The following is a 102,273-nucleotide window of genomic DNA, read 5'->3' as shown; positions in this document are numbered from 1 at the left end:
GGGCCCCCCGGGCCCCCCCCGCGGGCGCGGGCGGGGCGCCCCGGGGGGCCGGGGGCGGGGGGGGGGGGCCCCCGGGTCGGGGGCGGCGGGGGGGGGGGGGGGGGGTTTGGCCCCCCCCCCCACCAGAAGGGGTGAACGGTCGTAACTTTCGGGTGCGGACGGCGTTCCGTCGCGCTAAGAGATCAGACGGATGCGAAACGTCACATCATCGGGCGGCGCGTGAAGGCAACGGCAGGCGTTTCGGTTCAGCCCTTGGGATAGGGCCACTGATTGGGGCGGCAGGTGATGCCGTCGTACGTGAGGAACTTCGTCTGCTGCTGCATGACGGGGGCGAGGTCGCCGCTCTTGTCGCAGGTCACGTGGCCGTAGCCGAGGCGGTGGCCGACCTCGTGGTTGATCAGCATCTGCCGGTAGGCGTACATGGCGTCGCCGTAGGTCGGGGAACCCTGGGCCCAGCGGTAGGCGTTGATCATGACGCGCTCGGTGGAGGCCGAGTCGCAGGAGACGTTGTCCTCGGTGGTGTCGAGGCCGGACTTGGCGCACCACTCGGCGGTGGTGCCGGGGCTGGCGAGCGTGATGACGAAGTCGGGTTCGCCCGAATGGATGCGTTCGAAGGTCCGGCCGCCCTTGTGCGCCCAGCTCCGGTTGTCGTTGAGGGTCTTCTGCACGGCCTCGGCGAAGAGGTTCGCGTCCAGGCCGAGGCCCTGCTCCACGTCCACGCGGTAGCGGAACTTCTCCCCGGTCCCGGGCGCCTTGACGACTCCGGGGACGGCGTCGAACTTCCCCGGCCCCTCCAGCGTGGCCCCGAGGCCGTAGCGCAGGTCCATCTTCTGCTCGTACGTCAGCGGTGGCGGGCTGGGCGGGAGGGACGGGCTCGGCCGGGTGGCGTCGCGCCCTGCCGTGTCGCGGAGGTCGCGGGCGGCGTTGTCGGCGGTGCTCTGCGAGCGGACGGCGTCGTCGTCGCGCGCGTCGGTGACCTGACCGGCGACCACGATGGCGAGCACGGTGGTGACGGCGGCGGCCGCGACGCCGGTGAAGGCCCGCCCCTTGCCGCCGCGTGACCGGGCGTCGTCGCCGGACGGTTCCCCGCCGGAGCCCCCGGAGCCGCCGACCGCACCGGAGGCGCCGGACGCGCCGCCCGCGGGTGCCGGGCGCGGGCCGTGGTCCCAGTCGGTCACGGAGGCGTAGGCGTCGGTCGGGCGTGGGGTCGCGCGCGCGTCGGGCGAATCGGCGGTACGCGCGACGGCAGCGGCGGCGACGGGCGTACGGCGGGCGAACGCGCCCCGCCGCCCGGAGCCGCCCGCGCGCTCCTCGGCCCCGGTGTGGGACTCGGCCTCGGCGAACGCGTCGAGGTAGTCCTGGCGCGGGCCCGCCGCCACGTCAGCGCGGCGGCCCGCGGCCGACTCGGGCCGCTGCCGGGGAATCAGCCTCCCGGCGGCGCTGCGCTCGGCACCGCCACGCGCCGCGCCGTCCCCGGCACGCCCGTCCGCCGCTCCGTACGCGCCCTGTGCTCCGTTCGGGCCGTACCCGCGTCCGCTCTCGCCCTGTTCCGGGTGGCCGCCCCGGACCTGGGGGAAGCCGTACGGCGGAGTGCCGTCCGGGACGCGCCGCACCCCCTGCACGGGCAGCCCGTGCGCGGGGGTGGGGTCGGGGAGGCGGGGCATGCCGTGGGCGGGCGTGCCGTCGGGTGGTCTGGGCACACCGCGCGCCGGGGTGCCGTCGGGTGGCGTCGGGGGCCGGAAGGTCTCGGCGGGCCGCTCGGCGTCCCGAGGGCGCACGCGCGCCTCGCCGGTCCCGCCGGTCCGGCCGCCGTCGCGCGCGCTCCCGGCACCGTCGGCCTGCCCCGCCTGCCCGGTGGTCGCCTGTTTCCCCGTGCCGCCCCGCGGCGCGTCCTTGGACGCCGGTCCGCGTCGACTGTGCCGTCCCACGACCCCCCTCAGCTCCCCGCGCCCGCGGATTCGCCGGACTGTCCTGAGAACGCACCGGAGCCCCGCCCGGTTCCCCCGGCGGCCCCATCAGTCCTGTCAGCCCCGTCACCCGCGTCGGCACCAGCAGCACCCACAGCACCATGATCCGTACCGGCAGCACCATGATCCGTACCGGACGACGACGCCCCCTCCCCCACGTCCGCCAGCAGCTCGCGGAAGGCCGTGGCCACGGTCTCGGGGTACTCCATCATCGCCACGTGCCCCGCCTCCGGCAGGGCCAGCAGACGGCAGTCGCGGAACGCGCGCGCCGCCTTGCGGGCCATACGGAAGCCGACGAGCCGGTCGCGGCCGCCGTAGACGAGGAGGGTCGGGGCGAGGACCCGCTCGGCCTGACGCCACAGGGCATGCTGGCCTCCAAGGGTGTAGGCGTTGACCAGCCCGCGCGCGGAACGGGTCATGGCGTCCCAGAAGTACGGCAGTTGCAGCCGCCTTTCCAGTTCCTCGACGGCGTGGCGGAACGCCTCGGGGGAGACACGCCCGGGATCGCCGTAGCAGAGGGCCGTCACTCCGCGTACGCGCTGCTCCGCGCTCCACTCGCGGGTGGCGCGGGAGAAGAGCGCGGCCACGCCCGGCACTCCGAGCAGTCCGGTGGGGACCGCCGTGCGCTGCACGCGCAGTTCGGGCAGGGCGGGCGAGACGAGTGTCAGGGTGCGCACGAGGTCGGGCCGGACTGCGGCGACCCGTACGGAGACCGCGCCGCCGAGGGAGTTGCCGACCAGGTGGACGGGTCCGCGGCCGGAGGCGTCGAGGTAGCGGATGACAGCGCGCGCGTGTGCGGTGATCGAGTAGTTGCCGTCGTCCGGCGGCGGCGAGTCGCCGAAGCCGGGGAGGTCGACGGCCTCGCTGTCGACGACTCCGTCGAGCAGGGCCATCAACGCCGACCAGTTCTGGGAGGAGCCCCCGAGGCCGTGCACGTAGAGCGCGGGTTCCAGGCCCGCGCGCGCGGGCGGCCGGGAACGGACCGTCAGGGTGACGCCCGGCAGTCCGACCGACCGCAGTCGCTCACCCTCCGCGATCCTGACGGACATCGCCTTCGGCAGCCCGGTGGACGGCGGAACGGACGGCAGTTCGGTCGGAGACATGCGGGCAATGTTACGAGACGATCACGCACGAACTTGTGTGTTCGGCATCACAAGTGGCGTCCGCGCGTCGGCCCGCCGCCGGAGCCCGGATACCGGACGCACCCGTGGCCGGAAGGGACCCGCTCGCGGCCGGAAGAGGTGTCTCCTACGCTCGTAGCGAGGGCACCCGTGTGGTCCCCACCTTCTGGGAAACCCCCTCGGGACGAGGGACACGTTCAGGAAGGGAGCCCAGCATGACCATCGACCCCAGCGACCCCGAGACGTTCACCGACGCCCTGGACGGCACCGACGGCGTCACCGACCCGACGGAGATCGGCGTCGAGGCACCCGAGGACGACGCCGCCGAGCAGCGCACGGAGGTGGCGACCGAGCGCGACGACCCGCTGGAGGGGCTGGACCCGGCGCGCGCCGACGAGGGCGACCTCATCGAGCAGGCCCGCGTGGTCGCCCCCGCCGAGGACGACCGCCGCTGACCGACCGGGCCGCTCACACACAGAGCGGCTCACCCACCCCGAGCAGGGGCGGGACGCCGTCGCGCCCGCAGCACCCCGGTTCGCACCGTTTTCTGCCGCTTCCGCCGTCGTCCGGCAAGGCTGCCGCCGTGGTCCGGTCCGTGAAATTCTCCGCTCGCAACGCGCGCACCACGGTTACCGAAAAGTACGATGGCGGCGCGGCGGCTCACCGCATGAGGACGACATTGGGAGGCGGCGTGACAGCCATCGAGCAGACAGAGGCGGCGCGCCCGCGAGGCACGCGCCTGCCGCGCCGTGCCCGACGGAACCAGCTGCTGGGCGCCGCGCAGGAGGTCTTCGTGGCGCAGGGCTACCACGCCGCGGCCATGGACGACATCGCCGAGCGCGCGGGCGTCAGCAAGCCGGTGCTCTACCAGCACTTCCCGGGCAAGCTCGACCTCTACCTGGCCCTGCTGGACCAGCACTGCGAGTCGCTCATCCAGGCGGTGCGCAACGCCCTGGCGTCGACCACCGACAACAAGCAGCGCGTGCGCGCGACGATGGACGCCTACTTCGCGTACGTCGAGGACGACGGCGGCGCGTTCCGCTTGGTCTTCGAGTCGGACCTGACCAACGAGACCGCGGTGCGCGAGCGCGTCGACAAGGTCACCAACGAGTGCGCCGAGGCGATCTGCGAGGTCATCGCCGAGGACACGGGGCTCTCGCGCGCGGAGTCGATGCTGCTGGCCTCCGGGCTCGGCGGTCTCGCCCAGGTGGTGGCCCGGTCCTGGCTGCACAGCGACCGCAGCGTGCCGCGCGACCAGGCGGTGCAGCTGCTCGCCTCGCTGGCCTGGCGGGGCATCGCCGGATTCCCGCTGCACGGCATCGAACAGTCCGGCGCCGACGCGACCGGGCTCGAACCGGCGGGAGCCGAGCAGCCGGGCGCCTGAGCCCGCACCCGCGCGGCGCGGGCTTTGCCCGCTGTTCGCTCCTGGCGTGGACGGCCGCGCCGTGTGCGTCCCCTCACCGGGCTAATGTGTGCAGCGTACGGCGCGGAAGCCCGCGCACCCATGACCGTCGGAGGGACATAGCCGTGGAGGTCAAGATCGGCGTGCAGCACGCACCCCGCGAGATCGTTCTGGAGAGCGGTCAGACGCCCGAGGAGGTCGAGCGCGTGGTGGCCGATGCCCTGGCCGGCAAGTCGCAGCTGCTCAGCCTCACGGACCAGCACGGCCGCAAGGTCCTGGTTCCGGCCGACCGTCTGGCCTACGTCGAGCTGGGCGAGGCCGCCCCGCGCAAGGTGGGCTTCGGCGCGCTGTAGTCGACACCGTGGAAGGGGCCCGGCGACCGTCATCGGTCGCCGGGCCCCTTTCGTGCGCGTGCGCCCCGGCGGCCCGCCACGCCCCGGCGCGCCGCGAAATCGACGCCCGCGACCGTCCGATTCCCGTGGCTGTCCGTGGCGGCTTCCGCACGGAAAGCTCATGGTTCACCCACAGGAAAGGATTGTGTTCCGCAGGTCACGGGTAGGACGGGCTAGGACCTTGGTGCACAGCCCGGACGTCTGGGAGGGACCCGCATGATCTTGGTAGCGCTCGGCTCCGCCGCGCTCGGACTGGTGCTCGCGTGGGCGGCCGCGCACCGGTTGGCGCACCGCCTGCCGGTCCGCACCCTGGTGCTCGCGACAGGTGTCGCCGGGGCCCTCTGCGGCGCCTTCGTCACCCACAGCGCCATCGGTTCCGGCTCCGCCGTGCTGAGTCTGCTGGGCGCGGCGGTCGTCTCCGCCGCCTCCCTCTCCCTGCTGCTGCGCCCCTCGCCCCGCCTGCGCCGCCGCTCGGCCACCGCCTAGAGCACGGGGCGCCGCCACATACATACAGGGGCGCCCCCCGCAGAAGGCGCCCCCACAGCGGGCTCTCGTCGTCCGGCGGTCGTTACGCCGCCAGCCCCAGCGCCGCCATCCGCTTCGTGTGCGCCTCGGTGATCCGCGAGAACATCCGGCCGACCTCCGCGAGGTCGAAGCCGTCCGCGACTCCGCCCACCAGCATCGTCGACAGGGCGTCGCGGTCCGCGACCACCCGCTGGGACTGCGACAGGGCCTCGCCCATCAGGCGCCGCGCCCACAGCGCGAGCCGCCCGCCGACCCGCGGCTCCGCGTCGATGGCGGCCCGGACCCGGTCCACGGCGAACCCGGCGTGCCCGGTGTCGTCGAGGACGGCGAGCACCAGCGCGCGGGTGTCGGAGTCCAGGCGGACGGCGACCTCGCGGTAGAAGTCACTGGCGATCGAGTCGCCGACGTATGCCTTGACCAGGCCCTCCAGCCAGTCCGAAGGCGCGGTCTGCCGGTGGAAGCCGTCGAGTGCGGCGACGAAGGGCTCCATCGCGGCCGTGGGCTCCTCGCCGATCTCCGTGAGCCGGTTCCGCAGCCGCTCGAAGTGGTGGAACTCGGCCGAGGCCATCTTCGCCAGCTCCGCCTTGTCCTCCAGCGTCGGCGCCAGCTTGGCGTCCTCCGCGAGCCGCTCGAACGCGGCGAGTTCGCCGTACGCGAGCGCGCCGAGCAGGTCCACGACGGCGGCCCGGTACTGGGGGTCCGCGGCGGCCGTGGCCCAGTCCTGGGCCGCGATCCCGGTGGCGGCGTGCTCGGGCTTGTCGGGGTTCTCAGGCTTGTCAGAGCTCGTCATGCAGCGCACAATAGCCCGCCCGCCACGGGACGGAAGTCCCTGCTCAGTCACTGTGACCACCGTGACCCGGCCGAGGTGGCGCGGGTGACGCGGACGACCGCTCCCGACGGTGTGACAACCACAACGTGACCGAATCGGCCATCACATGTGCGCGTTTCCGGGGTATGGTGGTAATGCGCCTGCCGAATATTCGACGGGCCGCACGTATGAGGATGCCCGGTCGGTGGCCCGATCGGCTCCGACCCGACAGCCCTCCGTGTCCGTACGGCACCGTGCGTACGGAGACTCAGAGGGAACCCCTCAGCGGTTCGAGCGCTAGAGCGTCGGCAGTGGTCCCCCGTGTCTTGCCGGCCCAGCCCCCAAGGGCGGCCGACGTCCCCGGCACGGTCCGACACGACCCCCGCGCTCGCCTCGCACCGCGTACACAGAAGAGGCAGCACCCTGACTACGACGTTCCGAGAGCTCGGAATCCTTCCCGAGACCGCCGAGGCCCTGGAGGCCGTCGGCATCACCTCCCCCTTCCCCATCCAGGAAATGACGCTTCCGGTCGCCCTCTCGGGCAAGGACGTCATCGGCCAGGCCAAGACCGGCACCGGAAAGACGCTCGGCTTCGGCCTCCCGCTCCTGGAGCGCGTCACCGTCCCCGCCGACGTCGAGGCCGGCCGCGCCGCCCCCGAGGACCTGACGGAGGCGCCGCAGGCGCTCGTCGTGGTCCCGACGCGCGAGCTGTGCACGCAGGTCACCAACGACCTCCTCACCGCCGGCAAGGTACGCAACGTGCGCGTGCTCGCCATCTACGGCGGCCGGGCCTACGAGCCCCAGGTCGAGGCGCTCAAGAAGGGCGTCGACGTGGTCGTCGGCACCCCGGGCCGCCTGCTGGACCTCGCGGGCCAGAAGAAGCTCAGCCTGAAGCACATCCGCTCGCTCGTCCTCGACGAGGCCGACGAGATGCTCGACCTGGGCTTCCTGCCCGACGTCGAGAAGATCATCAACATGCTTCCGGTGAAGCGCCAGACCATGCTGTTCTCGGCGACCATGCCGGGCGCGGTCATCGGCCTGGCCCGCCGCTACATGTCGCAGCCGACGCACATCAGCGCCACCTCGCCGGACGACGCGGGCGCGACGGTCGCCAACACCGCGCAGTTCGTCTACCGCGCGCACAACATGGACAAGCCCGAGATGGTCGCCCGGCTGCTCCAGGCCGAGGGCCGGGGCCTGGCGATGGTCTTCTGCCGCACCAAGCGCACCGCCGCCGACCTCGCCGACCAGCTGAAGCAGCGCGGGTTCGCGTCCGGCGCGGTCCACGGCGACCTCGGCCAGGGCGCCCGCGAGCAGGCCCTGCGCGCGTTCCGCAACGGCAAGGTCGACGTCCTCGTGTGCACCGACGTCGCCGCGCGCGGCATCGACGTCGAGGGCGTCACCCACGTCGTCAACTACCAGACGCCCGAGGACGAGAAGACGTACCTGCACCGCATCGGCCGTACGGGCCGCGCGGGCGCGTCGGGTACGGCGGTCACCCTCGTCGACTGGGACGACATCCCGCGCTGGCAGCTCATCAACAAGGCGCTGGACCTGAAGCACGGCGACCCGCCGGAGACGTACTCCACGTCCCCGCACTTCTACGAGGACCTCAAGATCCCCGCGGGCACCAAGGGTGTCCTGCCGCGTTCGGAGCGCACGCGCGCCGGACTCGACGCGGAGGTGCTGGAGGACCTGGGCGAGCCCGGCGGACGCGCCGCCCGTGGACGCGGTGGCCGCGACGGCCGGGACAACCGGTCCGGTCGTGACAGCCGCGACGAGGCCCGCTCCGCCGAGCGCGCGCCCCGTACGCCGCGCCGTCGCCGCCGCACCCGCAACGGCGCTCCGCTCGACGGCACCCCCGCCGTCACCACCGGCCCGTCGGTCACCGACGGCGCGGTGGCCGAGCAGGCCGTGCCCGCCGACGAGGCGACCTCGCCGCGCACCCCGCGCCGTCGTCGCCGCACCCGCGGTGGACCGGGCCAGGACGCCGTCGCCGGTACGCCCGTGACCGCGCCGTCCGCCGGGGCCGCCCCCGTGGCGGCGGAGGCCGCCGTGACGACGGCGGAGGGCCCCGCGGCCGAGGCCACCAGGCCGCCGCGCCGTCGCCGTACCCGCCGCAGCGCGGACGCCGCGGCGGTCACGCCCGAGACGCCCGCCGCCGAGATCGTGGTGGAGTCCCCGGCGACCGTGCTCACCGCGCCCGAGCCGGTGGCGCCCGCCGAGGCCGTGCCCGCGCAGGCCGTGGCCGAGCCGGTGGCGGTCGTCGAGGCCACGCCGCGCCGCCGCACCCGCAAGGCCGCCGCCCCCGCCGAGGGCACCGTGGCCGAGGCCGCCGACGTCGAGACGGTCACCGCCGTCGTCGCCGCGCCGCGCCGCACCCGCAAGGCGGCGGCCCCGGCCGAGGCCGCGGTGGACACGGCGGAGGCCGTCGAGGCGAAGCCGCGTCGTACGCGCAAGGCCGCCGCCGCGCCGGTCGCCGACATCCCGGCCCAGGCCGCGGACGAGGCGGAGACCGCCGAGGTCAAGCCGCGCCGCACCCGCAAGACGGCCGCCACGAAGGCCGCGGAGGCCGCTGTGGAGACGTCGGCAGAGGCCGTCGAGCCGGCGGTCGCGACGAAGCCGCGCCGGACGCGGAAGACCGCCGTCGCCAAGGCCGCGGAGGCCGCCGAGGCCGCTGTCGACACCGCCGAGGCGGGCGACACGGCGGTGGCGACCAAGCCGCGCCGGACCCGCAAGACCGCCGCCGCGAAGACGGCGGAGGTCGCCCCGGCCGCCGAGGTCGCGCCCGTCGAGACCGCGGACGCGCCCGTCGAGGCCAAGCCCCGGCGTACGCGCAAGACCGCCGTGGCGAAGGCGGCCGAGGCTGCCGTCGCGGTGACGGAGGCCGCGGTCGAGGCCGTCGAAGCCGCCGTGACCAAGCCGCGCCGGACGCGGAAGACCGTCGCCGCGAAGGCGGCGGAGGCCGCCGAGGCCGCCGAGGCCGCTGTCGACACCGCCGGGGCGAGCGGGACGGCGGTGGCGACCAAGCCCCGCCGCACCCGCAAGGCCGCCGCCGCGCCGGTCGCCGACATCCCGGCCCAGGCCGCGGACGAGGCGGAGACCGCCGACGTCAAGCCGCGCCGCACCCGCAAGACGGCCGCCACGAAGGCCGCGGAGGCCGCCGTGGAGACGTCGGCCGAGGTCAAGCCGCGGACGCGTCGGCCGCGCAAGACCGCTGCCGCCGCCGACGGCGCGGAGAGCTGACCGCCCGCCAGGGCGCACTGACGGCCCGGCCCCTCCCCCGTGGAGCGGCCGGGCCGTCGGCGTGTCCGGGCCCGCCGCCGGGCGGCCCGCACAGGTCACGGTCCGTACCGAAAGGTAACCTCGATCCGTGACCGTCTCGATCCGCTTCACCCCGCCCCCCGGCGCCCGCGCCTACCGCCTGGACACCGCGCGCGGCGCGTTCGCCGTCGTCGACTCTCCCCCGGCCGACGGTGCCGAGCCCCGGGGCGTGGCGCTGCTGGTGCCCGGATTCACCGGCAGCAAGGAGGACTTCCACCTGCTGCACGGGCCGCTCGCGGCGCGCGGCTACCGGACCGTCGCCGTGGACGGGCGCGGCCAGAACGAGAGCGACGGACCGGCGCGGGACGAGACGCCCTACGCCCAGGAGGAGCTGGCGCGGGACGTGCACGCACAGGTCGCCGCGCTGGGGACGCCGGTGCATCTGGTCGGGCACTCGCTGGGCGGCCAGATCTCCCGCGCGGCCGTCCTGCGCGACGCCTCCCCCTTCCGCTCGCTCACCCTCGTCGCCTCGGGTCCGGCGCACATCTCGGAGTCGCAGCGGCAGCGGGTGGAACTGCTCCACGACGCGCTCGCCGCGATGACGATGGAGCAGGTGTGGGAGGCCATCCTGGCGATGGGCCCCCCGGAGGAAGTCGGCGGACCCGCCAAGGGGTTGGGCGGGCTGGAGCTGCGGCGGCTGCGCTGGACGAACCACAAGCCCGCCCAACTCCTGGTCACCGGACGGCAGTTGCTGGTCGAGCCGGACCGGGTCGCCGAACTCGCCGCCGTTCAGCTGCCGTTCCACGTGCTGTCGGGCGCCTACGACGACACGTGGCCGGTGCCGCTCCTGGACGCCATGGCCGACCGCCTCGGCGCGCGCCGCACGATCGTGCCCGACGCCGAGCACTCCCCCAACCTGGACCAGCCGCGGCGCACCGCCGACGCGCTGGCGGACTTCTGGGACACGCTGCCCGGCTGACCCCCGAAGAGACAGGTCGGTCCGGACGAGACACGTCAGTACTGCGTCTGCAGGTGCTCCCAGAACCCGTCGCGCAGGGCGCGTCGGAGGTCGGACTGGCCGCGCAGCGAGTACTGGAGGATGCTCTCCGCCTCCACTAGGAGGTCCTGGTCCACGGAGCCTGGCAGGTACGGGTGGCCGGGGAGGAGGTCGGCAAGGGCCTCGCGGCCGCGGGCGGCGAGCCACTTCGCGGCGATCTGCGCGCCGACGAAGCGCACGTCGTCGCGGGTGGGGCGGGCGGACCCGGCCGGTTCGTAGGCGGCGGCCGTGCGGCGGCTGACGTACGGCTTGAAGAAGTCGAGGTCGAGGGTGCGCTGGCTGTCGACCTCCCAGAGCAGCGGCTCGGCCTGGTTGCGGCCCTCGGGGGCCTCGATGCCCCAGAGGTGGACGCGGGCGCCGTACCCCTGGGCGGCCTCGACCGCCGAGACGAGGTCCTCGTCGCCGCCGAGCAGCGCGGCGTCACTGATGGCGCGGTGCCGGGCCAGGGACTCCAGGTCGCTGCGGATCAGCGAGTCGACGCCCTTCTGCTGGTTGTTGGCGTTGAGGTTGCCCAACCGGACCTTGACGTCGGGGAGTTCGGCGATGGACTGCTGCTCGGCGGTGTGGATGCGGCGCCGGGCGCCGTCGTACCAGTAGACGCGCAGCAGGCGGCTGTCCGCGAAGATCGAGCGGGCGCGGTCGATGAGCGACTCGATGAGGCCCTCGGTGTCGACGTCGAAGGCGCGGCGGTCCTCGGTCCCGGCGACGAGCCGGCCCGCCGCCGCGTAGAGGTAGCCCGCGTCCACGAAGATCGCGTGGGTGGAGGGCGTCTTCGCGACCTCGGCGAGCACGCGGGTGAGCAGCTCGTTCGTGCGGTCGAGGCGGGCGGCGAGGGGAGCGAGGTCGTCGTTCATCCCCTCCATTGTCCCGGCGGTCACGCTGCGAACACAACCGGTCCCGTTCGGTCTCCACAACCTCCCTTACTCGCTAGTAATTAGTCGTTCGAAAAATTTCTTTAGCGTAGGGAATGTTTGTAACACGCAGCCCGTTGACTCCTCATGTACCAGCAATTCTCCGCAGGAGGATGACCAGACGAAGGGAGAAGCCCATGCGCTTCGAAATCATGCGACTCGACGACGTCGACGGAACCCCCGTGGACAGCACCGTCGTGGACGCCGCCTCCGTCAACCGGATCGTTCAGCAGGCCGCCGCCATCGGGCAGCGGCTGTGGATTCGTCCGGCCGACACCTCGGCCTCGTAACACCGCGGGTCCCACCTTCACACTTCGAAGCCCCCGTACGGCAGCGTGCCGTGCGGGGGCTTCGCGCGTACGGCGCGCCGCCGTACGGCGCCTCAGGTGCCCTGGACGACCTGGGTGACGCCGTTGATGATCTGCTGCACGGCGATCGCGGAGAGCATCATCCCGGCGAGGCGGGTGACCAGGACGACGCCGCCGTCCTTGATGACGCGGATGACGAGCAGCGAGTAGCGCATCACCAGCCACAGCACCACGTGCACGGCGAGGATCGCGGCCCACACCGACACCTGCGCGGCCGCGCCGTCGGCCTTCTGCACGGCGAGGATGACGGACACGATCGCGCCCGGACCGGCGAGCAGCGGCATGCCCAGCGGGACCAGCGCGACGTTGACGTCCTTGGTCTGTTTCGGCTCGTCGGTCTTGCCGGTGAGGAGGTCCAGGGCGACCAGCAGGAGCAGCAGGCCGCCCGCGATCATCAGCGCGGGGATCGAGACGTGCAGGTAGTTCAGGATCTGGTGGCCGAGCAGACCGAAGACGGCGATGACGCCGCCCGCCACGCAGACGGCCTGGAGCGCCATGCGCCGCTGGGTCCGGGCCGGGCGGCCCGCGGTCAGGCCGAGGAAGATCGGGGTGATCCCCGGGGGGTCCATGATGACGAAGAGGGTCAGGAAGAGGGAGCCGAAGACGGCAGCGTCGAACATCGGTGCAGGAGCCTTGCGCGAGTGAGGGTGGGAGGTGGGCGGGCGGGGGGAGGCGTCAGGCTCCGCCGGTGCCCGGCACCGGGAACGCGCCCGTCGCGCGCCGGGTGATCTCCCCGTAGACCTCGGGGTCGGTGGTGTACTCGCCGAGCACACAGGTCTTGCGGCTGCCGTGGTAGTCGCTGGAGCCGGTCACCAGCAGGCCGAGGTCGGCGGCGAGGCCGCGCAGCCGGGTGCGGGTCGTCGGCTCGTGGTCCATGTGGTCGACCTCGATGCCGTCCAGTCCGGCGGCGGCCAGCTCGGCGATCACCGACTCGGGCACGGTACGGCCCCGCTTGCTCGCGGCCGGGTGCGCGAAGACGGTGACCCCGCCCGCGCCCTTCACCAGCCGGATCGCCTCGAACGGGTCGGTCTCGTGCTTCGGCACGTGGGCCCGGCCGCCGTCGGCCAGCCACGCCCCGGAGAACGCCTCGTCGACGGAGGCGACGATGCCCAGCTCGACCAGGGCGGTGGCGATGTGCGGGCGGCCCACCGAGCCGTCCCCCGCGATACGGGCGACCTGCTCCCAGGTGACCGGTACGCCCAGCTCGCGCAGTCCGGCGACCATGGCGCGGGCCCGCGGCACCCGGTCGTCGCGCACCAGCTCGCGCTCGGCGAGCAGGGCGGGCTCCTCCGGGTCGAAGAGGTAGGCGAGGAGATGCATGCTGACGCCGTCGATCCGGCAGGACAGCTCGGCGCCGGTGACGAGGGTGAGCCCCTCGGGGAGCGCGGCGATCGCCTCGGCGTGGCCGCGGGTGGTGTCGTGGTCGGTCAGCGCGACGACGTCCAGACCGGCGGCGGCCGCGTTGCGGACCAGCTCGGCCGGGGTGTCCGTGCCGTCGGAGGCCGTGGAGTGGCAGTGCAGGTCGATACGCACGACGCGGACTCCAGACGGGGACGGGGCGGACGGGACGCTCAAGGATAACCGCACTTTTCAGCCGCCCCGTCACACCTGAATCCGGCTGGTGCCCCCTACATGGCATGGGGGTGGGCGGCAGGGACGGCGAGGGCGGTGGGTGTGCGGCGGGGGTGCGCGGACGCCACTTCGGCGGGCGTACGGCGGCGTCTCCACGGACGTGGGTCCACGGCCACCCGGTCACCGCCGCCCATCCACAGCTACCCACTGGCTGCCGCCCGCTCACGGCCGCCCGCCCATCACTGCGGCCGCCCGTCCACCACCGCGCCCCTACGGTCGCAGCAGCCTCGGCGACAGCGCCCCGCACGGCACGAGTTCGACCTCCGCGCCCGCGTCCCGCAGGTCGGTCAGCACCAGTTCGTCGTACATGAGCAGCCCGGCGGGCTCGGGCCACACCACGGCCCACAGCCACAGCCCGCGCGCCTCGCCCGCGAAGACGGCCCGGTCGTCGGGGGCGCCGCTGACGTGCCAGAGGGGGGTGGGGCGGCCGACGGCGAGGACCTTGGCCTCGGGGGGCTTCTCCACGTCGAGGTACGGGCCGGGGTCGGGGCCGTCGACACCGGCGTAGTGCGCGCCGAGGCCGACGCCGAGTTCCTCCGCGACGAGGATCAGCTCGCCCATGCCGCCGAGGGGTCCGGGGCCCGAGCAGGCGACGGCGGTGGCCCGGCCGCCGCTGCGGTCGTCACCGGCGTAGGTCACGCCCGTGAAGAGCCAGCCGACCGGCAGGGGCCACGGCATCCACACCGGTACCTGCGTGCGGTGCACGACGACGTCGAGGGCCTCGACGCTGGGCGGGATCACGGGCTGGAGCGGATGCACCGCCCCGTGTGCGGCGCACTGCCAGGAATCGGCGAAGAGTCCGGGAGCCCTGACCCGGCCACCACACTTCGGGCAACTGGGTTCGCCCCTCATAAAGCCCCACGGTCCTACCCGATCCGGCCCACGTCAAGGACGATCACCCGTCCGGTCGGGAACCCGCACCGGCACCGGCCCGCCGGCCGGCGACCGCCGCACGCCACCGCCCCGCGGCCCCCACCGCTCCCCCGCAGCGCCGCGAACCGGCCCAACTGACGCACCCCGCGCACTGGTTGGTGAGCTTCCTCACGTGTCGTCAGCAGGTGCCGTCAGTCGAGCGGCACCGACCGCCGGGCCGGGTCGCGGAGATCGGTGCCGTGGGTGAGCCAGAGTTCCTGGAGGGCCTGCGCGCCGTGCACCCGCTTCCAGGCGGCCTCGTTCGGGGTCATCGGCAGCAGCGGCAGGAAGTGGACCGGGTCGAGGGGCGCGTCGAGGTCCAGGTCCTCGACCAGGCCGCCCGGCTCGGCGACCAGCACCGAGGTGAAGGGGGCGCCCGGCCAGAGCGGCTCGCCGACGTCCAGCGAGGCGCCGGGCGCCACGACGACGCCCTCGACCTGCGGGGACGCGGCGAGCACGGCGAGCGGGCGGAGCACCTTGTCGGTGTCGGCGGCACCGCCGCGGACGGACAGCACCAGTTCGGCGCGCGGGCCCTTCACCGGGTCGGCCAGCATCGCGGTGGGGTCGCCCATCGGCTGCGCGGACATGCCGAGCGTGGCGTAGCGGACGACGTCGCCCTCGTGGAAGCGGAGCACCTCGACCCGGTCGGTGCCGAGGAAGGTCACCGCGGCGCGCGCGTCCGGCTCGCCCAGCGCGGAACGCAACCGGGCCTCGACCAGAGGAAGAACGTCAACCATGCCGCGAGCATAGAACTCGTCAGTACCGGGCAAAGCAACGCCTTGACACTTCGGGCTGCTGCTACTCTTGCCCGGTGGTTCGGGGCAGCACGCAGAAGCGTCGCGATCAGGTCCCGACGCCGCAGGTATTCCCTTACGGGGGACCGGCTGGAGGAGGTGGGGCTGTCATGGATCGAAGTCGATCGTGCAGTACCACTCGCTCTTCCTGCCGCTGATGCAGCTCCGTAGCTCCGGCTGACCGCCGCCTCTTGCGTTCGCGTCCTCTTGTCGGAAGAGCACTTCGTTTCGTGGTACCGGATTCGATCGGTTCGCCCGATGCCTGTGATCCGTCTGGTCTGAAGCAGTAGCTGAGTCAGTAGCTGAACCCAGTAGCGAAACTCGCCACCGCGACGGTGCGGTGCTCCCCGCTTTGTGGACGTGCCAAACATCTGTAGTCAGAACGTCCCCATTCCGGGTAGTTCCACCCGTCGTCGGAGCCTTTCGCTGCCTGTCGCGAAGGAGCCTGCCTTGTCGATGATCCGCGACCTGCGTGCCGTCGTCCGCCCGTCCCGCCCCTCCCTGCGCAAGGACAGCGGCGCGTACGACACCACCCGTGACCCGGCGACGCCCTCGGCCGTCGTCGACTGCGCCGTCTACCGCGACGGCGCCCGCGTCGAGACCCCGACACCCCTCGCCCCGCACGAGGCGATGCGTCAAGTGCGCCGTGACGGCGGCTTCGTGTGGATCGGGCTGCACGAGCCGACGGAGAGTGAGTTCGCGGGCATCGCGGGCGAGTTCGGGCTGCACCCGCTGGCCGTGGAGGACGCCGTCCAGGCCCACCAGCGGCCCAAGCTGGAGCGCTACGACGACTCGCTGTTCACCGTGTTCAAGACGATCCACTACGTCGAGCACGACCGGCTCACCGCCAACAGCGAGGTCGTCGAGACCGGTGAGGTGATGTGCTTCACCGGGCAGGACTTCTTCATCACCGTCCGGCACGGCGGCCAGGGCTCGCTGCGGGCGCTGCGCCACCGGCTCCAGGACGACCCGGAACTGCTCGCCAAGGGCCCCTCCGCCGTGCTGCACGCCATCGCCGACCATGTGGTGGACGGCTACATCGCGGTCGCGGACGCGGTGCAGGACGACATCGACGAGGTCGAGACCGAGGTGTTCTCGCCCGGCCGCAAGGGCTCCCCGCGCGGCACGGACGCGAGCCGGATCTACCAACTCAAGCGCGAGGTACTGGAGTTCAAGCGCGCGGTGTCGCCGCTGCTCCGCCCGATGCAGCTGCTGAGCGAGCGGCCGATGCGGCTGGTCGACCCCGACATCCAGAAGTACTTCCGGGACGTCGCCGACCACCTCGCCCGCGTCCAGGAGCAGGTCATCGGCTTCGACGAACTCCTGAACTCGATCCTCCAGGCCAACCTGGCGCAGGCGTCGGTCGCGCAGAACGAGGACATGCGCAAGATCACCTCGTGGGCCGCCATCATCGCCGTCCCCACCATGGTCTGCGGGGTCTACGGCATGAACTTCGACCACATGCCGGAGCTGCGCTGGCGCTACGGCTACCCGATGGTGCTCGGGGTGACCGTGGTGATCTGTCTCGGCATCCACCGCACCCTGAAGCGCAACGGCTGGCTGTGACACCCCCGTGAGCCCCGTCGACCGCACCCCTAGGCTGGCCCCATGACATCCGAGCCGTCCCCGACCCGGCCGTCCCCGACCGGGGTGTCCGCGCGGGCCGGGGTCTCCCCGGCGCCGGAGGTGTTCGACCGGGCCCTCATCGAGGAGGCCACGAAGAAGTCCGGCCTCGTCTGGGTCCGGGGCCCCGGCGAGCGGGCCGAGCGGGCGCTGTGGCACGTGTGGCACGACGGCGCCGTCTGTCTGGTCGGCGACGGGCCCGGCGAGCAGCCGCTGCCGGGGCTGGCCGACGGCGCGACCGCCGAGGTGACCGTCCGCAGCAAGGACAAGGGCGGCCGGCTGGTCGTCTGGACCGCGCGGGTCACCCAGCTCGCCCCGGGCACCGAACCCTGGGACGCGGCCGTCGGCGAACTGAAGGGCAAGCGGCTCAACGCGCCCGACGGCGAGGCGATGACCGCCCGCTGGGCGAAGGAGTGCCGGGTGCTGCGCCTCGAACCGACCGGCGCCCCGCACCCGTTGCCCGACGGCGACCTCGCCGCCCGCCCCGTGCCGACCCCGGCCACCACCCGCAACCCGGCCCCGCCCGCACTGCCCCGCCTCCTGCTGCGCGGACGCCGCCGCCGCACGGGCTGACCCCCGGCCCGGTCCCCGCGCGGACGGCGCGGCCAGGATTCAGTACTCAGGACTCCGGAAGCTCCTTGCCGTAGTCGACCGTCTCGTCCTTGGACGGCTGTTCCAGGGTGAAGTCCTGGCCCCAGGCCGAGAAGGTCAGGGTCCCGGCGTCGCCCGCGCGGACCAGGCGCAGCGGGTAGGGCTTGCCCTCCAGGGACACGTCCAGGGTGCCGCCGGAGCCGCCGTCGCCGGTGACGCGGACGCTGCGCACCCCGCCGCGCTCGTGGTACCCGTCCTTGCCCAGCTTGCCGTGGAGCGTCAGTAGATCGCCGAGGAGGAGGTCCTTGTCCGTGAACCCGCTGAACTTCTTGTACGAGGGGTCCCCCGACGGCACCTTCACGTACTTGCCGTCGAGCTTGCCCGCCGCCGCCTCGTCGGAGGCGGTGCCGGACTTGCCGCTGCCGTCGTCGTGGTTCCAGAACGCGGCGTCCGCCTTGAGGAACAGCTGGTCGTCGACGCGCAGCAGATGGAAGGTGACGCCGTCGGCGGTGACCGACCCGGTGCCGCCCGCCGACTTCAGCCGCATGTCGAGCCGGTACGACGTCCCGCCCGCGACCACGCTGCCCGACAGCCGTACGGTGTCGACGGCCGCCGCCGCGCTCCGCGTCCTCGACTGGATCTTCTCGGGGGCCAGCTTGCCGACCCCGTTGGTGCCCGCGTCCGGGTCCTCGCTGCTGCACCCGGTGAGACCCGTCCCCGCCACGGCCAGCGCGCACACCGCGCTCATCAGTGCGGCACGGCGACGGACACGGACCTGGGCGTTCGACGTCACAGAGGGAGCTGCCTTTCTGCGGGGTACTCCTGAACGGCGTACCGCAGCGTACCGGGGTCCCCGGGAGCGGGCGGAGGCAGTACGTCCGCAGCCCTCACCAGGGCGTACCCGATCGGGACGGGCTAGCCTGAAGCCCGCACGACAGGGCAATCCGGGAGAGAGACCCACCCGCCGCACCGCGGAAGGGAACCACGTACCAGAGAGAGGTCCCGACATGGCAGCGGGCACACCCCGGATCTTCGTCTCCCACCTCGCCGGGGTGGCCGTGTTCGACCCCAACGGCGACTCGGTGGGGCGCGTGCGGGACCTGATCGTCATGCTGCGGGTCGGCCGCAGACCGCCGCGCCTGCTGGGCCTGGTCGTCGAACTGCCCACCCGGCGCCGCATCTTCCTCCCCATGACCCGGGTGACCAGCATCGAGTCCGGACAGGTCATCAGCACCGGTGTGCTGAACGTGCGGCGCTTCGAGCAACGGCCCACCGAGCGGCTGGCCTTCGGCGAACTGCTGGACCGGCGGGTGACGCTCGTCGAGACCGGCGAGGAGGCCACCGTCCTCGACGTGTCCGTACGGCAGCTGCCCGCCCGCCGGGACTGGGAGATCGACCGGGTCTTCGTGCAGAAGGGCCGCCGCGGCGGGGCCTTCCGGCGCGGCCGGGGCGAGAAGCTGACCGTGGACTGGTCGGCGGTGACCGGCTTCTCCCTGGAGGAGCACGGGCAGGGCGCGGAGAGCCTGCTCGCGACCTTCGAGCAGCTGCGCCCCGCCGACCTCGCCAACGTCCTGCACCACCTCTCCCCCAAGCGCCGCGCCGAGGTCGCCGCCGCCCTCGACGACGACCGGCTCGCGGACGTCCTGGAGGAGCTGCCGGAGGACGACCAGATCGAGATCCTCGGCAAGCTGAAGGAGGAGCGGGCGGCGGACGTCCTGGAGGCGATGGACCCCGACGACGCGGCCGACCTGCTGGCCGAGCTGCCCGAGGGCGACCAGGAGCGGCTGCTCAGCCTGATGCAGCCGGACGACGCGGCCGACATGCGGCGCCTGATGGCGTACGAGGAGCACACGGCGGGCGGTCTGATGACGACCGAGCCGATCGTGCTGCGGCCCGACGCCACGGTCGCCGACGCCCTCGCCCGGGTCCGCAACCCCGACCTCTCCCCCGCGCTCGCCGCGCAGGTCTACGTCTGCCGCCCGCCCGACGACACCCCGACCGGCAAGTACCTCGGCACGGTCCACTTCCAGCGGCTGCTGCGCGACCCGCCGTACACCCTGGTCAGCTCGATCGTCGACGACAGCCTCCAGTCGCTGGAGCCGGACGCGACGCTGCCGGTGGTCGCCGGGTTCTTCGCGGCGTACGACATGGTGGCGGCGCCCGTCGTCGACGACGCGGGGTCGCTGCTGGGGGTGGTGACGGTGGACGACGTCCTGGACCACATGCTGCCGGAGGACTGGCGGGAGACCGAGTACCACCTGGACGAGACGGGCGGCAGCACCTCTGAGCAGACCGGCTCAGACGTCCCGGCCGAGCTTTCGGAAGGGGGTGTTCCGGATGGCGGGCGAGCGTGAAGGCGGGAACCGTCCCGAGCGGGCCCACGCGGCCGGCGGCCCGGCCCGGGTCCGGCTGGACCAGCCGCGTCCGACCCGGCGCCGCCTCCTGCCCGAATGGGACCCGGAGGCCTTCGGGCGGCTGTCGGAGCGGATCGCGCGGTTCCTGGGCACCGGGCGGTTCATCGTCTGGATGACGATCGTCATCATCCTCTGGGTGGTGTGGAACATCTTCGCGCCGGGCGCCCTGCGCTTCGACCAGTACCCGTTCATCTTCCTGACCCTGATGCTGTCCCTCCAGGCCTCCTACGCGGCGCCGCTGATCCTGCTCGCGCAGAACCGGCAGGACGACCGCGACCGGGTCAACCTGGAGCAGGACCGCAAGCAGAACGAGCGGTCGATCGCCGACACCGAGTACCTCACACGTGAGATCGCCGCGCTGCGCATCGGCCTGGGCGAGGTCGCCACCCGGGACTGGATCCGCTCCGAACTCCAGGACATGGTGAAGGAACTGGAGGAACGCCGGGACGGCGACGGCCACCCGCACGGGAACGGGCCCGGACACCGGCACGGCAACGGGCACGGGCCCGGGGTATTCCCGGCAGATCGGACCGCGGGACGTGACGTAGAAGACCGGTGACGGGCATGACGGGGGCCACGCGCCGCGCCGTACCATCGTCCTTATGGTTACGGAAGACGCGGTGCGCGAAGCGCTGGCGACGGTGAACGACCCCGAGATCAACCGCCCCATCACCGAACTCGGGATGGTCAAATCGGTGGAGATCGGCGCGGACGGAGCGGTCGCGGTCACCGTCTACCTGACGGTCTCCGGCTGCCCGATGCGCGACACGATCACGCAGCGCGTCACCGACGCGGTCTCCGGGGTCGCGGGCGTCACCCGCGTCGCCGTCACGCTGGACGTGATGAGCGACGAGCAGCGCAAGGAGCTGGCGACGGCCCTGCGCGGCGGCCAGACCGAGCGCGAGGTCCCCTTCGCGAAACCGGGCTCGCTGACCCGTGTGTACGCGGTCGCGTCCGGCAAGGGCGGCGTCGGCAAGTCGTCGGTCACCGTGAACCTGGCGGCGGCGATGGCGGCCGACGGCCTGAAGGTCGGGGTCGTGGACGCCGACATCTACGGCCACAGCGTGCCGCGCATGCTGGGCGCGGACGGCCGCCCCACCCAGGTCGAGAACATGATCATGCCGCCGTCGGCGCACGGCGTGAAGGTCATCTCCATCGGCATGTTCACGCCGGGCAACGCCCCGGTCGTGTGGCGCGGCCCGATGCTCCACCGGGCGCTCCAGCAGTTCCTCGCGGACGTCTACTGGGGCGACCTGGACGTCCTCCTGCTCGACCTGCCGCCCGGCACCGGTGACATCGCGATCTCCGTCGCCCAGCTGGTGCCGAACGCGGAGATCCTGGTCGTGACGACGCCCCAGCAGGCGGCGGCCGAGGTGGCGGAGCGGGCGGGCTCCATCGCCGTGCAGACCCACCAGAAGATCGTCGGCGTGGTCGAGAACATGTCCGGGCTGCCCTGTCCGCACTGCGACGAGATGGTCGACGTGTTCGGCACCGGCGGCGGGCAGGTCGTCGCCGACGGCCTCACCCGCACCATCGGCGCCACCGTCCCGGTCCTCGGCAACATCCCGATCGACGTGCGGCTCCGCGAGGGCGGCGACGAGGGCCGCCCGGTCGTGCTGAGCGACCCGGACTCCCCGGCGGGCTCGGCGCTGCGCGCCATCGCGGGCAAGCTCGGCGGCCGCCAGCGCGGCCTGTCGGGGCTGTCGCTGGGGATCACCCCGCGCAACAAGTTCTGACACCGTCCGGGCGGGGGCGCCGCACGGCGCCCCGCCCCGGCCGGTCGCCTCACTCGTACGCGGCGATGTCCTTGACCTCGGAGAAGCCCAGGCCGTAGGCGCTCATGCCCCGGCCGTACGCGCCGAGGTGGACCCCGGCCTGCGTGGACCCGGCCAGCACCCAGCCGAACTCGGACTCGCGGTAGTGGAAGGGCGTCGGGACGCCGTCCACCGGGAGGGACAGCGTGGACCAGTCCTCGCCGTCCAGGTCGTCGGCGAGCACCCACGCCGTCTCGGTCTGCTGCTCCAGCCAGTCGTCCCGCAGGCTGTGGTCCATCTGGCCCGGCCAGGTGTACGACAGCAGCCCGACGCCCGCCAGCCAGGCCGCCGAGGAGACCGAGGTGGCCTCCAGGACGCCGGTGCCGTCGGCGCTGCGCCGGACGGGGTTGGCGGCGACGGTGACGACGGCGGCGAACCGACCGCGGTCCTCCCCCGCCGTCTCGTGCCGTACGGAGGGCTCGTCGCCGTGCCCGATCGAGCCGTGCTCGACGGTGCCGTCGGCCGCCGCGCCGACCTGCATCAGCCAGCGGGGTCCCGTGAAGGCCTCGTCGAGGCCGTACCAGGGGAAGGCCGCCTCCAGGTAGCCGTCGACCGTGCGCCGGGCGGAGGGGACCTGCTGTCCGTCCTCCGCGGCCGGTGCCTGTGCGACTGCTTGACTCGTCGTCTCCATGCCCGGACGCCTCCTCGCTCTCGGCGGACCCCTCCGGCCCGCCCCCCTTCGGGCGTCGGCGGCGGTCCGCACAACAACCAGGCAGCATAGCCACCCCGCCGCCGGGTCAGGGGCAGCCGCCCGGTGCGCGGGGCGTGCTCCCCCTCACATCGGGGGAGCGCCGAGGGGTCAGATGGAGCAGGCGGGCCTGGACGGAGCCGTGCCGGACGGGGTCGCGTACGGCGCCGGACGGGGTCAGGTGGCGTCGGCGTCGAAAGGCGGGCGGTCGTCGTGGGCCGGCGTCTCGGGCTTTTTGGTCATGTCGAGCCGGGGGGCCGAACCGGTCGACCCGTTCGCCGCGGCGGACCCGCCGGATGCGGCCGGGGTGTCGGTGTCGCGGTGGTGGACCGCGTCCGTGACCTCTGCCATCTCCTTCTTCAGGTCGAAGCCGTTGCGGATCTCCTTGAGCCCCAGGTCCTCGTTGTCCAGCTGCTTGCGGATGAAGGTCTTGGGGTTGAGGTCCTCGAACTCGAAGTCCTTGAAGTCCGGGCCGAGTTCCTGCCGGATGTCCTGCTTGGCGCTGTCGGAGAACTCGCGGATCTTCCGGACGGTGCGCATCACGTCCTGGATGACCTTCGGGAGCTTGTCCGGACCGAAGACGAGCACGGCCAGGACGACGATCGTCACCAGCTCTAGCGGTCCTATGTCATTGAACACCTGAAGCTCCTTGCGATGTCCGCGGTCCTCTGGCCTCGGCCGGGACCACGGTACCTGTCGTACCTGTCCGACCGGTACCGTCCCGCCCCGTCCGACGTGCGGGAGCGGGTGCCCGGCGCCGGATTTTTCCCGCGGTTGACCCGCACGGGTCAGTCGTCGCCCGGGGAGTCGAGGACCAGGGAGACGGCGCGCTCCTGCCCGTCGCGGTCGACGGTCAGCTCCAGCCGGTCGCCGGGGCGGTGGGCGCGGATGCGCACGATCAGTTCCTCGCCCGAGCGGACGGGCCGCCCGTCGACGGCTTTGATGATGTCGCCGGGCCGGATTCCGGCCCGGTCCGCGGGGCCGCCCTCGGTGACGGGGGCGCCGCCGCCCGCGCCCTTGGTGCCGACGCGGGCTCCGTCGCCGTCGTAGTCCATGTCGAGGGTGACGCCGATCACGGGGTGGGTGGCGTGGCCGGTGTTGATCAGTTCCTCGGCGACGCGGCGGCCCTGGTTGACGGGGATGGCGAAGCCGAGGCCGATCGAACCGGCCTGTCCGGTGTCGGGGCTCGTGCCGTCGGCGGCGGAGCGGATGGCGGAGTTGATGCCGATGACGCGGCCGTTCGTGTCGAGGAGGGGGCCGCCGGAGTTGCCCGGGTTGATCGGCGCGTCGGTCTGGAGGGCGTCGACGTACGACACGTCGCTGCCGTCGGCGCGGCCGCCTCCGGCGGTGATCGGGCGTTCCTTGGCGCTGATGATGCCGGAGGTGACGGTGCCCTCCAGGTCGAAGGGGGCGCCGATGGCCACGACCGGGTCGCCGACCTGCACGTTGTCGGAGTTGCCGAGGGGCAGGGGCTTGAGGCCCCGGACGCCGGTGACGCGGACGACGGCGAGGTCGTAGCCGCTGTCCCGGCCGACGATCTCGGCCTGGGCGGTCTGGCCGCCGTTGAAGACGACGGATATCTTGCCGCCGGACCCGGCGGGCGCCACGACGTGGTCGTTGGTGAGGATGTGGCCGCGCGTGTCGAGGACGAAGCCGGTGCCGGTGCCCGCCTCGTCGCTCCCGCTGACGTGCAGGGTGACGACGCTGGGCAGGGCTCGCGCGGCGATGCCCGCGACGCTGTCCGCGGCACGGTGGGTGGGCTCGGCGGCGGCCTGCGGCAACTGCACGCCCCCGCCGACGCCGCCGTCGCGCTCCAGCTGGGCGCCCACGACGCCGCCGAGGCAGCCGGACAGCAGCGCGATCCCGGCCGCGCCGACGATCAGCCGGCCGCGCCGTCGCCGACGCCACCGCTCCGCACTGACCAGCCCGCCCCCGCTCTCCTGGAGCGGCCCCCCGGCGAGGGGCCGCACGGCCCAGGGGTCGTAGCGGCGCCAGGGGTCGCCGTCCCCCTCCGGCACGGGCGGCACGGACTCGCCTCCGTGTCCGGCCCCAGGGGCCTCAGTGGCGTACCCGGCCTCGGGGGCGGGATGCGGCACAAGGGGGGCTTCGGCGGGCGGCGTCGGCGCGGGCGCGGCGGCTTCGCTCGCCGGTGCGGGCGGTACGAGCGGATCGGCGTCCGGGCCCGGCACGGGCGGTACGGGGAGGGCGGCTCCCGGCGTGGACGTGGTCGCCGGGTGCTGTACGGGTGGTGCGGGCGCCCAGGGGCCCGGCTGCCCGTACGGCGGGGTGCCGTACGGGTCGGGGGCGTGCAGGGGCTCGGGGTGTCCGGCGGGCGCGGGTGGGACGGCGGGGGCGACGGGTGGGGCCGAGGAGACGCTCTCGGTGTGCTGCCGGACTCCGTCTCCTGGGACCGGCTGTACGTCGGCCGAGGGCGCGGGCGGCGCCGTGTCGGGCGCGAACGGCGGGACCGCCTCCGGGCGCGGGGTCCCGGTTCCGGACGGCAGCGCGCCCGCCTCGCTCGGCGGCTCCGGTGGAGAGGACTGGGCCGGTCCGGACGGCCCGGTCAGTTCGTAGTCGCCGTCGGCGTCCGGCGTTCCGGCACCGGCGCCCCCGTCGGCGTCCGGCAGCCCGGCACCGGCAACCCCGGCCGTGTCCGCCTCCCCCGGCCGCGAGGCCCACGCGGCACCCGGTGCGGGTCGGCTGGGCGGCACGTCCGTGTCGGGTCGGTCGCTGTCGGGTCGGTCGCTGTCGGACCGGGCCGTCGTCTCCGTGGGCTCGCGCTCGTCCATGCTCTCCCCGTACTCAGGCTCGCACTCCGCCGCCGCACCCCTGGGGAGCGGTTTCCCTGGATTCAACCAGGTTCGCGGGTCAGCGGGCGTCGCGCGGAGGTGAGGAGGAGGTGGGGAGGGCCTGGGCCCCCGGAGCGGTGGTGCCCCAGGCGGTGAGGGAGACCGGTGGGGTGGTGGACAGCGGACGTATCAACGGGGACATGGCGGCGGCGCCCGCCAGCATGGGGGCGGCGAGCCGGTGCAGGGGGTGCACGGCGACCGGGGCGGGGATGCCGGGCAGCAGGGGCGCGGCGGCCCGGGTCGGGGCGGCCGGGGTCTCCCCGAGCTGGCCGCCCTGGGAGAGAAGCAGGCCCGTGGAGCGGCGGCGCTGGCTGTCGGAGGCCGCCGCGGCGCCGGTGCCGGGGCTGCGCGCCGGGGTGACGTTGCTGCCGACGCCGGAGCCGCGGGCGTCGGTGTCGGTGGGGGCGCCGGTGGTGATGCCGCCCAGCGCGATCGCGGCGAGCGACACCGCGCCGGCCGCGACGAAGGCGAGCCGCATGCTGCGCGAACGCTCCGCGTCGGACCGGCCGACCGGGTGGATGCGGAAGCCGCGCTCGGTGGCCGGGGTGAGGACGGAGCCGTGGTCGCGGGCGGGGACGTAGCCGAACTCGAAGGGTTCGTCGCGCCGTCCGCCGAGGCCGTCGGGCAGGCCGGGGAAACCGGACAGGCCGACGCCGGTGCCGAAGCCGCCGAGCGGGGGCATCCGGTCGTCGTCGGCGCCGCCTCCGCCGGGCAGGCCCTGGAGGCGGGCCAGGAAGCTCTCGGACGGGGCGGGCGGGGCCACCTCGGCGAAGACGTTCTTCAGCCGGCGCTGGGCGTCGACCTCGGTCTTGCACTTGGGGCAGGTGGCGACGTGCGCCAGGACGCGTTCGCGGGCGTCATGGCTCAGCTCGCCGTCCACGAGGGCGGAGAGCCGGTCGCCGAGATGCTGCTCTGCGGGGGTAGGACGGGTGCCACTCACGCGGTCGCGCCCCCTCCTCCCAGAGCGGGCACGCGGGCCGTGAACGGACGGCGGGAGCGGGCCTCGGGGGAACGGTGGGCCAGGGCCTTGCGCAGCTGGGAGCGGCCGCGGTGGATGCGGGAGCGGACGGTGCCGAGCTTGACGCCGAGGGTGGCGGCGATCTCCTCGTAGGACAGGCCCTCGATGTCGCACAGGACGACGGCCGCGCGGAACTCGGGCGCGAGGGTGTCGAGGGCCTGCTGGACGTCCGCGTCGAAGTGGGCGTCGTTGAAGACCTGCTGCGGGGAGGGTTCCTTGCTGGGCAGCCGCTCGGCCGCGTCGTCGCCGAGGGCGTCGAAGCGGATGCGCTGCTTGCGGCGGACCATGTCCAGGAAGAGGTTGGTGGTGATGCGGTGCAGCCAGCCCTCGAAGGTGCCCGGCGTGTAGGTCGACAGGGAACGGAAGACCCGGACGAAGACCTCCTGGGTGAGGTCCTCGGCGTCGTGCTGGTTGCCCGTGAGGCGGTAGGCGAGCCGGTAGACCCGGCCGCTGTGCATGCTGACGATCTCCTCCCACGTGGGCGGAGTCCACGCCTGCCCGTCCGCGTCGGTGGCGAAGGTCGCGGTCTGGGCGCGGCCGTCGGCGGCACCGGCGGCGTGGCTGTGGTCAGCGGTGTCGTTCACGGATTTCGGCCTTCCCGCTGATCCGAGGAAGCGCCGGAGCACTCCTCCCCGATCCACAGGCGCGGCCGCACCTCCCCTGTCGGCTCTGGTGGTGTCCAGTGGAGCCCCTACCATAGCCACCTCGCCCGTTAGCTCCGGATAAGCGGTTTTACGAGAAATTGATCTGGGCTGACACGGCTCATGCGGCTGCGTCAGCACTTGCTCGCCGTCCCGTTCCTGATCGTGATCCAACTGTGTCCCCCCGTGGTCCGTACACCCCTTCAAACGTCCGGTCCCATCAGCAGGTTCCCGGCGCAAACGGATACAGTCACGCCGAGGCAACCACGGGGACAGGAGAGGGCCATCACCGGCAACCGGCAGACGAGCTGGGCGTTCGCCGACGCCTATGTCGCCGAGGACGAAGCGCTGCGCTGGGCCCGTGACCGGGCCCGCGAGGCAGGGCTGCGCTCGGTGTCGCCCAGCACGGGCGCGGCCCTCCGTCTGCTCGCCGCCACCGTCGACGCGAAGGCGGTCGCCGAGATCGGCACCGGTACCGGCGTCTCGGGCATCCACCTGCTGCACGGCATGCGTCCCGACGGCGTCCTGACGACCGTGGACCCGGAGCCGGAGCACCAGCAGTTCGCCCGGCAGGCCTTCCGTGCCTGCGGCTTCGCCAGCAACCGGGCCCGCTTCATTCCGGGCCGGGCGCTGGACGTGCTGCCCCGCCTCGCGGACGCGGGCTACGACCTGGTGTTCTGCGACGGTGACCGGCTGGAGGTCATGGACTACCTCGCTGAATCGTTGCGCCTTCTGCGGTCGGGCGGGCTGGTGGTCTTCGAGGGCGTCTTCGCCAGCGGCCGCACCATCGACTCCGGCCCGCAGCCCACCGAGGTCATACGGGTCCGCGAGCTGCTGCGCGCGGTGCGCGAGAGCCAGGAACTGGTGCCGTCCCTCCTCCCGGTCGGCGACGGCCTCCTCTGCGCGGTCAAGCGCTAGGCCGGTTCCACGACGTCCCGCCCGGCGGGCCGCCGCCCACGGGTCGCCGCCCGCGGCCCCCGCACGCGTCTGGCCGGATTAGGCCGTTCGAGTTACCGCGCTTCGGACATCCCACCCGAAAAAGCCGTCCCGGCACCCAAAAAGGATGCCGGGACGGCTGAAAGGGCATGGACGCTCGTGCGTCAGCCGACGACCTTCTTGAGGGCGTCGCCGAGCGCGTCGGCCTCGTCAGGGGTCAGCTCGACGACGAGTCGACCGCCGCCTTCGAGCGGAACGCGCATGACGATGCCCCGCCCCTCCTTGGTCACCTCGAGCGGGCCATCGCCCGTCCGCGGCTTCATGGCCGCCATGCTCGTTCCCCTTCCTGAAACCAGCTCACGTCAAAGCCGACGGCCCTGGAGGGCACGCAAGGCCCAGCATGGGACCCACGACACCGGCATCGAACACATTGCTTCCCAGCCATTATCCCGCATCTCAGGACCCGATGACCAACATCGGTCGGCATCGCTTGGGCAACGCGCGCGATCAAAACCACTCATTTCGGCGGTGTGACTGCGATACTTCGCGCCCGCACGCACTTCCGGCCCCCGAAAATCGTCCGGATTTCTTTGACGCAGGTCACACGGACGGCACCGCCCCCGTCCCGCATGCTGTCCTTGGCGCGGCGGCGTACCGGTCGGTACGCGTCCGCCGAGACACCGGACCCGAGACACCGGAGGGGACATTCCATGGCCGACACCGTGCTCTACGAGGTGAGCGACGGACTCGCGACGATCACCCTGAACCGCCCGGAGGCGATGAACGCGCTGAACGTCGCGACGAAGGTCGCGCTGCGCGAGGCGGTGCTCTCGGCGGCCGGGGACGCCGCCGTGCGCGCGGTGCTGCTGACCGCCGCCGGTGACCGGGCCTTCTGCGTGGGCCAGGACCTCAAGGAGCACATCGGGCTGCTCGCCTCCGACCGCGAGTCCGGGACGCAGCACACCATGGCGACGGTCCGGGAGCACTACAACCCGATCGTGCGCGCGCTGGCCGAGGCGCCGAAGCCGGTCGTCGCCGCCGTGAACGGGGTCGCGGCCGGGGCGGGCTTCGGGTTCGCGCTCGCCGCGGACTACCGGATCGTCGCGGACACCGCGGGCTTCAACACCTCGTTCGCGGGGGTGGCCCTGACCGGCGACTCCGGGATCTCCTGGACGCTGCCGCGGGTGGTGGGCCCCGGCCGCGCCTCCGACCTGCTGCTCTTCCCGCGCAACGTGGGCGCGCAGGAGGCGTACGAGCTGGGGATCGCCAACCGGGTCGTCCCCGCGGACCAGCTGCGGGCGGAGGCCGGGAAGGTGGCGCGGACCCTCGCCGAGGGGCCGACGGTGGCGTACGCGGCGCTGAAGGAGGCGGTGGCCTACGGGTTCTCGCACACCTTCGCGGAGACGCTGGAGAAGGAGGACGAGCTCCAGGGTCGCGCCGGACGGTCCGAGGACCACGCGATCGCGGTGCAGGCGTTCGTGAACAAGGAGAAGCCGAAGTACCTCGGCCGCTGAGCCGGGCGGCGGCCACCCCGCGGGGTGGCCGCGCCGGTCAGGCGCGGGCGCCCCGCGCGGCGCAGCCCGCGAGGTGGTCGTCGACGAGCCCGCAGGCCTGCATCAGCGCGTACGCGGTGGTGGGGCCGACGAAGCGCAGGCCGCGCTTCTTGAGCGCCTTGGAGAGCGCCGTGGACTCGGGGGTGACGGCGGCGACGTCCCCGAGGGTCACCGGGACCGGGCGGCCGGCGGCGTCGGGGGCGTGGGACCAGATCAGCGCGTCCAGGTCGCCCGGTGTCCAGCCGGCCAGTTCGCGCGCGTTGGCGAGCGTGGCGTCGACCTTGGCGCGGTTGCGGATGATGCCGGGGTCGGCGAGCAGCCGTACGCGGTCCTCGTCGGTGAACTCGGCCACCGTGGCGATCTTGAAGTCGGCGAAGGCGGCGCGGAAGCCGGGGCGGCGGCGGAGGATCGTGATCCAGGACAGGCCGGACTGGAAGGCCTCCAGGCTGAGCCGTTCGAAGAGGGCGTCGTCGCCGTGGACGGGGCGGCCCCACTCCTCGTCGTGGTAGGTGACGTAGTCCGGGGTGGACAGCGCCCAGGGGCAGCGCGGGACGCCGTCGGCGCCGGGCAGGGCGGCGCCTTCCACGGCGGGGGTCTCGCTCACTGCTGGTCCTCCGGGGCTGGCTTCTCCATCGAGACCTGCGGCCCGGACGCGTGGGCGCCGCTGAGGGCGCTCTCCAGCTCGGAGATCCGGGCGTCGCGTTCGGCGAGTTCGGCGCCGAGGCGGTTGAGGGCGTCGTCGACGTCGGCCATGCGGTAGCCGCGGGCGGCGAGCGGGAAGCGGAGGTGGTCGACGTCGGCGCGGTCGAGGGGGCGGTCCGGGGGCAGCGGGTCGTGCAGCCGCTCGGGCGCGGCCTCGGGGAGCGGTCCGGTGCCCTCGCCGCCGCCCACCACGGCGAGTGTCACCGCGGCCACCACGACGGCCAGCGCGATGACCAGGAAGAAGAACATAACCATCGGTGGGTCCCCACGCTCGCGGTGCTCGTCAGCGGATGTGTCAGGGTCGATCGTGCCATGCGGGGGCGGCGGTTAGGGTCGCAGGCGGCGGATGTCCGGCTCGTACCGGACGCGCGGGACATACGGAACGTCCGGGATGTACGACGAGAGGGCGCAGGCGATGCTCAGGCTGGGCAGGCGGGAATTCGGTGACCGGGAGCCGGTCGTGATGGCGATCGTGAACCGCACCCCGGACTCGTTCTACGACCAGGGCGCGACGTTCCGCGACGAGCCCGCCCTCGCCCGGGTGGAGCAGGCGGTCGCGGAGGGCGCCGCGATCATCGACATCGGCGGGGTGAAGGCGGGGCCCGGCGAGGAGGTGTCCGCCGAGGAGGAGGCGCGGCGCACGGTCGGCTTCGTGGCCGAGGTGCGGCGGCGTTTCCCGGACGTGGTGATCAGTGTGGACACCTGGCGGGCCGAGGTGGGGGCGGCGGTGTGCGAGGCGGGCGCCGATCTGCTGAACGACGCGTGGGGCGGGGTCGATCCGGGGCTTGCGGAGGTCGCGGCGCGGTACGGCGTCGGGCTGGTGTGCACGCACGCGGGCGGCGCCGAGCCGCGTACCCGGCCGCACCGGACCACGTACGACGACGTCATGGCGGACATCCTGCGGGTGACCGTGGGGCTCGCGGAGCGGGCGGCGGGGCTGGGGGTGCCGCGGGAGTCGATCCTGATCGATCCGGGGCACGACTTCGGGAAGAACACCCGGCACAGCCTGGAGGCGACGCGGCGGCTCGGGGAGATGGTGGAGACGGGGTGGCCGGTGCTGGTGTCCCTGTCCAACAAGGACTTCGTCGGGGAGACGCTGGACCGGCCGGTGAAGGAGCGGGTGGTGGGCACGCTCGCCACGACGGCGGTGTCGGCGTGGCTGGGGGCGCGGGTCTACCGGGTGCACGAGGTGGCGGAGACGCGGCAGGTGCTGGACATGGTGGCCTCGATCGCCGGGCACCGGCCGCCCGCGGTGGCCCGGCGGGGACTCGCGTAGGCCGCGAGCCCCCTGCCGGTCGGCGGGCCTGCCGGGCGGCGGGCCCGCTCGGTCAGCGCCCGGCTTCCTTGGAGACCAGGGCGACGGCCTCCTCCACGTCGTCGGTGACGTGGAAGAGGAGGAGGTCCTTCTCGGAGGCCTTGCCCTGGGCGATCAGGGTGTTCTTGAGCCAGTCGACGAGCCCGCTCCAGTACTCCGTGCCGAACAGCACGATCGGGAAGCGGGTCACCTTCTGGGTCTGGACCAGGGTGAGCGCCTCGAACAGCTCGTCCAGCGTGCCGAGACCGCCGGGCAGGACCACGAACCCCTGGGCGTACTTGACGAACATCATCTTCCGGACGAAGAAGTACCGGAAGTTCAGGCCGATGTTCACGTACGGGTTGAGGCCCTGCTCGAAGGGCAGTTCGATGCCGAGGCCGACCGAGGTGCCGCCCGCTTCTGCGGCGCCCTTGTTGGCCGCCTCCATCGCGCCGGGTCCGCCGCCGGTGATGACCGCCCAGCCCGCGTCGACGAGCGCGCCGCCGAGCCGGACGCCCGCCTCGTACTCGGCGGAGTCCGCCGGGGTGCGGGCGGAGCCGAACACGCTGATGGCGGGCGGGAGTTCGGCGAGGGTGCCGAAGCCCTCGATGAACTCGGACTGGATGCGCAGCACCCGCCAGGGGTCGGTGTGCACCCAGTCGGAGGGTGCCCGCTCGTCGAGCAGCCGCTGGTCGGTGGTGCTGGCCTGGACCTGGTCCCGTCTGCGGAGGACCGGTCCCAGGCGCTGCTCCTCCGGTGGCTGCCGCTTGCCCTCCGGGTTGCCTGTAGCCATGTGAACTCCCTCCGCTAGCAGTCGTTCCACCTCAGCGTAGATCCACGCGGGTTACGGGCGGGGGACGTCGGCGTGTCCGCCCTCCGGCGCGCGTGGGCCGGTCCGCCGTCCGCGGCGGTGTCAGGCCGTCAGCCAGGCGCGCAGGCGCTCCTCGCCCGCGAGGATCTTCGCCGTCTCCACCCGCTCGTCGCGGCGGTGGGCGAGGTGCGGGTTGCCGGGGCCGTAGTTGACGGCCGGGATGCCGAGCGCGGCGAAGCGGGAGACGTCGGTCCAGCCGTACTTGGGCTGCGGGGTGCCGCCGACGGCGTCGATGAAGGCGGCGGCGGCCGGGTGGGAGAGGCCGGGCAGGGCGGCGCCGCTGTGGTCGTCGACCGTGAACTCCTCGACGCCGCAGCCGTCGAAGACCTCCCGGACGTGGGCGAGGGCTTCCTCGGGGGTGCGGTCGGGCGCGTAGCGGAAGTTGACCTTGACGACGCACTCGTCGGGGATGACGTTGCCCGCGACGCCGCCGGTGATGCCGACCGCGTTGAGGCCCTCGCGGTACTCCAGGCCGTCGATCACCGGGGAGCGCGGCTCGTAGGCGGCGAGGCGGGCGAGGATCGGGGCGGCGGCGTGGATCGCGTTGGAGCCCATCCAGCCGCGCGCCGAGTGGGCCCGCTCGCCCTGGGTGCGCAGCAGGACCCGCAGGGTGCCCTGGCAGCCGCCCTCGACCTGGCCGTCGGAGGGTTCGAGCAGCACCGCGAAGTCGCCCGCCAGCCAGTCCGGGTGGGCCTCGGCGACGTGGCCGAGGCCGTTGAGGTGGGCGGCGACCTCCTCGTTGTCGTAGAAGACGAAGGTGAGGTCGCGGTTGGGGGCGGGGACGGTGGCCGCGATCCGCAGCTGGACGGCGACCCCGGCCTTCATGTCGCAGGTGCCGCAGCCCCAGAGCACGCCGTCCTCGTCCAGCCGGGAGGGCACATTGTCCGCGATGGGGACGGTGTCGATGTGCCCGGCGAGGATCACCCGCTCCGCCCGGCCGAGCCGGGTCCGGGCCACCACGTTGTTGCCGTGGCGGTCCACGGTGAGGTGCGGCAGCGCGCGCAGGGCGGTCTCGATCGCGTCCGCGAGCGGCTTCTCGGTGCCGCTCTCGGAAGGGAAGTCGACCAGCCGCGCGGTCAGCAGGGCGGCGTCCAGCGTGAGGTCAAGCGGGGTCTCGGCCATGGCCATGACCCTAATGCCCGGCAGGTTCCGGGCATCCCGCCCCACCTTGCGCACAGGCCTCCCCGGCTTCCGTACTCTCCAGTACCTTGTACGCGTGCCAGAGCCGTCCCCCTCCCCCAAGCGCCGCGGCCGCCTCCTCCGTTTCGGGGCGGCCTGCGTGGTCCTGTCCGCCGTGACGGGGTACGTCGTCGTCCAGTACGTCACGGGCGGCGGCGTGAAACCGGGATGCAGAGTCGTTTCGGCGGACGGCACGGGACCGGCGTACGAGTTCACGCCCGAGCAGGCGGTGAACGCGGCCACCATCACGGCCGTCGGCACCGGCCGGAACATGCCCGAGCGGGCGGTGACCATCGCGCTGGCGACCGCGATCCAGGAGTCGGCGCTGCGCAACCTCGACCACGGCGACCGGGACTCGCTGGGCCTGTTCCAGCAGCGGCCCTCGATGGGCTGGGGCACCGCGGCGGAGGTCACCGACCCGGCGTACGCGGCGAACGAGTTCTACGAGCACCTGGCCAAGGTGCGCGGCTACGCCGAACTGCCGCTCACCGTCGCCGCCCAGCGGGTGCAGCGCAGCGGCTACCCGGAGGCGTACGCCAAGCACGAGCCGGACGCGACGCTGCTGGCGGCGGCGCTCACCGGGTCGGCGGCGGCGACGCTGACCTGTGAGGGCCGGGCGGGCACCGCGGTGGCCGCCGCGGGCCCGGACGGGGTGCGCGCGGCGCTGGTCCGGGACTTCGGGCGGGACGCGCTCCAGCAGGCGGGCGCGGAGGTCTCCGCGGGGGACGGGAAGAACGCCGACGGCGACGGTGACGGCGGTGACGGCGGGAAGGACGCTGTCGCGGCGGACGGGGCCGGGGCGTCGGACGTGCCGGTGGCCGAGACCAGCGGGCGGACGGTGACCCTGCCGGTGGCGCGGGACTCCGCCCCGGACGGCCGTCCGGTCGCGGCGCGCGGCTGGCAGCTCGCCCACTGGGCGGTGGCGAACGCGTCCGCGCTGCGCATCGAGAGCGTCTCCTACGCGGGCCGGGAGTGGGTCGCCGGGACCAGCGGCAGCACCTGGCGTCCGCGCGACGCGGGCGGCGCGGCGGCGGCCGAGGCCGGGGGCGCGGGCGGGGACACCGGCAGCGTCCGGATCGTCACCGCGCGGTAGACCGGGCAGGAGTGCGGGACCTCACCCGGTCGAGTGGGGTGCGCCCCGCCGTCCGGCGGTCCGCGCAGGTTTTCGTGCCGTCACCGCCGCGGGTGCCGCAGCCCTTGGGAACACAGGGTTCCGGGGGTGTCCGGGGCACCTCTCACCGGCGGTTTTCGCCCGTTTTTATCCTCAACTGATGATGCGACACATGAAGAACTCTTTACCTTTGCGGTCCGCAACCTTCGGGGAGTTCGAGCGGTAGTCACTGCGTCCGTCGACCACTCCCGCAGAAGGAGCATCATGTCCCTCCCCCTGACCCGCAGGATCGCCCGCGCCGCGCTGCTCGTCGCCGCCGGAGCCGCTGCCGGGGTCGGTGCGGCCGGTGCCGCGAGCGCGGCCCCGTCCACGCTGCCGGCCACCCCGAACCTGGGCGGTCTGACCGCGCTGGACGGGGCGAGCGTCGGCAACACGCTCGACGGTGCCGCGCAGAGCGTGACCGGGACCGCGGGCGAGGCCGGTGGCGAGGCCGTCGAGGCCGCGGTGCCCGGTGTGGGCAAGCCCGGTGGCAAGGCCGTGAAGGCGGCGACGCCCGCCGCGCAGAAGGTGGCCGGTGAGACGGCGGGTTCGGCCGGTGAGCTGCTGGGCGACTCGGCGGCCGGTGCCACGAAGGGCGGGCTGCCGACGGACTCCCTCACCAAGGGCGGGCTGCCCGGCGCCCAGACGCTGCCGCTGAAGGGCCTGCCGCTCGGCTGAACCGCCGTGCGCGCCCGCTGAACGGCGCGGCCGGACTGCGGGACCGTGTGCCGAAGGGGTCCGGGAGGACGACGTCTCCTCCCGGACCCCTTCGGCGTGTGCGCGGGGCTTCGCGGCTACAGGCGGTCGACGGCGGCGCGGACGCGTTCGTCGCTCGCGGTCAGGGCGACGCGCACGAAGCGGTCGCCCGCCGGGCCGTAGAAGTCGCCGGGCGCGACGAGGACGCCGAGGGCGGCGAGGTGGGCGACGGTGTCCCAGCAGGACTCCTCGCGGGTGGCCCACAGGTAGAGGCTGGCCTCGCTGTGCTCGATGCGGAAGCCGTGGCCGAGGAGTGCCTCGCGCAGCAGGGCGCGGCGGGCTGCGTAGCGTTCGCGCTGCTCGTGGACGTGGGCGTCGTCGGAGAGGGCGGCGACCACGGCGGCCTGGGTGGGCGCGGAGGTCATCATGCCGCCGTGCTTGCGGATCTCCAGCAGCGGGCCGAGGACCGCCGGGTCGCCCGCGAGGAACGCGGCCCGGTATCCGGCCAGGTTGGAGCGCTTGGAGAGGGAGTGCACGGCGACGATCCCGTCGAGGGAGCCGCCGTTGACGTCCGGGTGGAGGACGGAGACCGGGTCGGCCTCCCAGCCCAGTTCGAGGTAGCACTCGTCGGAGGCGAGCAGGACGTCGTGGGCGCGGGCCCAGGCGACGATCCGGGTCAGCTCGTCCTTCGCCAGCACCCGGCCGGTCGGGTTGGAGGGCGAGTTGAGCCAGAGCAGCCGCAGCCCCTCCGGGTCCAGCGCGGTGGGGTCGTCGTACGCCTCGGAGGAGGCGCGGGCCAGGCGGGCGCCGACCTCGTACGTCGGGTAGGCGAGGCGGGGGAAGGCGACCCGGTCGCCGGGGCCGAGGCCGAGCTGCGTGGGGAGCCAGGCGACGAGTTCCTTGGAGCCGACGATCGGCAGGAGGTGCCGGTGGGTGACGCCGCGGGCGCCGAGCCGCCGCTCCAGCCAGCCGGTGATCGCGTCCCGCAGCGCCGGGGTGCCCCACACGGTCGGGTAGCCCGGCGAGTCCGCCGCGTCGACGAGTGCCTTCTGGATCAGCTCGGGGACCGGGTCGACGGGGGTGCCGACGGAGAGGTCCACGATCCCGCCGGGGTGCGCGGCGGCCGTCTTCTTGTACGGCTCCAGCTTGTCCCAGGGGAAGACGGGGAGGCGGTCGGAGACTGCGGACACGGTGCTTGCTCGCTCTCTGCCGGTCCGGCCGCTCGTCGGCCGGGCCCTGTGTCGGTACGGCGCGTGGACGGTACGAGGGCGTGGACGGTGCGCGGCGCGGGGGCCGGTGAACGCGTCGGTCCCGTACGGCGATCACGGGTGATCGGGCCGTACGGGACCGGGGCGGCACGGGGTGCTCGCCGGCGCCGTCCTGCTCGCTCGGCGCGGGCGCGGTGGCGCCCGGCCTGCTCGATGCCTACTCGGCCTGGGGCGGGAGCGCGGCGACGAAGGAGTGGTCGCGCTCGATCAGGCCCAGCTTGCTGGCGCCGCCCGGGGAGCCCAGCTCGTCGAAGAACTCGACGTTCGCCTTGTAGTAGTCCTTCCACTCCTCCGGCACGTCGTCCTCGTAGAAGATCGCCTCGACCGGGCAGACCGGCTCACAGGCACCACAGTCGACGCATTCGTCCGGGTGGATGTACAAGGACCGCGAGCCCTCGTAGATGCAGTCGACCGGGCACTCCTCGATGCACGCCTTGTCCTTGACGTCGACACAAGGCTGCGCGATGACGTAGGTCACGCTGTCGTTCCTCCTCGATAGGGCGCTGGCGGGCCTCCCACAGGCTCCGCCGCCTGGCGCGCGGGAGCGCGGCGTCGTCGATGCCCGCCACCTAGTATCTCCGTTCTTGGCAATGATCCGAACAGGAGGGGTGGACCGACCTGTGGAAATCTCGGCCGCCGGACGGCTCGTGGTCCGCATCACCGCTGCTGACGTGGGCAAACGGGTCTCCGTTCGGAGCCTGACCCAACCGGGCGTCACGGAGGGGAAATTCACCGACACGGTGGGTGTTCTCACATCCTGGGACGCGGGTGTGCTGGCGATCACACGCAAGGACGGGGAGTCCGTACGGGTCGCCGAGACGGCCCTCGTCGCGGGAAAGGTCGTACCGGCCGCCCCGGCGCGTCGCCGCGGACCGGCCGTGTCGTACGCCGAACTCGCGCCGGTGCTGGCGCGCGGCTGGCCGCCGGTGGAGAGCGAGCGGCTGGGCGGCTGGGAGCTGCGGGCCGCCGCCGGGTTCACCCGCCGCGCCAACTCGGTGCTGCCGTCCGGCGATCCCGGCCTGCCGCTGGACGCGGCGCTGGACGTCGTACTGGAGTGGTACGCGGCGCGTGGGCTGCCCGCCTACGTGCAGACCGCGACCGGCGGCGAGGGCACGCAGGAGGCGCTGTGCGCGGAGCTGGAGACGCGCGGGTGGGTGCGTGAGGTGACCGCCGAGGTGTGGGTGGGCGCGACGGCGCCGGTCGCCGACCGGACGGACCCGGCGGACGGGCCCGAGGTGCTGCTCGCGCGGGAGGCGGACGCGGCGTGGCTCGGCCGCTACCAGCGCAAGGGCGTCGACGAGGCGGCGCGCGCGGTGCTCGGCGGCGGGCCGTCGGTGTGGTTCGCGACCGTACCCGGCGACGGCGGGTCGCCCGCGGCGATCGGGCGGTGCGTGGTCGACGGGCGGTGGGCCGGGTTCGCGGCGGTCGAGGTGGACCCGGCGCGGCGGCGGCAGGGGCTCGCGACCGTCGTCATGGCCGCGCTCGCCCGGCGCGCGCTCGCGGAGGGCGCCTCGGCGGCCTGGCTCCAGGTCGAGCGGGACAACGCGGGCGCGCGGGCGCTGTACGAACGGCTCGGCTTCGTCGCCCACCACGCCTACCACCACCACCGGGCGCCCACGGGTGAGGCGGCGGCCCGGTGAGCGGGTTCGGGGCCGAGGAGGTCCGGCGGCGGTTCGCGGAGGAGGCCCGCTCCGAACGGCCCGACCTGTCGCTGCTGTGCCTGCTGGTGGGCGCGGCGGGCGATCCCACGCTGGGCGAGGACGGGGTGGACGCGGCGCAGGTCCTCCTCGACGAGCTGGCCGGGCAGCTGCCGTACCGGCCCGGCTCCCCCGCGGCCTGGGCGGAGGCCCTGCGGAAGCTGCTGGGCGGGCGGTACGGCTTCGGGGGGACCCCCGTCGACTACCGGCTGCTGGAGTCGTCCCTGCTGCACCGGGTGCTGGAACGGCGGCGGGGGCTGCCGATCCTGCTGTCCGTGGTCTGGATGGAGGTCGCCCGGCGGGCCGGGGCGCCGGTGTACGGGGTGGCGGCGCCGGGGCACTTCGTCGTCGGGCTGGGGACCGGGGAGGAACGGGTACTGGTCGATCCGTTCGACGGGGGGCGGGTCCTGGACGGGCGGGAGGCGGGTGCCTCCGGCGGTGCGCTCGACGAGTCGCTGCTGGTGCCCGCGGAGCCGCTGGCCGTGGTGGGGCGCGTGCTGAACAACATCCGGTCGTGGGCGGGTTCGCGGCTGGAACGGTCGGATGTCGCCCTGTGGGCCGTGGAGTTGGCGCTGCTGCTGCCGTCGCATCCGGCGCGGCTGCGGTACGAGCGGGGGCAGGTGCTGGTACGGCGGGGGGAGTTCGTGGCGGGGGCGGAGGAGATGGAGGCATACGCGGAGCTGGTGGAGGTGGTGGACGAGGGGCTTGCCGAGCGGGTGCGGGGGGAGGCTCGGGGGGCTCGGGCTTTGTTGAACTGAGCGATGCTGTGAGGGGGTTCGGGGGGTGGGGGCTGGTTGGTAGGTGCGGGTCGGTGGGGGCTGGGTGCGCGGTTCCTCGCGCCCCTGAGGGGGTTGTCGTTGACGGGCTTCGACCGTGCGGTCGGGACGTGTGGTGTGCGCGGTTCCCCGCGCCCCTGGGTGGGGTGTGGTTGGCGGGGTTCGGACGTGCGGGGTGGGACGCGTGAGGTGCGCGGTTCCCCGCGCCCCTGGGCGGCCTGGGGGTCCGCTACAGCCAGCCCTTTTCTCTTGCCTTTGCGATGGCTTCTGTTCTGTTGCGGGCGGCCAGTTTCTGGATGGCGGTGGAGAGGTAGTTGCGGACGGTGCCCTGGGAGAGGTGGAGGGTGGTGGCGAGTTCGGCGTTGGTGGCGCCGTCGGACGCGGCGCGGAGGATCTCGCGTTCGCGGTCGGTGAGGGGGTTGGCGCCTTCGGCGAGGGCCGCCGCGGCGAGGGTGGGGTCGATGACGCGCTCACCCGCGAGGACCCGACGGACCGCGTCCGCGAGCTGGGCGGCCGGCGCGTCCTTCACCAGGAAGGCGTCCGCGCCCGCCTCCATCGCGCCGCGCAGGTAGCCGGGGCGGCCGAAGGTGGTGAGGACGACTACGCGGACGTCCGGGAGTTCACGGCGGAGGACGGCGGCGGCCTCTATACCGGTGGCGCCCGGCATCTCGATGTCGAGCAGGGCGACGTCCACGGCGTGGGCACGGGCGGCGGCAAGGACCTCGTCACCGCGGGCGACCTGGGCGACGACCTCGATGTCGTCCTCCAGCCCGAGCAGCGCGGCCAGCGCCTCCCGGACCATCGACTGATCCTCGGCGAGGAGCACCCTCACCGGCCTCCCCGGGCGACGGTCCTGCGGCATCTCGTCCATCCGGCAAGGGTACGGGTGGAGTTGCTGGTCAGGGGGGCGGGCAGGGGACGGAGCGGCACAAGTGCGCCTGGAATCCGGGCGTGCGGTGAGCCCTTCCCCGTGGTTAGCCGACCGACTGTCTGTATGAGCGCCCCGTGACGCGCCGTAACCTGATGACACCTCGTCAGGCTCGGAGAGTTGGTCACCGTGGTGCAGTACCTCGTCGGCTCGCGCGCGAGCAACCTCGCCAGAGCCCAGGTGCGGGAGTATCTGCGCCCGCTCCGCGAGCGGTTCCCTGACACGACGTTCACCCATCGCGTGGTCCTGGAAGGGGGCGACAGAGACCGTAAGTCGCTTCTGTCGCACGTGTCCTCGGACAGTGGCGGGTCGGCCTTCAGCAGCGAGCAGGAAGCGGCGCTGTCCCGCGGTGACGTGGACGTCGTCGTCCATTCGCTGAAAGACCTTCCGACGTCCGGTCCGGTCGGTCTCGCGCTGTTGCCCCCGCCCGGCCGCGAGGACGTACGGGACGCGCTGTGCGGCTCGACGCTCGCCGGGCTGCGGAAGGGCGCACGGGTCGGCACAGGGGCCCCTCGGCGCGTCGCGCAGCTCCTCGCGGTACGTCCCGACCTCGACATCGTTCCGATCCGGGGGAATGTCCCGCCCCGGTTGAAGAAGATCAAGACCGAGGGGCTTGACGCGGTGGTCCTTGCTGCCGCGGGGCTGCACCGCCTCGGCCTGGACGACGCGATCGGTGAACTGTTGCCCCTTCGCCTGTTTCCGCCGAGTCCCGGACAAGGCGCGTTGGGTATCCAGGTACGGACTGACGCGTCCTCGGCCCCCTTGCGCGAGATCCTCGGCTCGGTCGGCGACGGTGCCGTCGACGCGGAGATCAGGGCGGAACGCGCGCTCCTCGCTGAGCTGCACGGCGGGTGCAGTGTGCCGGTGGGCGCGTACGGCGAGACGCTGCCGGGCGGGGACCTCAGGCTGTTCGGCCAGGTCAGCTCGCTCGACGGCAGCGAGCAGATCTCGGGGACCCTGACCGGGCCGTCCGCCGAGCCGGAGAAGCTCGGTGCGGCCCTGGCCGCGTCACTCATCGACCAGGGCGCGCACGCGATCCTCGACGCCGTGCGGGCCGCGTTGGCGGCTAGGTGAGCTGACGGGCGATGTCGAGTGCCGCGTACGTGACGCTGCCGGTCGCCCCCGCCCGCTTCAGCATCGTGAACAGCTCGACCAGGAGACGCACGTCCCGCCGCCCCGAGTCAGGGTCCACCCGGGTCAGCGACGTGTACTCGCCGGACACGGAGAACGGGAACAGAGGCGCGCGGGTGACTCCCCGAAGCGTGGCGAGCACATCCGCCGTGAACTGCGCGGGCTCCAGGAGGATCATGTCGGCGCCCGCCGCCTCCATCCGTAACGCCGTCTCGACGAACTGGTCGGCCTTTCCGGGATTGATCTGGAACTCACGGTTGACGCCTGCTGCGGGGGTGGCTCCCATCGTGCGCCGGAACCCGTCGTAGAGGCTCGACCAGAAGATGACGTGCGGCATGACGGACACGCCCTCGTGCCCCGTCTGATCGAGTGCCTTCCGGGCGCCCCCGACCGTTCCGAGCACCATGGACGCCGGACCCACGATGTCCGCGCCCGCTTCCGCGTGTGCGACAGCCTGACGCGATGCGACCTCGATGGTGCCTGACACGTCGGGCCTTCCGTCGTGGTGCGTCAGATAGCAGGCGCCGTCGGAGGTGTACGAGCACAGGCACGTTTCCGTCATGACCGCGAGATCCGGTGCGGCGTTCTTGCAGTCGCTCACCGCGCGAGCCATGAGCGAATCGGGGGAGGCCGAGATGACTCCCGTGGCGTCCCGTCGCGCCGATTCGGCGAACAGTTTCACGGAAGGGACACCGAGCCGCACGGCCTCGCGGGCCATCGCGGGAATCTCGGCGAGGGTCACCGTGGGCAGGGGCCGGTCGGCGGGCTCCTCGGTGACGAGCAGCACCATGGACAGGTCGGCGGGCGTGAGCGCCTGCGGTTCCAGCAGCCGACGGACCGCCGGACGGCTCCGGAGCGGGCTCGTCGCCCTGGATGCCGTTCGTCGGCGGCGCTCGGTGGTCGTGGTCAAGGATCGTCCCTCGTTTCGATGGTCGCGACGTGAACGGCCCCGAGCAATGGACGTGTTGGTCATCGCTCGGGGCCGCTTGTGCTGGCGCTGTTCCTCACCGTCCTGGCGGCATCCCGTCGGATCAGGCGGGGCGGGGCTCGCATCGTTCTCCGTGCACGTCTGCCGCGAAGTCGAGCGAGCGGGCGTGATCCCCGCCGGGGAACAGCGGTCACGCGGTTCGGTGCACTCCGGATCGCACCGAACAACCTGCCGCGGGGCAGGAGCTATGAGGCTGTGGTCGTACGCGACGATCCGTGGCACGGCGGTGTCGTCGCCTTCGTCCGTGCTCCGCTGTCCGGGGGTGACCGGCTCGTCGGAACCGCCGAGCCGGTTGTCCCGTCGGGACCGAAGGCGGCTCGTCCTACCGGCCAGACGGACAGCGTGTACGTGCAGTCAGGGTCCGGGGCCGTGACGTGCAGGGGGTGGCCGTTCTTGAGGTGGTCACGGGCCCGGCGCTCCGTGGTGGGGTCGTTGGCCCAGGTACGGAGGGTGGTGGGGGCGTCCGGCTCGGGGGTGGGGGTGCGCTTGAGCCACGGTGAGTGGGACGGGTCGGGGTCGAGGCGGTCCGCGATGCGCAGTGCCTCGCCGCGCAGCCAGCGGATCGCCAGCACGGGAGAGATGCTCCGGCTGGTGCTCAAGACGTATTGCGTGTGCTCGCCCGTGCCGTAGACCGGCCCTTCCGCGCGGACCTCTGCCCGGTAACCCGCCGGTTCTGCCCCGTCGTTCATCGCGGGCACCCCCGCCACATGACCCACGGACGTTCGATCAGCTCGGCATAGCCGGTGTGCTCGGGGTGCGCGCGAAGGTGGTCGAACGCCCACTTCTGCGGCTCGGTCGGGTCCTCGCTCGCGGGGGACATCGCCGCGCACTCCGCGTCGTCCTCGCCGAGTGCCAGGCAGCGGAACGCGTAGGTGGTGGGCGGGGCGTCGTCGTCCTGGTCGGGACGTAACGTCCAGTCCACGAAGGCGAATCTGCGCCGAGCTGCGGTGCTCACAGCAGCTCCCCCCGGCTCCGGGCATTGGCTCGAGCAGTCCCCGCGCTGAGCCGTTCCATCGGGTCGGCGAGCCGGACGTACGCGGGGTCGGCCTCCCACTCGACGCCGCCCCCGACGGGGCGCAGCGCCCAGTACCGGCCGATGAGCCCGCGGAACTCTCCGACCCGGTCACAGCGCGTGTCCACCATCACCACACCCACGGAGGGCGGCTTCGGCTCGGTGCTCACTCACCCTTCTCCTTCCGATACGACCTTGCCTGTTCGCTCTAGGCAACCGCGTGATCACGCTCAGCGGTACTGTGGGGAGGCGGGCGGGAATTAAGAACGTTCAGTGGTTAACGCAGTCAGGCAGGGGGAGTTGAGCGACGTGGCGACCAACGAACCGAACTCGGCGTTCGAGCGGCTGTTACGCGAGACCGGTTGGACGCTGCGGCAGTGCGCGCAAGCGGTCAACCGGATAGGGACGGAGCGCGGCACACCGAAGCGGTACAGCGCGCCGTCCGTTCACCAGTGGCTGAGCGGAAGCGTGCCGCGCGCGGATGCCCAGCCGCTGATCCTGGAAGCTTTCGCCCGGCGGCTCGGGCGCCCCGTCACCTATGCGGAAGTCGGCTTCCCTGCCCCCGAAAGCGGGACGGAGGCGGCACCATCCGGCACCGTCGACGGGATCATCGGTCTGGGGAGGCTGGATATGGACCCGTCCCGCCGCAGCGTGTTGGGTGTCGCTCTGTTCTCCGTCGCGTTGACCGTGCCCGAGTGGCCGGACGTGGTGGGACGGATGGAAGCCGCGCAAGCAGGCGTCCGAACACGCGTCGGCATGTCCGACGTGCGCACGGTGGCCGCCATGACGGAGCAACTCTCGTCCATGGACGACCAGTTCGGCGGCCGTACCGCTCGTCCGCTCGCCGCCGCCTTCCTGGTGAACACCGTCGCGCCGTTCCTGCGCACCGACGGCCCCGAGGAGGTACGCAAGGCGATGATGTCGGCGGCGTCCGACCTGTGTTACCTCACCGGGTACATGGCTGTCGACGAGGGGCTGCACGGTCTTGCGCAGCGCTACTACCTGAAAGCACTGGAGCTTGCGGGAGCTTCCGAGGACCATCTGACCTACTGCACCACGCTCCGCGGCATGAGCGTGCAAGCCGTCGACCTTGGCCAAGGGCCCATAGCGATGCGGCTTGCCGACGCTGCCGCGGCATCATCCCCTCAGGCAGGACCGCGGATGCGGGCCTTTCTCGCCGGCCAGCAGGCACACGCGGCAGCACAGGTCGGGGACCGGCGGTCCGCGCTCATGTACTTGCAGGAAGCCGAAGTGGCGATGGACAAGGCGGAGTCGCGCGAGAAAGCGTTCGGCTCGTACGATCCCGCGGCGCTCAACTACCACACCAGTCAGGTGCGTTTCGAAATGGGTGACGCGCTCGGGGCGGTCGCGGCCATGCAGGAATCGGACCAGCTTCGGCACAGCGTCTACCGGCGTACGCGCGTGCACAAGCGAACGATTCTTGCCGAGCGGCAGCTGGCCGTGGGCCATCTGGAAGCAGCCTGTCAGACGTGGGGCTTGGCGCTGGACGACTACCCGTTGGTCCACTCGGGCCGCGTCGATGAGCGCATGGTGAGCATGTTCCGGCTGATCCGACCCCACACCCGCAATCATGACGCGCAAGCGCTGTACGAGCGCGCTCGGGCCGTCGTCCGTCCCGCACTGGTCCCGGCGTGACGGAAGCCTCGCCCCTCAGAAGATTCGATCAACGGAGGACCCCGTGACGTCCCAAGACCCGCAGTGGTTCACGTCCTCGTACAGCAGCAACGGCGGCGACTGTGTGGAGATCGCCACGAACCTCGTTGCCTCGCTCGGCGTGATCCCCGTCCGTGACACCAAAGACACCGGCAGCGCCCGGCTCGAGTTCCCCGCCGCCTCGTTCGCGGCCTTCGTGCAGAGCGTCAAAGCCGGGGAGTTCGGGGGCGTCTGACACGTCGGGCCGTTGCCGCCGCGTACGGCGAAGGCCCGCCTGTCAGGAGCCGGGCTCTGCCGCGCCGCTCGGTGGTGCCAGCGGGGTGCGGGCTGTCAGGCGGAAGCCGTGGGGGGTGGGGACTGCTTCCAGGGTGCCGCCGGTTTGGGTCAGGCGTTCGGTGAGGCCGGTGAGGCCGTTGCCTTGGTCGGGGGTGGGGGTGGGGGTGCCGGTGCCGTCGTCCTCCACGACGAGTTCGAGGACGGGGCCGTCGAGGGTGTGGCGGTGGAGGAGTTCGACCGTGCAGCGGCGGGCGGAGCTGTGGCGGACGACGTTGGTGACGGCTTCGCGCAGGGCCCAGGCGAGGGCCGACTCGGTCTGCTCGGGGAGGTCGCCGAGGGCGGGTTCGGCGGGGATCTCGGCGGTGATGCCGGCCGCGGTCAACGCGGCGCGTGCGCCCGCGAGTTCGGCGGTGAGGCGGGGACGGCGGTAGCCGGTGACGGCTTCACGGACGTCCACCAGGGCCTGGCGGCTGACCTGTTCGATGTCGGCGACCTGCTGGGCGGCCTTGTCGGGGTGGTCGGGCAGCATGCGCCCGGCGAGTTCGCTCTTGAGCGTGATCAGGGAGAGCGAGTGGCCGAGGAGGTCGTGCAGGTCGCGGGCGAGGCGCAGCCGCTCCTCGTTGGCGGCGAGCTGGGCGACGGTGGCGCGGGCCTCGCGCAGGGCGATGGTGGTGCGGACGAGTTCGCGGACGCCGGTCATCGCGAACCCGCCGAGCAGCGCGGGGATGAGCAGGGAGGCGAGGTAGGCCCGGCCGCCGGGCACCGTGAGGGCGACGGCGGCCATCAGCGCGGAGGCGGCCGGGATGGTCCAGCGGGCCAGGCGGGCGGGCAGGGCGGCGCCGGACGCGATGGAGACGTACACGAAGAGGACCAGCCATTCGCGGCCCAGGGTGAGGGCGAGGACCGTGGACTGGGCGGCGAGGACGCCGAGGGAGCCGAGGATCAGCGTGTTGCGTTCGCCGCGGCCGGTGCGGAAGACCAGGACCATGTACCAGGCGACGAACGCGGCGAGGCCGATCCAGCCGAGGAGGCGGACGCCCGGGGGGTGGCCGCCGTGCAGCAGGTCGCTGACGGGGGCGCTGAGGTAGACCAGCCAGATGCCCGTCCACAGGGACTTGACCACCCGCTGCCTGCGGTTCTCCGGGCGCTGCCCGATGCCTACGCCGCTCACGCCTTCAGCGTGTCCTTCCGGTACAGCCAGGCCGCACCGCCGGTGAACAGGGCGAAGAACACCGCGAGGACGGCGATGTCCCGGGCGTGCGGCGCCTGGTGCTGCTCGATCGCCTGCCCGAGGGCAGCGTACGCGTGGGTCGGCACCCAGCGCGCGAGGTCCTGGAGCCAGCCGGGGAACGTCGTCGTCGGCATCCACAGGCCGCCGAGGATGGACAGCCCGAAGTAGGTGATCATCGTGATCGGGCGGACCGCGTCGCCGCTGGCGAGGTAGCCGAGCGCGACACCGAGGGCGGCGAAAACGAGGCTGCCCGCCCAGATCGCGCCGGTCAGCGCCAGCCACTGCCAGGCGTCGAGCCGTACGTCCTTCACCGTCGCGGCGACGGCGAAGACCACGACGATCGACGGCAGGCTCACCACGGCGGCGCTCGCGGTCTTGGCGAGGACGTAGCCGCGGCCGGGGAGGGTCGTCAGCCGCAACTGCCGTACCCAGCCGCTCTGCCGCTCCTTCGCGATGCGTTCGCTGTTGCCCATGAGGACGGCGGTGAGGGCGCCGAAGGAGGCCATCGACACCATCATGTACGTCGGCAGGGTGAGGCCGTCGATCTTCTCGGTGGTGTCGGTGCTGCCCGCGATCAGCAGGAACAGCACGGACGGGTAGATCACCGAGAAGAACAGGAACTTGCGGTTGCGCAGGGCGCGGGTGAGTTCGAGCTTGATCAGGCCGTTCATGCGGTGCGCGCCTCCTCGGCGGTGGTGAGGGCGACGAAGGCCTGCTCCAGGCCGAGCCCGGCGACCTCCAGGTTGCGGGGGTAGAGGCCGAGGCCGTACAGGGCGTGGACGGTGGCGTCGGCGTCGGTGGACTGGATGCGGACGGTGCGGCCGGTGACGGTGAGGGTGGTGAGGAACGGCAGGGCGCGCAGGGCCGCCTCGTCGAGCGGGGCGGGGCCGTCGGCACCGGGGGCGGGGTCGAGGTCGAAGGAGACGCGGCGGGCGCCCGCCTTGGCCTTGATCTCGGCGGCGGTGCCGTCGGCGAGGAGGCGTCCGCGGTGCAGGACGACGACGCGGTCGGCGATCGCGTCGGCCTCCTCCAGGTAGTGGGTGGCGAAGAGGACCGTGCGGCCCTGGTCGGCCTGTTCGCGCATGGTGTCCCAGAAGGCGCGGCGGGTGGTGACGTCCATGCCGGTGGTGGGCTCGTCGAGGACGATGAGGTCGCTGTCGCCCGCGGTGGCGAGGGCGAAGCGGACCCGCTGGGCCTGCCCGCCGGAGAGCTTGTCGACCTTGCGGCCTGCGATGGCCGTGACCCCGGCGCGGGCCATCACGTCGGCGGGGCGGTACGGGCGCGGGTGCAACGAGCAGGCGAGGGTGACCAGTTCGGCGACGGTGACCTCGTCCATCAGGCCGCCGCTCTGGAGCATCGCGCCGACCCGTCCGGCGACGATCGCCTCGCGCGGGCCGGTGCCGAGGACGCGGACCGTGCCGCCGTCGGGCTGCTTGAGGCCGAGGAGCAGGTCGAGGGTGGTGGACTTGCCGGCGCCGTTGGGGCCGAGCAGGGCGACGGTCTCGCCGGGGTGCAGGTCCAGGCTGAGGCCGTCGACCGCCCGGACCTCGCCGAAGCCCTTCGTCACCTGGTCGAACGTGACCACCGTGGGTGTCGTCGTCATGGCACTCATGGTGGCCGGAACGGGCGGACGCCCGGCAGTGCCGGGCGTCCGGTGTGCCGCATGACAGATGTCATCCGGCGCGGCCGTGCCCCCTGGGCCGGGGGCGCGCGGTCAGCTCGGGTCGGTGTCGATCGTCGCCGTGCGGTCCGTGGTGCTCTTCAGGGCCGGGCGCAGCGCGCCGATCACGTCCTGGACGGTGACACCCGTCTTCTGGCCGGTGCCCCGCGTGATGAGGACGCCGTCGAAGGTGCCGCCGTACAGCTCCTTGAGCGCGGCCTCGTTGTAGCTCTCGACGAGCTTGCCGTCGACCGCCTTGACCTCCAGGAACTTCCACAGGGAGTTCTCGGGGCTGAAGCGGATGCTGTGCGCGGCGTCGGTCTGGACGGTGACGGTGCCGGACATCGCGGGCTTGGCGAACTCCTTCATCATCCGGTCGACCTCGGCGTTCGACACCGTCGGCTGCTTCGCCGTGGTGGGGACGCGGACGGCGGTGGCCGTGCCGGACTGCACCTGGGTGCGGTAGGCGGCGATCACCGCGGTCTGGGCGGCGCCCGTGTCGATGCCCTTGCCGGGCTTGCCGTAGACGGCGGTGGCCTTGCCGGACTCGAAGGTGATCGTGCCGTCCTTGGCGGAACCGGCGCCGCCCGCCGCGGTGTCCAGGGCCGCCGCGAGCTTCTCCTCGTCGACCGGCATCACCGGTTCGACGACGCGCTGCTCGCCGAAGAGGGAGCCGATGACGGAGACCGGGTTGTAGTCGCTGCGCGCGGCGGCGTCCACGGTGGCCTGCATGTCGAACTGGAGGCCCGCCTGGTCCGGCTTGAGGACGACGGTGTCGCCGTCGACGGACAGCTTCAGCGCCTGGTTGACCCGGCCGTCGAAGGCCGCGTCGAGCTTCTTGACGGCGTCGTCGCGGGTGCCGCCGCCGATGTCGACGCCGAGGACGGTGGTGCCCTTGGGGACGTCGGAGTGGTTCATCAGCAGCCCGGCGCCGTAGGCACCGGCCGCGCCGACCACGACCAGCACGCCGAGCAGGACCAGCTTGCTGCGGCCCTTCTTCTTGGCCTTCTTCTGCGCACCGGCCGCGGGTGCGGGCGCCGGGGCGGGCGCGGCGGCCTGCGGCGGGGTGTGCGGGAGCGGGCCGTCGGTGGGACCGCCGGGCGGGAACGGGCCGCCGGGTCCGCCGGACTGCCGGGGACCGGGGCCGCCCGGTCCGGCGGGTCCGCCCGGGGGGACGACCGGGATGCCGCTGGTGACGGTCTGCCCGGAGACGTTGTCGTGGCGGCCGGGGCCGCCGGGGACCTGGCCGTGTCCGGCACCGTGCTCGGCGCCCGGGTACTGCGGGGTCAGCTCGGCGGTGTCGTCGCCGAAGCCCGCGCCGGGGTGCTGGGCGGGCGTGCCGGGGACCGCCGGGAAACCGGCCGTGGTGGCGAGGTCGGCCGGGTGGCCCGGGTGGCCGGGCTGACCGGGCTGCCCGTGCTGGTCGGGGTGGGCGGCGTTCAGCGGCGGGACGACGGGGCCGTCGCCGGTGACGGGGCCGCCGGTGGGGCCGGTCGGACCCTGCGGGCCGGGGCCGCCGCTCCGGGTGTCCGGGCCGGTGAAGTCGTACGGGCTGCCGGGCGCGAGGGGGTCCGCGGGGCCGCCGGGCCGCGCGCCGGGCGGGAACCCGCCGGGGGCACCGCCGCCCGCCGGACCGCCGGGGCCCGGATAGCCCTGCCCCGGACCGCCGGGCGCACCGGGACCGCCGGGCAGGCCGGGGCCGCCGGGCAGGCCGGGGCCGCCGTCGGGTGCGCCGGGCGTCTGGTCGCCGGTGAAGTACGGCAGGTCGCCGCGGGTGGCCTCGGGGCCGGGCGCCGGGCGCCGTCCGTTGCCCGCGGGACCGCCCGCGAGGGCCTCGGTGACGTCGAAGGAGCCGGTGCCGCCGCCGTGGCCGGGAGCCACCGGACCGCCGGTGGCGCCGCCGGGCATGCCCGCGCCGTTGGTGCCGTGACCGCCGCCGGGCAGACCGGCGCCGTTGGTGCCGCCGGGGCGGGGGCCGCCGGGCGCCGCGCCGGGGCGGCCCGCGGCCGGGGGCGGACCCGCGGGGGCGCCGCCGGTCGCCGGGCCCGAACCGGGGCCCAGGGCGGGGGTGTTGGGGTTGCCGGATGCCTGCGGGCCCTTGGCGGGGCCGGACTTGCGCGGCGCGAACCAGTCGCTGGTCTTCTCCTCGGCGGCCGGGGCGGGCTCGGCCGAGGCCTCGGCGGGGCTGCCGTACGCGCCCGGAGCGCCCGCGCCGCCGACCGCGGCGGCCGTCGGGGCGGACGGGCCGGGCGGCTGCGCGGCGGGGCCGGGGGCACCGCTCTGCTCGGCCGTACTCTCCGCGCCCGCCACGGGCTTGCGCACGACGACCGGCGGAATGGGCCGCGAACCGGGGATGTTGATGCGGATCCGCGTCGTCAGCGTGGTCTCGGTCTTGCGTTCCTCCGGCTGCGCGGTCGAACGGCCCGCGTCCGCGGCGCCGTCGGTCACCGCGGGGGTGCCGTACGGCGGGGTACCCGAGGGGTACGCGGCGCCACCGCGCCCGTTGGACCCGTTGGGCCCGGAGGACGGACTGTCAGTTTCACGACTCAAGGCAGGTTCTCCAGGTTGGCTCCGCCGCCCGCCACGACCTCACGGGCAGCTCGGCGGCGCCACCACCATACTGGCCACTTCTGGCGCGTATCCCACGACCGCCGGGGAAACCCGCACCGGACACACACAGGCGGGGCGGCGCGGAGAACGGCAGAAGAGGGACGGGGCGGAGCAAGTCGGGCGTCGCCGCTCCCCACGTCGGAGGTCGTCGCCGCCGGAGGCGGACGCCGTCGCTCCGCCGGTCGGACGCCGTCACTTCACCGGTCCGCCGTCGCCGCCCGCGGCCGGACGCCCGAAGCCGAGGGTGGCGCAGATCACAGCGAGGGCCATGCCGCCGAGGAGGAAGAGGTACGAGCCCGCTCCGGCGCCGAAGAGGAAGTCGCCCTCGGGGCGGCCGGTGGTGAGCAGCACCACGGTGATCATCCAGCCCGCGGCGGGCGCGACGGAGCCGCCGCGGGTGCCGACGGCGCGGCCCCCGCCGAGGAAGAGCCCGGCGGCGCCCGCGAGGGCGAGGAGCAGCCCGCCGGGGAACCAGCCCGACTGGACGAGGGACCCGGCGAGCGCGGTGACGGCGCCGAGCAGCAGCAGTCCGAGGTAGACGGCGAACCGTCCGGCGGAGGGCGCGTGCAGGGGCTGGGCGAGCAGGGAGCCGCGGTCGGCGGGGCCGGGGCGGGCGGCGCGCTCGGACATCAGGCGGTTCCTTCCGTACCGGCGAACAGGTCGGTCTCGCGGCCGCCGTCGGCCGCGTGCTCGCCCCGCACCAGCTCGTAGTACTCGGTGGTGAAGAGGGGTTGTGCGAGGTCGTTGGAGAGCGCGAAGTAGCGTGCGCCGGGGGCGACGGCGATCTGGGTGGCGTGCGCGCGCATCGCGGCGGCCTTCGCTCCGGCGTACGCCGTGCCGTCGATCTCGGTGGTGATCCGGGCGTCGTCCACCACACCGGGGACGTCGTCGACGGCGGCGCTCTTCTCGAAGGGCAGGCCGGGCAGTTCGGCGGCGAGGCGGGCGAAGGCGTCCTCGGCGACGGTGCGCGGGACGCGGTTCCAGTAGATCTTGGGGATGCGCCAGCCCGCGTCGGCGGCGAGGGCGGCGGCGCGCATCGCGACGCGGTGGGCCTGGATGTGGTCGGGGTGGCCGTAGCCGCCGTGGTCGTCGTAGGTGACGAGGACCTGGGGGCGCAGGGCGAGGATCAGCTCGACGAGGGGCGCGGCGGCGGTGTCGGGGTCGGCCTGCCAGAAGGCGGTGGGGTCGTCGTTGTCGGGCAGGCCCATCATCCCGGAGTCGGCGTGCCGTCCGGCGCCGCCGAGGAGCCGTACGTCGGTGACGCCGAGGGCGGCGGTGGCGGCGGTCAGCTCGCGCAGCCGGTGTTCGCCGAGGGCGGCGCCCTCCAGGTGGCGCAGGTCGGGCGGGATGACCTCGCCGCGCTCGCCGAGTGTGCAGGTGACCAGGGTCACGTGGGCGCCCTCGGCGGCGTAGCGGGCCATGGTGGCGCCGTTGTTGATCGACTCGTCGTCCGGATGCGCGTGCACGAGGAGAAGGCGCCGGGCGGGCAGTTCCGTCATGGGTCCAGCCTACGAGGAGGGGGTGGGGGCGGGGACGGCGGGACGCGGTGGCGCCGGGCGCCCGCCGCCGCCGGGAACGAGGTCAGGCGACCTGTTCCGTGCGGGCGGCGACGGTGGCGGCCAGGCCGGTGCGGGAACGGACGCCCGCCTTGCGGTAGATGCGGGTGAGGTGGGCCTCGACGGTCTTCGGGGAGACGACGAGGCTGCGGGCGATGTCGTTGTTGGAGAGGCCGAGGGCGACCATGCGGGCGATGTCGCGCTCCCGTTCGGACAGGCCCGGCAGGTCCGGTACGGCGGGCCGCGGCACCCCGCCCGGACGGGGGCGCAGCGCGCCCAGGCGGCGCTGGAGGTCGACGGCCTCGCGGTGGAGGTGGCGGGCGCCGGAGGTGTGGGCCAGGGACTTGGCGCGGTTGGCCTGCTCCAGGGCGTCCGCGCCCTCGTGCGGGCCGCGGGCGGTGAGTTCGCGGGCCAGCAGCAGCCGGGCGCGGGCCTCCATGAGGACCAGCCCGCCCGCGCCGAACCCGGCGACGGCCTCCCGCAGCGGGCCGACCGGGTCGGCCGCGGCGTGCGCGCGGGCGAGGGCGGCGTGGCCGCGCTGGCCGGGCAGGCCCAGCGCCTCGGCGTCGTACGACGCCCGGCGCGCCCATCCGGCGGCCTGGTCACGGTCGCCGAGCGCGGCGGCGGCGCGGGCGGCGAGGGCGTAGCAGACGGGGCGGACCGGGCGGGCGGTGCCGGGGTGGCGGACGTGGGCGGCGGCGGAGCGGGCCAGGTCGAGACAGCCCGCGGACCGGCCCTGGTCGAGGCGTACGCCGACGAGGACCCCGGCGGTGAAGGCGCGCAGCCGGCCGCCGGAGCCGAGTTCCTGGAGCGCGCGTTCGGCGAGTCCGGCGGCGGTGTCGGGGCCGTCGAGGTGGGCGTGCGCGAAGGCGCGCAGGGCGAGGGCGAAGCCGAGCAGGTCGGGGCGGTCCATGCGGCGGGCGTCGTCCTCGGCGGCCTCCGCGGAGCGCAGGGCGTCGGCCAGCCGCCCGACGGCGGCGCTGGTGTAGGCGTGCGCGAGGAGGAGGTACGGCAGCACGAAGAGCTGTCCGCGGGCGCGGGCGAGGCGGATGCCGCGCGCGGTGTGGCAGAGGGCGTCGTCGTGCCGTTCGGCGAGGGCCTCGGCCCAGGCGAGCTGGGCGAGGGTGTCGAGGTGCGGGACGAGGTCGGCGTCGGAGAGCGCGTCGGCGAGCGCCCCCGCCTCCCGTGCGTGGCCGAGGAGGGCGGGCACGTCCCCGGCGAAGGCGGCCCCGTGCGTGAGCCGCACGAGCGCGGCCAGCCGCAGGTGCCGGTCCCGCCGCCCGTCGCCCTCCAGCACCTCCCGCGCCAACGCGGTGGACCGCGCGAAGTCACCCCGGAGAAGCGTGACGGTGGACAGCTCCAGGCGGAGGGCGTGGAGGGAGGGGTGGGGGGTGGGGGGCTCGATCGCGGGGGTGCGGGGGGCCGACTCGGGGGTGGGGGTGGCGGCTTGGGGGGTGGGGGTGGTCGGGGTGACGGTCACGGGGGCCTGGTTGGCCGGGGCGCCGGTCGCGGGGGCCGTCAGGCGGGTCGTCAACAGTGCTTCCGCGCCCGCGTAGTTGCCCAGGTGGCGTTCGATCATGGCGTGGAAGGCGACGCGCGCCGTGTCCCCGGGCGCGGGGGCGGGGAGGCGGGTCAGGAGGGCGCGGGACTCGGGGAGGCGGCCGAGGGTGCCGAGGGCGTGGGCGAGGGCGGCCGTCTGGGCGGTGCGCCCGGTGTCGTCGGGGCCGAGGGTGAGGGCGGTGGTGAGCCAGGCCGCGGCGGCGGCCGGGGAGTCGCCGCGCACCTGCTCCGCCGCCTCGGTGAGCAGCCGCAGGGCCGCCGTGTCGCCGGGCTCGGCGTAGCGGGCCACGTGCGGGGCGCGCCGGGCCGGGTCGGCGCCCGCGCGGCGCAGGACGTGGTCGGCGCGGCGGTGCGCGGCGCGGGCCCAGCCGTGCGGGGTGTCGCGGTGGACGACGGCCCGCAGCACGGGGTGGCGCAGCCGGTACGCGCGTCCGTGGGCGTGTTCGGCGCGCACCAGGTCCAGCGCGATCAGCCGGTCCAGGGCGCGGGCGGTGACGGCGGGGCCGTGCCCGGCGAGTTCGGCGAGGTGGGCGGGGTCGACCTCGGGGCCGAACAGGGCGGCGGCGCGCAGCACGTCCCGTTCCACGGCGTCCAGCGGGCCGAGTTCACCGGCCAGCGCGGTCGCGGCGAGCAGCGCGGACTCGTCGGAGAGCGCCCAGGGGCCGGTGCCGTCGGGCGGGAGCAGGGGGTCCGGGGTGTCCGGTCCGGCACCCAGGACGCGCAGGTGGAGGGGGTTGCCCTCGGCGGCGTCGTAGAGGCGGCGCTGCTGTTCGGGGGTGCGGCCGGGGCCGAGGAGCGCGGTGGCCGCGGTGCGGGGCAGGGGACCGAGGCGGAGGCGTTCGACGCGGTAGCCCTCGTCGGGTTCGGCGAGGCTCGCGGCGAGGGCGGCGGGCCGCTGCCGGGGCCGCAGCGCGCAGACCAGGGTCAGCCGGGTGCCGGGCAGCGGGTGGCGCAGCAGGTGGTCGAGGAGGGCGAGGGAGGCGTCGTCGGCGCGGTGCAGGTCGTCGAGGCAGAGGGCGGTGCGATACCGGTCCCCGGCCGCGCGCAGCAGGGCGACGACGGCCCGGTGCAGCCGCGCCCGCCGCGGACCGGCCGGTCCGGCGGACGGGACATCGATGTCGCCGTCGCCGTAGCCGTCGTGGTCAGGGTCGGGGTCGTGGTCGGCCGGGGTGAGGTGGGCGGTCAGGACGTCCCGTTCGGCGGGGGTGAGGGCCGGGCCGACGCCGGGGAGGGCGAGGGCGTCCCGCAGCGGGCGCAGGAAGAGGGCGAGCGGCCGGTCGCGGTCGGTGCCGCGGGCCCGGCCGGAGAGCACGGTCACGCCGGCCGCCGCGGCGAGCGCCGCCCCCTCCGTGAGCAGCCGGGTCTTGCCGGTGCCGGGGTCGCCGCCGAGTTCCAGCAGGCGCAGCGGCGGACGGCCGGGCCCGGTGAGGAGCCTGCGCAGCCGGTCGGCCTCCCGCTCCCGGCCGCTCGGCGGCGGCGCGGTGGCCGGGTGCGGGGCGGAGGCGGCCGGACCGGCGGGGGGCGCGGGGACGGGGAGGGGCGCCGGCAGTGCGGTGGCCGGGTCCGGCGCCGCCTCGGGGAGCGGCTGCGCGTGCGGGACGGGACGGCGCGTGCGGTGCAAGGGGTCCCCCTCGTGACGGGCGGTCGGCGGACCCTCAGCGTCATCGAACGATCATGCGAATACGTCCGTGGACCCACGTACGCGCGCTACGTAACGTCCGTACCGAGGGCCCGTACCGCCCACGCCCGTACCCCCCTTCGCCCACCGCCTCGCCGACCCGCGCCCCGGCCGCCGGGGACCCTTGGTACGGTCGCGGTCCGGCGGCCCGGGGGCGGTCGCCGGGCAGGCCAGAGGACGCCGCGCGAGCCGGGGAGCACCGGAGGACGCCGGAGAAAGAGAACGGTCACGTGACGGCGCGCATCGAGCTGGACGCAGTCGACAGGATGGTGATCCGGCGGCTCCAGCAGGACGGCCGGATGTCGTACACCGACCTCGGCAAGGAGGTGGGACTGTCCGCGCCCGCGGTCCGGGCGCGGGTGCAGCGGCTGACGGAGCGGGGGCTGCTCCAGTTCGCCGCGGTGACCGACCCGCTGCGGCTGGGGCTGCCCGTGATGGCGCTGCTCGGCATCCGGGTCGAGGGCGACGTGCGGCAGGTCATCGCCGCGCTGGAGGACCTCGACCAGCTGATCTACCTGGTGTCCACGGCGGGCTCGTTCGACCTGTTCGCGGAGGTCGTGTGCCGGTCGATGGACGAACTCGCGTCGGTGATGAACGAGCGGGTCCGCCCGGTGGCCGGGGTGCGCGCGGTCGAGTCGTTCCCGTACTTCGGCATCCACGCGCACCGCTTCACGTGGGACATCCCCGACTGAGCGGCCCCGGTCCGACCGCACACGGCGTGGGGCCGCAGAGCGCCGCATTCCTCGCGTACGCGGCATAGACAGCAGGAGCGCAGAAACGGTGCCTCCCGCGCGGAACGACGGATAATTTTCCCCAACGGGCCCCGGACATCAGAAACGTAAGCCACCGGGGCTTGTTTCTTTGTATTCTGTAAAGGCCCGGACGGTACGCGACAAAAGACCGACAGTGCCCGCGGAGGGGAACCACACCGATGGCCGCCGTGACCGCAGAGCCGCCCCTCGCGCGGGAGACCGCGCCCGCCCGCTTCGACCGCGTCCTCGCCGCCCTCGCGGACGGGCGGGGCGCCGTCGTGGAGATCACCGGCGAGCCCGGCGCCGGGAAGACCGGCCTCGCGGACGCCCTGGCCGAGCGGGCGGTCCGGCGGGCGCTGCCCGTCACCCGCGCCCGCACCCGCCCCGGCACGGCCGACCCGCTCCAGGCGCTGCGCGAAGCCGGGCTCGGTACCCCGGCGCGGGCGGGCGGTCCCTTACGGGGCGGCTTCGCGGCGCGCGGCGGCCGGGAGCCGGCCGGGGACGGCACGGAGTGGGCCGCGGGCGGGGTGCTGGTGCTGGACGACGTCCACCGGTGCGACCCGGCCGCGGTGCCCTCCCTGGTCCGGCTGATCCGCGCCGCCGCCCGCACGCCGTACGTCCTCGTCCTCGCCCACCGCCCCCGCCAGTGCGGCGCCGCGCTGGCCGAGACGCTGGAGGACGCCCTGCGCGCGGGGGACGTGACGCGGCTGGAACCGGCGCCCCTCGACCCGGCCGGGGTGGCCGCGCTGCTGGCCCGCGGGGCCGCGACCGGCCGGACCGGACCGGGCGGGACGGCGAAGGGCGCCGGGAGCGGCGAGCCCGGCGAGGGGTTCGGCCTCGGGGAGCCGCGTGGCCCCGGCCGTCCGCACGAGCAGCCCTACGGTGACGACGAACTCGCGGAGCGGCTGTGCGCGGCGGCCGACGGCAACCCGCTCTATCTGCGGCTGCTGCTGGCCGCCCGCTGGGAGCCGGGCCAGTGGCCCGACCGGCCCGGCACCGACACCCACGGCCTGCTGCGCGAGGCGAAGCCGCTGCTCGCCGAGTTCGACGCGCTGACCCCGCGGGCCGCGACCGCGCTGTCGGCGGCGGCGGTGCTCGGCGCCCCGTTCCGGCCCGAGGACGTCGCCCGTGTCTGCGGACTGGGGCTGGAGGAGGGCCTGGACGCGCTCGCCGAGCTGGAACGCGCCGACCTGGTGCGGCCCGCCGACTTCAACGGGCGGCTGACCTTCCGTCACCTCGTCGTCGGCCACGTCGCCCACGAGCGGGCCGGACTCTCCTTCCGGCTGCGCGCCCACCGCCGCGCCCTCGACCTGATCACCGCGCGCGGCGGCGGCGCGGTCGCGCGCGCCCGGCACGCCGAGCACCTGCTCGGCACCGACACCGCCCTCGCCACCCGCACCCTCGCGGAAGGCGCCGCCGAGGCCGCCGGACACCGCCCCGCCACCGCCGAACGCTGGTTACGCCTCGCCCTGACCCACCTCGGCGACGGCTCCGCCGACCGGCCGGACACCGACGACGACTGCGGCGGGCCCGGCGCACACGCCGGTACGGGTGAGGGCGGGGCGCGCCCCGTGGGCACCGGCCCGGTCCCGGCCCCCGACCGCACCGAGCTGGAGGTCGCCCGCTGCCGCGCGCTGATCGCGGCCGGGCGCCCGGCCGAGGCCCGCGCGCTCGCGCACGAGGTGCTGGGCCACCGGCGCGCGACCCTCACCGCACGCCAGTCGCTGCGCGTGCACGCCGTGTGCGCCGAGGCGGAACGGCAACTGGGCCGGTACGAGGAGGCCACCGCGCTCTCCGGGGCCGCCCTCGCGCTGATCCCCCGGCCGCTGCCCGCCGACCTGCCGCCCGAGGCGGTCGAGCTGATCACCGTGCACGGCCTGGCCCACGTCCTGCGCGGCACCCACGAGGAGGCCCGCGCCGTGCTGCGCGAGGCGGCGGCCCCCGCGGCCACCGGCCACCCGGCGGCCGACACCCCCGAGCACGCCGTGGTGAGCGTCCTGTCCGCGCTGTGCGCCACCCATGTGGGTGACCTGGCCGAGGCCGAGCCCGAGATCACCCGGTGCGCCCGGCTGGTGGACGCGCTGCCCGACCCGCTCGCCGGCCGCACCCCCGAGACCCTTGCCCTGCTGGGCAGCGCCGAGCTGTACCTGGAGCGGTACCCCGACGCCGTACGGCACCTCGGGCGCGGCCTGCCCGCCGGGGTGTCCGGGGTGCACCGGCCCGTGCTGATGCACCGTCAACTGGCGCTCGCGATGGCCGAGCAGTGGACGGGACGCCTCGACACCGCCCGGCGGCGCGCCCACGAGGCGGAGGAACTGGCCCGTTCCCTCGGCGCCGCCCCCGCCGTGACGCTGGCGCAGGCCATCGGCGCGACGGCGCTGGTGTGGTCGCGCGGTCGCGCGCACGCCGAGGAGGCCGTGGCCCGGATCGAGGTGGCGACACGGACCGTGCCGCCCGGCCAGAGCTGGTGGACCAGCTCCGCGATGGGCCTGCTCGCCCTCGCCCGGCTGCACGCGGGCGACCCGGCGGGCTGCCGCCGCACCCTGCTCGACGGCGGCGGCGGCGAAGGAGTGCCCCTGGTACGGCCGTTCACCCGGCCGTACGTCCTCGCCCTGCTCGCCACGGCGACCCTGGACGGAGGGCTCGGCGGGGACGGCGGCGGGATCGGCGGCGGCACCGGCAGTGACGCCGGGGACGGGCGGGAGGCCGGGGACGGGAGCCGGGACGAGGCCGAACGGCTGGTGCGCGCCGCGGAGGCGGCGGCGGAGCGGCTCGGGCTGCCGGTGCAGGAGGCCCACGTACGCTGCGCGCGCGCCCGGCTGCACGCCGCCGACGGTGAACACGAGGCGGCGGCACGGCTGTTCGCGTCGGCGGCGGAGACGTTCCGGGCGCGGGACATGCCCGTGCAGTACGCCTGGACCCTGGTGAGCGGGGCCCGCTCGCTCGGGGAGAGCCGGGGGCGGGCGGCGGCGCTGCGCGACCTCGACATCGCGGAGGCCGTCGCCCGCACCTTCGGGGCGCGGCTGGTCCTGGAGGAGGCGGCCCTGGTCCGCGCCGACCTCGTCGAGAACGGCCGCCTCGCGCAGGGCCTCGACCTCCTCAGCGACCGCGAGCGGGAGATCGCCGAACTCGCCGCCGCGGGACTGCGCAGCCGCCAGATCGCCGAACGCCTCTTCCTCAGTCCCCGCACGGTGGAGACCCACCTCTCCCGCGTGTACCGGAAGCTCGACGTGTCGTCGCGGGTGGCGCTGTCGGCGTATTTGCGGGGGCCGGGGTAGCGGGGGCAGCGGAGGGGCGAAGGGGGCGCGCCGTGGGCGGCGCGTCACCCGCGGGGGCCGTCGGCCGCCCGGCTCAGACCGCCGTCCACTGCCCCGCGAGGTCGGCGTAGCCCCGTGCTCCTGCGAGAAGTTGCTCGTGGGTGCCGAGGTCGGCGTGGTCGCCGTCGAGGAGGAGGACGCGGCGGGCGCGGCGGGCGGAGGCGAGGCGGTGGGCGATGACGACGAGGGTGCCGGGTCGGGCGGCGAAGGCCCGCTCCGCGCGGGCCTCGGCGACCGGATCGAGATGGCAGGTCGCCTCGTCGAGGACGACGACGCGGGCGGGCGCCACGAACACCCTCGCCAGGACCAGCAGTTGCCGTTCCCCGGCGGAGAGCTGACCGGCCGGGTCGGTCAGCTCGGCGTCGAGTCCGCCGAGCCGGTCCACCACCGTGTCCGCGCCCACCTCCCCCACCGCGCGCCGGAGTTCGGTGTCGGTGGCCGCCGCGGCGAGATAGCGGAGGTTGTCGCGGACGGTGCCGTGGAAGACGTACGCCTCCTGCGGGACCAGGGCGACGGACCGGGCCCGGAGCGCGTCGTCGAGGGCGGTGACCTCGGCCCCGCCGAGCCGGACCGTGCCCGCGCCGGGCTTCTCCAGCCCCGCGAGCAGGCCCGCCAGGGTGGACTTGCCGATGCCGCTGGCCCCGACGATCGCCAGGTGCTCCCCCTCGGGGAGGAGGAGGGAGAGGTCGCGCAGGACGGGTGCGGCGTGCGGGCCGTAGCCGAAGGTCAGCCCGTCGACGCGCAGGGCGTACCCGTCCGGGACGGGCGCGCCGCCCCGCCCGACGGAGCCCGCCGCCTTGTCCTCCACCACGGCCGTCTCCGCCAACCGGTCCAGCACACTGCCGAGTTGGGTCAGCTGGCCGCCGACCGACCCCGTCACCGCCTGGAGCGCCCCGATCAGATAGCCCGTCACATAGGTGACCGCGCCCACGAGTTCGCCCGCGCTCATCCGCCCGCTCGACACCAGCCACGGCCCGGTCAGCAGGAGGGCCAGCAGGGGCAGATGGCCGCCGAGGAAGACCAGCAGCACACGGACCGCGGCGAACCGGGCGGCGGAGACGGCGGCCCGGACGTACCCGGTCGTCGCCTCCTCGACCTCCGACAGGGCGTGGTCGCGGGCGCCGAGGGCGACGATGTCCCGTCCGGCGGCGAGGACCTCACCGGTGCGGACGGCGACCCGCTCCTCGGCGAGCACCACCGCGCGGCGGCGCCGCATCATCGAGCCCAGCGAGAGCGGGAACACCAGCAGCACCAGCAGCAGCGGGGGCAGGACGACGGCCGCCGCGAACGCGTCGAGGACGGTGAGTCCGGCCACGGCGGCGAGCAGGGTCACCACCAGCGGGCGCGCGGTCCGCAGCAGGGTGGCGACCAGGTTGCGCACGGTCTCGGCCTGCCGGGTCAGCCGGGCCACGGCGGCGGAGTCGACCGCCCGGCCCTCCCGCGCGGCCCGTTCCAGGCTGGCGCGTACGAGGCGCCGTACCAGGTGGTCGCGGAGGGGTTCGACGATGTCGGCGAGGTGCGGGAACAGGGCCCGCTCGGCGGTGGCGCGGACCACGTACAGGGCGGCCAGCAGGCCCAGCCAGGCCAGGCCGTGCAGCGGGCGGCCCGCGAGGAAGCCGCGGTCGACCGCGGTGGCGGTCACCCAGCCCGAGGCGAGCGCCGGGGCGGCCTCCAGGAGGGACCAGCCCGCGATCCGGGTCAGCGGGCGCCGGGTCCCCCGCAGCCCGTCCCGCAGCAGCCGCAGCCCGCCCCGGCTCACGACACCGACACCGACACCGCCTGTACTACGGCTTCCGGGTGTCCGCTCAGACATCCGCCGTCTCCCGTCCGTCCCGTGCCGCCGTGGCGGCGTCCTGGGCGAAGACCGCCCGGTAGGCGTCGTCGCGCCACAGTTCCGCGTGCGGCGCGAACGCGGTCACGCGTCCGCCGTCCAGCCAGGCCACGAGGTCGCAGCGGGCCGCGGTGGCCGCCCGGTGGGCGACGACCAGCCGGGTGCGGCCCGCCAGCAGCGTCGTCAGCGCGGCCGTCACCTCGGCCTCGGTGACGGTGTCCAGCCCCGAGGTCGCGTCGTCGAGCACGTACACCCGCGCCGGACGTGCCAACGCGCGGGCCAGGCCCAGCCGTTGGCGTTCGCCGCCGGACATCGGGGCGCGTTCCAGCGGGGTGTCGTAGCCCTGCGGCAGGCGGCGGACGAAGGTGTCGGCGTGCGCGGCGCGGGCCGCGGTCTCGACGTCGGCGCGGCTCAGGCCGGGGCGGCCGTACGCGATCGCCTCGTGGACCGTGGCGCCGGTCAGGGCGGGCCGCTCGAAGGCGTACGTGACCTGGCGGGCGAGGTCGGCGGGGTCGAGGGCGCGCACCGGGACGCCGTCGAGGAGGACGTCGCCGTCGTCCGGGTCGGCGAGGCGGCCGATCAGCGCGCCGACCAGGCTCTTGCCCGCGCCGGAGCGGCCGACGAGGGCCACCGACCGCCCGGCGGGCAGCCACAGGTCCAGGCCGTCGAGGACGGGCGCGCCGGGCGTGGCCGAGGCGCCGGGACGGGCGCCCTCCCGGTACACCCGGACGTCGCGCAGCAGGACGTCGCCGGGGCCGTCCGGGGGTGCCTGGCCGGTGCCGTGGGCAGGCAGGGGGCGGGCCAGGACGTCGGCGAGGCGGGCGGTGCCCGCGCGGATCTGGGCCACCTCCAGCAGCACGTCGACCTGGGCGAGCGCGCCGGTGGCGATGCCCAGGTAGCCCGACACGGCCAGGAGTTCCGCCGGGCCGAGGCGGCCGGAGGCGACGCCGAGGCCCGCGACGGCGAGGACCAGGACCTGGGTGAGCGGGATCAGCAGCTTCAACTGCCAGACGGCGCCCCGCTGGACGCGCCACAGGGCCCGCCCGGCCGCCGACAGGGCGGGCAGCGGAGCGAGGACGCGCTCGGTCTCGGTGCCCGTGGTCGAGGCGGCCCGGACGGTGCGGGCGCCCGCGAGCGCGGACAGCAGGCGGGCGGCGATGGCGGACTGGGCTTCCAGATAGCCCGCCTGGGCGCCGGTGGCGCCACCGATGAAACGCCGGGCCACCACGACGGCCGCGGGCACGGCGAGGGTGAACGTCAGCCCCGTCCACGGGTCGATCCGCCACAGCAGCCCCAGGGCGACCGTCGCGCTCACCAGGGAGATCAGCGAACCCGCCGCCGTCACGGGCAGGTTGGCGGTGCCGGGGGCGGCCTGCACGACGCGCGCGGTGGCGTCGCCGGGCGGCAGCGGGGAGCGGGCGCCGAGGGTCAGCAGGTGCCGTGCGGTGCGGAGTTGGAGCCAGGCGCCCGCCCGGCCCACGGTGTGCGCGCCGAACGGGGCGAGGACGGCCTCCAGCAGCCCGGTGGCGACGACCGCCGCGCCGAGCAGGGCGACGGGCCGTACCGCGTCGTCCCCGTCGAGGGCGGCGGCGACGGCCGCGGCGAGCAGCGTCGGCGACGCCAGCCCGAGGAGGGCCCTGGCGGCCATGAGGGCCACCAGGGCGGTCAGCGGGCCGCGGACGCGCGCCGCCGTGCTCCGCAGCAGCGTCCGGCTTCCGTCCGTGGCCATGTCCGTGCTCCTTCTCCGTGCGACGGCGCCCGGCAGGGGCTACCAGGTGGTCCCGCAGGTACCGGTGGGGGTGCCGGTGCCGGGCGAGTCGGTGAGGGTGAGACCGCACAGGTCCCCGTCGCGCTCCCCGAGGTAGCCGGAGCGCACGTCCTCCCCGGGCAGCAACTGGAGGGCGTCGATGTCGCGTTCGGTCATGTCGTCGTCCGTCCGTCCGTTCGTTCGTTCGTTCGTCGGCCCGGCCGAGCCGTCTACTCGACCGAGAACCAGCAGGTGATCTTGCAGGTGGAGCCGCAGGCCTCGTCGTCCAGCTCGGACGGGTAGAGGGCGTTCTCCTCCGCGCGCAGCAACTGGAGCGCCTCGGTGTCGATCTCCGTCAGGTGGTGCACCGTTCTCCTCCTTCCTGTCGTGCCTCGTGTTCACGGGCCCGCGGTGGTCTCCGCGGGCCGCTTCGGGGGTACGTTGCCGGTACGGCCGGGCGCGCGTTGGGTGCGCGCCCGGCCGGACCGTCACCGGTGAGCGAGGTCAGCCGACGCTGATGTCGCAGGTGATGTCACAGCTGTACGAACAGGTCATGAGGCACGTGAACGTGCCGCAGTTGTCCTGGTCGAGGTCGCCGATGCCGAGACGGGCCTCCTCGCCGCTCAGCAGCTGGAGCACCTCGACGTCGTACGCGATGTCCGATCCCATGTCCTTCTCCACTCCTCTCGGATGTCGTCTCCCCGGCGCGGTGGCCGGTGTGCCGGTACGGGTGCCGGTGGGCCGGCACCGGTTCAGCCGGTGACCGTGCAGCTGATGCCGCAGGACGCCTTGCAGGACTGGCCGTCGCAGGTCAGGGCGCAGTCGTCGGGGTCCAGGTCCCCCAGGTAGAGCGCCGCGTCAGCGGGCCGGAGCAGCTGGAGCGCCTCGATCTCGAACTCCGTCTCCATGGATGTCACCTCCTCTCGCCGTGTCGTCGGGGCGGTCGCCGGACGCGACCGCGGTCCTTCCCCCGCCGTGCCGCCCGGTGCGCGCGGCGAGCGGGCCGCGGGCGGGGTCGGGCCGGGTCAGGAAGTCGGTGATCTCCCGCGCCTGCGGGGTGCCGGGGCGGGCGCTGACGGCCTGGTGGCCGCGGTCGGCGGGCTCCCGGTAGGTGACCGGGGCGCGGCCCGCGTGGGTCAACGCCCGTGCCAGCGCGCGGGAGTGGGCGACGGGGATGGTCTCGTCGCGCCGCCCGTGGATCAGCAGCACGGGGGCGCGGACGCGCGGCGCGAGCCGTTCCAGGTCGCGCGGCCCGAGCGCGTCGCCGCCCGCCTCGGGGGCACCGGGGACGCCGGGGGCGTCGTGGCCGCCGAGCCGGTCGATCAGGTTGCGGGTCGGCGGGTGCCCGTCGGCGTACAGCGCCGGTACGGAGGTGAACGGGGCCACCGCCACGCACCCCGACCAGCCCTCCGGGTCGGCCGCCGCCGCCAGCAGGGCGAGGAAGGCGCCGTAGCTGCTGCCGTGCACGGCGGGCCGGGGCGCGTGCGGGCCGCGTTCCCGGTCGAGGTGGGCGCGCAGGGCGCGGACGTCGGCCAGGTCGGGCCCGCCCCAGGCGCCGCGGATCGCGTCGGCGTGGGCGCGGCCGTAGCCGGTGCTGCCGCGCTGGTTGGGGGCGACGACGGTGATCCCGGCGGCGGCGAGGAGCTGGAAGAGCGGTTCGAAGCCGAGGGTCCAGTGCCGGTCGGGGCCGCCGTGCAGGGCGACCACCAGCGGGCCGTCGGCACGCCAGTCGGGTCCGTGGACGACGGCCTCGACGGAGCCGTCGGCGCCGGGCAGCCGCTCCAGGCGCCCCGCGTGCAGGCCGGGCCGGGCGGGCGCGGTCCGCAGCGCGGTCGCGCCGGGCGGCAGCCAGCCCAGGGAGGCGGGCCGCGTGGGCGCGGAGTACGGCAGCCACAGCCCGCGCGCGCTCCAGGCGGCCTCGCTGCCCAGGTGGCCCGGCGGCAGCGCGACCCGGCGCAGCTCCCCGGAGTCCGTTCCGTACAGGGCGAGTTCACTGCGCGCGCCCCGGCTCACGGTCACCGCGAGGGTCGTCCCGTCCGGGTCGAGCGCGACCGGCGTCACGGTCGCCTCCCCCGCCGACGGCCCGTCCAGGAGGCGTACGGCGCTGCCGTCGGCCAGCGCCAGCCGCACCCCGTCGGCGGTCCGCACCGCGAGGAGGACCCGGCCGCCCCCGGCCAGGACGACATGGCGGGCCTCGGCGCGGTCGGCGGAGGGGGTGCCCTCGGCGGGAGCGGTGAGCGGGGTGACGCGCAGGCCGGCGGGGGCGTCCGGGTCGATCACGAGCGGGGTCGGGACCCCGGCGACGACGGCGGTGACCGCGAGCCGGGAGCCGTGGACGGCGATCCCGCCGAGCCGCCCCGCGATCCGGGCGACCGGGGTCAGCCAGGCGACGCCGTCCGCACCGTCCCCGACCCGGTGCACGGTGGACACACCCCCGGCGCCGTCGGGTCCCCCGGAGCTGCCGGGTCCCCCAGTGCTGCCTGCACCGTCAAGGTCTCCGGTCTCGTACGAGACGGCCGTGGCGAGCCAGCCGGACCCGGTGGGGGCGGCCAGCAGGCGCAGCGGCGCCGGGCAGGGGCCGAGACGGCGGGCGGGCCCGTCGGGGGCGAGGAGTTCGAGGTGCTGGCGTCCGCCGGGCTCGTGCCAGGAGAGCAGCGCGCGGCCGTCGTCGAGCGCCACGCACTGGGTGAGCGGCAGGTCGCGGTGGAGCGGGGTCCGCAGGGCGCGGCGCGGGCCGCCGTCGGTGAGGTGCCAGGTCTCCAGACATCGGCCGCCGTCGGCGTCGACGGCGACGCACACCGCGCGCAGTCCGTCCGGCGAGAAGCGCAGGGCGCCGCGCGAGAGGGTCGGGGGCGTCATGCGGGGGCTCCGGCGGGGAGGGCCGCGGACACCGGCGCGGGCCCGCCGGGGGCGGCGGCCGTGTCCGCGGCGCCGGTGCCGTCCAGCAGGAGGCGGGGGCCGCCGTGGCGCAGGCGGAGCAGGAAGGACAGGGCTCCGGCGAGGCCGACACCGTAGTCGGGTGTGACGCGCAGGCCGCTCTCGTCGGGGAGCAGGGCCAGACCGTCGTGCAGGACATGCCGGGAGTGCAGGGCGAGGGCGAGGTCCGCGGCCATGTCCCGGTACGGGCCGCCGCGGGCGTCGGCGTCGAGGGCGTCGGCATCGAGGGCGTCGGCCAGGTCGAGCAGGAAGTCGCCGTTGCCCGCCAGGCCGTGGCAGACCGCGCTGCCGCTGGTCCAGCGCGCCCGGTGGACGGCGGTGGCCGCCTCCTCGGCCAGGGCGAGCGCGTCCGGGTCGCCGGTGGCCTGCCAGAGGCGGATCAGGAAGGTGCCGACCCCGGAGGAGCCGCTGCACAGGTGGTGGAGCATGCCGGTGCCCTCGGCGCCGGTGCGGTCGGTGCGCCAGCGGGCGCCGCCGGTGCCCCGCTCGGCGGCGTCCACGAGGGTGCGTCCGGCGGCACGGGCGGTGTCGAGGAGGTCGGCGCGGCCGGTGGCGAGGGCCGCCTCCAGCAGGAAGGCGCCGACTCCGGCGACGCCGTGGGCGTAGCCGAGGTGGGTGATCCCGGCGAGGCGGGAGTCGAAGTCGTGCGGGACGGGCCAGAAGACGCCGTCGTCGTGGTGCGCGGCGGCGGACAGCAGTCCGTCGGCGCAGTCGGCGGCCCGGTCGAGGAACTCGGGGCGGCCGGTGGCCCGCCAGAAGCGCAGCTGGGTGAGTCCGGCCCCGGCGGCGCCGTGGAAGACGTCCGGGTTGCCCCAGCGCGGCGGCAGGGCGAGCGCGAGCCGTCCGGCCCGGTCGGCGAGGGCGTCGTCGCCGAGGTGGCGGGCCGCGTCGTACAGCGCCCAGGCGGTGCCCGCGCGGCCGAAGTACAGGCCGGGCAGCGGCGGCCGGTCCGGGGGCGGGGTGCTGCGGGCGTCGGTCCAGGCGGCGGTGGCGGCGACGGCGTCCCGCAGCGCGGGGCGGTCCAGGAGCGCGTCGGCGCGGGTGAGGAGGACGAGGACACCGGCCGAGCCGTGCTGGACGTTGACCCGGTCGGTGCTCTGCCCGAAGGCGGTACTGGCCCACAGCCGGTCGGCGTCGGGCCCCCCGGCGGTACCGAGGAGATGGGCGAGCCCGTCGTCGAGCAGCCGCTCCACGACCGGGTCGGCGTCGACGGCGCCCGTCTCGGTCCGGAGCCCGCGCGCGGCGGCCGTGGCCCCGGCGCGGCGCCGGGTCCCCGCGGAGTCCGCGAGGGCACCGGCCCGCCCCTGCGTCCCGGCGGGGTCCGCGGCGGTATCGGCCCCTCCCCCGGCCCGACCGCCCTCCGTGGCATGGCCCGCCCCTCCGGCGGGCCGGCCGACGTCCTCCGCCTCCCCCGTCACCGCGTCGAGGTGGTCCCCGAGCCGTTCCAGCGTCCAGCGGGCCTCCGGGTCCTCGGCGCACAGGCCGCGGACGGCGGGGGCGAGGAAGCGGGCGGCGGGGTTGGTCGGGGCGGCGAGGGCGAGGATGCCGTCCAGGCGTTCCACGACCGTGCGGGCGCCGTCGGGGCGGTCGGGGGCGAAGGCGGGGCCGGTGCCGGTCGCGAGGGTGTGCAGGGTGGCGCCGAGGGCGAACAGGTCGACGGCCGGTCCGGGCACCTGCCGGTACTTGGGCCCGGCGACGTACTCGGGGGCGCCGTGGCCGGGGGTGTACGCCCGGGTGTCCCAGGTGCCGGGGCGCGCGGCGAACTCGGGGTCGATGAGCCGCAGCGGACCGTCGGGGGTGACCATCACGTTGTTCGGGGTGAAGTCCCGGAAGACCAGGCCCCGTCCGTGGACCTCGCCGAGCAGGTCGGCCAGCCGGCGGGCGGTGTCGCGGACGAGGGCGACCGGCAGGCCGGTGCCGATGTCGGCCAGTTCGGCGAAGCGTTCGTGGGTCCAGCGGGCCAGGGTGGTGCCGGGCACCACGCTCTCCACCAGGAAGGTGTGGCCGTCCTGGTCGAACACCTCGACCAGTTCGGGGCCGAGCCCGCTCAGCGCGGTGAGCGCGGCGGCCTCGGCGCGCAGCGCGTCCCGTGCGTCGAGCCCGGTGTACCAGCTGCCGACGTGGGCGCGGGCCTCCTTGACGATGACCTCGTCGCCGGTGCGGCGGTCCACCGCGCGGTAGACGCCGCCGCGGGCGGAGTGCCGGATGGCGTCGTGGACGGCGTAGCGGTCGTGCAGCAGGACGGTGCGGGGCGCGGCGGGGGCCCGGGCGGGGCGGCCGGGGGCGCCGGGGAAGGGCAGTTCGGCCCAGGACGGCGGGGAGAACCAGGGGTTGCGCACGTCCTCGACGGTGCCGCCGTCGGGCGTGGCGAGCCGGGCCTGGTGGACGCCCTCGTGGGTGACGTGCGGGACGCCGCGGAAGGCGCCGTAGCGGTAGTGGACGAGGCTGCCCGGACGGTAGGGGCGGTCGGAGAGGATGCGGGGGCCGGGGAGTCCGGCGGTCGCCTCGTCGAGGGCGGCGGCGAGGGCGCGCAGGTGGTCGTCGTCCTCGGGGTAGGCGGTGACGAACTTGCCGCACTGGGCGCGGTCGTAGCGGATGCCGGTGAGTTCCTCGACGTGTTCGGCGCGGGCCGCGAACTTGAACGGGCAGCCGCCGCGCACCAGGACGCGGGTGGCCCGGTGCAGCACCTCGGGCGCCGAGAGCGGCGTCGCGGACAGATGGAGCTTCCAGCCCTGGAGGCGCCAGTCGCGCTCCTCGGGGCCGACACGGCACCAGAAGCCGTCCTCGACCGCGGTCCAGTCCCGGGCGCCCTCGTCGTCGAGGACGGCCCGCACCAGCGCCTGGAGCGGGAACCCGGTGTCCGGGGCTCCGGCTCCGGCCCCGGTCGCGGGATGACGCTGCGCCATGGGGACTCCAAGGTCGGACGTGCGGTGGGGGCGGCTCGGCGCCGGGCGGGGGGCCCGGCGCGTCGCTCGCCGCGAACACGTCCGATTCTTGGGACCACGGGGTCCGGCAGCATTGGGGAGATCCCTACGCGCGCCGGGGAGTTCACCGAGGAGCGGGCTCGACCGGGCCCGTGGGTACGTCGGGGCATGCCAGGGCTCGCCGGGGCATGCCGAGAAGCCGACGGCCCGTCAGGGTGCCGGCTCAGGGGGTGTGGAGATCCCGGTCCGGGGAAGACGCCCGGAAGCGTCTCCCCCGACCGCCGCGACCGGCGGCTCAGGACCTGCGGATCAGAACTTGATGCTGCCGATCATGCTCGCCACGCTCGTGGTCAGATCGCTGATGGTGGGCGCGATCGTCGAGGAGGCCAGATAGAAGCCGAGCAGCATGCAGACGACGGCGTGACCGCCCTTCAATCCCGACTTCTTGATCAACAAGAAGACGACGATCGCCAGCAGCACCACCGCCGAAATCGAGAGTGCCACGGCGGCTCACCTCCAAGAACCCGGGTATGTGGGGGATGACAGAGCAGGGGTACGCGTACATCGATACAACAGCCAGCAGGTTCATACCCACACAGCGCTAGTGATCATAACTATGTGTGCGTGCGCATCTCTCGGCGCACGGCCGCACAAGGGGGCGCATGGCCAATATGGTCATGGCATGACGACCGAGACCCCCGAGCCGGTGTCCTTCCCCCGGCGACACGCCCGTACCCAGCGGTTCACCCTCGGCGCGCCGCGCGCGTTCACCGTGGCGCCGGACGGCTCACGGGTGGTGTTCCTGCGCTCCTCCTCGGGCACGGACCGGGCCAACTCCCTGTGGCTGCTGGACCCTTCGGACGGCCGGGAGCGGCTGGCGGCGGACCCCGGCGTCCTCCTCGGCGGCACCGCCGAGCGGCTCCCGCCGGAGGAGCTGGCCCGCCGGGAGCGCAGCCGTGAGGGCGGCGCGGGCATCGTCGGCTACGCCACGGACGCGGCCGTGGAACTGGCCGCCTTCGCCCTGTCGGGGCGGCTGTTCACGGCGGAGCTGCGGGCGGGCACGGCCCGGGAACTGCGCGTCCCCGGCCCGGTCGTGGACCCCCGCCCGTCCCCGGACGGACGGCTGGTGGCGTACGTCGCGCGGGGCGCCCTGCGGGTGACGGGCGCGGACGGTACGGACGGCACAGACGGCACAGACAGCGCGGACGGTACGGGCGGCGAGAACGGCGGAAAAGCCTCCCCCGGCGCCGACGGCGTACCGGCCACCACCGCGCGGACCCTCGCCGAACCCGAGTCGGACCAGGTCACCTACGGTCTCGCGGAGTTCATCGCGGCGGAGGAGATGGGCCGCTCCCGCGGCTTCTGGTGGTCCCCCGACTCGGACCGCCTGCTGGTCGCGCGAGTGGACGACACGCCGGTGCGGCGCTGGTGGATCTCGGACCCCGCCCAGCCGGAACGTGACCCACGCCACGTCCCCTATCCAGCGGCCGGGACGCCCAACGCCGAGGTCCGGCTGTTCGTGTACGGCCTCGACGGGACGCGCACGGAGGTCGTCTGGGACCGGGCGCGCTTCCCCTATCTGGCGCGAGTGCACTGGTCAGCGGCGGGTGCGCCGCTGCTGCTCGTCCAGGCGCGCGACCAGCGCGGCCAGCTGTTCCTGGCCGTGGACCCCGACACGGGGACGACCCGGATGGTGCACGCCGACGAAGATCCGATTTGGCTTGATCTTTTCCCCGGAGTGCCGTGCTGGAGCCCCTCCGGACAGCTGGTGCGGATCACCGACGAGGGCGGCGCGCGGGTCCTCGCGGTGGGCGAACGCCCGTTGACCGGAGGTCAGTTGCACGTACGGGCGGTCCTGGACGTGACCTCGGACGACGCCCTCGTACAGGCCTCCGCCGGGGAGCGCGCGGCGGCGCCGGAAATCGGCGAACTGCACGTCTACCGGGTGAACGAGCTGGGCGTGGAACGCCTGTCGGAGGAGCCCGGCGTGCACTCCGCGGTGCGCTCGGGCGGCGTGACCGTACTGGTGTCGGCCACCCTGGACCGGCCGGGCGGCCGGGCGCGGGTCCTGCGGGACGGGAAGCCGGTCGCCACGATCCGGTCGTACGCCGAGGAGCCCGGCTTCTCGCCCCGCGTCCTGCTTACCCAGGGGGGCGCACGGCAGATCCCGTGCGCCGTGCTTATGCCTACGGACTACCCCGGTGACACCTCGCTCCCGGTGCTGCTCGACCCGTACGGGGGTCCGCACGGCGCACGGGTGCTCGCGGCGCACAACGCGCACCTCACGTCCCAGTGGTTCGCCGACCAGGGGTTCGCGGTGGTCGTCGCCGACGGGCGGGGCACACCGGGCCGTTCACCGGCCTGGGAGAAGGCGATCCGGGACGACGTGGCGGCCGTGGCCCTCCAGGACCAGGTGGACGCCCTCCAGGCGCTCGCCGCCGACCACCCGCTCGACCTCGGCCGGGTCGCGATCCGCGGCTGGTCCTTCGGCGGCTATCTGGCGGCCCTCGCGGTGCTGCGCCGCCCGGACGTCTTCCACGCGGCCGTCGTCGGCGCCCCGGTGACCGACCTGCGCCTCTACGACACCCACTACCAGGAGCGCTACCTCGGGCTGCCGCAGGAGGGGCCGGAGATCTACCGGCGCAACTCCCTCGTGGACGACGCCGGGTTGGTGGACGCGGCGGAACCGGCCCGCCCGATGATGATCATCCACGGTCTGGCGGACGACAACGTGGTGGTCGCCCACTCCCTGCGGCTCTCCTCGGCGCTGCTGGCCGCGGGCCGCCCGCACGAGGTCCTTCCGCTGGCCGGGGTGACCCACATGACCCCGCAGGAGACGGTCGCGGAGAACCTGCTCCGCCTCCAACTCGACTTCCTGCGCCGCTCGCTGGACCTGCCCGCCCCCGAGGCGCCCTGAGGACCCGGCCGCCCGACGGGCCCCTGACACGGGCAACGGGCCGGGAGACATGGCGCTCCCGGCCCGTTTACGGCACCCGCACGGCCGTACGCTGTTCAGACTGACGCGTCCGTATATCGGAACCGGGTCGGTCAAGTTGCCTGCGTGTTAACGCGATTGTGGCGCAAATGTACGCCTATGCCCCCGCGCTTCCTTGATCGCCCGGAGGCTCCTCCGACTCGGGCGGCTCGGGCGACGCCGGCGACTCGGGCAGCTCCGGCGACTCGGGCGGCACGACCCGCTTCTCCTCCGCGAAGTGACAGGCCGAGTCGTGCGCCGCCGGACCGGCGACCCCCCGGAACTCCGCTGGCACCGCCAGCACCGGCACCTCCTGCGCGCACCGCTCCCGCGCCTTCCAGCACCGGGTGCGGAACCGGCAGCCGGAGGGCACGTTCGTCGGCGACGGAACGTCACCCGAAAGGATGATCCGCTCCCGGTGCTCGCGGGCCTCCGGGTCCGGCACGGGCACCGCCGACAGCAGCGCCTGGGTGTAGGGGTGCGTGGGGTGGTCGTAGATCTCGGCGTCCCGCCCGGTCTCCACGATCCGCCCGAGGTACATCACACCGACCCGGTCCGAGATGTGCCGCACGATCGACAGATCGTGCGCGATGAACACGTACGACAGCTCGAACTCGCTCTGGAGGCGGGCCAGGAGGTTGATGACCTGGGCCTGGACGGAGACGTCCAGCGCGGAGACCGGCTCGTCGGCGACGATCACCTCGGGGCGCAGGGCGAGGCCCCGGGCGATGCCGATGCGCTGGCGCTGGCCACCGGAGAACTGGTGCGGGTAGCGGTTGATGTACTCCGGGTTCAGCCCGACCACGTCGAGCAGGTCCCGCACCCGCTTGCGCCGGTCGCCCTTGGGCGCCACCTCGGGGTGGATCTCGTACGGCTCCCCGATGATGTCGCCCACCGTCATCCGGGGGTTGAGGGAGGTGTACGGGTCCTGGAACACCATCTGGATGTTGCGGCGCACCGCCCGCAGCGCGCGCCCGGACAGCCGGGTGATGTCCTCGCCCTTGTACCGGATCTGACCGGCCGTCGGCTTCTCCAGGTTGACCAGCATCTTCGCGACCGTGGACTTGCCGCAGCCCGACTCCCCCACGATGCCCAGGGTCTCGCCGCGGCGCAGGGCGAAGTCGACGCCGTCGACGGCCTTGACCGCGCCGACCTGCTTCTTGAACAGGACGCCCTGGGTGAGCGGGTAGTGCTTGACCAGTCCGCTGACCTCCAGGACCGGTTCGGCGGCCGGTGAACTAGCCATGCAGGCACTCCCTCCAGAAGTGGCAGGCGCTGCCCCGGCCCTCGGCCACCTCGTGGAGCGGCGGGTCGTCGGTCCGGCACACGTCCTGGGCCATCGGGCAGCGCGGGTGGAACGCGCAGCCGGACGGGATGTTCATCAGGTTGGGCGGCAGGCCCTTGATCGCGTACAGCTCCTGGCCCTTCTGGTCCAGGCGCGGGATGGAGTCGAGCAGGCCGCGGGTGTAGGGGTGGGCCGGCGCCTTGTAGATGTCGTGGACGGGCGCGGACTCCACGATGCGGCCCGCGTACATCACGGCGATGCGGTCGGCGACGTCGGCGACGACACCGAGGTCGTGGGTGATGAGGATCAGGCCCATCTCGAACTCGCGCTGCAGCTCGGCGAGCAGGTCCATCACCTGGGCCTGGACGGTGACGTCGAGGGCGGTGGTGGGCTCGTCGGCGATGATCAGCGCCGGTTCCAGCGCCATCGCCATGGCGATCATGATGCGCTGGCGCATGCCGCCGGAGAACTGGTGCGGGTACTGCTTGACCCGCTCCTTGGCGCCCGGGATGCGCACCCGGTCCATCAGCTCGACGGCCTTCGCGCGGGCGTCCTTGCGGGACATGCCGCGGTGCACGACGAACATCTCGCCGAGCTGGTCGCCCACCGAGAGCACCGGGTTGAGGGAGGACAGCGCGTCCTGGAAGATCATCGCCATCTCGGCGCCGCGCACCGTGCGCCGCTCGTCCTCCTTGAGCTTGAGCAGGTCGCGGCCCTGGAAGAGGATCTCGCCGCCGGTGATCCGGCCGGGCGGCATGTCGAGGATGCCCATGACGGCCTGGGCGGTGACGGACTTCCCGGAGCCGGACTCGCCGAGCACGGCCAGGGTCTCGCCCGCGTCGACGCCGTAGCTGACACCGTTGACGGCGTGGGCGACGCCGTCACGGGTGTGGAACTCCACGTGCAGGTCGCGCACTTCGAGCAGCATGCGGCGCTCACCTCAGCTTCGGGTCGAGGGCGTCGCGCACCGCGTCGCCGAGCATGATGAACGCCAGCACGGTGACCGCCAGCGCCCCGGAGGGCCACAGCAGGGCGTGCGGGGCGTTGCGGATGTAGGGGGAGGCGGCGGAGATGTCGATGCCCCAGGAGACGGTGGGCGGCTTCAGGCCGACGCCGAGGTAGGACAGCGTGGCCTCCAGCGCGATGTACGTGCCGAGCGCGATGGTCGCCACCACGATCACCGGGGCGACCGCGTTGGGCGCGATGTGGCGCAGCAGCATGCGGGAGTTGGAGGCGCCGAGGGCGCGGGCGGCCTGCACGTAGTCGTTCTGTTTGGCGGTGATGACCGAGCCGCGGGCGATACGGGAGATCTGCGGCCAGCCGAGCAGCACCATGAAGCCGATGACGGGCCAGACGGTGTTGCTGGTGACGACGGAGAGCAGGACGAGGCCGCCGAGGACGACGGGGATGGCGAAGAAGATGTCGGTGATCCGGGACAGGACGGAGTCGCCGACGCCGCCGAAGAACCCGGCGAGCCCGCCGAGGACGCTGCCGAGGACGGCGACGCCGAGGGTGGCGAGCACACCGACCGTGACGGAGGTGCGGGCGCCGTAGACGGTGCGGGTGTAGACGTTGCAGCCCTGGCCGTCGTAGCCGAAGGGGGCGCCGGGGCCGGAGCCCTGCTGGGCCTTGGCGAGGTCGCACTTGAGGGGGGAGCCGGAGGCGATCACCGAGGGCCACAGGGAGATGAAGACGAGGAAGAGGATGACCAGCCCCGAGACGATGAAGACGGGGTTGCGCCGCAGGTCGTGCCAGGCGTCGGACCACAGGGAACGGGGCTTGCCGGTGGGTTCGCCGCCGTCCGGGGCGTCCGTGCCGCCCTCCAGGGTGACGCCCTCGCTGGTCGCCAGGTCCATGGCGCCGCCCATGCCGGTCCCGGCGATGGCGCGCTCGGGCTCGTAAGGATCGTCAGTCATAGCGAATCCTCGGGTCGAGTACGGCGTACAGGAGGTCCACGAGCAGGTTCGCCACCAGGAAGATCAGCACGAGGACGGTCACGAAGCCGACCACGGTCTGGGTGTTCTGGCGGAGGATGCCCTGGTAGAGCTGGAAGCCGACGCCGTGGATGTTGAAGATGCGCTCGGTGACGATGGCGCCGCCCATCAGGGCGCCGATGTCGGTGCCGATGAAGGTGACCACCGGGATCAGGGAGTTGCGCAGCAGGTGCCGGGTGACGACCCGGCGGCGGGGCAGGCCCTTGGCGACGGCGGTGCGGACGTAGTCGGAGCGGCGGTTCTCGGCGATGGAGGTGCGGGTCAGGCGGGTGACGTAGGCCAGCGACACGGAGGCCAGGACCAGTCCGGGCACGATGAGTTCGCCGAACTCGGCGTCGGAGGAGACGGACGGTTTGATCCAGCCCCATTCGACGCCGAGCAGCAGTTGGAGGAGCAGACCGGTGACGAAGGTGGGCACCGAGATCACCACGAGGGTGATCAGCAGCACCCCGGTGTCGACGGGCCGCCCGCGGCGCAGGCCGGTGACGACACCGAGGGTGATGCCGATGACGATCTCGAAGAGGATGGCGACGATCGTCAGCCGGATGGTGACGGGGAACGAGGAGGCCATCAGCTCGGTGACCGGCTGGCCGTTGAACGCCGTACCGAAGTCACCGGTGAAGACGTTCCCCATGTAGGTCAGGTACTGCTGCCACACCGGCTTGTCGAGGCCGAACTCCTTCTTGAGCTGGGCGGCGGTGGCGGGGTCGCACTGCCGGTCGCCGCAGAGGCCCGCGACGGGATCGCCCATCACGTTCACCATGAGGAAGATCAGCAGCGTCGCCCCGATGAAGACCGGGATCATCTGGAGCAGACGCCGGACCACATACCGCCCCACGGCGGATCAGCTGACCTTGATCTCGTTGTAGACCGGGACGGAGAAGGGGTTGAGCTTGACGTCGGAGAGCCGCTCCGAGTAGCCCGCGCTGCCGTTCTGGTACCAGAGCGGGATGGCGGCCATGTTGTCGCGGACGACCTCCTCGGCCTGCTGGAAGGTCTCGACGGCCTTGGCGGTGTCGGTCTCCGCGTTGGCCTTGTTGACGAGGTCGTCGAAGTCCTTGTTGGTCCACTTGCCGTCGTTGGAGGAGGCGTTGGTGTAGTAGAGCGGCTGGAGGAAGTTCTGGATGAGCGGGTAGTCCATCTGCCAGCCCGCGCGGAACGGGCCGGTCATCTTCTGGTCGCCGATCTGGGTGCGGAAGTCGGCGAAGGTGCCGACCGGGTTGCCGACGCAGGCCTTGTCGTTGCCGAGGGCGTTGTTGATGGAGTTGCAGACGGCGTCCACCCACTGCTTGTGGGAGCCGGTGTCCGCGTTGTACGTGATCTTGACCTGGCCGCCGGGGAGGCCGCCGCCCTCCTGGATGAGCTTCTTCGCCGCCGCCGGGTCGTACTCGCAGGCGTCCCCGCACAGGCCTTCCTTGAAGCCGCCGTCCTCGCCGAGCACCGGGGAGGTCCAGTCGGTGGCCGGGGTGCGGGTGTTCTGGAAGATCGTGTCGGTGATCTGCTTGCGGTTGATGGCTCGCGACAGCCCGGTGCGGACCTTGTCCGAGCCGGCCTTGTTCCAGTTCTTGTCGTAGTACGGGAAGGCGAGGGTCTGGATGATGCCGGCCGGGGTGTTCAGGTAGCGGTCGCCGAGGTCGTTCTTGACGTTCTTGAGCTGCGCGGCGGGCACGTCGTCGACCAGGTCGAGGTTGCCGGCCAGCAGGTCGGTGTAGGCGGTGTTGTTGTCGGTGTAGACCTTGAGGTCCACCCCGCCGTTCTGCGCCTTGTCGTCGCCCGGGTAGTCGTCCCACTTGCGCAGGCTCATCTGCGAGCCCTTGGTGTACGAGTCGATGGTGTACGGCCCGTTCCCGACCGGCTTGGCGAGCCAGCCCGCGTGGTCGCTGAAGAACGACTGCGGCAGCGGGGCGTAGGCCGGGTAGCCGAGGGTGTCGGGGAACGTCGAGAACTTCTGGTTGAGCTTCACCGTGAAGGTGTTGTCGTTGACGACCTTCAGCCCGGAGAGGGTGTCGGCGGTCTGCGCGCTGCCGTCCTCGGGGTGGGTCTTGTCGTAGCCGTCGATGTAGCCGAAGAAGTACGCGTTCTTCTGGTTGTTCTTCAGGCTGGCGCCGTAGTTCCAGGCGTCGACGAACGACTTCGCGGTGACCTTCTCGCCGTTGCTGAAGGTCCAGCCGGTCTTCACCGTGATCGTGAAGTTCTGCGAGTCCGACGTCTCGATCTTGTCGGCGAGCATGTCCTCGGCGGCCCCGGTCTCCGGGTTGTACCGCTTGAGGCTGCGGAAGATCATGTCGAGGACCTTGCCGCCCTGCACCTCGTTGGTGTTGGCCGGCTCCAGCGGGTTCTGCGGATCACCCCACGAGGAACTCAGCACCGCGCCGCTGTCCCCGCCGCTGTCGCTGCTCCCGCTCCCGCAGGCGGTCGCCGCGAGCGCTACGGCCACCGCGCAAGCGGCCCACTTGGCGTGCGTGGCTCCACGCATGGATGCCTCCTCTTGACTACGCGCCGGTCACCCTGACCTCTCACTCGCCACTATTCCTATTTGCCGCATTTAGTACACTTCGCAATGACCCGTACGGCTGAACGGGCAGCAAAAGACCGACCCCGAACGACACCTGTCGGGCCGTTCGGGGTCAGACGGTACGAATTAGCGCGGCAGCGCCTTGAAGGCCACGTGGATACCGCCGTACGGCGGTATCGAGATCAGCAGATTGGCCGACAGGGCCGCCGCGAGGCGTTCCAGAAGGGGCAGGGTCGGGACCCCACGGCCGCACTCCATTCGCGACAACGCGCCCTGGGTCATGCCGGCCTGATGGGCAAGGTATTCCTGGGTGACACCCAGCTCCAGCCGCCGCGCCCGCACAGCGGCGCCCAGAGGACGCCCGACAGCGGCGCGCCCCGCCCCGCAGGCGGCCCTTTCCTCTAATTTAACGTTCACTGAAACCGACACTTTGCACTCCCCGTTTGTCTTGGACGAATGGCCAGAATACGGCTGGCCCGAGGGAGCGCGGCAGACTTGAGGAAGACTTGAGACCCCCCTCATACCTCGCATGGCATGCGCCGCCCGTTTGAGGCATTAGTCACTTCATGCATCACAAGCGATAGTGAGGAAAAACCCAGATACGGAACAAGTGACCCCGGGCGCCATCAGCCAAGCCATTGTCTGTGCGCTTTGTCCGTTCGGATATCGGACTGTCAATGCATCGCTTCGCATACGGAGTTGCCCACCCGGCCGACGGCTGATTGCCACCGCCTCACACGACGTCGATGCTGACTCCGCCCAGAGCACCTTCCCGAAAGGAATCGTCCGTGCTGCGAAGTGCAAGTAGCGTTGTTTCTATTGCTGTTCTCGCCTCCGGCATCGTCGCCGGCACCGCCGCCAGCGCCTCCGCCGCGTGCGCACCGAGCCCCGGCAAGGGCTACCGCATCAGCAACAAGTCGACCGTAAGCCAGCCGACCAACCTGCACAGCGAATGGATGTACGACAACCTCGGCGGCAACCTCACGTACAACAAGACGAGCACGGCCACGGTGAGTGCCAGCGGCACCGTGGGTGTCGAAGCCGAGGCCGGCGCGATCTTCGCCAAGGCGAGCACCTCGTTCAGCGTGACCGTCGGAAAGGCCTGGACCAAGTCCAGCAGCTGGACCTATTCGATTCCCGCGAAGAACAAGGCGGGCAAGACCAAGGTCCGCATGACAATGTTCCACGAGTCAAAGAAGTTCAAGGCCACGAAGTACACGTACCGCTACGACAGCCGTTGCCGGTACCAGGAGAAGACCGTGTGGTCGAAGTGGTTCACGGCGCCCGTGAAGAAGGACGCGAACGTCTGGGGTCTTGAGTGGAAGTAGCGGCAGGCCCGGGGGCGGGGACTGCTCACCCGCTTCCGGAACCGTCCGCACGCTCCGCGCGGAAGACCTGACGACGTCGGGTCCTCATCCGGAGACCGGTGCCCGGCACCTCAGGTGAGGTGCCGGGCACCGGTGTGTACCGAGAGCATCACGCCGCGTGGACGACGTCCTTCTCCTCGGCGAAGTGGCAGGCCGACTCGTGCGCCGCCGGGGTGTCCGACGTGCGCAGCCGCTCCGGGATGGCGAGCAGCGGGACGTCGGTGGCGCACTTGTCCTGCGCCTTCCAGCAGCGGGTGCGGAAGGAGCAGCCGGACGGCGGGTTCGCCGGCGACGGCACGTCACCCGTGAGGATGATCCGCTCGCGGCCCTCACGGGCGTCGGGGTCGGGCACCGGGACCGCCGACAGCAGCGCCTGGGTGTAGGGGTGCGTCGGGTGGTCGTAGATCTGCTCGTCGGAGCCGATCTCGGCGATCCGGCCGAGGTACATCACGCCGACCCGGTCGGAGATGTGCCGGACGATCGACAGGTCGTGCGCGATGAAGACGTACGACAGGTTGAACTCGTCCTGGAGGCGCTCCATCAGGTTGATGACCTGGGCCTGGACGGAGACGTCCAGCGCGGAGACCGGCTCGTCGCAGATGATGACCTCGGGGTTGAGGGCCAGTCCGCGGGCGATGCCGATGCGCTGCCGCTGACCGCCCGAGAACTGGTGCGGGTAGCGGTTGATGTACTCCGGGTTCAGACCGACGACGTCCAGCAGCTCCTGCACCTTGCGGCGCCGGTCGCCCTTGGGCGCCACCTCCGGGTGGATGTCGAAGGGCTCCCCGATGATGTCGCCCACCGTCATACGGGGGTTGAGCGAGGTGTACGGGTCCTGGAACACCATCTGGATGTTGCGGCGGACGGCCTTGAGGGCACGGCCGGACAGCTTGGTGATGTCCTGGCCCTTGTAGAAGATCTCGCCCGCGGTGGCCCGCTCGAGGTTCATCAGCAGCTTGGCGACGGTGGACTTGCCGCAGCCGGACTCCCCCACGATGCCCAGGGTCTCGCCCTGGTAGAGGTCGAAGGAGACCCCGTCGACGGCCTTGACCGCGCCGACCTGCTTCTTGAAGAGAATGCCCCGGGTCAGCGGGAAGTGCTTCACCAGGTTGCGGACCTGGAGGATCGGCTCACCGCGGTCGACGGGCGCCTCGATGGCGGCTACGGCCTCCGCCTCGGTGTGCACGTCCGCGGTCTCCACCTCGGAGACGTTCGGCGTGGCATCCTGCGGCTCGTCGTTCTTGCTGAGCTCAGCCATGGATCGTCTCCTTCCAGAAGTGGCATGCCGAACCCCGGCCGACCAGCTCGGTACCGTCGGGCTCGGTCACCGGAACCAGCGCCGGGACGTCCGTACGGCAGATGTCCTGCGCCTGGGGGCAGCGCGGGTTGAAGGCGCAACCGGTCGGCACGTGCAGGAGGTTGGGCGGCAGTCCCTTGATCGCGAACAGCTCCTGGCCCTTCTGGTCCAGGCGCGGGATCGAGTCCAGCAGACCCCGGGTGTAGGGGTGCGCCGGACGCTTGTACAGCTCGTGCACCGGAGCGCGTTCCACGATCCGGCCCGCGTACATCACCGCGATCTTGTCCGCGACGTCCGCGACGACGCCGAGGTCGTGGGTGATGAGGATGAGCCCCATGTTGAACTCGCGCTGCAGCTCGGCGAGGAGGTCCATCACCTGGGCCTGGACCGTCACGTCGAGGGCGGTCGTCGGCTCGTCCGCGATGATGAGGTCCGGCTCCAGGGCCAGCGCCATCGCGATCATGATGCGCTGGCGCATGCCGCCGGAGAACTGGTGCGGGTAGTCGTTCACCCGCGCCGCGGCGGCCGGGATCTTCACCCGGTCCATCAGCTCGATCGCCCTGACCTTGGCCTGCTTCTTGCTCAGGCCCTGGTGCACCCGGAACATCTCGCCGAGCTGGTAGCCCACGCTCAGCACCGGGTTGAGCGAGGAGAGCGCGTCCTGGAAGATCATCGCGATCTGGCTGCCGCGGATCCTGCGCCGCTCCTCGCCGGACATCTTCAGCATGTCCTGGCCGCGGAAGAGGATCTCGCCCTGCGGGATCTTCGCGGGGGGCATGTCCAGGATGCCCATGATCGCCTGCGCGGTCACGGACTTGCCGGAGCCCGACTCGCCGAGCACGGCGAGCGTCTCACCGGCCTTCACGCTGTAGTTGACTCCGTTGACGGCGCGGACGACGCCTTCACGGGTGTGGAACTCGACGTGCAGGTCGCGCACTTCGAGAAGGGTGGCGTCGTCGCCGCCGCGCGGCGCCGGCACCACGGAGACCTGTTCGATGGTGGTCACGTACGCCTCCCTCAGCGCGTCTTCGGGTCAAGGGCGTTGCGGACCGCTTCGCCGAGCATGATGAATGCGAGCACCGTGATGGTGAGCATGATCGAGGGGTAGAGCATGATCCACTGCGCCACCCGGATCTGGTTGCCGCCGTCGGAGATGTCGTTGCCCCAGGAGACGCCGTTCAGGCCGAGACCCAGGAACGACAGCGTGGCCTCCGCGCCGATGTAGACACCGAGCGAGATGGTCGCGACGACGATCACCGGGGCGAGCGTGTTCGGCAGGATGTGCCGGAACAGGATGCGCGTGGTGCTCGCGCCGAGTGCCTTGGCGGCCTGGACGTAGTCCGACTGCTTGGTGGTGATCACCGCGCCGCGCATCACACGGGCCAGCTGGGTCCAGCCGAAGAAGCCCAGCGCGCCGATGACGACCCAGGCCGTGCGGTTCTGGAACGAGTTGAGGACGACCATCGTGCCGAGCAGGAACGGGATGCCGAAGAAGACGTCCACGAGCCGGGAGAGGATCGCGTCGACCACACCGCCGAAGTATCCGGCGATCATGCCGACCAGGCCGCCCGTGATCGTCACGACGATCGTGGTGCCGAAGCCGACGGCTATGGAGGCGCGGGCCCCGTACACGAGCCGGGCGTAGACGCTGCGGCCCTGCTGGTCGTAGCCCAGCCACTCCGCGGAGAAGACCTTGCCGAGCTGCGGCTTCTGGAGGTAGTGCTTCGCCAGGTCGCCGTAGGTCGGGTTGGCGCTGGTGAACCAGCCCGGGAAGAAGGTGATCGTCAGCAGCATCAGGATCAGCACCGACGAGATGATGAAGATCTTGTTGCGCCGGAGGTCCTGCCAGGCGTCGCCCCACAGACCGCGGGCTTTCTGCGCCTTGACGGGCTCGGCGGCCAGATGGGCCGCTCCCACCGAGGTCGCGTCGGGCGCGGCGGTGGCGGTGTCGGTCTTGGTGATGTCAGGCATAGCGAATCCTCGGGTCAAGGACCGCGTAAAGCAGGTCGACAAGGAGGCTGGCGACGAGGTAGACGAGGACGAGGATCGTCACGAGGCCGACGAGGGTGGTGCCCTCGCGGCGCACGATCGACTGGTAGATCGTGCCGCCCACACCCTGGATGTTGAAGATGCCCTCGGTGATGACGGCGCCGCCGAGCAGGGCGCCGATGTCGGTGCCCAGGTAGGTGACGACGGGGATCATCGAGTTGCGCATGAGGTGCACGCTGACGACGCGACGCCGCGGAAGGCCCTTGGCGATGGCGGTGCGGACGTAGTCGGCGCGCATGTTCTCCGCGATCGACGTGCGCGTCAGCCGGGACACATAGGCCAGGGACGCGGTCGCCAGCACAATCGCAGGCATCAGCAACTGACCATAGTTCGTCGGATCGTTGACGTTCGGTTCCAGCCAGTTCAGTTCGTCGGCGAAGATCCACTTCAGGATGAAGCCGAGGACGAAGACCGGGACGGAGATCAGCAGCAGCGTCACGATCAGGACGCCCGTGTCGGCGGCCTTGCCGGCGCGCAGACCGGCGTAGACACCGAGGCCGACGCCCAGCACGAGCTCGATGGCGAAGGCCAGGCCGCCGAGCCGCAGCGTCACCGGGAAGGCGTCGCTGAGCACGTCGGTGACCGGGCGGCCGCTGGCGATCTGGGTGCCGAAGTCGGCGTGAAGGATCATGTCCTTCATGTAGTTCCAGTACTGCACCAGGATCGGGTCGTCCAGGCCGTACTCGTGTCTCAGCTGGGCGATCACCTGAGGGCTGCCGCCCTTGTCGCCGAACAGCCCTCGCACGGGATCGCCGGGGAGGGCGTAGACCATCAGGAAGATGAGCAAGGTGGTCCCGATGAAGACCGGGATCATCTGGAGCAGTCGTCGTGCGACGTAGCGCCCCATCGTGCCTCCATAGAAAAGTCACAGCGGCAGCAGGCGGGCCCTTTCCCCGCGCACCGCTGGACGGTGCGTGTGGAAAGGGCCCCCCGACCGCTTCACCGTTGCCCGGGGCGTGTAGGACGCGCCCCGGGCCGACGGGCTGTCTGCGGTTACTTCTTGACCTGGACGCCGGTCAGGATCGGGTCACCGTCCTGGGCGAACTTGACGCCCGAGACCTTCTCCGAGTAGCCCGCGTTGACCTTGTAGTACCAGAGCGGAATGCTCGGCATGTAGTTCGGGAGCTGCTTCTCGATCTCCTGGTACTTCTTCACCGACTCGTCGAGGGACGTGGCGCTGTCGGCGGCCGCGATCTCCTGGTCGATGGTCTTGTTGGAGAAGCCGCTCTGGTTGCCGCTCGACTTCGTGCCGAAGAGGTCACGGATGAAGTTGGCGTTCATCGGGAAGTCCAGCACCCAGCCGGAGCGGTACAGGGACTTGACCTCCTGGGCCTCACGGGCGTCGAGGTCGGCCTGGAAGTCGGCCTTGGAGTCGCCGGAGCACTTCACGCCGGTCGCGTTGGTGATGGAGTTGCAGACGGCCTCCACCCACTCCTTGTGACCGCCGTCGGCGTTGAACTGGATGGTGATGGCGTTGCCGGGAACGCCGCCGCCCGCCTTGATCAGTTCCTTGGCCTTGGCCGGGTCGAACTTGGTGACGTCACCGGCGGCACCTTCCTGGTGGCCGAGAACACCCTTGGCGACCCAGCCGGTGGCGGGCTCACGCGTGCCCTGGAGAACCGTCTTGGTGATGGTGTCGCGGTCGATCGCCATCGACAGGCCCTGGAGGACCTTCGGGTCGATGTCCTTCCACTGCTTGGTGTAGAAGGCCGGGGCGATGGTCTGGATCGCGGAGTAGGCCTGGTCCACGGCGCGGTCGCCGAGGTCCTGCTTGTAGACCGGGAGGTCCTTCGGCGCGACCTGGGTGATGACGTCGAGGTTGCCGGACTTGAGGTCCTCGTAGGCGGTCTCGGGGCTGGAGTAGTTCTTGAAGACCACGCCGCCGTTCTTCGCCGCGTTGGTGCCCTTGTAGTCGGCGTTCTTCTCGACCGTGATGGCCTTCTTGTGCTCCCAGCTGACGAACTTGTAGGGCCCGTTGCCGATCGGCTTCTCGCCGGCGGCCTTCGGGTCCTTGAAGAACGCGTCGGGCAGCGGCGAGAAGACCTCGTAGCCGAGCTTGTAGACGAAGTACGGGATCGCCGTCGACAGCTCGATGGTGAAGGTGTTGTCGTCCACGACCTTGAGGCCGGACAGCTCGGTCGCCTTGGGCTTGCCGCTTTCGGGAGCGACCTCGTTGTAGCCCTTGATGTCCGAGAACCAGAAGCTGTTGGTCTGCTTGTTCGCCGGGTTGGCGGCCCAGTTCCATGCCTTGACGTAGGAGCTGGCGGTGACCGGGGTGCCGTCGTGGAACTTCCAGCCGGGCTTGAGCTTGACCGTGTAGGTCTTGCTGTCCTGGGTGTCGACGGACTCGGCGTTCATGTACGTGATCTTGCCGGACTCGTCGTAGTCCACCAGGCCGGTGAACAGCGACTTGATCACGATGCTGCCGTACGACTCCATCGTGTTGGCCGGCTGGAGCGGGTTCTGCGGCTCACCGGACTCGACCGTGAAGGTGCCGTTCGGGTCGACCGCAGCCTTGCTGTCGCCCTTGCTGTCGTCGTCGCCACCGCCACCACAGGCGGTCGCTCCCAGTGCCACCACCGCGGCTATCGCGACCCACTTGGCACTCCTGGCACCGCGCATGGGTTCCTCCTCAAGAATCCATTGGTTCACTGCACGGGGCAGCACACGACAGATCACCGTTACCGGCGCCTGAAATTGGTCGGTGCCCCCAGCGCTCCAGAGCCTGCGCCGCCTGTCGGCGCCCGACCCGTCCATCTGAGCTCTAGCGCCTAACTATCTGCCATGAGCGAAGGCCGAACCACACCGTCTAGGTCTCGGTTCGATCACACCTGGCCGCTACTTCTTCCAAAATCCGGACAAAGGGATAGCGGGAAGATCCCTGCGAAACGGACTTGTTACACATCTATCGGCACCGGACGTCCGCATAGCGGACGTCGAGGAGCAAAAAATGACTTGCGGCTACGGTGGCCGCTGTGCAGGGGGTGTCCACGCTGCGTGCCGTCCGTGTCCGGCACCGCCCAACGGCCGCGCCCACACGGCTCTTTCGCTCCGCCGGGGATCAACTCCACGCCTGCTACGCGCATTGCGTATCGACCCGAGATTAGTACTGATCGACCCCTACCGTACGACTCGCCGCAGGATCAAAGGGTTATCCCTATGTCTCCCCGCGGTATGCCGCAGGGATTCGCGGGAAGTCGTGGGCCCTTGCCCGTGGAGGAGCCCGCACGGCTGCCGGACACGACGTGCCGAGGAAGCCGCCGGTTCCCGGCCCGGCCCCGCTGACGTCCTGCGGGAACGCGAAGAGCCAGGCCCCTCGGACGAGGCCTGGCTCCCGGATGTCGCGTCAGGTCAGCCGTGCTTGGCGCGGCTCGCGGCGCGGGCGCGCTCGCGGGCGTCCAGGTTTACCTTGCGGATACGGACCGCCTCCGGGGTCACCTCGACGCACTCGTCGTCGCGGCAGAACTCCAGGGACTGCTCCAGGGACAGCTTGCGGGGCGGCACGATGGACTCCGCCACGTCGGCCGTCGAGGACCGCATGTTGGTGAGCTTCTTCTCCTTGGTGATGTTGACGTCCATGTCGTCGGCGCGGGAGTTCTCGCCGACGATCATGCCCTCGTACACCTCGGTGCCGGGGTCCACGAAGAGGACGCCGCGCTCCTGGAGGTTCGTCATCGCGAACGCGGTGACGGCGCCGGAGCGGTCGGCCACCAGGGAGCCGTTGTTGCGGGTCTGGAGGGCGCCGAACCAGGGCTCGTGGCCCTCGTGGATGGAGTGGCCGATGCCGGTGCCGCGGGTCTGGGTGAGGAACTCGGTCCGGAAACCGATCAGACCGCGCGAGGGCACCACGAACTCCATGCGCACCCAGCCGGAGCCGTGGTTCGACATGTTGTCCATGCGGCCCTTGCGGACGCCCATGAGCTGCGTGACGGCGCCCATGTGCTCCTCGGGCACGTCGACGGTCATCCGCTCGACGGGCTCGTAGACCTTGCCCTCGACGTCCTTGGTGACGACCTGCGGCTTGCCGATGGTCAGCTCGAAGCCCTCGCGGCGCATCTGCTCGACCAGGATGGCCAGCGCCAGCTCGCCGCGGCCCTGCACCTCCCAGGCGTCGGGGCGCTCGGTGTCCAGCACGCGGAGCGAGACGTTGCCGATCAGCTCGCGGTCGAGCCGGTCCTTGACCTGACGGGCGGTGACCTTGCGGTCCTTGACGGCCGCCTTGGCGTCGGCACCCTTGCCGGTGCCGCCCCGGCCGACCAGCGGCGAGGTGTTGGTGCCGATGACCATGGAGATCGCGGGCTCGTCGACCGTGATGAGCGGCAGCGGAACCGGGTTCTCCGGGTCGGCGAGGGTCTCGCCGATCATGATCTCCGGGATACCGGCGACGGCGCAGATGTCACCGGGGCCGGCCTTCTCGGCGGGCTTGCGGGTCAGCGCCTCCGTCATCATCAGCTCGGAGATGCGCACGTTGGTGACCGTGCCGTCGCGCTTCATCCACGCGACGGTCTGCCCCTTCTTCAGCTCGCCCTGGTGCACGCGCAGCAGCGCGATCCGGCCGAGGAAGTTGTCCGCGTCCAGGTTGGTGACGTGCGCCTGGAGGGGGCCCTCCTCGTCGTACGTGGGGGCCGGGATGTGCTGGAGGATCGTCGAGAAGAAGGGCTCCAGGCTGGTGGAGTCCTCCGGGACGGTGCCGTCGGCGGGCTTGGTCAGCGAGGCGATGCCGTCGCGGCCGCAGGCGTAGACGATCGGGAACTCGATCTGCTCCTCGTCGGCGTCCAGGTCGAGGAAGAGGTCGTACGTCTCGTTGACGACCTCGTCGATGCGGGCGTCCGGCCGGTCCGTCTTGTTGATGCAGAGGATGATCGGCAGGCGGGCCTGGAGGGCCTTGCGGAGCACGAAGCGGGTCTGCGGCAGCGGGCCCTCGGAGGCGTCCACGAGCAGCACGACGCCGTCCACCATCGACAGACCGCGCTCGACCTCACCGCCGAAGTCGGCGTGGCCGGGGGTGTCGATGATGTTGATGGTGATGACGTCGCCGCCATCCTTCGGGTGGTACTTGACCGCCGTGTTCTTGGCCAGGATCGTGATGCCCTTCTCACGCTCCAGGTCGTTCGAGTCCATCATGCGGTCGTCGACGGAGTCGAGCTGGTGCGCGGCGAAGGCACCGGCCTGCTTGAGCATGCCGTCGACGATGGTCGTCTTGCCGTGGTCGACGTGGGCGACGATGGCTACGTTGCGAATGTCGTGGCGCGTGGCCATAAAGCGGCGTTCTCCCGGAGTGTGAGGACCGGCCCTGCTGCGTACGTCTGTGTTACGCGGGCCCTGCCGGGCTTGACACGCCACGGCCTCACCCCATCGTACGTGGCCCGGCGGGGCACGGCCTCCGCGGGCCACGTACGGACGGGGCGGGGGTCACTTCGCGGACGGTCCCGGAGCGGGCTTCGCGCCCTTCTTCAGGAAGCCCATGTCCTCGTAGACGGGGCTCTGGAAACCGAAGGAACCCGCGTTGACCACGGTCTTCCGCACGGCCGTGAGCTGGGGCCGCTGGTAGAGCGGGATCGATCCGGCCGCCGCCCAGATCCGGGCGTCGGCCTTGCGCAGCAGGGAGCGGCCCTCCTCCGCGTCCAGCGTGGACGCCGCCCGGTCGAAGAGCTGGTCGACCTGGTCGGTGCCGACCCGCGTGTAGTTCTGCTCGACGCTCAGCGAGCCGTCCGCGCCGGGGACCGGCTTGGCGTAGATCGGGCGGGCGTCGGTGGCCGGGAAGGCGGTGGCGGGCCAGGAGTAGAGGGCCAGGTCGTACTCGCCGGAGGCGATGTGGTCCTTGAAGTAGCTCTCGTCGGAGACCTTGGTGGTCTCGGTGCGGATGCCGACCTTCTCCAGCATCGCCGTGATCCGGGCGGCCACCGTGTGCAGCGACTCCGAGCCGGAACCGGTCGGCAGCACGAACCGCAGGGTCAGCGCCTTGCCGTCCTTGGCCAGCACCTCGCGCGGGGCGGCGGCGGGCGCCGCGGTGCCCTTGGGCGCGTAGGCCCCGGGCGCGTTGGCGAACTGCTTGCCGTCCTGGGCGGACCCGCGGCCCTGGTCGACGTGGTCCCCGCCGTGCTCGTCCGCCCGGTCCGCGGTCCCGGCGGCGTACGGCTTGTCGTCCTGGCCGACGATGTACGTGCCGTCGTCGTCGCCGGAGGCCGCGCCGTCCTTGCCGTCGTCCGCCTTCTCGCCCTTCTCGCCCTTCTTGTCGCCCTGCTCGCCCTTGTCGCTCTTCTTCTCGCTCTCGTCCTCGTCGGACGCCTCGCCGTCGGCGTCCTCGCCCTCGGAGCCGGCCGCCTTCTCCGCGTCCTTCTCCTTCACGGGGCCGCCGGACACCCAGCCCGCGTCCGCGAGGAGCGCCTGCGCCTCGGCCGTGTCCTGGCCGCCGAGCGCGCCGCTGTTGTCGGCGTACGCGTCCTGCCCGGCGAGCGCGAGGTGGCTGCCGACCGGTCGCGCGGGCAGGCCCAGCGGCTTCAGCACGATCTTGGCCAGTTCCTTGCGGTCCAGGGCCCGCGCCACCGCCCGGCGCACCCGCTCGTCGGCGAGCGGACCGTCGGCGCCGTTCAGGGCGAGCTGGGTATAGGCGGGCTCCAGGGACTTGCGGACCTCGATGTCGCGGAAGGCGTCCCGGTCGGACCGCGCGGGCGCCCCGGCCTGCGCCTCCGCGCCCTCCCCTTCCTCCCCTGTCTCCTCTTCCTGCCCCGTCCCCTCGGAGTCCGCGCTCCCGTCGGTGTCCTCGGTGGCCGCCGCCTTCGGCTTCGCGCCCGCCGGTGCCCCCGCCGCGCCCTTCTCCGTGCCCTCGATACGGCGGGCGGCGGCCGGGTCGACCTCGGCCAGGTCGATCGTGCCGTCGGCGAGCTGCCCGGCCCGCTCGTCGCGCGGTACGGCGGCCAGCACGATCTCGGTGAGCTTCGCGGGCTCGCCCCACCAGCGCGGGTTGCGGGCCAGGCGGACGGTGTCGTCCTCCCGGTCGACCTTCTTGACCGCGAAGGGCCCGGCGGTGACCTTGAGCGTGCGGCGGGCGCCGTCGTTGAAGGCGTCCGGGGTGCCCATGACGTCCTTCGGGTACAGCGGGGAGAACAGCGAGCGCCAGTCGGCGTACGGCCGGGCGAAGGTGACCCGGACCTCCAGGTCGTTGTCGCCGCGCTCGATCTTCTCGATGCGGTCGTACCCGGCGTTGCGGGCGGTCCAGTACGCGCTGTCCTTGCCGGACAGGGCACGCCACTGCGCGGCGAAGTCGGCGGCGCCGATCTCCCGGCCGTCGCTCCACACGGCCTGCTGGTTCAGCTTGTACAGGACGACCTGGCGGGGCTCGGTGTCGACGACCTTGGCGGACTCCAGATAGTCGGCGTCGCGCACCGCCCGGCCGGTCGCGTCGAGCCGGTACATCGCGGGCAGCACGGCCTGGGCGACGCGGGCGCTGGTGGCGTCGGCGTCGGACTGGAAGGTGTTGAACGTCTCCGGGACGGCGTCGACCGCCCAGCGCAGGGTGCCGCCGTCGGCGACCTGGGCGCGTCCGGCCGGGGCGATGTCCTGGGCGGCGACCGGCTTTCCGGACCGGTCCGGGGAGCCGCACGCGGACAGCAGGGGCACCGCGAGCGCTCCCGCGGTGAGGAAGGCGACCGAGCGCAGCACCGCGCGCGGTGCGAGGCCGTCGTGGGACATCTCACTACCTCCGGCAGGGGCGGTTTCTGTTCACTTTTGGCGGTATAGGGAGTTGATCAGATGTATGCACCGATACGCGGCCCACTGAAGAGGAAAGGGTTCAGCAGACGGCGGCGACACGGCGGGGGGCGTGCGGAAGCCCACCCGTGCGGCCCAATGCGCCGCGGGCGCCGGAGCCGTCGGCCAATTCCGTGCACGTCCCTTCACAGCGCGTGCTGTGACGCGCAACACTCTCAGGCGCATGACCGTCACCACCCGGACCCGCCCGTCGCCCGCTGCCCGCCGCGGAAGTGAGGACACGTCATGTCCGTGCACGACGATCTGACGTCGGTTCAACGCTCGCTGGAGGACCTGCTGCGCGCGCTCGGCCGCCTGGAACAGGGGCTCGGGGGTGACGGCGGGCTGGAGCTGCGCCGGGTGCGCAGCGACGCGAACCACCTCCGCGAGAGCGTCGCCCTGCTGCGGGAGACCGCCCCCGCCCTGGCCCGGCGCACCCGCCCGGACACCGGCCCGCCGCTGGTCCCGATGTCCGACGCCCCGTACGACAGCGCGCTGTGGACGGACTCGGACGACGAGGGCCTCGGCGCCCACCAGCGCCGCAGCCCCTGACGGACCCGTCGGCGCCGTGGCCCCTGCTGCCGGGGCCACCGGCGCACCACCGCGCGCACCCACCCGCGCGCCCTCCCCCACACGCGCTCCCCCGCGTACGCCCCGCCCGACCATGAGCGCCCCCGACACCGACCGGAGTCAGACCGTGGCCACTGGTACGGAACCGCATTCCCGAGGCCCGGGTGGCGTGCACACCGCCACGCGCGCCGCGATCACCGCCCGGCACCTGCGCACCGACCGCTGGTGGCTGGCGCCCGCGGCCACCGCCGCCGGGCTGCTGGCGTTCATCGCCTACTCGACGTGGCGGGCCTTCGCGGACGCGCACTACTACGCGGCGCCCTACGTCTCGCCGTTCTACTCCCCCTGCCTGGCGGAGCGCTGCGCGCCGATGCGGTCGGGCCCCAACTGGGAGCTGGTGGGCGGCTGGTGGGGCCTCTCCCCCGCCCTGATCATCCTGGTCTTCCCGCTCGGCTTCCGCCTGACCTGCTACTACTACCGCAAGGCGTACTACCGGGGCTTCTGGGCGTCCCCGCCCGCCTGCGCGGTCGCGGAACCGCACCGGACGTACACCGGGGAGACCCGGTTCCCGCTGATCCTGCAGAACGTCCACCGGTACTTCTTCTACGCGGCGCTGCTGGTCGCCGGGACCCTCACCTACGACACGGTGCTCGCCTTCCGCGACGAGCACTACGCGTGGGGCCACATGGGGCTCGGCACCCTGGTCTTCCTGGTCAACATCGGGCTGATCTGGGCGTACACCCTGTCCTGCCACTCCTGCCGGCACATCGTCGGCGGGAAGCTGCGGCACTTCTCCCGGCATCCGGTGCGCTACCGGCTGTGGCAGTGGGCCGGGAAGCTCAACGCCCGGCACATGCAGCTCGCGTGGGCGTCACTGGTGAGCGTGGCCGTCGCCGACTTCTACGTCTGTCTCGTCGCGTCCGGCGTCTTCGACGACCCGCGCTTCTTCTAGCCGCCGCCGGACGGGCCGTTCCGCCCGATCCGTCTCTTCCTCCAACCGAGTGGGGCCGTGTGATGTCCGTGGTCGACCGTCAGGAGTGGGACGTCGTCGTGATCGGGGCCGGTGGCGCCGGTCTGCGCGCCGCCGTCGAGGCCCGGGAGCGCGGCGCCCGTACGGCGGTGATCTGCAAGTCGCTGTTCGGCAAGGCGCACACCGTGATGGCGGAGGGCGGCATCGCCGCCGCGATGGGCAACGTCAACTCCGGCGACGGCTGGCAGGTCCACTTCCGGGACACGATGCGCGGCGGCAAGTTCCTCAACCAGTGGCGGATGGCGGAGCTGCACGCCCGGGAGGCCCCGGACCGGGTGTGGGAGCTGGAGACCTGGGGCGCGCTCTTCGACCGGACGAAGGACGGCCGGATCTCGCAGCGCAACTTCGGCGGCCACGAGTACCCGCGCCTGGCGCACGTCGGGGACCGCACCGGCCTGGAGCTGATCCGCACCCTCCAGCAGAAGATCGTCTCCCTCCAGCAGGAGGACCACCGCGAGACCGGCTCGTACGAGTCGCGGCTGCGGGTCCTCCAGGAGTGCACCGTCACCCGGGTCCTCCAGGACGCGGACGGCCGGGTCGCGGGTGTCTTCGGCTACGAGCGGGAGTCGGGCCGCTTCTTCGTGCTGCGGGCCCCGGCGGTGGTGATCGCGACCGGCGGGATCGGGAAGTCGTTCAAGGTGACGTCGAACTCGTGGGAGTACACGGGCGACGGGCACGCGCTCGCCCTGCTGGCCGGGGCGCCGCTGCTGAACATGGAGTTCGTGCAGTTCCATCCGACGGGGATGGTCTGGCCGCCGTCGGTGAAGGGCATCCTGGTCACGGAGTCGGTGCGCGGCGACGGCGGGGTGCTGCGCAACTCCGAGGGCCGCCGGTTCATGTTCGACTACGTGCCGGACGTCTTCAAGGAGAAGTACGCCGAGTCCGAGGCCGAGGGCGACCGCTGGTACGAGGACCCCGACCACAACCGGCGCCCGCCCGAACTCCTCCCCCGCGACGAGGTGGCCCGCGCCATCAACGCCGAGGTGAAGGCGGGCCGCGGCTCCCCGCACGGCGGGGTCCTCCTCGACGTCTCGACCCGGATGCCGGCCGAGGTGATCCGGCGGCGGCTGCCGTCGATGTACCACCAGTTCAAGGAGCTGGCGGACGTGGACATCACCGCGGAGGCGATGGAGGTCGGCCCGACCTGCCACTACGTCATGGGCGGCATCGCGGTCGACTCCGACACCGCCGCCGCGCGCGGCGTGCCGGGGCTGTACGCGGCCGGGGAGGTGGCGGGCGGCATGCACGGCTCCAACCGGCTCGGCGGCAACTCCCTCTCCGACCTGCTGGTGTTCGGCCGCCGGGCGGGCCTGCACGCCGCCGGGTACGCGCAGGGGCTCGCCGCCCGCCCCGACGTCGACGAGGACCAGGTCGACCTGGCCGCGGCGGAGGCCCTGCGGCCGTTCTCCGCGGAGGGCGGGGCACGGCCGGTGACCCCCGGGGCCGCCACGGAACCGGCGCCCGCGGAGAACCCGTACACGCTCCACCAGGAGCTCCAGCAGACGATGAACGACCTGGTCGGCATCATCCGGCGGCAGGGCGAGATGGAGGAGGCCCTGGAGCGGCTGGCGCGGCTGCGGGAGCGGGCGGGGCGGGCCGTGGTGGAGGGGCACCGGCAGTTCAACCCCGGCTGGCATCTCGCGCTGGACCTGCGGAACATGCTGCTGGTCAGTGAGTGCGTGGCGCGGGCGGCGCTGGAGCGCACCGAGTCGCGCGGCGGGCACACCCGCGAGGACCGCCCCGGCATGGACCGCGCCTGGCGCAACGTGAACCTGCTGTGCGCGCTCGCCGACGGCGCGGGCGATCCGGCGGGCGGCGGCCCGGCCACCGCGGGGCGCGTCCGGCTCACCCGTGAGACCACCGACCCCATCCGTCCCGACCTGCTCGCCCTCTTCGAGAAGGAGGAGCTGGTCAAGTACCTCACCGAAGAGGAGCTGTACGAGTGAGCAGCAGCCATGAGGCCAGGACGAGCCGGGAGGCCGACGGCCGGGACCAGGGTCCGGCGGACGCCCCGGCGGGCCGGTACGAGGCGCGTTTCCGGGTGTGGCGCGGGGACACGGGCGGCGGCGGTCTGACGGACTTCACGGTGGAGGTCAACGAGGGGGAGGTCGTCCTCGACATCATCCACCGCCTCCAGGCCACGCAGGCGCCCGATCTCGCCGTCCGCTGGAACTGCAAGGCGGGCAAGTGCGGTTCGTGCTCGGCGGAGGTCAACGGCCGCCCCCGGCTGCTGTGCATGACCCGGATGTCGGTCTTCGACCGGGCCGAGACGATCACCGTGACGCCGCTGCGGGCGTTCCCGGTGATCCGGGACCTGGTGACGGACGTCGGCTTCAACTACCAGAAGGCCAGGGAGATCCCGGCGTTCGTGCCGCCGGAGGGGGTGGCGCCCGGCGCGTACCGGATGTTCCAGGAGGACGTGGACCGGTCGCAGGAGTTCCGCAAGTGCATCGAGTGCTTCCTGTGCCAGGACACCTGCCATGTGGTGCGCGACCACGAGGAGAACAAACCGGCCTTCGCCGGGCCGCGGTTCCTGATGCGGGTCGCCGAGCTGGACATGCATCCGCTGGACGCGGCGGGCGAGGAGGGCCTGGACCGTAGCCGCACCGCGCAGGACGAACACGGCCTGGGCTACTGCAACATCACCAAGTGCTGCACCGAGGTCTGCCCCGAGGGCATCCGGATCACCGACAACGCGCTGATCCCGCTGAAGGAGCGGGCCGTGGACCGCAAGTACGACCCGCTGGTGTGGCTGGGTGCCCGGATCAGGCGCCGGACCTGATCCGGACGGACGGCGTCCTCACGCGGCGCGGGCCCTCAGGTAGCCGGAGTGGGCGACCTGGCCGAGGAAGGTGAAGCGGGTGCCGGTGGCGAGGTGTTTCTCGAACGCCTCGGTGACACCGGGCCACTTGGGGTGCCCGAAGTCGTCGAGGACGACGATCCCGCCGGGCGCGACGATCCGTTCGGCCCACTCCAGGTCGGCGGCGACCCCGGCGGCCGAGTGGTCGCCGTCGACGACGACCGTGCCGTAGGAGCGGTCGGAGACCAGGGCGCGGACCTCGGGGTCCTCGGAGAAGCCCCGCTGGACGCGGGCGGCGGCACCGGCGGCGCCCGCGAGGGCGAGGTTGGTGCGCACCGCGGCCTCCCGCACGGGTGTGCCGGAGGCGTCGGCGGCGATGGAGGTGCCCGGCTGGAGCTGGGACCCGGCGAGCGGGTCGACGATCGTCAGCCGGGGGTCGCGCCCGGCCCGCTCCAGCATCCGGACGAGGGCCGCGCCGAACATGCCGTAGAGGGTGCCGATCTCCAGCACGTCGTCGTTGGGCGGGTCCAGCAGGGGGACGGCGGAGAGCTTGCCGACGATGTTCATGGTGCCGCCCGCGATCCGGCCGACGCCGAGCGCCTCCAGGGCGACGAGCAGCCGGAACGCCTGGGCGACGTCGCGTTCGGCGGCGGCCCGGTCGGCGCCGGTGACCTCGGTGAGTTCGGTGATCGCCCGGTCGAGGTGGGGGGCGGACGGCATGCGGGACACGCCGCGCCCGGTGCCGTCGAGGAGGAGTTCCAGGGGGCGCTGGCGGTCGCGGAGCGTCTGGACCTCCTTGCGCAGCGCGTCGGGCGCGACCGTCGCGACGGCGCGGCGGACCTGGCGTTCGATGCGCCGGTCGACGAGGTCGGTCACCGGGCGCAGGGCGCGGCGGACCGGGGTGCTGGTGAGTAGCGATCGCATCAGAGTGTGACCCTCACGGATAGGAGAGGTGGACGCTAGGACGCCCGCCCGCCCCCGCACAACCAACTCCCGCGCCCCTCAAGGCGAACCCCGGATGACGGCTGCCCCACGGGCCCGTGACACCCCTGTTGACGGGGGCGGGCCCGCCGAGCCCGGCCCCCTGGGGGCCTCAGGGGGTGACCTGTCCGGCGTCCGGGTCGGCCTCGGGGACGGTATCGGGGTCGGTCTTGGTACCGGGGTCCGCCCAGCCCTTCTCGTACGCCCGCCAGTCGGACTCCTCGGCGGCGAAGTCGACGTAGAGGGCGACACCGAAGGCGGCGCGGTCGCGGTCGGTGCGGGAGAGGCCGAGGCGGGTGCCGCGGACGGCGGCGGCGGCCGTCTCCGCGTGGTCCCAGTGCCCGAACCGGTTCTCGTGGAAGAAGGGCAGCCCCATCAGCAGGTCGGTGCCGGGCGGGGTGGCCTCCAGCGCGAGGGAGGTCTGCTGGGCGACGTAGCCGCCGTAGGTGCTCTCCAGCGGCTGCATGGTGTCGTACGACATGACGGCGATCTGGTCGACGCGGCGGGCGACCTCGCCGAAGAAGGCCTGCGACCACCACTTGGGGTGGCCGGTGACGGCGCCCCAGAAGGAGTGGAAGCCCGGCAGCGGGTCGATCTGGTGGGCGGCGACGGAGAGCGGGGCGTCCTCGGCGGCGGTGACGCGGTGCAGGGCGTCGAGGAGGGTGAGGTAGTCGCGGTCGCCGGAGTGCAGGGGCTCCAGGTCGAAGTGGACGCCGTCGAACCCGGCCGCGAGGACCTGCCGGGTCGACGCGACGACGGCGGCGCGGGTCTCGGCCCGCTCCAGCCGCATCCCCTCGGGCTCCTCCGGCGCGAGGACGTCCCCGAGCCAGGCCTGCACCCGTACCGACGGCAGCGCCCGGTGCACGGCGGCCACGAACCAGCCGGCCCTCGGGTACGCGGAGGCGGGCAGCGTCCCGTCGTGCTCCAGGGGGCCCGCGTGGACGTACAGGTCGCGGACGCCGGTGGCGCGCAGCCGCGCGGCGAGGGCGGCGACGTCGGCGTCGGTCTTCCGCCCGTCCACCCAGGCGTGCCCGAGCCAGAGGGCGTCACGGCCCCGGCTGCGGGTGCCGTCGGCCGGGTCGCCGAGGTAGTTGACGCGGAGGGCGGTCAGGACGGCGAGGAGGGGCACCAGCAGGACCAGCACGACCGCGAGGGCCCCCCACCGCAGACGCCGCCACACCCGCCGCCGACGCGCCCCGTCGACGCCGTCAGCCCCGTCGGCACCGTCAGCGCCGTCGGCACCGTCAGCGCCGTCGGCACCGTCAGCGCCGCCCGTGCTGTCCATGCTGTCCGTGCTGTGCTTGTCGCGGGTGTCCGTCACGACTGCCCCTCCCCTGTCGCAGGTCCCACCGTCCCCGCGCCGGGCGCATCCGGCTCGCGTGACCGCTAGGGCGGCCATACGCTCCCAAATGTGACGTCATCCTTCCGCCGTGGCCGCTCGCGGCCCGTACGGTCGCACCGGTCCGTGCGGGTGGCGCACGCCGTGCTGGGGGGAACGGCGGGTTTCGTGTGGCTGGTGCTGCCGGGGATGACGAGCACGGCGGGCGCCCCGGTTGCGGGCACGGCCCCGCAGTCCGTCTCGGCCGCCGCGCCGGAGGACGACGAGACGTCCACGGCGGACCTGGTGCTGCCCCTGCTGGCGGTGGGCGCGGCCGGGGCGCTCGCCGGATACGGCTACGTACGCCGGGTGCGCCGCGCCCGCACCCGGACGACACCGGGCGGCGGCCTGCCGCGGCCCGCGTCACCCGAGACGGCACCGCCCGCTCCCCCGCCCTCCGGCCCCGACGCGCAGGCACGCACCGCGCTCACCGGCGCCGACAACCGCCTGCGCGCCGCCCGCGACGAACTCGGTTTCGCCGAGGCGCTGTTGGGCGCGGAGGCCGTGGCGCCGTACGCGGCGGCGGTGCGGGAGGCCGAGGCGGAACTGACGGCCGCGTTGCGGATGCGCTGGAGCTACGACGCGGGCGTCCCGTCGGAACCGGCGGCCCGACGGCACACGCTCGCCGGGATCGAGGGCCGCTGCGCGGAGGCGGTACGACGCCTCGACACGGCGTCCGGCGCCCTCGGCGAACTCCGCTGGGCAGGGCAGGGGTTGACGGCGGCGGTGGGGCTGGCGGAGGCGCGGTTCCGGGAGCTGACCGGGCGGACGGCCGCAGCGCAGGCACGGGCGGCCGACGTGGAGGCGCGGTGGACGGGCGTGGCGGTCACGGCCGACGTCGAACGGGCCAAGGACCGGCTGCTGTCGGCGTCGGAACGACTCAACCGGGCCCGCCAGGCGGACGATTCGGGCCACCTGGAGGAGGCGGTGCGTCATCTGCGGGCCGCCGAGGGCGCGATCGCCCAGGCCGCCGTCCACCTCGCCACGGTGGACCGCACGGCGGCGGACCTGCGGGAGGCGGCGGACCTCCTCCCCGCGGCCCTGACCGACGCGGAGACGGAACTCACCCGCATACGGACAACCACCACGGCACACGACGCGACCCCGGACACCGTACTGGCCGCCGTACGCCAGGAGTTGACGTCCGGCCACCCCTACGACCCCCTGGACGCGCTACGCCGGTTGGTCACCGCGGCCGGCCCCCTCACCTCCGACCGCCCAGGCGTACTGAACGCGGCCGAAGCCTTGCTGGCCCGCACCTCACTGGCGAGGGCGGAGGCCCACATCGACACCCACAGGGGAACGGTGGGCGCAACCCCACGCACCCTCCTGGCAGAGGCCCACCACGTCCCCCCACTCCAGGCCGACGACTTGGCCCGCCAGATCCTGTAAGCCCCGCCCTAGCGGCCCGTCTGGGGGCCGAGCCCCCCCCCAGCCCCCCGTCAAGCCCGTCCGGCGTTTGAGGACGAGGCCCGTCCAGGGCCGAAAGCGGGGTCTGGGGGCGCAGCCCCCAGGGACGGGACGGGAAGGGGCGGCGGGGGCGAGGAAGACCCCCGTCAGAACAGACTCAGCAACGCCTCCGCCGGATCGACCATCGGCGTGTCCCCGTCCGGAAGCGGCAGCTCGAACCACACCGTCTTCCCCCGAGGCGTCCGCCGCGACCCCCAAGCCGCCGACAGCAACCCGACCAACTGCAACCCCCGCCCCCCTTCATCGGTGTCCCGCGCCCGCCGCCGCCGAGGCTGCACCAACCCCGCGTCCCACACCTCACACACCAGCGTCCGATCCAGCAGCAGCCGCAGCCGGATCTCCCCCTCGCCGTACCGCAAGGCGTTGGTGACCAGCTCGCTGACGAGCAGTTCGGCGGTGTCGACGAGGGGTTCCATGCCCCAGCTGATGAGCCGCCCGCGGGCGTACTCGCGGGCCCGCCCCACGCTGCGCGGCTCGCGGGGCAGCGTCCAGTCCCCGACGGAGTCCTCGGGCAGCCCCTGCACCCGCGCCATCAGCAGCGCGATGTCGTCCTCGCCGTGGTGGGTGTCGAGGGTGTTGAGGACGTGGTCGCAGACGTCCTCCAGCGGCCGGGAGGGGTCGGTGAGCGCGCCCACGAAGGCCTGGAGCCCCTCGTCCAGCGGATGGTCGCGGGACTCGACGAGGCCGTCGGTGTAGAGGGCGAGCAGCGCGCCCTCGGGGAGTTCGACCTCGACCTCCTCGAAGGGCTCGCCGCCGACGCCGAGCGGCATGCCGGGCGGCACGTCGAGCATCAGCGCGCTCTCGCCGGGTTCGAGCAGCACGGGCGGCAGGTGTCCGGCGTTGGCGAAGGTGCAGCGGCGGGTGACGGAGTCGTAGACGGCGTAGACGCAGGTCGCGAGGTACACCTCGGAGAGGTCGGCCTCGCGGGGGCGGCGGGCGGCGCGGGTGGCCTGCTGGACGCCGCCGGGGGTGCCGAGTCCGCGGGCGATCTCGTCCAACGCGGACAGCACCTCGGCGGGTTCGAGGTCGAGCAGGGCCAGGGTGCGTACGGCGGTGCGGAGTTCGCCCATGGCGACGGCCGCGCGCAGTCCGCGCCCCATGACGTCGCCGACGACGAGCGCCGTGCGGTGGCCGGGGAGTTCGATGACGTCGAACCAGTCGCCGCCGACCTCGCTGGGGCGGCCGGTGGAGACGCTGCCGGGGAGGTAGCGGCAGGCGATGTCGAGGCCGGAGGCGACGGGGTCGCCCGGCGGCAGCAGCGAGCGCTGGAGGATGAGGGCCCGCTCGTGCTCGCGGCGGTAGAGGCGGGCGTTGTCGATGCAGACGGCGGCGCGGGCCGCGAGTTCCACCGCGAGGTCGCGGTCGCGGTCGCCGAACGGCTCGCTGCCCTTGGTGCGGGAGAACTGGGCGAGGCCGACGACCGTGTCGTGGGCGACCATCGGGATGGCGAGGGTGGACTGCACGAGTCCGCCCTCCTCGGGGGGCACGCTCAGCGGGCGGGCGGTGCGCAGGGCGTCCGCGCAGGGCGAGTTGAAGGGGAAGTGGTGGACGGCGCCGACGGCGACGGGGGCGCCGCTCCCGGCGAAGGGCGCGTCGGACACGGCGGACGCGAAGGCGACCCGGCGCAGGGCGGCGCTGCCGTCGGCGAGGCCGGGCGGGGTCTCGTCACCGGCGAGGAGGCCCTGGTAGAGGTCGACGGTGGCGAGGTCGCAGAAGCCGGGGACGACGACGTCGAGGAGTTCGCGGGCGGTGGTCTCCAGGTCGAGGGAGTTGCCGATGCGGGCGCCCGCCTCGTTGAGGAGGGCGAGATTGCGCCGGGCGGCGGCGGCCTCGCGGGCGGCGGCGCGGCGGGCGGTGATGTCGATGCCGAGCCAGGCGACGCCGATCGGGCGGCCCGAACCGCTGTGCACGCGGTAGAGGTTGACCGACCAGTGGCGGCGTTCGTCGGAGCCGGGCACGAAGCCCGTGACGTGCATGTCCGTGATGGAGTCGCCGGTCTTGAGGACCCGGCGCAGCACGGCGCTGACCCGCTCGCCCTCGGAGCGGGGCAGGTAGTCGTGGACGCCCCGGCCGCGGTGCTCGTCGGGGGTGCCGCCGAAGAGGGAGGCGAAGCGGTGGTTGGCGCGGCGGACCCGCAGATCGGGATCGATGAGCAGGAATCCGAACGGGGATTGGCCGAATATCGCCTGCGAGGCGGCGAGGTCGGTCTCGATGCTGCGCAGGGTCCGCACGTCGACGACGATGCACACGGCGGCCCGCTCGCCCTCCTGGGTGCGGGTCGGCATGACGTAGACCTCGGCGAGGCCCCGCTGTCCGCGGGGGCCGCCCGCGGAGTCCGGCATCCGGAAGGGGACGATCCCCGTCCACTCCCGGCCGTCGAGGATCTCGGCCATCTTGCGCTGTCCGCGCTCGCGGAGATCGGGGTCGATGAACGCGTCGATGGGGTCCATGCCGACGGCGCGTTCGCCGGGGATGCCGAAGATCTGCTCGGCGCGCAGGCTCCACTGGTCGACGAGACCGTCGGGGCCGATCGAGAAGGAGGCGACCTTGATGTACTCGTAGATGGAGCCGGGCGGACTGCTCTGCCACTGGGCGTCACCGGCCGGACCCGCCGCGGACGAACCGTCACCCGGGCCGTCGGCAGGGGTGTGACCTGCGGAATCCACGAGCGCACCCGCGGTCTCCGCCCTCGCGCCGCCCGACGGGTCCTCCGACTCCGTGGCCTTCGCTGGTATCTCGCTCACGCGAACCGTCCCCTCCAGCTCACCGCGCCCGGCACCGGTCACCGGTTGCGGCTGCCCGCAGTATCCAGCACTACGGCGCCGCACGACACGGTGTTCACGATCACAGAACGGACCAGGCGTTTTTCGGCCCGTCCCGCGACAACACTTCCAGTCTTCTAACCAGCGGACACGCCGTCGAACCACGTCTTCCGGCCCTGGGTCGTCGAGCGGCTGTGCGACCGCGGCGCGCGCCTGTGTGCACCCACCCTCTCAGACGAGCCCGTCCGGACCCCCGGAGCGTCGCCGGACCGTGATGTGGGCCCGCGACGGCCCGCCCGCCCCCGCCCGGACACGGCCGGTCCCCCTCCGCCCGCCCCTCCCAGGGTCACTCCGGGACCGTCAGTTCGAACCACACCGTCTTGCCCGAGTTCCAGGGGCGGCTGCCCCAGCGCCGGGAGGACGCGGCGACGAGCTGGAGGCCGCGCCCGCTCTCGTCGTCGGGCCGGGCGCTGCGCTCCCGCGGCGGGTCCGGCACCGGGTCGGAGACCTCCACCAGCAGCACGTACGGCAGGTTGACCGGGCGGACCAGCCGGACCCCGATGGGGCCGTCGGCGTGCCGCAGGGCGTTGGTCACCAACTCGCTGACCAGGAGGGTGGCCACGTCGCAGAGACCCGCCAGGCCCCAGCCGCGCAACTGGCCGCGCACCACCCCGCGGGCCGTGCGCACCGCGCCGGGTTCCGCGGGGAAGGTCCACTCGGCACAGTCGCCTTCGGTGTCGATCACGCCGATCACATCCCGGGCCCACGAGGCGGCCCCCATGTCCGATTTCATGGGGTTAATGGCCACATACCCGATATCCGGGACGCGTTACCGCTCATGAGGGCGCACTGTGGCACGGACGGCGTACGACGCCGGGGGCTCCGCGCCGCGTGGTGCGCGCGTACGCCGGACGGGTCGCACGCGGGAGGGGGCCGCCGCTCGCGGGCCGGGCCGGGCGGCTACTCGCCCACCCCGGTGGGGCTCGCCTCCGCCAGCCGGGCGGCGACCTCACGGACGGCCGGGACGTCCTGATCGAGCCAGTCGACGTCCCAGATCTCGGCGGGGGTGAGCCAGCGCAGCCGGTCGTGGTCCTCCAGCGGTGCGGGGGCGGCGGAGCCGGGTTCGAGACGGGCGGTCCACACGTGCAGGGCGTACGGGGACCGCAGCGGCCATTCGCCGGGGACGCGCTCCACCGCCCGCGCCAGTACGCCCAGTTCCTCGCGCAGTTCGCGGACGAGCGCCTCCTCGGGCCGCTCCCCCGCTTCGACCTTGCCGCCGGGCAGCTCCCAGCGTCCGGCGAGGTCGGGGGGCGCGCTGCGGCGGGCG

At 73.4% G+C, this 102,273-nt stretch carries 91 protein-coding genes (1 of these 91 only partly in view); 31 read left to right on the top strand and 60 right to left on the bottom strand.

The annotated features are described in order from the left end of the window. Positions 1-245: 245 nt before the first annotated feature. Together ACIQPQ_RS06970 and ACIQPQ_RS06965 are read right to left on the bottom strand one after the other, a co-directional pair. A complete protein-coding gene (locus ACIQPQ_RS06970) occupies positions 246-1,928 on the bottom strand; it encodes a DUF3152 domain-containing protein (protein WP_401300666.1) in 1,683 nt (560 codons plus the stop codon). Positions 1,929-1,936: 8 nt separating this feature from the next. Then, positions 1,937-3,070 carry an alpha/beta fold hydrolase gene (locus ACIQPQ_RS06965; RefSeq protein ID WP_401300663.1) on the bottom strand — a complete coding sequence of 378 codons (1,134 nt, stop codon included), beginning with the start codon at positions 3,068-3,070 and terminating at the stop codon, positions 1,937-1,939. A gap of 233 nt (positions 3,071-3,303) precedes the next feature. Here ACIQPQ_RS06965 and ACIQPQ_RS06960 point away from each other — a divergent pair, with 233 nt between their 5' ends. The 4 genes from ACIQPQ_RS06960 to ACIQPQ_RS06945 all read left to right on the top strand — a co-directional run bounded on the left by ACIQPQ_RS06960 (position 3,304) and on the right by ACIQPQ_RS06945 (position 5,368). Continuing rightward, the gene (locus tag ACIQPQ_RS06960) at positions 3,304-3,543 is read left to right on the top strand and encodes a hypothetical protein (protein ID WP_401300661.1); all 240 of its coding nucleotides are present in this window, start codon (positions 3,304-3,306) and stop codon (positions 3,541-3,543) included. A 236-nt stretch (positions 3,544-3,779) separates the two neighbouring features. Further along, entirely contained in the window at positions 3,780-4,472 is a 693-nt protein-coding gene (locus ACIQPQ_RS06955; RefSeq protein WP_401300658.1) for a TetR/AcrR family transcriptional regulator, read from the top strand. Positions 4,473-4,615: 143 nt separating this feature from the next. Beyond that, positions 4,616-4,843 carry a DUF3107 domain-containing protein gene (locus ACIQPQ_RS06950; RefSeq protein ID WP_383777629.1) on the top strand — a complete coding sequence of 76 codons (228 nt, stop codon included), beginning with the start codon at positions 4,616-4,618 and terminating at the stop codon, positions 4,841-4,843. A 255-nt stretch (positions 4,844-5,098) separates the two neighbouring features. Beyond that, positions 5,099-5,368, top strand: coding sequence for a hypothetical protein (locus ACIQPQ_RS06945; RefSeq protein ID WP_383777631.1), 270 nt, complete (start codon positions 5,099-5,101; stop codon positions 5,366-5,368). Positions 5,369-5,450: 82 nt separating this feature from the next. On the opposite strand, the gene ACIQPQ_RS06940 is transcribed toward ACIQPQ_RS06945, so the two are convergent. Then, complete coding sequence (locus tag ACIQPQ_RS06940; RefSeq protein ID WP_383777632.1) at positions 5,451-6,197, bottom strand: ferritin-like fold-containing protein; 747 nt, start codon at positions 6,195-6,197, stop codon at positions 5,451-5,453. Between the two features lie 534 nt (positions 6,198-6,731). On the opposite strand from ACIQPQ_RS06940, the gene ACIQPQ_RS06935 reads away from it, so the two are divergent. After that, positions 6,732-9,461, top strand: coding sequence for a DEAD/DEAH box helicase (locus ACIQPQ_RS06935; RefSeq protein WP_401300654.1), 2,730 nt, complete (start codon positions 6,732-6,734; stop codon positions 9,459-9,461). Positions 9,462-9,588: 127 nt separating this feature from the next. Beyond that, positions 9,589-10,458: an alpha/beta fold hydrolase gene (locus ACIQPQ_RS06930; protein ID WP_401300652.1), complete on the top strand. Its 870-nt coding sequence runs from the start codon at positions 9,589-9,591 to the stop codon at positions 10,456-10,458. Positions 10,459-10,493: 35 nt separating this feature from the next. Here the strand turns inward: ACIQPQ_RS06930 and ACIQPQ_RS06925 are convergent, their stop codons facing one another. Beyond that, on the bottom strand, positions 10,494-11,390 hold the full coding sequence (locus tag ACIQPQ_RS06925) for an NYN domain-containing protein (RefSeq protein WP_401300651.1): 897 nt from the start codon (positions 11,388-11,390) through the stop codon (positions 10,494-10,496). Positions 11,391-11,584: 194 nt separating this feature from the next. Between ACIQPQ_RS06925 and ACIQPQ_RS06920 the strand changes: the two genes are divergently transcribed. After that, complete coding sequence (locus ACIQPQ_RS06920; protein ID WP_007384531.1) at positions 11,585-11,737, top strand: hypothetical protein; 153 nt, start codon at positions 11,585-11,587, stop codon at positions 11,735-11,737. Between the two features lie 92 nt (positions 11,738-11,829). Here ACIQPQ_RS06920 and ACIQPQ_RS06915 read toward each other — a convergent pair whose 3' ends face one another. The 4 genes from ACIQPQ_RS06915 to ACIQPQ_RS06900 all read right to left on the bottom strand — a co-directional run bounded on the left by ACIQPQ_RS06915 (position 11,830) and on the right by ACIQPQ_RS06900 (position 15,096). Then, positions 11,830-12,435 carry a MarC family protein gene (locus ACIQPQ_RS06915; RefSeq protein WP_401300647.1) on the bottom strand — a complete coding sequence of 202 codons (606 nt, stop codon included), beginning with the start codon at positions 12,433-12,435 and terminating at the stop codon, positions 11,830-11,832. A gap of 55 nt (positions 12,436-12,490) precedes the next feature. Beyond that, a complete protein-coding gene (locus tag ACIQPQ_RS06910) occupies positions 12,491-13,348 on the bottom strand; it encodes a PHP domain-containing protein (RefSeq protein ID WP_401300645.1) in 858 nt (285 codons plus the stop codon). Positions 13,349-13,657: 309 nt separating this feature from the next. Continuing rightward, positions 13,658-14,299, bottom strand: a complete 642-nt coding sequence (locus tag ACIQPQ_RS06905; RefSeq protein ID WP_401300642.1) for a DUF6758 family protein — start codon at positions 14,297-14,299, stop codon at positions 13,658-13,660. 212 nt (positions 14,300-14,511) lie between these two features. After that, entirely contained in the window at positions 14,512-15,096 is a 585-nt protein-coding gene (locus ACIQPQ_RS06900) for a suppressor of fused domain protein (protein WP_383777641.1), read from the bottom strand. A 507-nt stretch (positions 15,097-15,603) separates the two neighbouring features. Between ACIQPQ_RS06900 and ACIQPQ_RS06895 the strand changes: the two genes are divergently transcribed. After that, entirely contained in the window at positions 15,604-16,719 is a 1,116-nt protein-coding gene (locus tag ACIQPQ_RS06895; protein ID WP_401300639.1) for a magnesium and cobalt transport protein CorA, read from the top strand. 42 nt (positions 16,720-16,761) lie between these two features. Beyond that, positions 16,762-17,349 (top strand): hypothetical protein, encoded by a 588-nt coding sequence (locus ACIQPQ_RS06890; protein WP_401300636.1) that lies wholly within the window; start codon positions 16,762-16,764, stop codon positions 17,347-17,349. Positions 17,350-17,395: 46 nt separating this feature from the next. Here ACIQPQ_RS06890 and ACIQPQ_RS06885 read toward each other — a convergent pair whose 3' ends face one another. Then, positions 17,396-18,115 carry a hypothetical protein gene (locus ACIQPQ_RS06885; protein ID WP_401301546.1) on the bottom strand — a complete coding sequence of 240 codons (720 nt, stop codon included), beginning with the start codon at positions 18,113-18,115 and terminating at the stop codon, positions 17,396-17,398. Positions 18,116-18,374: 259 nt separating this feature from the next. Between ACIQPQ_RS06885 and ACIQPQ_RS06880 the strand changes: the two genes are divergently transcribed. The 3 genes from ACIQPQ_RS06880 to ACIQPQ_RS06870 are packed head-to-tail and all read left to right on the top strand — an operon-like array spanning position 18,375 to position 21,517. Further along, a complete protein-coding gene (locus ACIQPQ_RS06880) occupies positions 18,375-19,721 on the top strand; it encodes a magnesium transporter MgtE N-terminal domain-containing protein (protein WP_401300633.1) in 1,347 nt (448 codons plus the stop codon). After that, the gene (locus ACIQPQ_RS06875) at positions 19,705-20,340 is read left to right on the top strand and encodes a DUF1003 domain-containing protein (protein WP_401300630.1); all 636 of its coding nucleotides are present in this window, start codon (positions 19,705-19,707) and stop codon (positions 20,338-20,340) included. The genes ACIQPQ_RS06880 and ACIQPQ_RS06875 overlap by 17 nt, the downstream gene beginning before the upstream one ends. A gap of 43 nt (positions 20,341-20,383) precedes the next feature. Continuing rightward, on the top strand, positions 20,384-21,517 hold the full coding sequence (locus ACIQPQ_RS06870) for an Mrp/NBP35 family ATP-binding protein (protein ID WP_401300627.1): 1,134 nt from the start codon (positions 20,384-20,386) through the stop codon (positions 21,515-21,517). Positions 21,518-21,566: 49 nt separating this feature from the next. Here the strand turns inward: ACIQPQ_RS06870 and ACIQPQ_RS06865 are convergent, their stop codons facing one another. The 5 genes from ACIQPQ_RS06865 to sigE all read right to left on the bottom strand — a co-directional run bounded on the left by ACIQPQ_RS06865 (position 21,567) and on the right by sigE (position 26,776). After that, complete coding sequence (locus tag ACIQPQ_RS06865) at positions 21,567-22,226, bottom strand: hypothetical protein (protein ID WP_401300624.1); 660 nt, start codon at positions 22,224-22,226, stop codon at positions 21,567-21,569. A 234-nt stretch (positions 22,227-22,460) separates the two neighbouring features. Continuing rightward, entirely contained in the window at positions 22,461-22,922 is a 462-nt protein-coding gene (locus ACIQPQ_RS06860) for a sec-independent translocase (RefSeq protein WP_401300621.1), read from the bottom strand. A 149-nt stretch (positions 22,923-23,071) separates the two neighbouring features. Beyond that, positions 23,072-25,072, bottom strand: a complete 2,001-nt coding sequence (locus tag ACIQPQ_RS06855; RefSeq protein ID WP_401300619.1) for a trypsin-like peptidase domain-containing protein — start codon at positions 25,070-25,072, stop codon at positions 23,072-23,074. A gap of 79 nt (positions 25,073-25,151) precedes the next feature. After that, positions 25,152-26,072 (bottom strand): anti-sigma factor family protein, encoded by a 921-nt coding sequence (locus ACIQPQ_RS06850; protein ID WP_401300616.1) that lies wholly within the window; start codon positions 26,070-26,072, stop codon positions 25,152-25,154. Then, entirely contained in the window at positions 26,069-26,776 is a 708-nt protein-coding gene (sigE, locus tag ACIQPQ_RS06845) for an RNA polymerase sigma factor SigE (protein ID WP_383777654.1), read from the bottom strand. Before sigE ends, ACIQPQ_RS06850 begins: the two co-directional genes overlap by 4 nt. Positions 26,777-27,010: 234 nt before the next feature. On the opposite strand from sigE, the gene ACIQPQ_RS06840 reads away from it, so the two are divergent. Further along, complete coding sequence (locus tag ACIQPQ_RS06840; protein WP_401301543.1) at positions 27,011-27,709, top strand: O-methyltransferase; 699 nt, start codon at positions 27,011-27,013, stop codon at positions 27,707-27,709. A 182-nt stretch (positions 27,710-27,891) separates the two neighbouring features. Here ACIQPQ_RS06840 and ACIQPQ_RS06835 read toward each other — a convergent pair whose 3' ends face one another. After that, a complete protein-coding gene (locus tag ACIQPQ_RS06835) occupies positions 27,892-28,059 on the bottom strand; it encodes a DUF3117 domain-containing protein (protein ID WP_003966491.1) in 168 nt (55 codons plus the stop codon). Positions 28,060-28,437: 378 nt separating this feature from the next. Between ACIQPQ_RS06835 and ACIQPQ_RS06830 the strand changes: the two genes are divergently transcribed. After that, positions 28,438-29,241 (top strand): enoyl-CoA hydratase/isomerase family protein, encoded by an 804-nt coding sequence (locus ACIQPQ_RS06830; protein WP_401300613.1) that lies wholly within the window; start codon positions 28,438-28,440, stop codon positions 29,239-29,241. Positions 29,242-29,278: 37 nt separating this feature from the next. Here ACIQPQ_RS06830 and ACIQPQ_RS06825 read toward each other — a convergent pair whose 3' ends face one another. Then, positions 29,279-29,884 carry a DNA-3-methyladenine glycosylase I gene (locus ACIQPQ_RS06825; protein ID WP_383777657.1) on the bottom strand — a complete coding sequence of 202 codons (606 nt, stop codon included), beginning with the start codon at positions 29,882-29,884 and terminating at the stop codon, positions 29,279-29,281. Beyond that, a complete protein-coding gene (locus ACIQPQ_RS06820; protein WP_383777673.1) occupies positions 29,881-30,231 on the bottom strand; it encodes a DivIVA domain-containing protein in 351 nt (116 codons plus the stop codon). The genes ACIQPQ_RS06825 and ACIQPQ_RS06820 overlap by 4 nt, the downstream gene beginning before the upstream one ends. Positions 30,232-30,397: 166 nt before the next feature. Here ACIQPQ_RS06820 and folP point away from each other — a divergent pair, with 166 nt between their 5' ends. Next, positions 30,398-31,258: a dihydropteroate synthase gene (gene folP / locus ACIQPQ_RS06815; protein ID WP_401301540.1), complete on the top strand. Its 861-nt coding sequence runs from the start codon at positions 30,398-30,400 to the stop codon at positions 31,256-31,258. Positions 31,259-31,310: 52 nt separating this feature from the next. Here the strand turns inward: folP and ACIQPQ_RS06810 are convergent, their stop codons facing one another. Together ACIQPQ_RS06810 and dapE are read right to left on the bottom strand one after the other, a co-directional pair. Beyond that, complete coding sequence (locus ACIQPQ_RS06810) at positions 31,311-32,069, bottom strand: TIGR00730 family Rossman fold protein (protein WP_401300610.1); 759 nt, start codon at positions 32,067-32,069, stop codon at positions 31,311-31,313. 120 nt (positions 32,070-32,189) lie between these two features. Continuing rightward, on the bottom strand, positions 32,190-33,269 hold the full coding sequence (gene dapE, locus ACIQPQ_RS06805; RefSeq protein ID WP_401300607.1) for a succinyl-diaminopimelate desuccinylase: 1,080 nt from the start codon (positions 33,267-33,269) through the stop codon (positions 32,190-32,192). Positions 33,270-33,363: 94 nt separating this feature from the next. Here dapE and ACIQPQ_RS06800 point away from each other — a divergent pair, with 94 nt between their 5' ends. Next, positions 33,364-34,419, top strand: a complete 1,056-nt coding sequence (locus ACIQPQ_RS06800; protein WP_401300604.1) for a heavy metal transporter — start codon at positions 33,364-33,366, stop codon at positions 34,417-34,419. Between the two features lie 282 nt (positions 34,420-34,701). After that, positions 34,702-35,154, top strand: coding sequence for an ATP-binding protein (locus ACIQPQ_RS06795; RefSeq protein WP_401300601.1), 453 nt, complete (start codon positions 34,702-34,704; stop codon positions 35,152-35,154). 116 nt (positions 35,155-35,270) lie between these two features. On the opposite strand, the gene ACIQPQ_RS06790 is transcribed toward ACIQPQ_RS06795, so the two are convergent. Both ACIQPQ_RS06790 and fdxA read right to left on the bottom strand, forming a co-directional pair. Continuing rightward, positions 35,271-36,362, bottom strand: coding sequence for a bifunctional succinyldiaminopimelate transaminase/glutamate-prephenate aminotransferase (locus tag ACIQPQ_RS06790; RefSeq protein ID WP_401300599.1), 1,092 nt, complete (start codon positions 36,360-36,362; stop codon positions 35,271-35,273). Between the two features lie 235 nt (positions 36,363-36,597). Beyond that, positions 36,598-36,918 carry a ferredoxin gene (gene fdxA / locus ACIQPQ_RS06785; protein ID WP_383777666.1) on the bottom strand — a complete coding sequence of 107 codons (321 nt, stop codon included), beginning with the start codon at positions 36,916-36,918 and terminating at the stop codon, positions 36,598-36,600. Between the two features lie 142 nt (positions 36,919-37,060). Here fdxA and ACIQPQ_RS06780 point away from each other — a divergent pair, with 142 nt between their 5' ends. Together ACIQPQ_RS06780 and ACIQPQ_RS06775 are read left to right on the top strand one after the other, a co-directional pair. After that, positions 37,061-38,080 carry a GNAT family N-acetyltransferase gene (locus ACIQPQ_RS06780; RefSeq protein ID WP_401301537.1) on the top strand — a complete coding sequence of 340 codons (1,020 nt, stop codon included), beginning with the start codon at positions 37,061-37,063 and terminating at the stop codon, positions 38,078-38,080. Then, positions 38,077-38,895 carry a tetratricopeptide repeat protein gene (locus tag ACIQPQ_RS06775; RefSeq protein WP_401300596.1) on the top strand — a complete coding sequence of 273 codons (819 nt, stop codon included), beginning with the start codon at positions 38,077-38,079 and terminating at the stop codon, positions 38,893-38,895. The genes ACIQPQ_RS06780 and ACIQPQ_RS06775 overlap by 4 nt, the downstream gene beginning before the upstream one ends. Before the next feature lie 247 nt (positions 38,896-39,142). Here ACIQPQ_RS06775 and ACIQPQ_RS06770 read toward each other — a convergent pair whose 3' ends face one another. After that, positions 39,143-39,775, bottom strand: coding sequence for a response regulator (locus ACIQPQ_RS06770; RefSeq protein ID WP_401301536.1), 633 nt, complete (start codon positions 39,773-39,775; stop codon positions 39,143-39,145). Between the two features lie 195 nt (positions 39,776-39,970). Between ACIQPQ_RS06770 and hemC the strand changes: the two genes are divergently transcribed. After that, complete coding sequence (hemC, locus tag ACIQPQ_RS06765; RefSeq protein ID WP_401300593.1) at positions 39,971-40,915, top strand: hydroxymethylbilane synthase; 945 nt, start codon at positions 39,971-39,973, stop codon at positions 40,913-40,915. Here the strand turns inward: hemC and ACIQPQ_RS06760 are convergent. The 4 genes from ACIQPQ_RS06760 to ACIQPQ_RS06745 form a co-directional block, all read right to left on the bottom strand. Beyond that, positions 40,908-41,945, bottom strand: a complete 1,038-nt coding sequence (locus tag ACIQPQ_RS06760) for a hypothetical protein (protein ID WP_401300591.1) — start codon at positions 41,943-41,945, stop codon at positions 40,908-40,910. The two genes, hemC and ACIQPQ_RS06760, sit on opposite strands and share 8 nt — an antisense overlap. A gap of 200 nt (positions 41,946-42,145) precedes the next feature. After that, positions 42,146-42,559 carry a hypothetical protein gene (locus ACIQPQ_RS06755; RefSeq protein WP_401300588.1) on the bottom strand — a complete coding sequence of 138 codons (414 nt, stop codon included), beginning with the start codon at positions 42,557-42,559 and terminating at the stop codon, positions 42,146-42,148. Between the two features lie 86 nt (positions 42,560-42,645). Continuing rightward, a complete protein-coding gene (locus ACIQPQ_RS06750) occupies positions 42,646-42,915 on the bottom strand; it encodes a hypothetical protein (protein WP_401300585.1) in 270 nt (89 codons plus the stop codon). Then, positions 42,912-43,103: a hypothetical protein gene (locus ACIQPQ_RS06745; RefSeq protein ID WP_401301533.1), complete on the bottom strand. Its 192-nt coding sequence runs from the start codon at positions 43,101-43,103 to the stop codon at positions 42,912-42,914. Before ACIQPQ_RS06745 ends, ACIQPQ_RS06750 begins: the two co-directional genes overlap by 4 nt. Positions 43,104-43,281: 178 nt before the next feature. Between ACIQPQ_RS06745 and ACIQPQ_RS06740 the strand changes: the two genes are divergently transcribed. Both ACIQPQ_RS06740 and ACIQPQ_RS06735 read left to right on the top strand, forming a co-directional pair. Continuing rightward, a complete protein-coding gene (locus ACIQPQ_RS06740) occupies positions 43,282-44,628 on the top strand; it encodes a tetratricopeptide repeat protein (RefSeq protein ID WP_401300582.1) in 1,347 nt (448 codons plus the stop codon). A gap of 43 nt (positions 44,629-44,671) precedes the next feature. Next, complete coding sequence (locus tag ACIQPQ_RS06735) at positions 44,672-44,881, top strand: DUF397 domain-containing protein (protein ID WP_401300579.1); 210 nt, start codon at positions 44,672-44,674, stop codon at positions 44,879-44,881. Positions 44,882-44,923: 42 nt separating this feature from the next. Here ACIQPQ_RS06735 and ACIQPQ_RS06730 read toward each other — a convergent pair whose 3' ends face one another. From ACIQPQ_RS06730 to ACIQPQ_RS06700, 7 genes are all read right to left on the bottom strand, one after another. Next, entirely contained in the window at positions 44,924-46,093 is a 1,170-nt protein-coding gene (locus ACIQPQ_RS06730) for a sensor histidine kinase (RefSeq protein ID WP_401300576.1), read from the bottom strand. Further along, positions 46,090-46,824 carry an ABC transporter permease gene (locus ACIQPQ_RS06725; RefSeq protein WP_383782398.1) on the bottom strand — a complete coding sequence of 245 codons (735 nt, stop codon included), beginning with the start codon at positions 46,822-46,824 and terminating at the stop codon, positions 46,090-46,092. The genes ACIQPQ_RS06730 and ACIQPQ_RS06725 overlap by 4 nt, the downstream gene beginning before the upstream one ends. After that, positions 46,821-47,756: an ABC transporter ATP-binding protein gene (locus ACIQPQ_RS06720; RefSeq protein WP_401300572.1), complete on the bottom strand. Its 936-nt coding sequence runs from the start codon at positions 47,754-47,756 to the stop codon at positions 46,821-46,823. Before ACIQPQ_RS06720 ends, ACIQPQ_RS06725 begins: the two co-directional genes overlap by 4 nt. A 111-nt stretch (positions 47,757-47,867) precedes the next feature. Beyond that, positions 47,868-50,363 carry a hypothetical protein gene (locus ACIQPQ_RS06715; RefSeq protein ID WP_401300569.1) on the bottom strand — a complete coding sequence of 832 codons (2,496 nt, stop codon included), beginning with the start codon at positions 50,361-50,363 and terminating at the stop codon, positions 47,868-47,870. 252 nt (positions 50,364-50,615) lie between these two features. Next, a complete protein-coding gene (locus tag ACIQPQ_RS06710) occupies positions 50,616-51,053 on the bottom strand; it encodes a DUF6113 family protein (RefSeq protein ID WP_401300566.1) in 438 nt (145 codons plus the stop codon). Beyond that, a complete protein-coding gene (gene mshB / locus ACIQPQ_RS06705) occupies positions 51,053-51,922 on the bottom strand; it encodes an N-acetyl-1-D-myo-inositol-2-amino-2-deoxy-alpha-D-glucopyranoside deacetylase (RefSeq protein ID WP_401300563.1) in 870 nt (289 codons plus the stop codon). The genes ACIQPQ_RS06710 and mshB overlap by 1 nt, the downstream gene beginning before the upstream one ends. Positions 51,923-52,004: 82 nt before the next feature. Further along, a complete protein-coding gene (locus ACIQPQ_RS06700) occupies positions 52,005-55,160 on the bottom strand; it encodes an AAA family ATPase (protein ID WP_401300560.1) in 3,156 nt (1,051 codons plus the stop codon). A 287-nt stretch (positions 55,161-55,447) separates the two neighbouring features. On the opposite strand from ACIQPQ_RS06700, the gene ACIQPQ_RS06695 reads away from it, so the two are divergent. Further along, positions 55,448-55,909, top strand: a complete 462-nt coding sequence (locus ACIQPQ_RS06695) for an Lrp/AsnC family transcriptional regulator (RefSeq protein WP_383778281.1) — start codon at positions 55,448-55,450, stop codon at positions 55,907-55,909. A 239-nt stretch (positions 55,910-56,148) separates the two neighbouring features. Continuing rightward, the gene (locus ACIQPQ_RS06690; protein WP_401300556.1) at positions 56,149-59,247 is read left to right on the top strand and encodes a LuxR C-terminal-related transcriptional regulator; all 3,099 of its coding nucleotides are present in this window, start codon (positions 56,149-56,151) and stop codon (positions 59,245-59,247) included. Positions 59,248-59,320: 73 nt separating this feature from the next. Here the strand turns inward: ACIQPQ_RS06690 and ACIQPQ_RS06685 are convergent, their stop codons facing one another. From ACIQPQ_RS06685 to ACIQPQ_RS06645, 9 genes are all read right to left on the bottom strand, one after another. After that, on the bottom strand, positions 59,321-61,045 hold the full coding sequence (locus ACIQPQ_RS06685) for an ATP-binding cassette domain-containing protein (RefSeq protein ID WP_401300554.1): 1,725 nt from the start codon (positions 61,043-61,045) through the stop codon (positions 59,321-59,323). A gap of 46 nt (positions 61,046-61,091) precedes the next feature. Beyond that, the gene (locus ACIQPQ_RS06680) at positions 61,092-62,846 is read right to left on the bottom strand and encodes an ABC transporter ATP-binding protein (RefSeq protein ID WP_401300552.1); all 1,755 of its coding nucleotides are present in this window, start codon (positions 62,844-62,846) and stop codon (positions 61,092-61,094) included. A 39-nt stretch (positions 62,847-62,885) separates the two neighbouring features. Beyond that, complete coding sequence (locus ACIQPQ_RS06675; protein WP_401300549.1) at positions 62,886-63,041, bottom strand: ALQxL family class IV lanthipeptide; 156 nt, start codon at positions 63,039-63,041, stop codon at positions 62,886-62,888. Between the two features lie 53 nt (positions 63,042-63,094). Further along, positions 63,095-63,232 (bottom strand): hypothetical protein, encoded by a 138-nt coding sequence (locus tag ACIQPQ_RS06670; protein ID WP_383778290.1) that lies wholly within the window; start codon positions 63,230-63,232, stop codon positions 63,095-63,097. 136 nt (positions 63,233-63,368) lie between these two features. Next, positions 63,369-63,533 (bottom strand): hypothetical protein, encoded by a 165-nt coding sequence (locus tag ACIQPQ_RS06665; RefSeq protein ID WP_401300546.1) that lies wholly within the window; start codon positions 63,531-63,533, stop codon positions 63,369-63,371. 83 nt (positions 63,534-63,616) lie between these two features. Beyond that, positions 63,617-63,772: a hypothetical protein gene (locus ACIQPQ_RS06660; RefSeq protein ID WP_401300543.1), complete on the bottom strand. Its 156-nt coding sequence runs from the start codon at positions 63,770-63,772 to the stop codon at positions 63,617-63,619. Beyond that, positions 63,723-65,723, bottom strand: a complete 2,001-nt coding sequence (locus tag ACIQPQ_RS06655) for an alpha/beta fold hydrolase (RefSeq protein WP_401300540.1) — start codon at positions 65,721-65,723, stop codon at positions 63,723-63,725. The genes ACIQPQ_RS06660 and ACIQPQ_RS06655 overlap by 50 nt, the downstream gene beginning before the upstream one ends. Further along, positions 65,720-68,707 (bottom strand): class IV lanthionine synthetase LanL, encoded by a 2,988-nt coding sequence (gene lanL, locus ACIQPQ_RS06650; RefSeq protein ID WP_401300537.1) that lies wholly within the window; start codon positions 68,705-68,707, stop codon positions 65,720-65,722. The genes ACIQPQ_RS06655 and lanL overlap by 4 nt, the downstream gene beginning before the upstream one ends. A 327-nt stretch (positions 68,708-69,034) precedes the next feature. Continuing rightward, positions 69,035-69,229, bottom strand: coding sequence for a hypothetical protein (locus ACIQPQ_RS06645; RefSeq protein WP_093781468.1), 195 nt, complete (start codon positions 69,227-69,229; stop codon positions 69,035-69,037). Between the two features lie 178 nt (positions 69,230-69,407). On the opposite strand from ACIQPQ_RS06645, the gene ACIQPQ_RS06640 reads away from it, so the two are divergent. After that, positions 69,408-71,642, top strand: coding sequence for a prolyl oligopeptidase family serine peptidase (locus ACIQPQ_RS06640; RefSeq protein ID WP_401300534.1), 2,235 nt, complete (start codon positions 69,408-69,410; stop codon positions 71,640-71,642). A 175-nt stretch (positions 71,643-71,817) separates the two neighbouring features. Here ACIQPQ_RS06640 and ACIQPQ_RS06635 read toward each other — a convergent pair whose 3' ends face one another. The 6 genes from ACIQPQ_RS06635 to ACIQPQ_RS06610 form a co-directional block, all read right to left on the bottom strand. Continuing rightward, a complete protein-coding gene (locus ACIQPQ_RS06635; RefSeq protein WP_401300532.1) occupies positions 71,818-72,945 on the bottom strand; it encodes an ABC transporter ATP-binding protein in 1,128 nt (375 codons plus the stop codon). Further along, positions 72,938-73,912 (bottom strand): ABC transporter ATP-binding protein, encoded by a 975-nt coding sequence (locus ACIQPQ_RS06630; RefSeq protein WP_401300529.1) that lies wholly within the window; start codon positions 73,910-73,912, stop codon positions 72,938-72,940. Before ACIQPQ_RS06630 ends, ACIQPQ_RS06635 begins: the two co-directional genes overlap by 8 nt. A gap of 7 nt (positions 73,913-73,919) precedes the next feature. Beyond that, entirely contained in the window at positions 73,920-74,900 is a 981-nt protein-coding gene (locus ACIQPQ_RS06625; protein ID WP_401300526.1) for an ABC transporter permease, read from the bottom strand. Beyond that, complete coding sequence (locus tag ACIQPQ_RS06620; RefSeq protein ID WP_383778306.1) at positions 74,893-75,816, bottom strand: ABC transporter permease; 924 nt, start codon at positions 75,814-75,816, stop codon at positions 74,893-74,895. Before ACIQPQ_RS06620 ends, ACIQPQ_RS06625 begins: the two co-directional genes overlap by 8 nt. A gap of 6 nt (positions 75,817-75,822) precedes the next feature. Continuing rightward, on the bottom strand, positions 75,823-77,454 hold the full coding sequence (locus ACIQPQ_RS06615) for an ABC transporter substrate-binding protein (RefSeq protein ID WP_401300522.1): 1,632 nt from the start codon (positions 77,452-77,454) through the stop codon (positions 75,823-75,825). A 165-nt stretch (positions 77,455-77,619) separates the two neighbouring features. Further along, positions 77,620-77,922 (bottom strand): helix-turn-helix domain-containing protein, encoded by a 303-nt coding sequence (locus ACIQPQ_RS06610; RefSeq protein WP_401300519.1) that lies wholly within the window; start codon positions 77,920-77,922, stop codon positions 77,620-77,622. Positions 77,923-78,281: 359 nt separating this feature from the next. Here ACIQPQ_RS06610 and ACIQPQ_RS06605 point away from each other — a divergent pair, with 359 nt between their 5' ends. Continuing rightward, on the top strand, positions 78,282-78,821 hold the full coding sequence (locus ACIQPQ_RS06605) for a hypothetical protein (protein ID WP_401300516.1): 540 nt from the start codon (positions 78,282-78,284) through the stop codon (positions 78,819-78,821). A 148-nt stretch (positions 78,822-78,969) separates the two neighbouring features. On the opposite strand, the gene ACIQPQ_RS06600 is transcribed toward ACIQPQ_RS06605, so the two are convergent. The 7 genes from ACIQPQ_RS06600 to ACIQPQ_RS06570 form a co-directional block, all read right to left on the bottom strand. After that, entirely contained in the window at positions 78,970-80,118 is a 1,149-nt protein-coding gene (locus tag ACIQPQ_RS06600; RefSeq protein WP_401300513.1) for an ABC transporter ATP-binding protein, read from the bottom strand. Continuing rightward, positions 80,111-81,163 carry an ABC transporter ATP-binding protein gene (locus tag ACIQPQ_RS06595; RefSeq protein ID WP_401300510.1) on the bottom strand — a complete coding sequence of 351 codons (1,053 nt, stop codon included), beginning with the start codon at positions 81,161-81,163 and terminating at the stop codon, positions 80,111-80,113. Before ACIQPQ_RS06595 ends, ACIQPQ_RS06600 begins: the two co-directional genes overlap by 8 nt. A gap of 11 nt (positions 81,164-81,174) precedes the next feature. Continuing rightward, complete coding sequence (locus tag ACIQPQ_RS06590; RefSeq protein ID WP_401300507.1) at positions 81,175-82,128, bottom strand: ABC transporter permease; 954 nt, start codon at positions 82,126-82,128, stop codon at positions 81,175-81,177. After that, positions 82,121-83,053: an ABC transporter permease gene (locus ACIQPQ_RS06585; RefSeq protein ID WP_401300504.1), complete on the bottom strand. Its 933-nt coding sequence runs from the start codon at positions 83,051-83,053 to the stop codon at positions 82,121-82,123. Before ACIQPQ_RS06585 ends, ACIQPQ_RS06590 begins: the two co-directional genes overlap by 8 nt. Before the next feature lie 146 nt (positions 83,054-83,199). Next, positions 83,200-84,828, bottom strand: a complete 1,629-nt coding sequence (locus ACIQPQ_RS06580; protein WP_401300501.1) for an ABC transporter substrate-binding protein — start codon at positions 84,826-84,828, stop codon at positions 83,200-83,202. A 729-nt stretch (positions 84,829-85,557) separates the two neighbouring features. After that, positions 85,558-87,465 carry a translational GTPase TypA gene (typA, locus tag ACIQPQ_RS06575; protein WP_383778319.1) on the bottom strand — a complete coding sequence of 636 codons (1,908 nt, stop codon included), beginning with the start codon at positions 87,463-87,465 and terminating at the stop codon, positions 85,558-85,560. A gap of 153 nt (positions 87,466-87,618) precedes the next feature. After that, the gene (locus ACIQPQ_RS06570) at positions 87,619-89,898 is read right to left on the bottom strand and encodes an ABC transporter substrate-binding protein (protein ID WP_401300497.1); all 2,280 of its coding nucleotides are present in this window, start codon (positions 89,896-89,898) and stop codon (positions 87,619-87,621) included. A 303-nt stretch (positions 89,899-90,201) separates the two neighbouring features. Here ACIQPQ_RS06570 and ACIQPQ_RS06565 point away from each other — a divergent pair, with 303 nt between their 5' ends. From ACIQPQ_RS06565 to ACIQPQ_RS06550, 4 genes are all read left to right on the top strand, one after another. Next, entirely contained in the window at positions 90,202-90,507 is a 306-nt protein-coding gene (locus ACIQPQ_RS06565; RefSeq protein ID WP_401300494.1) for a hypothetical protein, read from the top strand. Positions 90,508-90,652: 145 nt separating this feature from the next. Beyond that, on the top strand, positions 90,653-91,477 hold the full coding sequence (locus ACIQPQ_RS06560) for a hypothetical protein (RefSeq protein WP_401300492.1): 825 nt from the start codon (positions 90,653-90,655) through the stop codon (positions 91,475-91,477). A 62-nt stretch (positions 91,478-91,539) separates the two neighbouring features. Beyond that, the gene (locus ACIQPQ_RS06555; protein ID WP_401300489.1) at positions 91,540-93,501 is read left to right on the top strand and encodes a fumarate reductase/succinate dehydrogenase flavoprotein subunit; all 1,962 of its coding nucleotides are present in this window, start codon (positions 91,540-91,542) and stop codon (positions 93,499-93,501) included. Then, positions 93,498-94,337: a succinate dehydrogenase/fumarate reductase iron-sulfur subunit gene (locus ACIQPQ_RS06550; RefSeq protein ID WP_401300486.1), complete on the top strand. Its 840-nt coding sequence runs from the start codon at positions 93,498-93,500 to the stop codon at positions 94,335-94,337. The genes ACIQPQ_RS06555 and ACIQPQ_RS06550 overlap by 4 nt, the downstream gene beginning before the upstream one ends. An 18-nt stretch (positions 94,338-94,355) precedes the next feature. Here ACIQPQ_RS06550 and ACIQPQ_RS06545 read toward each other — a convergent pair whose 3' ends face one another. Then, positions 94,356-95,279, bottom strand: coding sequence for a class I SAM-dependent methyltransferase (locus tag ACIQPQ_RS06545; protein WP_401300484.1), 924 nt, complete (start codon positions 95,277-95,279; stop codon positions 94,356-94,358). A gap of 169 nt (positions 95,280-95,448) precedes the next feature. After that, positions 95,449-96,621 carry a hypothetical protein gene (locus tag ACIQPQ_RS06540; RefSeq protein ID WP_401301530.1) on the bottom strand — a complete coding sequence of 391 codons (1,173 nt, stop codon included), beginning with the start codon at positions 96,619-96,621 and terminating at the stop codon, positions 95,449-95,451. 126 nt (positions 96,622-96,747) lie between these two features. Between ACIQPQ_RS06540 and ACIQPQ_RS06535 the strand changes: the two genes are divergently transcribed. After that, positions 96,748-98,106, top strand: coding sequence for a hypothetical protein (locus ACIQPQ_RS06535; RefSeq protein ID WP_401300481.1), 1,359 nt, complete (start codon positions 96,748-96,750; stop codon positions 98,104-98,106). A 164-nt stretch (positions 98,107-98,270) separates the two neighbouring features. Here ACIQPQ_RS06535 and ACIQPQ_RS06530 read toward each other — a convergent pair whose 3' ends face one another. From ACIQPQ_RS06530 to ACIQPQ_RS06520, 3 genes are all read right to left on the bottom strand, one after another. Next, positions 98,271-100,928, bottom strand: a complete 2,658-nt coding sequence (locus tag ACIQPQ_RS06530; protein WP_401300479.1) for a SpoIIE family protein phosphatase — start codon at positions 100,926-100,928, stop codon at positions 98,271-98,273. Between the two features lie 364 nt (positions 100,929-101,292). Continuing rightward, positions 101,293-101,739 (bottom strand): ATP-binding protein, encoded by a 447-nt coding sequence (locus ACIQPQ_RS06525; RefSeq protein WP_383778334.1) that lies wholly within the window; start codon positions 101,737-101,739, stop codon positions 101,293-101,295. 167 nt (positions 101,740-101,906) lie between these two features. Next, positions 101,907-102,273: the 3' portion of a (deoxy)nucleoside triphosphate pyrophosphohydrolase gene (locus ACIQPQ_RS06520; RefSeq protein ID WP_401300477.1), read on the bottom strand. It continues 59 nt past the right edge of the window; 367 of the gene's 426 nt are visible here — the last part of the coding sequence; its start codon lies beyond the right edge, outside the window; its stop codon occupies positions 101,907-101,909.

Origin of the sequence: Streptomyces sp. NPDC091281, from assembly GCF_044757425.1 — a bacterium.
GTDB lineage: Bacteria > Actinomycetota > Actinomycetes > Streptomycetales > Streptomycetaceae > Streptomyces.
The sequence above is the reverse complement of the archived record's forward strand: the minus strand, read 5'-3'. Positions and strand labels throughout refer to the sequence as shown.

Excerpts from the sequence above, each read along its gene's own strand:
- ACIQPQ_RS06965 (WP_401300663.1), bottom strand. The coding sequence starts at position 3,070 with ATGTCTCCGACCGAACTGCCGTCCGTTCCGCCGTCCACCGGGCTGCCG.
- ACIQPQ_RS06960 (WP_401300661.1), top strand. The coding sequence starts at position 3,304 with ATGACCATCGACCCCAGCGACCCCGAGACGTTCACCGACGCCCTGGAC.
- ACIQPQ_RS06945 (WP_383777631.1), top strand. The coding sequence starts at position 5,099 with ATGATCTTGGTAGCGCTCGGCTCCGCCGCGCTCGGACTGGTGCTCGCG.
- ACIQPQ_RS06940 (WP_383777632.1), bottom strand. The coding sequence starts at position 6,197 with ATGACGAGCTCTGACAAGCCTGAGAACCCCGACAAGCCCGAGCACGCC.
- ACIQPQ_RS06935 (WP_401300654.1), top strand. The coding sequence starts at position 6,732 with ATGACGCTTCCGGTCGCCCTCTCGGGCAAGGACGTCATCGGCCAGGCC.
- ACIQPQ_RS06925 (WP_401300651.1), bottom strand. The coding sequence starts at position 11,390 with ATGAACGACGACCTCGCTCCCCTCGCCGCCCGCCTCGACCGCACGAAC.
- ACIQPQ_RS06920 (WP_007384531.1), top strand. The coding sequence starts at position 11,585 with ATGCGCTTCGAAATCATGCGACTCGACGACGTCGACGGAACCCCCGTG.
- ACIQPQ_RS06915 (WP_401300647.1), bottom strand. The coding sequence starts at position 12,435 with ATGTTCGACGCTGCCGTCTTCGGCTCCCTCTTCCTGACCCTCTTCGTC.
- ACIQPQ_RS06905 (WP_401300642.1), bottom strand. The coding sequence starts at position 14,299 with ATGAGGGGCGAACCCAGTTGCCCGAAGTGTGGTGGCCGGGTCAGGGCT.
- ACIQPQ_RS06900 (WP_383777641.1), bottom strand. The coding sequence starts at position 15,096 with ATGGTTGACGTTCTTCCTCTGGTCGAGGCCCGGTTGCGTTCCGCGCTG.
- ACIQPQ_RS06890 (WP_401300636.1), top strand. The coding sequence starts at position 16,762 with ATGACATCCGAGCCGTCCCCGACCCGGCCGTCCCCGACCGGGGTGTCC.
- ACIQPQ_RS06885 (WP_401301546.1), bottom strand. The coding sequence starts at position 18,115 with ATGAGCGCGGTGTGCGCGCTGGCCGTGGCGGGGACGGGTCTCACCGGG.
- ACIQPQ_RS06880 (WP_401300633.1), top strand. The coding sequence starts at position 18,375 with ATGGCAGCGGGCACACCCCGGATCTTCGTCTCCCACCTCGCCGGGGTG.
- ACIQPQ_RS06875 (WP_401300630.1), top strand. The coding sequence starts at position 19,705 with ATGGCGGGCGAGCGTGAAGGCGGGAACCGTCCCGAGCGGGCCCACGCG.
- ACIQPQ_RS06870 (WP_401300627.1), top strand. The coding sequence starts at position 20,384 with ATGGTTACGGAAGACGCGGTGCGCGAAGCGCTGGCGACGGTGAACGAC.
- ACIQPQ_RS06865 (WP_401300624.1), bottom strand. The coding sequence starts at position 22,226 with ATGGAGACGACGAGTCAAGCAGTCGCACAGGCACCGGCCGCGGAGGAC.
- ACIQPQ_RS06855 (WP_401300619.1), bottom strand. The coding sequence starts at position 25,072 with ATGGACGAGCGCGAGCCCACGGAGACGACGGCCCGGTCCGACAGCGAC.
- ACIQPQ_RS06835 (WP_003966491.1), bottom strand. The coding sequence starts at position 28,059 with ATGGCGGCCATGAAGCCGCGGACGGGCGATGGCCCGCTCGAGGTGACC.
- ACIQPQ_RS06830 (WP_401300613.1), top strand. The coding sequence starts at position 28,438 with ATGGCCGACACCGTGCTCTACGAGGTGAGCGACGGACTCGCGACGATC.
- ACIQPQ_RS06820 (WP_383777673.1), bottom strand. The coding sequence starts at position 30,231 with ATGTTCTTCTTCCTGGTCATCGCGCTGGCCGTCGTGGTGGCCGCGGTG.
- folP (WP_401301540.1), top strand. The coding sequence starts at position 30,398 with ATGCTCAGGCTGGGCAGGCGGGAATTCGGTGACCGGGAGCCGGTCGTG.
- ACIQPQ_RS06810 (WP_401300610.1), bottom strand. The coding sequence starts at position 32,069 with ATGGCTACAGGCAACCCGGAGGGCAAGCGGCAGCCACCGGAGGAGCAG.
- dapE (WP_401300607.1), bottom strand. The coding sequence starts at position 33,269 with ATGGCCGAGACCCCGCTTGACCTCACGCTGGACGCCGCCCTGCTGACC.
- ACIQPQ_RS06795 (WP_401300601.1), top strand. The coding sequence starts at position 34,702 with ATGTCCCTCCCCCTGACCCGCAGGATCGCCCGCGCCGCGCTGCTCGTC.
- ACIQPQ_RS06770 (WP_401301536.1), bottom strand. The coding sequence starts at position 39,775 with ATGCCGCAGGACCGTCGCCCGGGGAGGCCGGTGAGGGTGCTCCTCGCC.
- ACIQPQ_RS06760 (WP_401300591.1), bottom strand. The coding sequence starts at position 41,945 with ATGACCAACACGTCCATTGCTCGGGGCCGTTCACGTCGCGACCATCGA.
- ACIQPQ_RS06745 (WP_401301533.1), bottom strand. The coding sequence starts at position 43,103 with ATGGTGGACACGCGCTGTGACCGGGTCGGAGAGTTCCGCGGGCTCATC.
- ACIQPQ_RS06725 (WP_383782398.1), bottom strand. The coding sequence starts at position 46,824 with ATGAACGGCCTGATCAAGCTCGAACTCACCCGCGCCCTGCGCAACCGC.
- ACIQPQ_RS06720 (WP_401300572.1), bottom strand. The coding sequence starts at position 47,756 with ATGACGACGACACCCACGGTGGTCACGTTCGACCAGGTGACGAAGGGC.
- ACIQPQ_RS06710 (WP_401300566.1), bottom strand. The coding sequence starts at position 51,053 with ATGTCCGAGCGCGCCGCCCGCCCCGGCCCCGCCGACCGCGGCTCCCTG.
- mshB (WP_401300563.1), bottom strand. The coding sequence starts at position 51,922 with ATGACGGAACTGCCCGCCCGGCGCCTTCTCCTCGTGCACGCGCATCCG.
- ACIQPQ_RS06690 (WP_401300556.1), top strand. The coding sequence starts at position 56,149 with ATGGCCGCCGTGACCGCAGAGCCGCCCCTCGCGCGGGAGACCGCGCCC.
- ACIQPQ_RS06680 (WP_401300552.1), bottom strand. The coding sequence starts at position 62,846 with ATGGCCACGGACGGAAGCCGGACGCTGCTGCGGAGCACGGCGGCGCGC.
- ACIQPQ_RS06675 (WP_401300549.1), bottom strand. The coding sequence starts at position 63,041 with ATGACCGAACGCGACATCGACGCCCTCCAGTTGCTGCCCGGGGAGGAC.
- ACIQPQ_RS06665 (WP_401300546.1), bottom strand. The coding sequence starts at position 63,533 with ATGGGATCGGACATCGCGTACGACGTCGAGGTGCTCCAGCTGCTGAGC.
- ACIQPQ_RS06660 (WP_401300543.1), bottom strand. The coding sequence starts at position 63,772 with ATGGAGACGGAGTTCGAGATCGAGGCGCTCCAGCTGCTCCGGCCCGCT.
- ACIQPQ_RS06655 (WP_401300540.1), bottom strand. The coding sequence starts at position 65,723 with ATGACGCCCCCGACCCTCTCGCGCGGCGCCCTGCGCTTCTCGCCGGAC.
- lanL (WP_401300537.1), bottom strand. The coding sequence starts at position 68,707 with ATGGCGCAGCGTCATCCCGCGACCGGGGCCGGAGCCGGAGCCCCGGAC.
- ACIQPQ_RS06640 (WP_401300534.1), top strand. The coding sequence starts at position 69,408 with ATGACGACCGAGACCCCCGAGCCGGTGTCCTTCCCCCGGCGACACGCC.
- ACIQPQ_RS06635 (WP_401300532.1), bottom strand. The coding sequence starts at position 72,945 with ATGGCTAGTTCACCGGCCGCCGAACCGGTCCTGGAGGTCAGCGGACTG.
- ACIQPQ_RS06630 (WP_401300529.1), bottom strand. The coding sequence starts at position 73,912 with ATGCTGCTCGAAGTGCGCGACCTGCACGTGGAGTTCCACACCCGTGAC.
- ACIQPQ_RS06625 (WP_401300526.1), bottom strand. The coding sequence starts at position 74,900 with ATGACTGACGATCCTTACGAGCCCGAGCGCGCCATCGCCGGGACCGGC.
- ACIQPQ_RS06615 (WP_401300522.1), bottom strand. The coding sequence starts at position 77,454 with ATGCGTGGAGCCACGCACGCCAAGTGGGCCGCTTGCGCGGTGGCCGTA.
- ACIQPQ_RS06600 (WP_401300513.1), bottom strand. The coding sequence starts at position 80,118 with ATGGCTGAGCTCAGCAAGAACGACGAGCCGCAGGATGCCACGCCGAAC.
- ACIQPQ_RS06590 (WP_401300507.1), bottom strand. The coding sequence starts at position 82,128 with ATGCCTGACATCACCAAGACCGACACCGCCACCGCCGCGCCCGACGCG.
- ACIQPQ_RS06585 (WP_401300504.1), bottom strand. The coding sequence starts at position 83,053 with ATGGGGCGCTACGTCGCACGACGACTGCTCCAGATGATCCCGGTCTTC.
- ACIQPQ_RS06580 (WP_401300501.1), bottom strand. The coding sequence starts at position 84,828 with ATGCGCGGTGCCAGGAGTGCCAAGTGGGTCGCGATAGCCGCGGTGGTG.
- typA (WP_383778319.1), bottom strand. The coding sequence starts at position 87,465 with ATGGCCACGCGCCACGACATTCGCAACGTAGCCATCGTCGCCCACGTC.
- ACIQPQ_RS06570 (WP_401300497.1), bottom strand. The coding sequence starts at position 89,898 with ATGTCCCACGACGGCCTCGCACCGCGCGCGGTGCTGCGCTCGGTCGCC.
- ACIQPQ_RS06565 (WP_401300494.1), top strand. The coding sequence starts at position 90,202 with ATGTCCGTGCACGACGATCTGACGTCGGTTCAACGCTCGCTGGAGGAC.
- ACIQPQ_RS06555 (WP_401300489.1), top strand. The coding sequence starts at position 91,540 with ATGTCCGTGGTCGACCGTCAGGAGTGGGACGTCGTCGTGATCGGGGCC.
- ACIQPQ_RS06545 (WP_401300484.1), bottom strand. The coding sequence starts at position 95,279 with ATGCGATCGCTACTCACCAGCACCCCGGTCCGCCGCGCCCTGCGCCCG.
- ACIQPQ_RS06540 (WP_401301530.1), bottom strand. The coding sequence starts at position 96,621 with ATGGACAGCACGGGCGGCGCTGACGGTGCCGACGGCGCTGACGGTGCC.
- ACIQPQ_RS06525 (WP_383778334.1), bottom strand. The coding sequence starts at position 101,739 with ATGAAATCGGACATGGGGGCCGCCTCGTGGGCCCGGGATGTGATCGGC.